Source organism: Gammaproteobacteria bacterium (assembly GCA_013214945.1).
Lineage (GTDB): Bacteria > Pseudomonadota > Gammaproteobacteria > Enterobacterales > Psychrobiaceae > Psychrobium.
The window spans coordinates 1-115,343 of the sequence record JABSRT010000006.1 but is presented as its reverse complement, the minus strand read 5'-3'; the positions used below and the strand labels follow the sequence as shown (position 1 = coordinate 115,343).

The 115,343-nt window shown below is 43.6% G+C and carries 99 protein-coding genes and 1 tRNA gene (1 of these 100 running past the window's edge); 41 read left to right on the top strand and 59 right to left on the bottom strand.

Annotated features, from left to right (window positions below):
• On the bottom strand, positions 1-70 hold the beginning of the coding sequence (locus HRU23_05980; protein NRA53675.1) for a PilZ domain-containing protein. 227 nt of this gene lie to the left of the window's left edge; 70 of the gene's 297 nt are visible here — the first part of the coding sequence; its start codon is at positions 68-70; its stop codon lies beyond the left edge, outside the window.
• Positions 71-190: 120 nt separating this feature from the next.
• Here HRU23_05980 and arfB point away from each other — a divergent pair, with 120 nt between their 5' ends.
• Complete coding sequence (gene arfB / locus HRU23_05975) at positions 191-607, top strand: aminoacyl-tRNA hydrolase (GenBank protein NRA53674.1); 417 nt, start codon at positions 191-193, stop codon at positions 605-607.
• A 14-nt stretch (positions 608-621) separates the two neighbouring features.
• Here arfB and HRU23_05970 read toward each other — a convergent pair whose 3' ends face one another.
• The 11 genes from HRU23_05970 to tsaE form a co-directional block, all read right to left on the bottom strand.
• Complete coding sequence (locus HRU23_05970; GenBank protein ID NRA53673.1) at positions 622-873, bottom strand: hypothetical protein; 252 nt, start codon at positions 871-873, stop codon at positions 622-624.
• Between the two features lie 464 nt (positions 874-1,337).
• On the bottom strand, positions 1,338-2,636 hold the full coding sequence (locus HRU23_05965) for an adenylosuccinate synthase (protein ID NRA53672.1): 1,299 nt from the start codon (positions 2,634-2,636) through the stop codon (positions 1,338-1,340).
• A 137-nt stretch (positions 2,637-2,773) separates the two neighbouring features.
• The gene (locus HRU23_05960; GenBank protein ID NRA53671.1) at positions 2,774-2,962 is read right to left on the bottom strand and encodes a DUF2065 family protein; all 189 of its coding nucleotides are present in this window, start codon (positions 2,960-2,962) and stop codon (positions 2,774-2,776) included.
• 74 nt (positions 2,963-3,036) lie between these two features.
• Positions 3,037-3,918, bottom strand: a complete 882-nt coding sequence (gene hflC / locus HRU23_05955) for a protease modulator HflC (protein ID NRA53670.1) — start codon at positions 3,916-3,918, stop codon at positions 3,037-3,039.
• Between the two features lie 3 nt (positions 3,919-3,921).
• Positions 3,922-5,082 (bottom strand): FtsH protease activity modulator HflK, encoded by a 1,161-nt coding sequence (gene hflK, locus HRU23_05950; protein NRA53669.1) that lies wholly within the window; start codon positions 5,080-5,082, stop codon positions 3,922-3,924.
• Positions 5,083-5,164: 82 nt separating this feature from the next.
• The gene (gene hflX / locus HRU23_05945) at positions 5,165-6,457 is read right to left on the bottom strand and encodes a GTPase HflX (GenBank protein ID NRA53668.1); all 1,293 of its coding nucleotides are present in this window, start codon (positions 6,455-6,457) and stop codon (positions 5,165-5,167) included.
• Between the two features lie 10 nt (positions 6,458-6,467).
• Positions 6,468-6,722 (bottom strand): RNA chaperone Hfq, encoded by a 255-nt coding sequence (gene hfq, locus HRU23_05940; GenBank protein ID NRA53667.1) that lies wholly within the window; start codon positions 6,720-6,722, stop codon positions 6,468-6,470.
• Between the two features lie 88 nt (positions 6,723-6,810).
• Positions 6,811-7,761, bottom strand: a complete 951-nt coding sequence (gene miaA / locus HRU23_05935) for a tRNA (adenosine(37)-N6)-dimethylallyltransferase MiaA (GenBank protein NRA53666.1) — start codon at positions 7,759-7,761, stop codon at positions 6,811-6,813.
• A 57-nt stretch (positions 7,762-7,818) separates the two neighbouring features.
• Entirely contained in the window at positions 7,819-9,666 is a 1,848-nt protein-coding gene (gene mutL, locus HRU23_05930; GenBank protein ID NRA53665.1) for a DNA mismatch repair endonuclease MutL, read from the bottom strand.
• Positions 9,667-9,668: 2 nt separating this feature from the next.
• On the bottom strand, positions 9,669-11,015 hold the full coding sequence (locus tag HRU23_05925; protein ID NRA53664.1) for an N-acetylmuramoyl-L-alanine amidase: 1,347 nt from the start codon (positions 11,013-11,015) through the stop codon (positions 9,669-9,671).
• A gap of 11 nt (positions 11,016-11,026) precedes the next feature.
• Complete coding sequence (gene tsaE, locus HRU23_05920; protein NRA53663.1) at positions 11,027-11,518, bottom strand: tRNA (adenosine(37)-N6)-threonylcarbamoyltransferase complex ATPase subunit type 1 TsaE; 492 nt, start codon at positions 11,516-11,518, stop codon at positions 11,027-11,029.
• 121 nt (positions 11,519-11,639) lie between these two features.
• Here tsaE and HRU23_05915 point away from each other — a divergent pair, with 121 nt between their 5' ends.
• From HRU23_05915 to HRU23_05905, 3 genes are all read left to right on the top strand, one after another.
• Positions 11,640-11,831 carry a DUF1289 domain-containing protein gene (locus HRU23_05915; GenBank protein ID NRA53662.1) on the top strand — a complete coding sequence of 64 codons (192 nt, stop codon included), beginning with the start codon at positions 11,640-11,642 and terminating at the stop codon, positions 11,829-11,831.
• Between the two features lie 268 nt (positions 11,832-12,099).
• Complete coding sequence (gene asnC / locus HRU23_05910) at positions 12,100-12,561, top strand: transcriptional regulator AsnC (protein NRA53661.1); 462 nt, start codon at positions 12,100-12,102, stop codon at positions 12,559-12,561.
• Positions 12,562-12,712: 151 nt separating this feature from the next.
• Positions 12,713-14,638, top strand: coding sequence for a transglycosylase SLT domain-containing protein (locus HRU23_05905; protein NRA53660.1), 1,926 nt, complete (start codon positions 12,713-12,715; stop codon positions 14,636-14,638).
• A 5-nt stretch (positions 14,639-14,643) separates the two neighbouring features.
• Here the strand turns inward: HRU23_05905 and panP are convergent, their stop codons facing one another.
• Both panP and HRU23_05895 read right to left on the bottom strand, forming a co-directional pair.
• Complete coding sequence (gene panP / locus HRU23_05900; protein NRA53659.1) at positions 14,644-16,320, bottom strand: putative pyridoxal-dependent aspartate 1-decarboxylase; 1,677 nt, start codon at positions 16,318-16,320, stop codon at positions 14,644-14,646.
• A gap of 142 nt (positions 16,321-16,462) precedes the next feature.
• Positions 16,463-16,813, bottom strand: coding sequence for a hypothetical protein (locus HRU23_05895; GenBank protein ID NRA53658.1), 351 nt, complete (start codon positions 16,811-16,813; stop codon positions 16,463-16,465).
• A 272-nt stretch (positions 16,814-17,085) separates the two neighbouring features.
• Here HRU23_05895 and HRU23_05890 point away from each other — a divergent pair, with 272 nt between their 5' ends.
• A complete protein-coding gene (locus HRU23_05890) occupies positions 17,086-18,279 on the top strand; it encodes a chorismate mutase (protein ID NRA53657.1) in 1,194 nt (397 codons plus the stop codon).
• A gap of 63 nt (positions 18,280-18,342) precedes the next feature.
• Here HRU23_05890 and tyrA read toward each other — a convergent pair whose 3' ends face one another.
• Together tyrA and HRU23_05880 are read right to left on the bottom strand one after the other, a co-directional pair.
• On the bottom strand, positions 18,343-19,482 hold the full coding sequence (gene tyrA, locus HRU23_05885; protein NRA53656.1) for a bifunctional chorismate mutase/prephenate dehydrogenase: 1,140 nt from the start codon (positions 19,480-19,482) through the stop codon (positions 18,343-18,345).
• A 42-nt stretch (positions 19,483-19,524) separates the two neighbouring features.
• Positions 19,525-20,577 carry a 3-deoxy-7-phosphoheptulonate synthase gene (locus tag HRU23_05880; protein ID NRA53655.1) on the bottom strand — a complete coding sequence of 351 codons (1,053 nt, stop codon included), beginning with the start codon at positions 20,575-20,577 and terminating at the stop codon, positions 19,525-19,527.
• 203 nt (positions 20,578-20,780) lie between these two features.
• Here HRU23_05880 and HRU23_05875 point away from each other — a divergent pair, with 203 nt between their 5' ends.
• Positions 20,781-21,722: a hypothetical protein gene (locus HRU23_05875; GenBank protein NRA53654.1), complete on the top strand. Its 942-nt coding sequence runs from the start codon at positions 20,781-20,783 to the stop codon at positions 21,720-21,722.
• A gap of 16 nt (positions 21,723-21,738) precedes the next feature.
• Here HRU23_05875 and HRU23_05870 read toward each other — a convergent pair whose 3' ends face one another.
• The 14 genes from HRU23_05870 to HRU23_05805 form a co-directional block, all read right to left on the bottom strand.
• Positions 21,739-22,701 (bottom strand): ABC transporter permease, encoded by a 963-nt coding sequence (locus HRU23_05870; GenBank protein NRA53653.1) that lies wholly within the window; start codon positions 22,699-22,701, stop codon positions 21,739-21,741.
• Entirely contained in the window at positions 22,688-23,797 is a 1,110-nt protein-coding gene (locus HRU23_05865) for an ABC transporter permease (GenBank protein ID NRA53652.1), read from the bottom strand. The genes HRU23_05870 and HRU23_05865 overlap by 14 nt, the downstream gene beginning before the upstream one ends.
• Positions 23,790-25,337 (bottom strand): ATP-binding cassette domain-containing protein, encoded by a 1,548-nt coding sequence (locus HRU23_05860; GenBank protein ID NRA53651.1) that lies wholly within the window; start codon positions 25,335-25,337, stop codon positions 23,790-23,792. Before HRU23_05860 ends, HRU23_05865 begins: the two co-directional genes overlap by 8 nt.
• Positions 25,334-26,323 (bottom strand): BMP family ABC transporter substrate-binding protein, encoded by a 990-nt coding sequence (locus HRU23_05855; GenBank protein NRA53650.1) that lies wholly within the window; start codon positions 26,321-26,323, stop codon positions 25,334-25,336. The genes HRU23_05860 and HRU23_05855 overlap by 4 nt, the downstream gene beginning before the upstream one ends.
• 10 nt (positions 26,324-26,333) lie before the next feature.
• Positions 26,334-27,461, bottom strand: coding sequence for a tRNA epoxyqueuosine(34) reductase QueG (gene queG, locus HRU23_05850; protein NRA53649.1), 1,128 nt, complete (start codon positions 27,459-27,461; stop codon positions 26,334-26,336).
• A 135-nt stretch (positions 27,462-27,596) separates the two neighbouring features.
• Complete coding sequence (locus HRU23_05845) at positions 27,597-28,601, bottom strand: ABC transporter permease (protein NRA53648.1); 1,005 nt, start codon at positions 28,599-28,601, stop codon at positions 27,597-27,599.
• A 17-nt stretch (positions 28,602-28,618) separates the two neighbouring features.
• On the bottom strand, positions 28,619-29,491 hold the full coding sequence (locus tag HRU23_05840; GenBank protein NRA53647.1) for an ABC transporter ATP-binding protein: 873 nt from the start codon (positions 29,489-29,491) through the stop codon (positions 28,619-28,621).
• Between the two features lie 289 nt (positions 29,492-29,780).
• On the bottom strand, positions 29,781-31,292 hold the full coding sequence (locus tag HRU23_05835; protein NRA53646.1) for a Ppx/GppA family phosphatase: 1,512 nt from the start codon (positions 31,290-31,292) through the stop codon (positions 29,781-29,783).
• Entirely contained in the window at positions 31,289-33,409 is a 2,121-nt protein-coding gene (ppk1, locus tag HRU23_05830) for a polyphosphate kinase 1 (GenBank protein NRA53645.1), read from the bottom strand. The genes HRU23_05835 and ppk1 overlap by 4 nt, the downstream gene beginning before the upstream one ends.
• A 187-nt stretch (positions 33,410-33,596) precedes the next feature.
• Positions 33,597-34,181: a cytochrome c3 family protein gene (locus HRU23_05825; GenBank protein NRA53644.1), complete on the bottom strand. Its 585-nt coding sequence runs from the start codon at positions 34,179-34,181 to the stop codon at positions 33,597-33,599.
• A gap of 20 nt (positions 34,182-34,201) precedes the next feature.
• A complete protein-coding gene (locus HRU23_05820) occupies positions 34,202-34,666 on the bottom strand; it encodes a nitrate reductase cytochrome c-type subunit (GenBank protein NRA53643.1) in 465 nt (154 codons plus the stop codon).
• Between the two features lie 102 nt (positions 34,667-34,768).
• Complete coding sequence (napA, locus tag HRU23_05815; GenBank protein NRA53642.1) at positions 34,769-37,258, bottom strand: nitrate reductase catalytic subunit NapA; 2,490 nt, start codon at positions 37,256-37,258, stop codon at positions 34,769-34,771.
• A gap of 68 nt (positions 37,259-37,326) precedes the next feature.
• The gene (locus tag HRU23_05810; protein NRA53641.1) at positions 37,327-37,638 is read right to left on the bottom strand and encodes a chaperone NapD; all 312 of its coding nucleotides are present in this window, start codon (positions 37,636-37,638) and stop codon (positions 37,327-37,329) included.
• Positions 37,639-37,651: 13 nt separating this feature from the next.
• On the bottom strand, positions 37,652-37,789 hold the full coding sequence (locus tag HRU23_05805) for a TIGR02808 family protein (protein NRA53640.1): 138 nt from the start codon (positions 37,787-37,789) through the stop codon (positions 37,652-37,654).
• Positions 37,790-38,013: 224 nt separating this feature from the next.
• Here HRU23_05805 and HRU23_05800 point away from each other — a divergent pair, with 224 nt between their 5' ends.
• Positions 38,014-38,391, top strand: coding sequence for a PH domain-containing protein (locus HRU23_05800; protein ID NRA53639.1), 378 nt, complete (start codon positions 38,014-38,016; stop codon positions 38,389-38,391).
• 48 nt (positions 38,392-38,439) lie between these two features.
• Here HRU23_05800 and HRU23_05795 read toward each other — a convergent pair whose 3' ends face one another.
• Positions 38,440-38,724, bottom strand: coding sequence for a GIY-YIG nuclease family protein (locus tag HRU23_05795; GenBank protein ID NRA53638.1), 285 nt, complete (start codon positions 38,722-38,724; stop codon positions 38,440-38,442).
• A 216-nt stretch (positions 38,725-38,940) separates the two neighbouring features.
• Here HRU23_05795 and rpiA point away from each other — a divergent pair, with 216 nt between their 5' ends.
• The 5 genes from rpiA (at position 38,941) to HRU23_05770 (ending at position 44,441) form a co-directional block, all read left to right on the top strand.
• Complete coding sequence (gene rpiA / locus HRU23_05790) at positions 38,941-39,600, top strand: ribose-5-phosphate isomerase RpiA (GenBank protein NRA53637.1); 660 nt, start codon at positions 38,941-38,943, stop codon at positions 39,598-39,600.
• A gap of 397 nt (positions 39,601-39,997) precedes the next feature.
• Positions 39,998-41,233 (top strand): phosphoglycerate dehydrogenase, encoded by a 1,236-nt coding sequence (gene serA, locus HRU23_05785; GenBank protein ID NRA53636.1) that lies wholly within the window; start codon positions 39,998-40,000, stop codon positions 41,231-41,233.
• Positions 41,234-41,388: 155 nt separating this feature from the next.
• Positions 41,389-42,348: a folate-binding Fe/S cluster repair protein gene (locus HRU23_05780; protein NRA53635.1), complete on the top strand. Its 960-nt coding sequence runs from the start codon at positions 41,389-41,391 to the stop codon at positions 42,346-42,348.
• 34 nt (positions 42,349-42,382) lie between these two features.
• Complete coding sequence (gene cdd, locus HRU23_05775; protein ID NRA53634.1) at positions 42,383-43,276, top strand: cytidine deaminase; 894 nt, start codon at positions 42,383-42,385, stop codon at positions 43,274-43,276.
• A gap of 400 nt (positions 43,277-43,676) precedes the next feature.
• Positions 43,677-44,441, top strand: a complete 765-nt coding sequence (locus HRU23_05770; protein NRA53633.1) for a hypothetical protein — start codon at positions 43,677-43,679, stop codon at positions 44,439-44,441.
• A 94-nt stretch (positions 44,442-44,535) separates the two neighbouring features.
• Here the strand turns inward: HRU23_05770 and HRU23_05765 are convergent, their stop codons facing one another.
• On the bottom strand, positions 44,536-45,474 hold the full coding sequence (locus HRU23_05765) for a D-2-hydroxyacid dehydrogenase (GenBank protein NRA53632.1): 939 nt from the start codon (positions 45,472-45,474) through the stop codon (positions 44,536-44,538).
• 371 nt (positions 45,475-45,845) lie between these two features.
• Between HRU23_05765 and ccsA the strand changes: the two genes are divergently transcribed.
• Both ccsA and HRU23_05755 read left to right on the top strand, forming a co-directional pair.
• Entirely contained in the window at positions 45,846-46,643 is a 798-nt protein-coding gene (gene ccsA / locus HRU23_05760) for a cytochrome c biogenesis protein CcsA (GenBank protein ID NRA53631.1), read from the top strand.
• A gap of 73 nt (positions 46,644-46,716) precedes the next feature.
• Positions 46,717-48,021 (top strand): DUF21 domain-containing protein, encoded by a 1,305-nt coding sequence (locus HRU23_05755; GenBank protein NRA53630.1) that lies wholly within the window; start codon positions 46,717-46,719, stop codon positions 48,019-48,021.
• Positions 48,022-48,101: 80 nt separating this feature from the next.
• Here HRU23_05755 and djlA read toward each other — a convergent pair whose 3' ends face one another.
• From djlA to HRU23_05740, 3 genes are all read right to left on the bottom strand, one after another.
• On the bottom strand, positions 48,102-48,908 hold the full coding sequence (gene djlA / locus HRU23_05750; protein NRA53629.1) for a co-chaperone DjlA: 807 nt from the start codon (positions 48,906-48,908) through the stop codon (positions 48,102-48,104).
• Between the two features lie 74 nt (positions 48,909-48,982).
• A complete protein-coding gene (locus tag HRU23_05745; protein ID NRA53628.1) occupies positions 48,983-49,648 on the bottom strand; it encodes a nucleotidyltransferase family protein in 666 nt (221 codons plus the stop codon).
• The gene (locus HRU23_05740; protein NRA53627.1) at positions 49,648-50,640 is read right to left on the bottom strand and encodes a phosphotransferase; all 993 of its coding nucleotides are present in this window, start codon (positions 50,638-50,640) and stop codon (positions 49,648-49,650) included. The genes HRU23_05745 and HRU23_05740 overlap by 1 nt, the downstream gene beginning before the upstream one ends.
• Before the next feature lie 166 nt (positions 50,641-50,806).
• Here HRU23_05740 and lptD point away from each other — a divergent pair, with 166 nt between their 5' ends.
• The 8 genes from lptD (at position 50,807) to HRU23_05700 (ending at position 59,374) form a co-directional block, all read left to right on the top strand.
• A complete protein-coding gene (gene lptD, locus HRU23_05735; GenBank protein NRA53626.1) occupies positions 50,807-53,068 on the top strand; it encodes an LPS assembly protein LptD in 2,262 nt (753 codons plus the stop codon).
• 60 nt (positions 53,069-53,128) lie between these two features.
• Positions 53,129-54,421 carry a peptidylprolyl isomerase SurA gene (gene surA / locus HRU23_05730; protein ID NRA53625.1) on the top strand — a complete coding sequence of 431 codons (1,293 nt, stop codon included), beginning with the start codon at positions 53,129-53,131 and terminating at the stop codon, positions 54,419-54,421.
• Between the two features lie 20 nt (positions 54,422-54,441).
• Positions 54,442-55,422, top strand: a complete 981-nt coding sequence (gene pdxA / locus HRU23_05725) for a 4-hydroxythreonine-4-phosphate dehydrogenase PdxA (GenBank protein ID NRA53624.1) — start codon at positions 54,442-54,444, stop codon at positions 55,420-55,422.
• 1 nt (position 55,423) lies between these two features.
• Entirely contained in the window at positions 55,424-56,242 is an 819-nt protein-coding gene (gene rsmA, locus HRU23_05720; protein NRA53623.1) for a 16S rRNA (adenine(1518)-N(6)/adenine(1519)-N(6))-dimethyltransferase RsmA, read from the top strand.
• The gene (gene apaG / locus HRU23_05715) at positions 56,242-56,640 is read left to right on the top strand and encodes a Co2+/Mg2+ efflux protein ApaG (protein NRA53622.1); all 399 of its coding nucleotides are present in this window, start codon (positions 56,242-56,244) and stop codon (positions 56,638-56,640) included. Before rsmA ends, apaG begins: the two co-directional genes overlap by 1 nt.
• Position 56,641: 1 nt before the next feature.
• Positions 56,642-57,457, top strand: coding sequence for a symmetrical bis(5'-nucleosyl)-tetraphosphatase (locus HRU23_05710; protein ID NRA53621.1), 816 nt, complete (start codon positions 56,642-56,644; stop codon positions 57,455-57,457).
• Positions 57,458-57,698: 241 nt separating this feature from the next.
• A complete protein-coding gene (locus HRU23_05705) occupies positions 57,699-59,096 on the top strand; it encodes a hypothetical protein (GenBank protein NRA53620.1) in 1,398 nt (465 codons plus the stop codon).
• A 201-nt stretch (positions 59,097-59,297) separates the two neighbouring features.
• Positions 59,298-59,374 (top strand) — tRNA-Met (locus HRU23_05700).
• 375 nt (positions 59,375-59,749) lie between these two features.
• Here the strand turns inward: HRU23_05700 and HRU23_05695 are convergent.
• Positions 59,750-60,703, bottom strand: a complete 954-nt coding sequence (locus tag HRU23_05695; protein NRA53619.1) for a LysR family transcriptional regulator — start codon at positions 60,701-60,703, stop codon at positions 59,750-59,752.
• A gap of 546 nt (positions 60,704-61,249) precedes the next feature.
• Here HRU23_05695 and betC point away from each other — a divergent pair.
• From betC to HRU23_05670, 5 genes are all read left to right on the top strand, one after another.
• The gene (gene betC / locus HRU23_05690; GenBank protein NRA53618.1) at positions 61,250-62,776 is read left to right on the top strand and encodes a choline-sulfatase; all 1,527 of its coding nucleotides are present in this window, start codon (positions 61,250-61,252) and stop codon (positions 62,774-62,776) included.
• 119 nt (positions 62,777-62,895) lie between these two features.
• Positions 62,896-63,876: a choline ABC transporter substrate-binding protein gene (choX, locus tag HRU23_05685; GenBank protein ID NRA53617.1), complete on the top strand. Its 981-nt coding sequence runs from the start codon at positions 62,896-62,898 to the stop codon at positions 63,874-63,876.
• Positions 63,877-64,108: 232 nt separating this feature from the next.
• The gene (choW, locus tag HRU23_05680; GenBank protein NRA53616.1) at positions 64,109-64,954 is read left to right on the top strand and encodes a choline ABC transporter permease subunit; all 846 of its coding nucleotides are present in this window, start codon (positions 64,109-64,111) and stop codon (positions 64,952-64,954) included.
• Positions 64,955-64,956: 2 nt separating this feature from the next.
• Positions 64,957-66,222, top strand: a complete 1,266-nt coding sequence (gene choV / locus HRU23_05675; protein NRA53615.1) for a choline ABC transporter ATP-binding protein — start codon at positions 64,957-64,959, stop codon at positions 66,220-66,222.
• 196 nt (positions 66,223-66,418) lie between these two features.
• Positions 66,419-68,212, top strand: coding sequence for a SulP family inorganic anion transporter (locus HRU23_05670; protein NRA53614.1), 1,794 nt, complete (start codon positions 66,419-66,421; stop codon positions 68,210-68,212).
• Positions 68,213-68,311: 99 nt separating this feature from the next.
• On the opposite strand, the gene HRU23_05665 is transcribed toward HRU23_05670, so the two are convergent.
• Positions 68,312-70,819, bottom strand: a complete 2,508-nt coding sequence (locus tag HRU23_05665; protein ID NRA53613.1) for a CoA transferase — start codon at positions 70,817-70,819, stop codon at positions 68,312-68,314.
• Between the two features lie 307 nt (positions 70,820-71,126).
• Complete coding sequence (gene gcvA / locus HRU23_05660; protein NRA53612.1) at positions 71,127-72,020, bottom strand: transcriptional regulator GcvA; 894 nt, start codon at positions 72,018-72,020, stop codon at positions 71,127-71,129.
• Between the two features lie 409 nt (positions 72,021-72,429).
• On the opposite strand from gcvA, the gene HRU23_05655 reads away from it, so the two are divergent.
• Positions 72,430-74,007: a BCCT family transporter gene (locus HRU23_05655; protein ID NRA53611.1), complete on the top strand. Its 1,578-nt coding sequence runs from the start codon at positions 72,430-72,432 to the stop codon at positions 74,005-74,007.
• 47 nt (positions 74,008-74,054) lie between these two features.
• Here the strand turns inward: HRU23_05655 and HRU23_05650 are convergent, their stop codons facing one another.
• Positions 74,055-75,188, bottom strand: a complete 1,134-nt coding sequence (locus tag HRU23_05650) for a glycerate kinase (protein NRA53610.1) — start codon at positions 75,186-75,188, stop codon at positions 74,055-74,057.
• Between the two features lie 146 nt (positions 75,189-75,334).
• On the opposite strand from HRU23_05650, the gene HRU23_05645 reads away from it, so the two are divergent.
• Positions 75,335-76,816 carry a carboxypeptidase M32 gene (locus tag HRU23_05645; GenBank protein NRA53609.1) on the top strand — a complete coding sequence of 494 codons (1,482 nt, stop codon included), beginning with the start codon at positions 75,335-75,337 and terminating at the stop codon, positions 76,814-76,816.
• A gap of 40 nt (positions 76,817-76,856) precedes the next feature.
• Here HRU23_05645 and HRU23_05640 read toward each other — a convergent pair whose 3' ends face one another.
• From HRU23_05640 to HRU23_05620, 5 genes are all read right to left on the bottom strand, one after another.
• Complete coding sequence (locus HRU23_05640) at positions 76,857-77,771, bottom strand: DMT family transporter (GenBank protein ID NRA53608.1); 915 nt, start codon at positions 77,769-77,771, stop codon at positions 76,857-76,859.
• Positions 77,772-77,783: 12 nt separating this feature from the next.
• Positions 77,784-78,524: a sulfite exporter TauE/SafE family protein gene (locus tag HRU23_05635; protein ID NRA53607.1), complete on the bottom strand. Its 741-nt coding sequence runs from the start codon at positions 78,522-78,524 to the stop codon at positions 77,784-77,786.
• A gap of 179 nt (positions 78,525-78,703) precedes the next feature.
• Positions 78,704-79,708, bottom strand: a complete 1,005-nt coding sequence (gene iolG, locus HRU23_05630) for an inositol 2-dehydrogenase (GenBank protein NRA53606.1) — start codon at positions 79,706-79,708, stop codon at positions 78,704-78,706.
• Position 79,709: 1 nt separating this feature from the next.
• Entirely contained in the window at positions 79,710-80,519 is an 810-nt protein-coding gene (gene iolB / locus HRU23_05625) for a 5-deoxy-glucuronate isomerase (protein NRA53605.1), read from the bottom strand.
• Positions 80,520-80,530: 11 nt separating this feature from the next.
• The gene (locus HRU23_05620) at positions 80,531-81,382 is read right to left on the bottom strand and encodes a MurR/RpiR family transcriptional regulator (protein NRA53604.1); all 852 of its coding nucleotides are present in this window, start codon (positions 81,380-81,382) and stop codon (positions 80,531-80,533) included.
• Between the two features lie 521 nt (positions 81,383-81,903).
• Between HRU23_05620 and HRU23_05615 the strand changes: the two genes are divergently transcribed.
• Positions 81,904-83,037 (top strand): Gfo/Idh/MocA family oxidoreductase, encoded by a 1,134-nt coding sequence (locus HRU23_05615; GenBank protein NRA53603.1) that lies wholly within the window; start codon positions 81,904-81,906, stop codon positions 83,035-83,037.
• Between the two features lie 233 nt (positions 83,038-83,270).
• Here the strand turns inward: HRU23_05615 and HRU23_05610 are convergent, their stop codons facing one another.
• From HRU23_05610 to HRU23_05585, 6 genes are all read right to left on the bottom strand, one after another.
• Entirely contained in the window at positions 83,271-85,016 is a 1,746-nt protein-coding gene (locus tag HRU23_05610) for a carbohydrate ABC transporter substrate-binding protein (protein ID NRA53602.1), read from the bottom strand.
• A 207-nt stretch (positions 85,017-85,223) separates the two neighbouring features.
• Entirely contained in the window at positions 85,224-85,496 is a 273-nt protein-coding gene (locus tag HRU23_05605) for a DUF2160 domain-containing protein (protein NRA53601.1), read from the bottom strand.
• Positions 85,497-85,530: 34 nt separating this feature from the next.
• Entirely contained in the window at positions 85,531-86,334 is an 804-nt protein-coding gene (locus tag HRU23_05600; GenBank protein NRA53600.1) for a carbohydrate ABC transporter permease, read from the bottom strand.
• Positions 86,335-86,344: 10 nt separating this feature from the next.
• Positions 86,345-87,211 carry a sugar ABC transporter permease gene (locus tag HRU23_05595; protein NRA53599.1) on the bottom strand — a complete coding sequence of 289 codons (867 nt, stop codon included), beginning with the start codon at positions 87,209-87,211 and terminating at the stop codon, positions 86,345-86,347.
• A complete protein-coding gene (locus HRU23_05590; GenBank protein NRA53598.1) occupies positions 87,204-88,325 on the bottom strand; it encodes an ABC transporter ATP-binding protein in 1,122 nt (373 codons plus the stop codon). The genes HRU23_05595 and HRU23_05590 overlap by 8 nt, the downstream gene beginning before the upstream one ends.
• A gap of 7 nt (positions 88,326-88,332) precedes the next feature.
• A complete protein-coding gene (locus HRU23_05585) occupies positions 88,333-89,421 on the bottom strand; it encodes an ABC transporter ATP-binding protein (protein NRA53597.1) in 1,089 nt (362 codons plus the stop codon).
• A gap of 549 nt (positions 89,422-89,970) precedes the next feature.
• Here HRU23_05585 and HRU23_05580 point away from each other — a divergent pair.
• Positions 89,971-91,854: a sigma-54-dependent Fis family transcriptional regulator gene (locus HRU23_05580; protein NRA53596.1), complete on the top strand. Its 1,884-nt coding sequence runs from the start codon at positions 89,971-89,973 to the stop codon at positions 91,852-91,854.
• A gap of 25 nt (positions 91,855-91,879) precedes the next feature.
• Here HRU23_05580 and glpK read toward each other — a convergent pair whose 3' ends face one another.
• On the bottom strand, positions 91,880-93,361 hold the full coding sequence (glpK, locus tag HRU23_05575) for a glycerol kinase GlpK (GenBank protein NRA53595.1): 1,482 nt from the start codon (positions 93,359-93,361) through the stop codon (positions 91,880-91,882).
• 347 nt (positions 93,362-93,708) lie between these two features.
• Here glpK and HRU23_05570 point away from each other — a divergent pair, with 347 nt between their 5' ends.
• The 3 genes from HRU23_05570 (at position 93,709) to HRU23_05560 (ending at position 97,485) form a co-directional block, all read left to right on the top strand.
• Positions 93,709-94,467, top strand: a complete 759-nt coding sequence (locus HRU23_05570; GenBank protein NRA53594.1) for a DeoR/GlpR family transcriptional regulator — start codon at positions 93,709-93,711, stop codon at positions 94,465-94,467.
• A gap of 261 nt (positions 94,468-94,728) precedes the next feature.
• On the top strand, positions 94,729-96,318 hold the full coding sequence (gene glpD, locus HRU23_05565) for a glycerol-3-phosphate dehydrogenase (protein ID NRA53593.1): 1,590 nt from the start codon (positions 94,729-94,731) through the stop codon (positions 96,316-96,318).
• Positions 96,319-96,576: 258 nt separating this feature from the next.
• Positions 96,577-97,485 carry an EamA family transporter gene (locus HRU23_05560; GenBank protein ID NRA53592.1) on the top strand — a complete coding sequence of 303 codons (909 nt, stop codon included), beginning with the start codon at positions 96,577-96,579 and terminating at the stop codon, positions 97,483-97,485.
• Between the two features lies 1 nt (position 97,486).
• Here HRU23_05560 and HRU23_05555 read toward each other — a convergent pair whose 3' ends face one another.
• Positions 97,487-98,110 carry a hypothetical protein gene (locus HRU23_05555; protein ID NRA53591.1) on the bottom strand — a complete coding sequence of 208 codons (624 nt, stop codon included), beginning with the start codon at positions 98,108-98,110 and terminating at the stop codon, positions 97,487-97,489.
• Between the two features lie 201 nt (positions 98,111-98,311).
• Here HRU23_05555 and HRU23_05550 point away from each other — a divergent pair, with 201 nt between their 5' ends.
• The 5 genes from HRU23_05550 to HRU23_05530 all read left to right on the top strand — a co-directional run bounded on the left by HRU23_05550 (position 98,312) and on the right by HRU23_05530 (position 103,432).
• Positions 98,312-98,605: a hypothetical protein gene (locus tag HRU23_05550; protein ID NRA53590.1), complete on the top strand. Its 294-nt coding sequence runs from the start codon at positions 98,312-98,314 to the stop codon at positions 98,603-98,605.
• 129 nt (positions 98,606-98,734) lie between these two features.
• Complete coding sequence (locus tag HRU23_05545) at positions 98,735-100,321, top strand: ABC transporter substrate-binding protein (GenBank protein NRA53589.1); 1,587 nt, start codon at positions 98,735-98,737, stop codon at positions 100,319-100,321.
• 3 nt (positions 100,322-100,324) lie between these two features.
• Positions 100,325-101,260, top strand: coding sequence for an ABC transporter permease (locus tag HRU23_05540; GenBank protein ID NRA53588.1), 936 nt, complete (start codon positions 100,325-100,327; stop codon positions 101,258-101,260).
• Positions 101,257-102,063, top strand: coding sequence for an ABC transporter permease (locus HRU23_05535; GenBank protein NRA53587.1), 807 nt, complete (start codon positions 101,257-101,259; stop codon positions 102,061-102,063). The genes HRU23_05540 and HRU23_05535 overlap by 4 nt, the downstream gene beginning before the upstream one ends.
• Positions 102,047-103,432, top strand: a complete 1,386-nt coding sequence (locus HRU23_05530; GenBank protein ID NRA53586.1) for an ABC transporter ATP-binding protein — start codon at positions 102,047-102,049, stop codon at positions 103,430-103,432. Before HRU23_05535 ends, HRU23_05530 begins: the two co-directional genes overlap by 17 nt.
• Before the next feature lie 435 nt (positions 103,433-103,867).
• Here the strand turns inward: HRU23_05530 and HRU23_05525 are convergent, their stop codons facing one another.
• From HRU23_05525 to HRU23_05505, 5 genes are all read right to left on the bottom strand, one after another.
• Complete coding sequence (locus HRU23_05525) at positions 103,868-104,284, bottom strand: hypothetical protein (GenBank protein NRA53585.1); 417 nt, start codon at positions 104,282-104,284, stop codon at positions 103,868-103,870.
• A gap of 78 nt (positions 104,285-104,362) precedes the next feature.
• Positions 104,363-105,064 (bottom strand): sulfite exporter TauE/SafE family protein, encoded by a 702-nt coding sequence (locus HRU23_05520; protein ID NRA53584.1) that lies wholly within the window; start codon positions 105,062-105,064, stop codon positions 104,363-104,365.
• A gap of 213 nt (positions 105,065-105,277) precedes the next feature.
• Positions 105,278-106,858 (bottom strand): MFS transporter, encoded by a 1,581-nt coding sequence (locus HRU23_05515; protein ID NRA53583.1) that lies wholly within the window; start codon positions 106,856-106,858, stop codon positions 105,278-105,280.
• A gap of 272 nt (positions 106,859-107,130) precedes the next feature.
• Positions 107,131-108,522, bottom strand: coding sequence for a sigma-54-dependent Fis family transcriptional regulator (locus HRU23_05510; GenBank protein ID NRA53582.1), 1,392 nt, complete (start codon positions 108,520-108,522; stop codon positions 107,131-107,133).
• Complete coding sequence (locus HRU23_05505) at positions 108,519-110,600, bottom strand: GHKL domain-containing protein (GenBank protein ID NRA53581.1); 2,082 nt, start codon at positions 110,598-110,600, stop codon at positions 108,519-108,521. The genes HRU23_05510 and HRU23_05505 overlap by 4 nt, the downstream gene beginning before the upstream one ends.
• Before the next feature lie 383 nt (positions 110,601-110,983).
• Here HRU23_05505 and HRU23_05500 point away from each other — a divergent pair, with 383 nt between their 5' ends.
• Together HRU23_05500 and HRU23_05495 are read left to right on the top strand one after the other, a co-directional pair.
• A complete protein-coding gene (locus HRU23_05500; protein NRA53580.1) occupies positions 110,984-111,985 on the top strand; it encodes a TAXI family TRAP transporter solute-binding subunit in 1,002 nt (333 codons plus the stop codon).
• A gap of 67 nt (positions 111,986-112,052) precedes the next feature.
• Positions 112,053-114,104, top strand: coding sequence for a TRAP transporter fused permease subunit (locus HRU23_05495; GenBank protein ID NRA53579.1), 2,052 nt, complete (start codon positions 112,053-112,055; stop codon positions 114,102-114,104).
• A gap of 107 nt (positions 114,105-114,211) precedes the next feature.
• Here the strand turns inward: HRU23_05495 and HRU23_05490 are convergent, their stop codons facing one another.
• Both HRU23_05490 and HRU23_05485 read right to left on the bottom strand, forming a co-directional pair.
• A complete protein-coding gene (locus tag HRU23_05490) occupies positions 114,212-114,403 on the bottom strand; it encodes a DUF2892 domain-containing protein (GenBank protein NRA53578.1) in 192 nt (63 codons plus the stop codon).
• 93 nt (positions 114,404-114,496) lie between these two features.
• Positions 114,497-115,114 (bottom strand): Crp/Fnr family transcriptional regulator, encoded by a 618-nt coding sequence (locus tag HRU23_05485; protein ID NRA53577.1) that lies wholly within the window; start codon positions 115,112-115,114, stop codon positions 114,497-114,499.
• Between the last annotated feature and the right edge of the window lie 229 nt (positions 115,115-115,343).

Sequence of the window (115,343 nt, the reverse complement as noted above, 5' to 3'; positions counted from 1 at the left end):
CTTTATATCGAACCACACACTCAACATCCATTCTGGCGAAAAAGCGGTTATCATCATTTGAAACATACATAGTATTCCCCTTACATTTAGTATTATCTAAAGCCTAGCAAAGGATTTAAAATAACGAACAACAACTGCACCAGTTTCACTACTAATGACTGAGTAATATGAGAAAAATAAGGATTTAAACTTGTTAAAAATATCTAATTCAATTGCAATTCCGCTAGCTGAACTCGAAATTCAATTTATTAGGGCCCAAGGTGCCGGAGGTCAGCATGTCAATAAAACCTCCACGGCGGTGCATTTATTTTTTAATATTCGGACATCACAAGCTTTGCCGCAACGCTTAAAAGAAAAATTGCTGGCACTAAGTGACCACCGAATCAGTAAATCGGGCAAGGTCATCATTAAGTCTCAGTCGACTCGCAGTCAAGACAGCAATCGAGAAATAGCGATTAAGCAGTTTGTTGAACTGATTCAACAGGTCAATAAAGTAGAAAAACGTCGAATTGCGACCAAACCGACTTTCGGCTCTAAAATGCGTCGGTTAGATAAAAAAACCAAAGACAGCAGTCGCAAGAGTTTACGCAAGCGGGTTGATTATTGAGCCGAACTTTCGTGTCATTTCATGGTGACCTTGCCACCAATCATTTTATAGGCCGGAGTACCGCGCACCAGTGCCTCTCTGGCAAAGATTACCTGACAATTAGGGCATTGGCATGCATCGGTTGTGAAGTCGCTAACAATGCGCTCTTTGAAGCATTTTATTAACGTACCTTTGCCACCCTTTCGATACTTAAATAACTTGGTACGACAACCAGCACAAAATATCTCAACGGTCTTGCTGGGGCCTTTTTTATTGGGTTTAGCCATAATTGGTATTAATCCTGAACATCATCGCTCTTTGCCATTGCCGACACGGATGTCGGTACTTAGGTTTGGTCTGGAACCTTAAACCTGTGCCGACATGGATGGCGGTACTTAGGTTTGGTCTGGAACCTTAAACCTGTGCCGACACGGATGTCGGTACTTAGGTTTGGTCTGGAACCTTAAAACCTGTGCCGACACGGATGTCGGTACTTAGGTTTGGTCTGGAACTAATTTCCGGCCATGGCACCGCGATATTGCATGCATGGATGCATGTACTTAAGCTTTGCAGGAGCAAAAAGCTTGACCGTTCATCCTGAACATCATCGCTCTTTGATATTGCCGCCACGGATGGCGGTACTTAGGAAATGTCTGGAACTAATTTCCTGCCTTGGCACCGCGATATACCGTTCATCCTGAACATAAAAAAAGCGGCTAATTAGCCGCTTTTTTAAATCATGGTTCATTTACTAATTAGCAAATGGATTAACCAAGACAATAGTTTCTACGCGATCAGGACCGGTTGAAATGATATCAACAGGCACTTCAAGCAACTCTTCGATGCGAGCGATGTAGTTAAGCGCCGCTTGTGGCAACTCGTCGCGGTTTTGACAACCAACGGTAACATCAGTCCAACCAGGCATAGTTTCATACACTGGCACAACTTTTTCAAAGTCATCAGCAGACATTGGCGCAATGTTGCTAACGCTGCCGTCTTCTTTCTTGTAACCAATACAGATTTGCAGCTCTTCGATACCGTCTAATACGTCTAACTTAGTTAAACATAAACCGGTGATGCTGTTCATTTGGATTGCGCGGCGCATTGCCACAGCGTCTAACCAACCACAACGACGACCACGGCCGGTAGTAGCGCCAACTTCATGACCTTTAACCGCTAGGTGCTCACCAATGTCGTTGAACTGTTCAGTCGGGAAAGGACCAGCGCCAACACGAGTCGTGTAAGCCTTGATAATGCCTAGGACGTAATCAAGGTGACACGGACCAAAACCAGTACCAGTAGCAACGCCGCCAGCAGTAGTATTAGACGATGTAACATATGGGTAAGTACCGTGGTCGATATCAAGCAATGTACCTTGAGCACCTTCAAACATGATGTTTTCACCGGCTTTACGCGCAGTGTCTAGCAACTCAGTAACATCAACTACCATTGATTTTAGCAACGGTGCTACTTCTAGCGCGTCATCAAGGGTCTTTTGGTAATCTACCGCGTCTACTTTGTAGTAGTTTGTTAGCATGAAGTTGTGATATTCCATCACTTCTTTAAGCTTAACCGCAAATTTTTCAGCGTCGAACAAGTCACCAACGCGTAGAGCGCGACGAGAAACTTTATCTTCATAAGCTGGACCGATACCACGACCCGTAGTACCGATTGCTTTGTTACCAAGAGCGATTTCACGCGCTTGGTCTAGAGCAATATGGTAAGGAAGAATAAGTGGACATGCTTCACTAATTCGTAGGCGATCTTTAACAGGTACGCCACGCTCTTCAAGCATTTTCATTTCTTCAAGTAAAGCAGCAGGTGATAACACCACACCATTACCGATAATGCTTGTTAGATTGTCACGTAGGATGCCTGAAGGGATCAGGTGTAGGACAGTCTTTTTGCCATCTATTACTAGTGTATGACCAGCATTGTGACCACCTTGATACCGCACAGCATACTTTGCGCTATCAGTTAGCAGATCAACAATCTTACCTTTACCTTCGTCACCCCATTGGGTACCTAGCACTACAACGTTCTTAGCCATTATTTTATTCACGGTTTGAAATTAAAGCAGGATTTTATCAGATTTTGTTAGGAGATCTACCCCTAAATTGGAGATTAATTCTTCTTTAGTACTCAAAAAACCAAAAAATATAAAAAAGTTCCTTAATTCTCAGTATGCTAGGCCACCTGATAAAGGATACAAATTCCGATCACAACAAAGACTCCACCGAGTCTGCGCATTGATTCTGGCGCCTGTTCACTAATCGTTTTTAAATATTGCTGCCATTGGCGCGGAATAAGTAACGGCCCCAATCCTTCTAAAATCATAAACAGCGCAAATGCCAACCAAATACTGTCAGAGATCATCTGTAATCCTCTTACTAAAAGTCAGAAACTAAAAAGCCCGGAAAAACCGGGCTTTTTTATTTAACCAACGCCAATTACTGGGCGTTTGGGTTGTTCAGATACTTAAAGAAGTCACTGTCAGGTTTAACAACCATGATATCGCTCTTCGAGTTAAACGACTTTTTATATGAATCCATTGATCTTAAGAAGCTAAAGAACTCAGGATCTTGACCGTAGCTGTCCGAATAAATCTTGGCTGCTAGCGCATCCCCCTTACCACGAAGAATTCGTGCTTTAGAATCAGCGTCAGCTAACATAATCGCAACTTTAGCATCAACGTCGGCGCGGATAATTTCAGATTGCTCTTTACCCTTTGAGCGATGCTCTTTAGCCACGGCAAAACGTTCAGCACGCATCCGTTGATAAATACTGCTACGAACCGCTTGTGGCAATTCAATTTGCTTAACCCGCATATCAACCAGTTCAATACCGATATCTTGCGCTTTAAGTGAAGCATCTCTTAACGCTTCATCCATTAATGCGCTACGCTCACCAGATACAATCTGCGAGATAGTACGAGTACCAAAAGCATTACGTAAACCATCACTTACTTTTTGCTTCAGCAAGTTTTCAGCAGCAAACTTATTACCACCACCGGTGGCTAAGTAGTAAGCTGAAAAGTCTTTAATCCGCCATTTAACATAAGAATCGACGATTAAATCTTTCTTTTCTGAAGTCACGAAGCGATCAGGTTCACCATCAAGGGTCTGAATACGTGCATCTAAAATTCTTACTTTATCGATAAAGGGAACTTTAAAGTTGATGCCCGGCTCATAAATGACCGTTACACCTGCGCTATCTTTTAACACCGCGGCAAAACGTACTTTAATCGCGCGTTGGCCTTCGTAAATAACAAAGACTGATAGGTAAGCGACAAAAGCAGCTACCGCTACAATAATTAATCCTAAACGTTTCATTGCTTAATTTCTCCCTTGACGTGTTGCGTCACGTGAAAAGCTTCGCAAATTATCATTAACCACATTAGAAGTATTACGTGGTAATGAATTAGTTATTGAGGTCGAGCGTGCTGGCGTGCCCTGCTGCGATTGCTTGATAATTTGATCCAATGGCAAATACAACATGTTATTACCACCTTCAACATCAACCATTACCTTGCTGGTATTAGCATAAACGCTTTCAATCGTTTCAAGGTAAATACGTTGGCGTGTTACTTCTTTAGCGGCTTGATATTGCGGTAATAACTGATTAAATCGCGCAGTTTCACCAGTCGCTTTCAAGATAGCTTGTTCTTTGTAAGCTTTAGCTTCTTGTTCTAGGCGGCGTACCTGACCACGTGCAAGCGGCTCAATACTCAAAGCATAAGCTTCGGCTTCACGAATAAAACGCTCTTCATCTTCTTGCGCTGCAATAGCGTCATCAAATGAACCTTTTACTTCTTCTGGCGGACGCGCTGGCAAGAAGTTAACATCAACAATTTCAAGACCCAGCTTGTACGGTTCAATCACTTTACGTAGTTCAACTTCAGTTTTCTGACGGACCACTTCGCGGCCTGTTGTTAGCAAATCATCCATTGTTGTATGACCAACCACATAACGTAATGCACTGTCCATCGCTTGGCTAATTGAGTTAGCTGGATTAACCACACTAAACAAGAACTGCTCAGGATCGACAACCCGATACTGAACGTCCATTTCTACGCGTACTACGTTTTCATCTTTGGTTAACATAAAACCCGCTGATGAGAATGAACGAATAGTGCGGATATCAACCGGAATAACGGTATCAATGAAGGTACGTTTCCAATGCAAGCCCGGTTCAACTGACTCATGAGCCTGACCAAACTGCAACACAAAACCACGCTCGGCTTCTTTAATGGTGTAAAAACCACTAACAACCCAAATTGCAACACCAATAACCCCTAATAGTGCGATGCCTGGCCCCGAAATGCTGCCACCACCAGTGCCACCAGACTTACCGCCTGATTTGCCACCTAATAAGCCACTAAATTTTTTGCTTAGGTTATTAATTACCTCATCAAGATCTGGTGGTCCCTGATCTTTACCACCTTTATTTCCACCCCAAGGATCTTTATCCTTATTTCCAGGCTCATTCCAGGCCATAACAACTCCAGTATTATCATTAAAAATTAGGTAATCATTTGATGTTTTCAAATAATTACCAGAATAGGTTTATTTTCGATGTTTAACCACAAATATATTGGGTTAGTTCACCATCGCTCTTTTTTAGTAATTTGTGCCAATCAATAATCGGCAATCTTATCGTCACTAGCGTATTGCCTAGTTCATCGTACTGCTCAGTTTGCACGCATTCAAACTTATACAACAAGCCTTTAACCCGACCTTGCGCATGAAGCGGTAAACTCAACTGATGAGTAACAATTTGCCCCGACAATAGTTCCGTTAATGCCTGAGTTAATAATTCACAGCCATCTCCTGTGCGTGCGGACAACCAAACATGTGTTGGCTTTCCCTCATCGTCACGGTCTATTCTCGGTGCCAAGTCCCCTTCTAAACTATCAAGCTTATTACAGACCATCAACTGTGGTATATCGTCGGCTTCAATATGTTCAAGTACTTGGGTAACTTGTTCTATATTATCTGTTTTACGCGGATCGGCAACATCTATCACATGAAGTAATAAATTAGCTTGTTGCGTTTCTTGTAATGTTGCCTGAAATGCAGCGACTAAATCGTGCGGCAAATGTCGAATAAAGCCAACGGTGTCAGCTAAAATAACTTCGCCAACATCGGCAATATCAATTTTTCGCAAGGTCGGATCTAGCGTTGCAAACAACTGATCTGCAACATAAACATTAGCATTAGTGATTTGATTAAACAGGGTCGACTTGCCCGCATTGGTGTAACCAACCAGTGACACAGTCGGCACCTCGGCACGGCTACGCGCACGGCGACCTTGGTCACGTTGTTTTGAGACTTTAGCTAAGCGCGCTTGAATGTTTTTTATGCGAGCGCGTAACAATCTACGGTCAGTTTCAAGTTGAGTTTCGCCAGGTCCACGCAAACCAATCCCGCCTTTTTGTCGCTCAAGGTGAGTCCAGCCACGAATAAGGCGCGTGGAAATGTGCCGCAATTGCGCCAACTCGACCTGTAATTTACCTTCAAATGTGCGTGCACGCTGGGCAAATATATCAAGAATCAGAGCAGTACGATCTAATACCCGACACTGACACAGTTGCTCGAGATTTCGCTCTTGCGACGGTGTTAACGGGTGATTAAAAATGACGACATTAGCATTTAACAACTTAACCGCATCGGCGATCTCTTGTGCTTTACCTGTGCCAACAAAGTATCTAGCTTTCGCTGAATTACGGGTACCAGTAATCTTGCCGCAGGTTTTAACGCCTGCAGAAGATACCAGTAATTCAAGCTCTTCTAAATCTTCGCGATCACTTTCTGACGAAAAGTCTATGTGGACAAGTATGGCGAGTTCGCCGGCCTCATAACGATCAAACAAAAATCAATCCTTAAGCTTCTTTAGTGCTTTCGTTTTCTTCAGTATGGGCATGGTGTGCCGTAAATGGTCGAGCTGGCACTACCGTTGATATGGCATGCTTATAGACCATTTGACTAACGGTATTACGCAGTAAAATGACAAATTGGTCGAACGATTCAATTTGACCTTGTAATTTAATTCCATTAACTAGATAAATTGCTACTGGCACTCGTTCACGACGAAGTGCATTTAAAAATGGGTCTTGCAATGATTGCCCCTTAGCCATAATTCTTCCTTTCCTTTAAACGTATATATCTGATTATTATTTTTAATAAACTAGTCTTAAATTAGTTAATTTCAATCCCAATAGCTAACTAGTTAACAATGAATTTAATTTTTTCAATATTTTGCGTGATTGTCATTTGCGCATTCGGCGCTAACGGCGTTTGCAATCGATGTAGCTTATCCCATCCTCTGAGCCAAGTCATCTGACGTTTGGCTAATTGACGCGTTGCAACAACACCACGAAAGACCATTTCTTGATGATCTGTCTTGCCGGCAAGATAATCCCACATCTGACGATAACCAACACAACGAATTGCTGGTAAATCAGGATGCAAATCATCGCGCTGGTATAATTTTCTTACTTCCTGTTCAAACCCTTGCTCAATCATTTGTTCAAATCGTTGTTCGATTCGCTGATGCAAGGTGCTGCGCTCGTCTGGATAAATAGCGAATTGATAAACATCAAAAGGCAAATCCTTATCGATAACAGTACTTAATTCGGTCATCGTTTTACCGGCAATCCGATAAACTTCCAACGCCCGCGATATGCGCTGCGGGTCATTAGGATGAATTCGTGCCCCTGACACAGGATCAACCTCAACTAATTGCTCGTGCAATGACGCCCAACCATTTAACTTAGCCTCGGCTTCAATCGCTTGGCGAATAACAGGGTCGGCTGCAGGCAAAGGCGACAAACCATCGATTAATGACTTAAAGTACAACATAGTACCGCCAACAAGCAACGGTATTTTACCGCGTTTGGCTATCTCTGCCATCGCGGCTAACGCATCGCGGCGAAAATCAGCGGTTGAATAAGCCTGAGCCGGATCTAATATATCAATTAACAAATGAGGAGCGCGTGCCAATTCTGCGGCATTTGGCTTAGCTGTGCCAATATCCATGCCGCGATATACCAAGGCAGAATCGACCGAGATAATTTCACAGTTAAACTGCTCGCACAAACGGATCGCCAGCTCGGTTTTACCACAGGCGGTTGGCCCCATAAGGAAAATGGCTTTGGGTAAAGATTTATCTGTCACGCGATCTACTCTAAAAAGTTAACAAAGTGTCAGCCAAACAAGCGGTATTATTAACGACTATTGTGGTTTAAAACCAGAAATTGCCGCCGTAAAATCTACTGGCTTAACTAACATTTCAAATTTTTCTACTAGCTGTTCTGAATAATTTTCAGCCTTAGCAACAAGTTCTACTGCGCTAGTCATCGAATAATCGACTACAACAAACTGCGCTAGCCAATGACAAATAACCTGTTGCAAGGCGTTATCACTGTCTGACAGTTGCGACTGACTCGCTAATAGCTGCAATAACTGTGGTATCACATTTGCAATATCTTGTTCTCTAAGAAACGCTGGTAGCTGCTTAACAATTATCTTGGGGCTGCGCACGCTAATTTCAATGCCTAAGCGGCGAAATAATCGCTCATGAGTCGTTAGTTGGTCAATTAACGTGCCATCGACAGAAATTGCTATTGGTAACAATAATGGTTGAGCGATAAAGCCCTGCGCCCAACGATTGCTCAGTTCTAATTCATTCACTAAAACAGCTAATAACTCGAGCGACAATAATTCAATGCACGAATCACGCTTAATCAACAAATAGCGATCATCAATTAAACTCACTAATTGCCCAAACAATTGAGAGGTTGCACCCTCACTGGCATTCATTGATTTAGTCGCTGCGCCATCGTAGGTATTAGTAAAATGAGGCGTCGTAATTAAGCTTTGATAAGTTTTAGCCGCCACGTCAAGGTTGGCGCCGCTTTGATGGCCGCCCCCTGCTGCTGATTGCCGAGACTCGTAATGACCAGCGTTCGGACTGGCAACGGTACCCGGATGATACTCAGTATCGGGACGACCATAGCCATGCTCAGCCGCCGCAGGTACTGCTGTTGGCGCAACAACATTAGCCGGTAGATCTGCCGCTGTTAAACTTTGCATTAGGCCGGAGTTTAAGACCTGATAAATAAGATCATGGACCAACCGTGCCTGATGAAATCGCACTTCGTGTTTAGCGGGGTGCACATTGACATCGACCTGACTCGGCGCAATCTCAATGTAAATAATATAGCTAGGCACTACCCCTTCAGGCAACCAGTCTTGATACGCTTGACGAATTGCATGATTAATTAATTTATCCCGCATCATCCGGCCATTGACATAACAATATTGATTATCGTTATAGCTTTTACAGCCTTGGGGTAATACCAGCCAGCCGCTGATCTGGATGTCGTTATGATCGCTGTTAATTGCGACGGCATGGTCGATAAACCCCTTACCACACAAACTACTTACTCGGCGTTCTTGCTGAGGTGTCGTGGTGGCAATGGCTAAGTTACGCAAGATCTTACCGTTATGCTTTAGCGTGAAAGCGATATTGAAATGGCTTAGCGAAAAACGTTTAACCAATTCATCAATATGGGTAAATTCTGTTTTTTCGGTCCGTAAAAAACGTCGCCGGGCCGGTGTATTAAAAAACATATCGGCCACCGCTACGGTGGTGCCTTGAGGATGCGATGCCGGAATAATTTCAACCGCCATATCACGCCCTTGAGCATAGGCTTGCCACGCTTCGGGCTGCTCTTTAGTTTTAGAGGTGAACGTTAAACGGCAGACTGAGCTGATACTGGCCAAAGCTTCGCCACGAAACCCAAGCGAGTCAATTGCTTCGAGATCGTCCAGCGTCGAAATTTTACTGGTGGCGTGACGTGACAGCGCTAACCCAAGCTGCTCCTTAACCACGCCACAGCCATTATCACGAATGCTAATTAGCTTGGCGCCGCCCTGTTCAATTTCAATCAGAATTTGGGTTGCGCCTGCGTCAATCGCATTTTCGACCAGCTCTTTAACCACTGAAGCTGGGCGCTCTACTACTTCTCCGGCAGCAATTTGGTTAGCCAAACGCGGGGATAATATTTCAATTGCCATAATTAACTCTGAGGGATCGCTAAAACTTGACCAATACGCAGTGTATCACTGCGTAATGCATTATATTTCTTTAAGCTAGCCACACTGATTCGATAGCGCTGAGCGAGCAGCGACAGCGATTCACCGCTTGATACTTTATGCGTTTTACTGCGCAACTTGGCATACAAAGAACCATTAGGCGGGTTCTTTTTAAAGTAATCATTAATCGAATTAAACATCGCATTGGCCAGCTTGATTCGATGCTGCTTATTATACAAACGGCGTTCGTCTTTTGGATTAGACACAAAGCCTGTTTCAACCATTATGGATGGAAAATCTGGTGATTTTAACACCGCTAAACTGGCTAAAATAACCTTATCTCGGTGTAAGTGAGTAACTCGTTTTAAGCGCGACAAAATAGCATTGCCAATTTCAAAACTTTCTTCCATCGAATTGTCCATTTGCATGTCAATTAACGCACGGGCAAAATATTTTTCATTCTCGTTTGATTCAATGATCTCACCAACGCCGCCGAGCAATTCAGAATAACTTTCGTTGTTTTCTAAAATACGACCAATTTCACTATCAGCTCGCCTCATCGACAGCACCAACACTGAGGCTCCTTGCGGTCGCGAGGAAGTGAACGCATCAGCATGAATCGATATTAACAAATCTGTTTTGGCTTTACGGGCAATTTCAGAGCGACGGTTTAGACCAACATAATAGTCACCACTACGTGTCATTATCGCTTTTAAACCACGAGTATTATTGATTTTTTGGGCCAATAATTTTGCAATGCCCAACGTGATACTTTTTTCATAACGACCACTAGCACCGATGGAACCCGGATCTTCACCACCATGACCAGCGTCAATCGCAATCACAATATCGCGGTTAAGCGAGCTTGGTTTATTTGTTGTTTTAACGACAGTATTAACACGTTGTTTGTTGTTAATACCGTTTCTGTTTTTGTTTTTGTTAAAATCAACGACTAATCGATCGCCGTAGGGTCCAGTAGGTGTTAGTGAAAATATTTGCGGCTTGAGCGATTCTTTTAGTTCAATAACAATCCGCAACATGCCTTTTTTCGGCGCTTTGCTAGTACGTATTTTTTTGACTAAATTACCAGAGAATTTTAGTTTGGCTAATTTGGCCGTCAGTTTGGAAGATTTAAAGTCGATCACTAAGCGATGCGGATTGGTTAGGCTAAAATAGCTAAAGTCGGCTGGCTTGGTTAAATCAAACACAATCCGATACTTTTCTGGTGATGGCCACACCCGAACATCTTGTAATTTATTGCCAGCCCAAACTTTTGTCGTTAATAAAATACTCAACAATAGCCCGGTTATAAAAAATCTCAGCTTCACTATTTAACCCTTATTTAGATGGTTGCCAAAATTTTCTGACCAATCTCAGTGTCAGCATTACAATAAGCAATGCGTTGCTCTCCAACATATTTTAACGTAATTGCTATATCAGCCTCAGGCAGCATACCAAAACCACGCTCGGGCCATTCAATTAAACACAAACTATCGTCATTAAAATAATCTCTAATGCCCATAAACTCTAGCTCTTCGGGATCGCCGACCCGATATAAATCAAAATGATAAACCTGCCACGACGCCAATTCATACGGTTCAACCAAGGCGTAGGTTGGACTTTTAACCTTGCCAACATGGCCAAGTGCCTGGATAAAACCACGACTTAAGGTCGTTTTTCCAGCCCCAAGATCGCCATGAAGATAAATAGTTGTGGCGATTGTACAAGCTAAAGCTAGTTTTCTGCCTAACTCAACTGTTTGTTCTTCATCAGATAAATGAAACTCTAAACATGATTGTGTTCGCTTAGAGGAATTATTTTCAATTTGGTTCATCAGGTTTATATTATTTTCAGAGTAATTGAGCTAAATTATAACAGAGTTTACTCGCTGAGATAGTTGCCAATATACGATTGTTAATTGCTCGGTATTAATCAGCGAAATAAAGGAGTTTTTTATGTCGATTTCGCCACCACGTTCGCCTTGCGTTGCCCTGTGTAAACTCGATCACAATGAGATTTGCATGGGTTGCTACCGCAGTATTGGCGAAATCATCGGATGGAAAGACTGCACCGAGCAGCAACAACAACAAATCATTGAACGAGTCTTTACCCAACGCCAACTCGCCGAAAAAAACAGCGATTATTAAGTTTTATAGCCGTCCAACGATCTCGAGAAATGAATCCAAATACGAACCAACCCATCTTGATTAATGACGCCAGCAATGAAAAACCTCGCCTTATACTATTGTTTAATAATCAGCCCAATATTCCGATGTAAAACTACAAATATAGCCAAAGGGCTAGTAATCATCTATGATATAGCCAAATTTGATAAATAATATTTAGTGGCTAACGTTTAATAACGATTAGCTAATATTTAGTAACTAATAGCTAACGTTAATACCTAGGGGCGATATGCAAAAAAATAATATCATCGATGAACTCGATAAAAAAATCTTGCTGACGCTAACTAAAAATGCCCGAATGCCTTACGCCGAACTGGCCAAGCTGTTCGCGGTCAGCCCTGCGACCATCCATGTCCGGGTCGAGAAAATGAAACAGGCTGGCATTATTACCCGCACCGTGATTGAGCTCAATCCAAAAAAACTCGGCTACGACGTCTGCTGTTTTATCGGGATTAATTTACGTAGTGCTAAAGACTACACCCCTGCGCTTAGGCAATTAGAAGAAATAGACGAAGTATTAGAGGCCTACTACACCACTGGCCACTATAATATCTTTGTTAAAATATTGACCCGTTCAATCGATCACTTGCAACAGGTATTGGTTAATAAAATTCAAGCCATTGATGAAATTCAATCAACCGAAACGCTAATTTCGCTTGATAATCCGATTAAAAGAGACATCACTCCTTAAAGCTCCAGTCACTATTTCAGTTAAATGACCAGCGAACTAATTTAATCTCTGACCCAAGGTTAAATTAGTTCTCATTAATCACTAAATCTGCATTGCCGTTTCTGCAATGCGCTGCTAGCCTAAGACAAGTGCAATTTAACAAGGAAGAATTTTGTCGAGTCGATTTTTTATTTTGGGCCTTTTTTTAGTTTCACAGTATGGCAATGCATTGTCCCTACCCAAACTAGATCAATATGCCCAACAGCGTGAGTTATTTACCTTAGCCTCTTTAGATATTGAACAAAACCGAAACAGCGATGCCGATCGAAAAATCGCGCGGTTAAAAGATTATCCATTATTACCTTATCTTCAATTTAAGCGTTTAGCTTCCGGGTTAGCACAGCAACCCTTAGTCGATATCAATCAATTTATCTACCGCTATACCGACCTGCCTTTGGCACGTAAGTTACGACTTAAAGCACTAAAAGCAAAAGCAAAAAAACGGCGCTGGTCAGACGTGATTGAGCTATATCACCCAGATGATTTAATCACTTATAAATGTTACTACCTCCAGGCTAAATATCACCAAGGTGAGCAACAACAAGTGTTAGCCCAAATTAAAGATATTTGGCTAACCGGGCATTCTTTGCCCAATGCATGCGATCCGTTATTGGCATATTGGCAAGAGGCAGGTTATAAAACTGATTCGTTAATCTTGCAACGAATTACCCTAACATTAGCCAATCGTAAACTCGCACTGGCCAAATATTTTGCTAAGTCATTATCGCCGCCAGCAAAAAAAGAGTTTAACTACTGGCTTAAACTTTATAACAACGCACAGGCTTTATCACAAACTCACTACTGGGATAAAACCGGTGACTTTGCCAGTTCAATGCTAAAAATTGCGATCGAGCGCCTTAGTTATCAATCACCAACACAGGCTTTGCGCTTGTGGCCGCAAATAAAAAAAGCACAACGCTTTAGTCCTGAGGTAACTGACAGCCTGTACAACAAGTTAGCACTCAGGGCTATTCACAAAAAAGTACCGCAAAAAATAGCCCTAAACTCACTGAACTGGGCGCTATTAAGCGAGTCGCAAATAAGCAGAATATTACGGGCATTGGTGAGCCAAAGCCGCTGGAAGGATATTAGGACTGTCTACCAACAATATCATCAACTCCAGAGCAAACTGGCTTGGCAATATTGGTATGGATCGTCGCTTGAAAAGCACGGTAAAACCAAAGAAGCTAATAGTGTTTATCTTACCCTAGCCAAGCAGCGTCGCTATTATGGCTTTTTAGCCAGTGATAAATTAAGCAGCCCCTACCAGTTGAATCATCAAACGCTAGCCGTTAGGCCTGAGGTTTTGGCCGCGATAAAATTGCGCCCGGCAACGATTCGAGCGCAAGAGCTATTGCGTCTTAATCGTAATATTGAAGCACGTCGTGAATGGTATTATCAACTGAAGACGCTGAGTGAATCAGAGCGTTTAGCTGCAGCGAAACTAGCCGCAGACTGGCAATGGCATAACCGCGCTATCATTAGTTTAACCATGACCAAGCAGCTTAATGATCTCGACATTCGTTTTCCACAGCCTCACCTTGAAGCCTTTGCGCACGAAGCCCAGTTTAATAACATTGTAACAAGTTGGCCATTGGCAATTTCACGACAAGAAAGTGCCTTTATGACCAACGCCCGCTCGCGGGTAGGCGCGATGGGATTAATGCAACTGATGCCAGGCACAGCAAGCCAACAAGCCAAAGATTCTGATGTCAGCTATCAAAGTAAATCACAATTATTTATTCCAGCGTTCAATATAAAACTGGGCACTGCTTATCTGACGAAAATGCTCAATAAATTTAATCATAACATTGCAGTCGCTGCGGCGGCCTACAACGCAGGCCCTCATCGAGTAAAACGTTGGTTAACCGCTGAGCTGCCGCAAGATCAATGGATTGAGACCATCCCTTTTCGAGAAACCCGAGAATATGTTAAGAACATTCTCGCCTATATTGTGATTTATCAGCGCCAGCTACAACTTCCGAGTCATTTACCGTCAAGCAAAGTCAGTCCGACGATAATGACTAAAGATAAATAGTCGTATTAGCTTTTATTGTAAATAACCTGAGTTCTGGATAAATAAGGAGCAGCTAAAGCCTGTAATTGGTTTAGGTATTTTTGTGCTTCAGGTGCCTGAGCCAAATTGATTTGCTCGGCCAAGATATCTTCTAAAATAGCCATCGTGGTTAACGGGTTGGCCAGCACAACCCGAAACACAATAATAGCTTGCTGATGATAGCGTTGCGGCGTTAGTTGAGTACGCGATACAAAAGACTTGCCATGGCCGCGCTGGGTTTTTTGCAAGTATTTGGTAAAGTCATTTAACTCCTGATTAAGCGCAGTTAAGGTAGCGTTGTCACAACAAGCAAGCACCGTCTGTAGCCATGCCGGACAATAACGATAGGTTAATATGTTCAGCACTGGCTCACTGGTTAATTCAAAATCATCTGCAGTGCAGACCAATTTCGCAAAGTTTCGTGTTTTGTTAATGCCTTCATCTATTAATAATTCATAACCACTACGGCCAAGTATTTTCAGTCCTGAATGCACTAACATCGCCATGCCTTGGCGCGAGCCTTCCAGGGTTTTACTGCCAAGATCTTTAGAGCCCTTACGAATAATATATTGCGCGTGATGCTCTATCGCACCCAGTGCCCCTGGATCTTTAAACACCACCAAGCCAGCACCCATTGGTACATATAACTGTTTGTGTGCATCAATAGTAACCGAGTCAGCGCGCTCAATTCCCTTAAGCAAGGGGCCATATTGACGCGAAAATAAAGTCGGTGCGCCCCAAGCGCCATCAACGTGAAAATGACAGTCAATTTCCGCTGCTAAATCAGCCATCAGGTCAAGTGGATCAATACTGCCAGTTTCAGTCGTACCAGCCACCCCAACTAACGCAATCACTTTAATCTTATTGTCGGCTAACTCTTGGCACCGCTGGCGTAACGCCGTCATACAAATTCTGTTATCAGAATCGGTGACCACAGAAATAATATTATTAGCGCCAAGTCCCAAGATATCTGCAGTCTTTTTCAACGAGTAATGGCCACGCTCGCTCACCAAGATTGCCGCACCACGATAGCCGTACTCTAGCAACGCGCCGACTAAACCATCGTGGTTAACCCCAGCAAAGTTTGCTGTCGCAGGAAAAGCATTGTTTCTAGCCACCCACAGCGCCGTGATATTGGCAATGGTGCCGCCAGAGCCAAAAGCACCCAACGCATAGTTTTGATCATGCATATACCGCTGATAAAAACTATCATCCCGATTGTAAACCAAGCGATGTAACATGCCGGTGACCTGGCGTTCCATTGGTGTAAATGACTTAGATGTTTCGGTTTTAACTAAATTTTGATTAAGCGCAATCATAATTTTTGATAACGGCAGCATAAAATATGGTAATGCCGAGGTCATGTGGCCAACAAAACTTGGCGCTGCGGTATGAACCGAATGCGCAACCAATTTATCAAGTAAAAATTCGGTTTGTTCCGACACAAAAATAGGCTGTTCTGGAATAGCCGAATGAGCAAAGTCTTGTTCGACCAACTCAAGATCTTTTTCGACCGCAACAATGTGCGACTTTAAAAAACCTTCAAGATTTTGCGAAATCTCTAAATCAATTTTCCCTAAGGTTGATTCTTGTGTTTCAGGCACAGTAAAAACACGATGCAAACGTTCTAAGGAAGCGCTAGCAGTGCGGTGTTTAATCGTCATAGGTAAAACCTCAGTAAAAAATAAAAACAAATCATCGGCTACAAATCCCGAGCCGCACAATTTACCATTATCAAATACCAGTTACTAGCCTGTTACGGTCGACAACTGCTGCAATCTCCTGCGATGAGCACTAATTAGACCGTTAAGTTTTATTCGTATTGGTTAAAGTGAGCGCCCGTGCTTCGAGGATGGCGCAACCATGTTCTAACAAAATGGTTTGGATCTGCCCTTGCAATAGCCAGCCTTGCGCTAACTTAATTTTAATCGGACTATTTATTTGAATCGGAGTCGACAATCCTGCTTGGGCCTTGGGGGTCAGCAACTGAACAGCGCGCGACGGTTTTATCCGCAGAGTAACTTGGTCGATCGCGGTAATTTTACCTATTTTTAAACGAATTTGACTCGCCTGCAACGCAAACACATTATTTTCCATTGATACCGCGGCGATCTCAATACTGGTGAGCAAGCAACCAAGCAAAACTATCCATTTCATTTTAACCTCCTGTTGACGATCTTTTGCAAGTAGTAACATTGGCTAAAATTTTAGTTCAAATTTTAACTTTATCCAGCGCGCTGAGCTGAAAAATTCTCAATTTTGGTCAAAATTTTATCGGGTTTATAAGCGAGTTGTTGAGTTCTTAACCAAGATAGCTGCTGTTACTCTGATTTAGACCAAAATGCTATTGACAGCGCCGACCCTAACCAATAAATTCAATGTAGTAGTAGTCCTCCCAGCCGGGGGGATTTTTTCGGTGAGGAATAAAAATGAGTCAGGGTGTCGTACTCTCAGAAGTACGTGAAAAAATTACAGCGTTAGACCAACAATTATTGACGATATTTGCTCAACGGCGTGCACTAAGCCTTAGTGTCGCTCAATCAAAAGTTGATACTGTCAAAAATGTTCGAGATACACAACGCGAAGAAGAGTTGTTAATTGACCTGATTCAACGTGGTCACAAACTTGGACTCGACGCCCATTATATAACTAACTTATTTCATGTTGTGATTGAAGATTCAGTGCTAAACCAGCAAGCATGGTTACAACAACGAGTAAATCAACAAGATGACACTCCTCATAGCCGTGTTGCTTTTCTTGGTGCTAAAGGCTCGTATAGCTACTTAGCCAGCCATCGCTACTTTTCACGCCGAGTAGAAAGTATGATTGAGGTTGGCTGCGCAACGTTCAATCAAATTATTGATACTGTTGAGTCGGGCCGCGCTGAATTTGGCGTATTACCGATTGAAAATACCAGTTCGGGCAGTATTAATGAAGTTTACGACTTATTACAACATACCAGCCTGTCAATTGTCGGTGAGCTAACCCAACCGGTTAATCACTGCTTACTGACCAGTGGCGCCACGTCAATTGACGTAATCGACACTATTTATTGCCATGCCCAACCGCACCAGCAATGCAGTCAGTATTTATTAGGTCTGAGCAATATAAAATATGAATTTTGTGATAGTTCAGCCGCGGCGATGGATAAAGTAGCACAACTAAACCAACCAAACATCAGCGCAATTGGCTCATTAGAAGGTGGCGCGTTATACGGCCTACAATCGACCAGCTCTAACATTGCCAACCAACAAGAAAACCATACCCGTTTCATTGTTGTCGCACGAAAAGCTATAGATGTTGCGATTCAAATCCCGGCCAAAACCACCTTTATTATTTCGACGGCTCAAAAGTCAGGTGCTTTAGTTGATGCACTCTTAGTGCTTAAAAGTAATGATATTAATATGACAAAGTTGGAGTCTCGTCCGATCCAGGGAAACCCGTGGGAAGAAATGTTTTACATTGACGTTACAGCCAACTTGCACAGCGTTAAGATGCAGCAAGCGTTAAAGCAACTAGATGATATAACAACACAAATAAAAGTATTGGGCTGTTACCCTTCGGAACATGTAATTCCGACCGCATTGCCTCAAGTACTCATTGACAGCAATACCCCAGTTTAATCAAAAAACCGGCCAGGACTAATGCCCTGGCCGGTTTTTTTGATCGATGCCAACGTCAAATAATTAAACGCTTCTGCTATCACTAGCCTGCATTAATAGGTTTCTCGACTCGAGCAGGAATTGCTCGGAATAATCACCAAACCAATCTGAGACTTGCTCAAAGCTAGCAATAAAGCCAGCACGATCACCAGCAAGCAATAACTTATTTGCCTGCTCAAAACGTGATAAATAACGAGATAACATCGCGCGATTTTCAGTCGATGAAAATATAATATCAGCATATAGTGCTGAGTCTTGCGCGAATAAACGCCCAACCATTGCCAATTCAAGTCGATAAATCGGTGAGCTAAAATCTAACAGCTGCTCTAAGTCAGGATTTTCAGCGGCAAGATGCTGGCCATATACAAAACTGGTAAAATGGCGCATTCCCTGAACCAAGGTCATCGCTTTATCATGTTCCGCCGGATCGGCGACAATAAGTTTTGCTCCCCAAATAGCCATTTGTTGTAATAACCATTGGTACGCTTGGTTTTCGCGGCCATCACAATAAATAATAACCTGCTTTGCCATGCTAACCACATCAGGCCCAAACATTGGATGCAGCCCCAATACAGGTCCAGCATGTGCTGCCAACATTGCATTAATTGGCTGCTGCTTGGTACTGGTTAAATCGACCAACACACAATGTTTAGGCAACTGATTAAGACTTTGAGTAATTAGCTGTTCTGTAACATTAATCGGTACTGAAACGACCACCAAACCGGCATCAGCAAATAAATTAGGCGCATTTGCCCAATCATTTTTTTCAATAATGTCAACTTGATATCCAGACAAACGGAACATTCTGACAAAAAGACTGCCTAGCTTGCCAGCACCACCAATAACCACTACTCGCCCTAAATCAGGCTTTAAGCATTTAAAACCGGTATCTTTTTCACGATGATATGATTCTCGCATTAAGCGACGCAAAATATCCTCAATCAAATCACCACCGATGCCGGCTTGTTCGGCTTCGTCACGACGCTTTGCCAACATTGATGCTTCACGATCAGGCGCATAGATCGGCACGCCAGCAGTACTTTTAACTTCACCTACTTGCGCGACCAACGCTAAGCGTTGTGCCAACAAATCGATTAGTTGGTTATCAACAACATCAATTTTATCACGCAGTTGATCAAGTGCTGCACACGACAACTCAGCCATTAAACTATCCTCTTTCATTTTATGTCAAATACAATCAGGGAATTAACAACCACTGATTTTTTTGGCACCTTGTTGCAATAATTGTTCGGTCTCTTGCCAATTAATACAGGCATCGGTCACCGACACCCCGTATTTTAGCTGCTCGCGAGGCAAAGAACTTGATTGATTGCCTTCATTAAGATGACTTTCAAGCATAATACCGACAATTGAATCATTACCACGAGATATTTGCTCAAATATATCATTAGCGACTAAGGGTTGTCGTGTATGATCTTTACTAGAATTACCATGACTGCAATCGACTACAAGTTTAGGGCTTAAACCAGCCGCTTGTATTTTATCTTCGGTGCGTCTGATATCTTCAGATTGGTAATTTGGTGCAATGCCGCCACGTAAAATAACATGGCCGTCAGGATTACCTTGGGTTTTTAATAATGCCACTTGGCCGTTACTGTTGATCCCCATAAAATGATGCGGATGACGGGCCGACTCCAATGCATTAATCGCAACTTCCAGTTTACCATCAGTGCCATTTTTAAAACCTACCGGCATCGACAAGCCACTGGCCATTTCGCGGTGGGTTTGTGACTCGGTTGTTCTTGCGCCGATCGCAGCCCAGCTAAACAGTTCAGACAAATATTGCGGGCTAATTGGATCAAGCGCCTCAGTTGCTACCGGCAAGCCTAAATCAGCCAACCACAATAACAATTCACGTCCTAAGCGTAAGCCTTTTTCAACATCAAATGAACCATCCATCGCGGGATCATTTAGCAAGCCTTTCCAACCGACGGTTGTACGTGGTTTTTCAAAATAAATCCGCATCACCAAATACATATCATCGCTCAATTCATCGTGCAGCTTTTTTAGCTTAAGTGCATACTCTTTAGCACTTTTAATATCATGAATTGAACAAGGCCCTGCGACGACTAATAAGCGTTTATCGCGGCGATGGATAATATTGGCAATAGTCTCTCGGGCCTGCAATATAAACGCTCGGCTTTGATCATTTAAAGGTAACTCCCGCTTTAGTTCATTGGGCGTTGTAAGGACGTCTTCTGACGTAATATGGATATTCTCTACTGTATTATTTGACATGACTTCAACGCTACCCTCAATTAACTATTTGCAACAAGCTTATCTGTAAGTACCCTTTTTACCACTATCGGCAACATAATACAATAATTAGATTAAGTTGATTGCCACAGCTGATTGTTTTGACAATTTATTGGACAAAGTTGGACAAAAAACAATCTGCATATAAGCTTAATAAATATGATATATATTTGGCTCCCTACCCAATGAAAAAAATGTCCTCCGCGAAAATGCTCCAAAAAATTGCTATGTACTGTGCTGGATTACTCTTTATTGCTTTTGCCGGCTGGCTTTATGCTAATCAACAAAATATCAATCATCACAGTAATATCGCCACCCAATTAAGCTTCTCTCAAGCTAATGCGGCTTTGTTACAACGCGATATAGAAAATTTACTAAAAGTTATCAATCAACAAGACGACGAGGTTTTAATCAGCTATATAGAAGATAATTCAAACAAACATAAAGAATGGCTTACCAGTCTATTAATCGGCTCTAATAACAAAGAACCACTGGCTCTTTTTGCTCGACGTTACCTGTCGGTGTTAGTACAAATACAAGTCAGCAGTGACCATGAAGCAGCGGCAAACAATCACAAATTATTACGTTTAATTGAAGATGTTACCTTGTCACAAGAGAACATAATCTATTTATCGCAACAACGCATATTGGCTAATTTATCACAACTTAATATCAGTATCGCGATGGCGAACATTATTTTACTGTGCCTAAGCATCACCTTTATAGCCACATTAGTTATTAATTATGTTGGTTTTTGTTATCAAGTTAACCTGACTAAAAAGTATCAAAGGTTATCACTGTATTTTATTGACCACCCCAGCATTTTACTAAGAATATCAACGAGCGGTCGGATAAAATATTTTAACAAAAGCGCTGAGACATTGATCAAACAGCTGCAGTTCGATAAATATAAGTTATTGCCAGAGCACTCCAGAGAATATATTAAACAAGTAGTCGCTCAGCCGGAACGAGTGGTTCAGTACCAGCACTACCTTGACGACTGCTTATTAGATTGTGACATGAGATTTTGTAAAAGTTCGCAACAAATTTTTGTCACCATAAGTCAACCAGCCGCGCAAGCAAGCCAAAATAAGCTTGTTGAATCAGCAATACCGCTAACAACTTAGCCGAACCGCTCAGTAACTAGTGGCGTCCCAGCGCTTTGGGCGCCGCAGGATTAGTGATACAACCAGCCAGCACTATTACCGTTAAAATATAAGGCAGCATTTCGATCAGCTGAATTGGAATGATATAACCAGTGTCAAGCAACTCGATCCCTTGCATTCTAATCGAGAGCGCGTCCAAAAAGCCAAATAACAGACAAGCCAGTAACACGCCGCTCGGGCGCCAGCGACCAAAAATTAACGCCGCAAGCGCAATAAAGCCTTTGCCAACAGTCATATTATTGATAAAACCCGCGCCATGGCCAATTGATAAATAAGCACCCGCTAAGCCACACAATGCACCGCCCGCCAGTACCGCGCCATAACGGGTTAAGTTAACCGAGCCGCCGGCACGACTTAACGCCAAAGGATTCTCCCCCGCTGCAAAGACCTGTTTGCCCAGTGGCGAAAACTTAAAAAAACCACTCAAAAGTATCACACTGATAAAGGCCACATATACCAGTACATTGTGACCGCTAAGTACTAACCAATATCCCATTGACCAAAAGCTGTCATTACGCGCGATCACAGCAGGGAATTCTAGGTTAGCAAGCCTCAAACCATCGGCTAAAACTGGGGTCATGCCGCCTAAATTAAACAGGTGCTGACCTAGAATAGCGGTGCCAGCCAATGCCAACATGTTAATTGCTATGCCCGATATAACCTGATCGCCACGATGGGTAATGCAAGCAAAAGCATGCAATAGCGCCAAGCCCATCGCCGCTAACATCGCAATGGCTACCCCTTGCCATACCACCCCAGTGCTGGTGACCCAGGCGGCCGCGGCAAAAGCACTGACCAACATTTTACCTTCTAACCCAATATCAATAATGCCAGAACGCTCACTCAGCATGCCGGCCAGCGCTGCAAACAACAGTGGCGTTGCAAGGCGAATGCTCGCATCGATTAACCCGAGCCATTGCGCTAAATTAGTCCAGTCCATTGCTCACTCCTTGGCGTTTGACCCGACTTAACCAGCGGTCGATCTTAGGTTTAAGCATCCACTCTAACGCGCCGCAAAACAAAATAACTAATCCTTGAATCAGTAAAACAATGTCATTGCCAATATGATCGATATTAAAGGCCAGCTCCGATCCTCCTTGATATAACGCGCCAAACAGAATACTCGATAAAATAATCGCTAACGGCTGGTTTCGACCAATAATAGCCACCGCAATGCCGGCAAAGCCATAACCCGCGACAAATTCAAGTTTCAGTTGATGTGAAGCACCTTGAATTTCATTGAGCCCAACAAAGCTTGCCAGCGCTCCCGATAACATCATGGTAATGACAATAACCCGACCTTGGTTTATACCTGCAAAGTCTGCAGCTTTAGCACTAAAGCCAACAGCTCTGGCCTCGTAACCAAAACGGCTAGAGTGCAAATAATAATGCACAAGCAAACAACACAATAGTGCCCAAAAGAAAGAAAGATTAAGCGGAGTAGCCGCTAAATCTAGGCCAAAGGGTAGCTGGTGAATATAAGGCAACCAACTGTTTTCTGCAAAAATCGGACTAACCGATGCCATTTGTTCAGGGCCTTTCAAGACATTAACTAATAAATAGACCAGCAACGATGAGGCAATAAAATTAAACATAATGGTGGTGATCACAATATGCGAGCCACGATACGCATTTAGCCAGCCAGGAATAAATGCCCACAACGCGCCAAACAGCGCAGCGCTAATCGTCGTTAACACCAATAACAGCCAAAAAGGCAAGCTATCACCAAAAGTACCGCACACGACAGCAACGCCGATGCCGCCTAAGGTCGCTTGCCCTTCGGCCCCGATATTAAACAAACCAGCATGCCAAGCTAACGCGACCGACAAGCCAGTAAACATAAAGTTGGTCGCATAAAATAAGGTGTAACCTATGCCCTCACTATTGCCAAAAGCACCAAACATTAAGATTTTAGCCGCGTAACCGACATCGACATCGGTCGCCATTAACACGACGGCACCCGCAATGAGTGCCAAACCAATATTAACCACAATTAATAATAAACTGTTAAACCACGGTGGGAAATCCCTATTCATTATTAGCTCCCAACGTCATTAGCAGCCGCAGTTTTTGCTTGGCCAGTTGCGACTTATCAAGCAAAGCGACTATTCGGCCTTGTTGAAATATCACGGCGAGATCCGCCAAGCTAATCACTTCATCTAAATCATCAGCAACCAATAATATTGCGGTTCCGCGCTGCCGCAGATCAAATAATTGGCGATAAATTAGCGCAATGCCTGCGACATCGACCCCATGAGTTGGCTGGTTTAACAGCAAGAGCTGCGGCTGCTGGTTTATTTCGCGCGCCAGGACCATTTTTTGTTGATTGCCCGCCGAAAAATAACCACTTTTCATCTTTGGATTATGCGGCCGAATATCCCATTGCGTCATCAACTGGGCGCAGTGGTTTAAATTGCTACTACGGCTTAAGCCACTCCAAAACCACTTTTTTGAACAACAACCTAACATCAACGACTCAACCAGCGAAAACTCACTAATTAAACCGAGTCCGAGCACTGAATTTGGCACATAACCAATGCCCAGCTCGCGTGCCTGGGAGATATTATACGCAGTGGAGGCATCAAACTTTCGACCAGCAAAGGTTATTTGCCCCCAATCAAAGCCTGAACGCCCAGCGATAACATCCAATAACTCGCTTTGGCCAGCACCGGGCAAACCAACCAGGGCAACAATTTGGCCGCTATTAATTGTTAAATCAATATCTTTAAGTAACAAGCTAGGCACTGCCGCTTTACTTAGCGGCGACCGATATCTATTAAGCTTGGTCACCGTTAACACCGGCTGCCCAGTAACACAAACGGACTTATCAATGATCTGGGGGATCGTCACTTCATGACCAACGACCAATTTAGTTATCTGAGCAACGCTAACATCCTTGGGCTCGATACTCTTAATCACCTCGCCTTGTTTAATCACCGAGATAACATCGCAAATATGATGTAAGGCCACCAATTTATGCGATACCACCACCACCGAAATACCCTGGGTTTTAAGTAACACAAACAGCTTAAATAAATGCTGCGATTCAGCGGCGGACAACAAAGCCATTGGCTCATCTAATATCAATACCCTAACGCCGCGGTATAACGCCCTTAGAATGTCAACTTGCTGACGTTGGCTATAACTTAAGTCTGCCATAATCTGATTTAATGAGAATTTAAATCCGAACTCTCGGCTTAAGTGTTGCAATTCTTGTTCAGCCACGCGATTCGTTTGATAAACATAACTATCAATTGGCTGCCCCAACACAATATTTTCTAATACTGAGAGCTGTTCGAGCCAACTAACCTTTTGATGCAACATGCCAAGGCCATGAGCTATCGCCGCTTTTGGGTCATCAACAGCAATCACCGCGCCATCAAATTTTATGCAGCCGCTATCAGGCTGTTCAAGGCCATAAGCTATTTGCATTAAGGTTGATTTACCCGCACCATTTTCACCGACAATACCGTGAATTGATCCCGCAGCAACACTGAGCGAAGCGTTGTGAAGTGCCACATTGCCCGCAAAGTGTTTCGATATATTGACGAGCTCTAATGCCGGAACTAACGTCATCGACAGGCACCTGCAACCGTATGATGCTCAATCTTTATTTTTCCCGTCAGCAGTTGCTGTTTTATCTGCTGAATTTTGATGTAATGCCGATCACTATAAAGCTGACGATTATGGTGGTCTCTGACCAATTCTACCCAATTATCTTGCATATTATAATTGATGACACCGCTGGCCCAGCTGCCATCGATAGAACTTGTGACGGAGGCAAAAACTGCCTGGCCAACCTTTTTAACCATCGACGTTAACATGCTCTGTGGCTGCAATGCATTTTGATTCGAGTCGACCCCAATCGCTAAAATATTGGCTTCATGAGCGGCTAAGTACACTCCGCGACCCGAGCCGCCTGCCGCGGCAAATAACACATCGGCCCCACGCTCAATTTGACTTTTAGCCAGTTCGTTGGCCTTGCTTGGATCATTCCAAGCGTTAACCGTTGAGCTAATGTAATTTTTAACCACCACGATATTTGGGCTAACATAACGCGCGCCTTGGATATAACCACAACTAAATTTAGTAATTAGCCCAACATCCATGCCACCAACAAACCCTATCACCTGCGAGTTGCTATTCATCGCTGCCAGCGCCCCGGCCAGATAGGCGCCCTGCGCCTCATCAAAAATTATCGATTGCACATTGGGTAAATCAATCACACTGTCCAGCACCACAAAAGCTTGGTCGGGAAACAACTTGGCTGCTTTGGTGATCGCCGGCGCCGTATTAAATCCGACGCCAATAATCGGCTGATAGCCACGCTGAGCTAATTTGATCACAGCTTGCTCTATTTGGGCGGAACGGGCCGGCTCAAACTCTTTAACCGCAATGCCCGCAGCTCGTAGCTTTAACACGCCATTGACATACACCGCCTGACTAAAGGATTGGTCAAATTTGCTGGCGCCATCGTAAATAACCGCAACTCGCACCGGCAACGGCTCGGCCATCGAGATTGACGAGAACAACCAAGCCAGGATTAAACATATTCGTTTCAAGGAAAAGCCTCTACTGATGAGTCGGCATGCCGCGAGTTACCGCGTTAAGCAAACGCTTAGTTTTACGATTAACGCTATTATTTTTTTGCTGTTGCTCAGCCAACGCCCACTCGATATGCTCTGCCACTAATTCCGTGACTTGTGATTTTTTAGCATTTAACACCGCGACAATTTCTTCGTCATAAGGGGCATTGCCCAGCGCCACCGCAATATTTCTTAACCAACGTTCGTGGCCAATACGGCGAATAGCTGAGCCTTCGGTCTGTTTTAAAAAGAACGATTCACTCCAACTGAACAACTCAACCAGCTCTGGCGAATGCAGATCTTTACGTGGTTTAAAATCGTCTTCATCACTGGCTTGGGCAAACTTATTCCACGGACAAATCAACTGACAATCATCGCAGCCATAAATTCGGTTGCCTATTGCTTTGCGAAATTCCAGTGGTATTTCACCAAATTTTTCAATCGTTAAATAAGAAATACAACGCCGACCGTCAACTACATAAGGTTCTGTTATCGCGCCGGTCGGGCAAATAGTTAGACAGGCAACACAGCTGCCGCATTGCTCAACTACGGGCTGCGAAATTGGCAATGGCAAACTAATCAACAGCTCACCTAAAAAGAAAAACGACCCTGCTTGCTGATTAATAATCAACGAATGTTTACCGACCCAGCCCAGCCCAGCCTTTTCGGCCAGCGGACGCTCCATCACCGGCGCCGAATCAACAAACGGGCGTGCAATGATATCACTGACCTCTGTTTCAATTTTTTGCTGTAACTTTTTCAGCCGATTACGCATCATTTTATGGTAATCACGACCTGTCGCATAACGGCTAATATAGCCTTTCGTCGGTTGCTTCATCGTCGACACGATCAGCGCTTGCGGTGGTAAGTAATCTAGTCGAACACTTATCACGCGTAAGGTGCCCGGCAGTAATTCTTCGGGACGCGCGCGCATCATGCCATGACGAGCCATGTAATCCATGCCCCCATGATAGCCGTGATCAAGCCAGCGTTGTAACGCAGCCTCATGACTGCTCAGATCGGTATCGCTAATCCCAACATCATTAAAACCAAGCTCAAGCGCCCACACTTTTATTTTGTCAGCTAATTGCTGATAAAAAACACTGCTGTCCACGAAAAATCTCTCTTAAAAAAATCATCGCTACTCTAGCATTTTTTCCGATTTTTTTCAGCCTCAGCGCCGCTTTATCTGCGGTGATGTTATTTAATGATCGCAGCGCTAATTAGTTCCTGCGTCACCGCGCTAACTTCAGTCTTCGCCCCAACTAAATAACCGCGCGCTAATGGCGGTGCAAAAGAGCATCATTGCCAATAATGAAAATATATTAGGCAACAATTCCATTACGTTAGCACCATTTAGCATAATGTCTCGCATGCCAGAAACTAAATGAGTGAGCGGCACAAAGTTAGCCACCAGCTGTAAAATGGGGTGCGCACTGTCAAGCGAGAACCACACGCCAGATAAAAACATCATCGGCCAAGACACCATATTAAGCAGCCCGCCAGCAAATTCTTCACTTTTACATTTGCTCGCCATCATTAATCCAACCGATATCAGTGCCATGCTGCCACATAACATTAAGACAAATAAGTCGAAATACGAGCCATTCATTTTTAGTCCTAACAATTCAACGCACGCTAACGCAATCAACATTGATGTTAGTAATTGAATGAACATGCGTGATAAAATTTGCGAGAAAATAAACTCACTGGCCGATAACGGCGTGGCTTTAAGCCGTTTAAGCACACCATTTTTACGATATCGAACAATAACAAAACCAATACCAAACAGGCCACTAAACATCATATTCATGCCAATAATGCCGGGTAAAACCCAGTCGACATAACTAATCGCTTGCCCGCTGACTTCTTGCATTTCAATTGGCTGCTTAACTTGTGACTTTAGAATAATTTCGAGTAAATATCCTTTAGCCGACTGCGGATTAAGCCAGTAACGTTGCAAGCCCGGGTCGATAACCAAGTCGAGCTGATGTTGCCGTAATTTGGTTAATGCTTGCTCAGTTTGTGGGTAAGTTACAAATTCAATGTGTTTAAGCTGACTAAAGTCGCTAAAAACATTCGGCTGTTGCGCAGTAGTTGCTGTAATTAAGCCAACCCGATACTGGTCGGGCTGTCCTTGGCTAAATGCCAATGACAAACCTAACACCAATAATAATGGGAAAGCGATATTCCAAGATAATGACGCGCGATCACGCACAAATTCTAAGTTTCTGGCATGCCACAAAGCCAACATTCGTCTAAACAAGTGAATTACTCCCGCAATGCGTGTCCGGTTAATTTCAAAAATAAATCTTCGAGGGTTGGCGCTGTGATAGTTAAACCGTCAATCGCCACTTGATGACGCAGCAGTTGGGTCACTACGGCATCAACTCGCTCGGTGACAATTTCAATTTCGTGCTCATTTTCAATAATTTCAAAATCAAAAACATTCGGATCGGTAATAACACCACGAGGCAGCTTTACCATCATGCCTGGCAAGTGCTGAGTTAATAGCTGCGCTGGCGAGCCCAGTGCAATAACCTTACCTTGATCCACTATCGCAATACGGTCGCACAATACTTGTGCCTCATCCATGTAATGCGTCGTTAACAAAATAGTTTTACCCTGGGCTTTTAATTGCTTAATCAATTGCCAAAAATTACGTCTGGCTTGTGGGTCAAGTCCGGTAGTAGGTTCGTCCAAAAAGATCAACTGCGGATCATTAATCAGGGCCAGTGCTAATAACAAGCGTTGACGTTGGCCACCTGATAGTTTGCGGTTATCTCGCTTGAGCAGGTCTTGCAACGCGCAACTGTCAATCAGTTGTGCTAGCGGCACCGGATTATCATAGAGCGCTCGAAATAATTTTAAGGTATCGGTCACCGTCAAAAAATCCTGTAACGCGGTGTTTTGAAATTGAATGCCAATTTGCTGTGCAAACTGCTGATCGCGAAGCTGGCCATTAAACAAGACCTCGCCGGAATCGGCATTAATGACATCTTCTAATATTTCAATGGTCGTCGATTTTCCGGCACCATTAGGGCCCAACAAACCAAAACATTCCCCTTGATAAACATCAAAAGATAAATGATCAACTGCACGCACTTCCGGGTATTGTTTAACCAGATTGCGGGCGCTTAAAATTACATCTGACACAGCGATTTCCTTGCTCAAAAAAGTAGCACACCTTAATGCAGTCTACCCTTAATCTGAGTACAAAACAGCTAATATTCAATAAAAACAATACACTTAAGTATGAAATACCTAGTAGCACTAAAAACATCAAATTTGCAATCGATCCTAGCGTTGCTGTGATCGGGGCTTGGTGTATCTAATAACCTGGTATTAGCGTTACCGAGCTAAAATATCATTTTAGCTCGGTGCTTGGGAATATTTGAGATGGGCAAGTGGTTTTTCATTTAGGGTAGGTGTTTTATTCATTGAGGGCGAGCGTTAGCCCTACCGCTTGCAAACGGGTGGAATGCTTAATTAACTCATCAAAAAAACCTTTTTTATCAGTAATTGATGGTGTCATTTCGACTTTAATTTGTTGCTCAGTAAATTGAAGTTTCAGTGGCATGCAGGCTATATTGAGCCGCCCTTGGGTACATGAAATAGCTAACCGAAACAACGCGATTAAAAAGACTAATCGCGCTTTAGTTACCCCAACCAAGTCAGGCTCCAGTTTTATATTGCCGCGATGATTTCCAATTAATATTTTTAACAACCAGCGCTCCTCTTCACTAAAGCCCAACATTTCACTGTGCTGAACAATATAAGCCCCATGTTGTTGGCGTTTAACCGAGTTAATGCTTAGGCCAATCTCATGCAACTGCGCCGCCCACGTTAAGGCGTGTAATTCAGCATCATTGAGTGGCACGACTGACGAGTGCTTAACTGATTTTAGTTGCTTTGATTGCAGCTCGAGTTGGTCACCAAATTGGTTAATTTGCGCAATAACACGACGACTGTAATCGTGATCTGTGTGATATAACTTGCACATACTGCTAATGGTACGTTCTCTACTATCACTGTCGCTGCGGGAATGACTTAAACCATACAATACCCCCTCCCTTAGCGCGCCGCTGCAATAAGTTAGGCTGGCGATCGCCAAGATATCAAAACACGCGCTAACAATAGCCACGGCACCGGGTAACAAGCTTAATTTGTCAGCGGGGATAGATCGCAATGGAATGTTGTCGCAAGTTTGCCAATGCAACAATTGTTTTTTTAAGCGCTTGAGCTGTTTGGCGCTAATTTTACTGCTGCCATTAATCTCTTTTAAGCACAGCTCAATCATTTTAAACGCGCCCGATGTTCCCAGCACAGTTTTCCAACCGTATTGACGAAAACGATCGGCGACGGTCGATAAATGAATAATCGCACAGTCGTAAGCTTGATCAAATTGTTGCTGACTAATATTACCATCGACAAAAAACTGACGCCGAAACTGTCCGGTGCCAATCTCCAAACTTTCTTTAAGACAGGTATCAAAATGGCGACCAATCACCAACTCGGTACTGCCACCTCCGATATCAATCACCAGTGTGCGGCCTTTAATCGCTTGGGTATGAGCGACGCCTTGATATATCAAAGCCGCTTCAGTTTGACCATCAATCACTTCAATCGGGTATGGCAATACTTTAAAGGCCGCCTTAATGAACTGGTCGCGATTTTTCGCCTTACGTAAACTATGCGTCGCGACAATGCGCACCGCACTATGGGGCAACCGAGAAAAACGTTGCGAAAATTCTTTTAAGCACTCAACCCCCCGACTAATCGCTGCAGCCGTTAAATTGCCATTGGCGTCAAAGCCGTCACTTAACGAAACTTGCTGCTTTTGACGGTCAACAATAGTGAGACACCCCGCATGCTCCTTGGCAATAATTAAATGAAAACTGTTCGATCCAATATCTATCGCAACAACATGTCGGGTCGTGTTCATAACGTTACCTCATGTGAAATAAACTGTTGAGTGTGCTCTGCTTTAGCACGCGAATTTTCCAGTGTTTTCGGCGGCTTGAGGTAATGGTGAATTTCAAGCTGGGCATCATTTTTAGCAATAAGTTCAATATACGCTTGCTGATAAGGGTTTGATTGCGGTTGATTGATTAATCGAGCTTTGACGTTGTCCTGCAATTGAATATTAATGATATCGATAATAGTTTGTTTAACTTGCGGGCACAAAATAGGGCAACCTACTTCGACCCGTTGCTCAATATTACGGGTCATCCAATCTGCCGAAGAAATATAAACTTTAGGCTGGCCATTATTGTTAAAAATGGCCACGCGTGGGTGCTCAAGATAACGTCCGACCAAGCTTATCGCATTAATATTTTCGCTTTGCCCTACAATACCAGTCACTAACGAGCAAATACCGCGCACAATTAAATTCACGTTAACCCCAGCATTATTGGCTTGGTATAATTTATTGATGAGTTTTTTATCGACTAAATTATTTAATTTAAGGGTAATGCCGTTACTTTGATTATTTGAGGCCGCTTTAATTTCCTGATCAATCAGCTGGTTTAATTCTTCTCTGGCGTTTATCGGTGAAACCAGCAAATGTTTAAACTGGTATTTGTGATAAGGTTTTTCAATAAACTCAAATACCTTGCTAACTTCTTTAGTGATTTCCGGGTGGCAAGTAAACAAGCTAAAGTCGGTATATATTTTGGCGTTTTTTTCGTTGAAGTTCCCGGTGCCAATATGGGCATATTGCACCAAACCTTGCTCTTCAAGTCGGCTAATTAAGCATATTTTGGCATGAACCTTTAACCCTTCAATGCCGTAAGATACCTGCGCGCCGGCATTGGTGAGCTTTTCTGCCGAAATTAAATTCGCTTGTTCGTCAAATCGTGCTTTAAGTTCGATATTAACCTTAACGATTTTGCCATTTTTTACCGCTTCAATTAACGCTGAGATCACCCGTGATTTTTTGGCCACTCGGTACAAACAAATTTCAATTTGCTTAACTTTGGGATCAAAGGCCGCTTGGCGCAATAACTCAGTAAAATGTGAAAACTTATGATACGGATAATACAGCAAGATATCCCGTGCCTTAATCGCACTAAAAGCGGTAGTAAACTGCTCAAATTGAGGATGTTCTAGCGCCGGTATTTTACTAAACTCGAGTTGTTTATTGTCCAAACTCGGAAATTCAATAAAATCTTTAAAGCTATGATAACGGCCACCAGCGATCAGCCCCTGATTATGGCTAATCTTTAAGTTTTTCTTGAGTGTCTTAAGCATCTCGGCTGGCATTTTGTGATCAAAGACTAACCGCACTGGCGTAGCGTTAAGACGCCGGCGTAAGCTTTTACTCATTTGCTCATATAAGCTTTGGCTAAATTCTTGTTTTACGTCCAACTCAGCATCGCGGGTTAGCTTCATTGAATAGGCATTAATTTTATCAAACTCGAAAAATCCAATGAAAATGTCCCTTAAACAATGGCGAATAATATTATCAAGCAAGATAATGTTTTTCGCGCCGCTGACCGGATCTTTAGGCAATTCGACAAAACGTGGCACATTGCTGCTAGGCACTTCAACCAAGGCATATTGCGTTTGATTAGTTTGCTCGATGCCAACCATTAAATAGGTGCTTTCGTCATTAATAAGATCTATAAGCTTCATGTTGTTATTAATAATTAGCGGGAATATATGACGGCGTAACTTGGCGTGATAATAATCGGTTAACCACAAGCCCTGCTGTTGACTCAGCTGTGTTTCATTAATGAGGTTGATATTATTGTCAGCCAAACGGCGCAATAGAACAAGGTATGTTTGGTCAAATTCAGCTTGTAAATTGATGACTTTATCTTGAATGTCATCAAAGAGTTTTAACGCGATTAATTTTTGATTTGGCGCTTGCAACAACAATACTTGGCGCCGAAGATTAGCAACCCGAACCCGGTAAAATTCATCCATGTTGCTAGAATAAATACCTAAAAAACGTAATCGTTCTAATAAGGGCACGTTATCATCTTGCGCTTCTTGCAATACCCGATGATTAAATGACAACCAACTAAGTTCTTTTTCTAAATAATTATATTGATCCATAATGCGACACTCTAGCGCTAGAAGTCGTCATTTTAAATCCGCAAGATGACAAATATATTACAGTTTTACGAAGAGCTTATTACGCGTGCAGCAAGTAAACTTCGTTATGTCAGCGACATCTTTGCAACAAAAAAGACCGCCTAAGCGGTCTTTTAGCACGAACAAATCTTCGCGTATTCTTGTTAACTTAGTGCCAACCCTCTACGTCTTTCATGTCAGGTAATTCATGTGCGATACCCTTATGACAATCGATACAGGTTTTTTCACCACTGGCCAATGCGCTTGAGTGCATCTTAACGCTGCGGCTGCCTTGCTCACTAAAATCCATGTATTCAAAGTTGTGGCAGTTACGACACTCTCGAGAGTCGTTGTCCTTCATCCGCTTCCATTCGCGCATCGCCATCGATTTACGGTGTTCAACAAACTTCTCTCGGGTATCTATTACCCCCGTCAGCATGCCCCAGACCTCTTTACTGGCGGCAATTTTACGAATAATTTTATGGGTCCAATCCTTTGGTACGTGACAATCTGGACAAGTAGCCCTCACCCCAGAACGATTCGAGTAATGAATGGTTTCACGATATTCCTGATACACATTATCAGCCATTTCATGACAGCCGGTACAAAACTCTTCGGTATTAGTCAGGGATAACGCGGTATTAAAGCCGCCCCAAAATACCACACCACCGATAAAGCCCAGCGCGAGTATTAGTCCGACGCCCGCTTTGCTCGGCGCTGACAACGTCCGCCATATTTTTTTCAATAGTTTCATTAGCACTTCCCTCAGGCTACTTATTGCTGACTCAAAGAATCAACAGCCTTAAAGTCATTTTCAACCAGCGGCTTGCCATCAACTTGTGGCACATGACACTGTAAACAGAAATAACGACGCGGTGAAACATCAGACAAGGTCATGCCTTCTCGCGTTTCAAAGTGGGTTGGGCTGACTTTTGTTGCGCCCGTTTCACGCGCATATTTCCACCCATGACAAGATAAACACTTATTTGCGTTTAAATTAATCTTATAACCACGTATTTGATGTGGAATGATTGGTGGTTGATGCACATAGTTGCGTTGCAACGGTTCGCGATCTTTAATCACTCGTTTGTGCTTATCGGCACTGCGGGTGACATCGAGTTCGATTACGCCGCGCAGTGATTCAACACCACCGCTATTTGATGGTATGACTTGATCTTCTTGTGCTACGGATCCCGCAGCAAAACCCATTATCATTAGGGCTAATATGATTTTTTTCATTGTATACTCCGCCTAGAGGCTCACCGTTAACAAAAGTGGCTCACCGTTAACAAAATGCTTTACGATGCCCTCACGGTGACAAACACCGCGCGGGCATTAGGCTTAGGCCTTACGCACTTTTATTGCACATTTTTTAAAGTCAGTTTGCTTTGACAAGGGATCTGTCGCATCAAGGGTCAGCTTATTAATCAACTGACGAGCATCAAACCAAGGCACAAACACTAAACCAACGGGTGGTCTGTTGCGGCCACGGGTTTCAATTCTGCTTTTCATTTCACCACGACGCGACTCGACAATGACTTCATCACCGCGACGTAAGTTGCGCTTACGGGCGTCATCAGGGTGCATAAAGACCACCGCATCAGGGAAGGCACGGTATAGCTCTGGTACTCGACGGGTCATAGACCCAGAGTGCCAATGCTCAAGCACGCGGCCAGTACATAACCACATATCGTATTCTTGATCTGGTGATTCTGGTGGCGCTTCATACGGGGCAGCGATAATCAGTGCTTTACCGTCTGGCTTGCCGTAAAACTCAAAGTCTTTACCTTTGCCAACATAAGGATCTGAGCCTTCTTTAAAGCGCCATTTGGTTTCTTTGCCATCCACTACCGGCCAACGTAAGCCGCGAGCGGTGTGATACATTTCATACGGCGCTAAATCGTGACCATGACCACGACCAAACGTCGCATATTCTTCAAATAAGCCCTTTTGCACATAGAAGCCACAATCGTTGGCGTCATCATTAAGCTCTTTGGCCTCGTCAATTGAAAACGCATCAACATTGCCATTGCGATACAAGACGTCGTACATTGTTTTACCACGTAAATGAGGCGCAGCAGCGAGCAGCTCTTCGGTCCACACTTCTTCAATTTTAAAGCGTTTTGCAAACTCCATTAATTGCCATAAGTCAGATTTCGCCTCACCCGGCGCTTTAACCTGCTGGAACCAATGCTGAGTCCGGCGCTCGGCATTACCGTAACAGCCTTCTTTTTCGACCCACATCGCGGTCGGTAAGATCAAGTCAGCCGCCTGACAAGTCACTGTAGGGTAAGGGTCAGACACCACGATAAAGTTTTCAGGGTTACGATAGCCCGGCAAACCTTCTTCATTGATGTTGGCTGCCGCTTGCATGTTGTTATTACACATCACCCAATAAGCATTTAACTTGCCGTCTTTAAGCATCCGGTTTTGCAGCGCGGCGTGATAACCCGGTTTGGCCGGAATAGTACCTTCAGGTAATTTCCAAATTTTTTCTGCAATGTCGCGATGGGCTTTTTTCTTAACCAGTAAATCAGCCGGCAAGCGATGCGAGAAAGTGCCAACTTCACGAGCCGTGCCACAAGCTGAAGGCTGACCCGTTAATGAAAATGGGCCATTGCCTGGCTCGGATATTTTACCGGTTAGCAAGTGAATGTTATAAACCAAGCTATTCATCCAAACACCACGTGTGTGCTGGTTCATGCCCATGGTCCAGAGCGACATTACTTTAATCTTAGGATCGGCATAAGCTTTCGCCATTTCTTCTAGTTTGTGAGCCGGTACGCCAGAAATTTCGACCGTTTTTTCTAAAGTATATTCAGCAACTTGTGCTTTGTATTCTTCAAAGGTCATGTCATACATTTTACCTGCAGACTTTACATTTTTAGCCGCTTGCTCAAGCTTGTGCTCTGGGCGCAAGCCATAACCGATATCGGTGGTGGCTTTTTTGAAATGGGTATGTTTATTAACAAAATCCCAGTTAACCGCGTCATGCTCAATAATGTAATGCGCAATGTAGTTAGCAATAGCCAAATCGGTATTGGGAGTAAAGATCATGCCATTGTCAGCGAGCTCGAATGAACGATGGGTATAAGTCGACATCACATGCACTCGTACATCACTATCAGATAAACGCCGATCCGTTAAGCGAGTCCATAAAATAGGGTGCATTTCAGCCATGTTTGAACCCCACAGCACAAAACAGTCTGAGTGTTCAAAATCGTCATAACAGCCCATCGGCTCATCAATGCCAAAGGTCCGCATAAAACCACCGACCGCAGACGCCATGCAGTGACGCGCGTTGGGATCAATATTGTTAGAGCGAAAGCCAGCTTTCATGAGCTTAACCGCGGCATAACCTTCCATCACCGTCCACTGACCCGAACCAAACATGCCAACTGAGGTCGGCCCCTTTTCTTTGAGCGCTTTTTTAAATTTTAACGCCATCACATCAAACGCCTTGTCCCAACTAACCGGAACAAAGTCACCTTCTTTGTCGTATTCACCATTGGTCATTCGTAACAATGGCTGGGTTAAACGATCCTTACCGTACATAATCTTCGATAAAAAATAACCTTTAATACAATTTAAACCTTTGTTTACCGGCGCATCGGGGTCACCTTGCGTGGCGACAACTTTGCCATCTTGGCTACCGACCAACACACTACAACCGGTGCCACAAAAACGGCATGGTGCTTTGTCCCATTTAATTTTACTTTTAGCGGGATCTGTTACCAAATTTGATGCCGCTACCGGTACAACAACTCCGGCTGCAGCTGCTGTTGCTGCTATTGCATTTGCTTTTATGAAGTCACGTCTTGAAAGACTCATCACTTCTTCTCCTAACTTAGGGGTCTATTTGCTAATTATTTATTATTGTTACGAACTGTTTTTATCGACTATCTAAAATTGATTGGCTCATTGGCCGCTTTAGCTTGGTGTGGGATCAAGCCCGCATCGTTATGGTGGAAAATTAACGACGCATCTAACACTCCATCTAACGTGCTTAAGTGGGTAATCACATCAACAATATTCTTTTCTTGCTCGGTAGCTTCCACGGTCACAACCATCGCGCCCTGCGCCGATATGTCATGAACTTCAGTACCTGGCAACGCATTGAGCAATGCCGATACTTTTTTACCGTTATGTGGAAAAACCTTAACTAAGACCCCCGCAATGTGGACCGGAGCTTGTTCGAGTAAATTAATCACTTTAATATTCCTGTTAATGTTGGGATGATTTGTTCAGCAGCTTCAAAATAAAGAGAGAAACGGCAGCAACACCGACAAACCCAAAAATGAAAATGGTCGGCATGGCCAAATAGCCTAAAATGGTCCAAATCATCGACTCAAGTGCGCTCATACTTAAGACTCCTGTTGCGGTTAAATACATTCGATATAGGCATTTTAGGTCGCTTTTTGGCCACTGCATTGATCATGGTCAATCTTTAGAATTAACACCCAATAAAACTGTGGGTTTATTGTTTTAGAACAATAAAGACTAATAAACGATGGTATAACTGCCGATATCAATTGATGTTAAAGGCTGCTATAAACTGACAACTGACTTAATAAGGAATAACAAAAATGGGAATATTAGATGCCCTAATGGGCAATGCCAGCGAACTAGATAGCCAAGAGCTCAATCAAGAGTTTTCACCGATTTTGGCCGATAATGAGCAAGTAGAATTGGGTTTTAAACTGATTAGAGATATGTTTATTTTTACCAACAAACGAATGATTATTATTGATAAACAGGGCATAACCGGTAAAAAAGTCGAGTACCATTCGGTCCCTTATAAATCAATTACCCACTTTATTGTTGAAAGCGCCGGTCACTTTGATATGGACAGTGAATTAAAAATTTGGATTTCAGGCAGATCAGAGCCCATTGTGCATGAACTGAGAAGCGGTGCCGATGTGGTAGCGATTCAGAAAACATTAGCCAATTGCATGTTTAACTAACCAACCGCTGCCTAAATTGATCATGATAGGTTTGTCGGCGTTGCAGGCCTATAGAGTAATTTCTTGATCCTGACTAATCAGGCGTTCTTTATTTTTTTTCGTTAATTTTTTTAGCCGAGCCTCTAATTTACCCGCCATGCTGCGGTTAGCGACGGCTTGACTAAAGACCAAGCTAACCGGGCGGCGCACCCGCGTATATTTAGCGCCTTTGACCGAGCTATTATGCTCATGTTCACGGCGGGCTAAGTCGGTGGTGACCCCACTATATAATGAGTTATCTCGACACCTGACCATATAAACAAACCAAGCGGATTCTTTTGCGACTTCAGTCATTGCGTGCTCTAACAATTATTCAATTTAATTTGCCACAATAACACCTTAATCCAAATAACTCGCTTACTTAGTTTGATCGCTTGTTGTTTGGCTGACAAATAAACAGCTTGGACTTTCTAAGTCACTACGTGCGCCAGTTAAGTGGGTCAGCACTATCTAAGCGGCCTGAGTTTGGGTACAATATCGGCTCTAAAATTGATAGCTGGATCACAAAAAATGAATCAAAACGAAATGAAAAAAGCAGCAGGCTGGGCGGCATTACAATACGTTGAGAAAGATACCATCATTGGTGTTGGTACCGGTTCGACCGTCAATCATTTCATTGATGCATTAGGCAGCATTAAAGGCGATATTGAAGGGGCAGTCTCAAGTTCAGAAGAATCTACTCGCCGCTTAAAAGAATATGGCATTCCAGTTTTTGACTTGAACAGTGTCGACGGGTTAAGCATTTATGTTGATGGCGCCGACGAAATCAACCACAACATGCAAATGATTAAGGGTGGCGGCGCAGCCTTAACCCGAGAAAAAATTATTGCAGCCGTGGCTGATAAATTCATTTGCATCGCCGACCAATCTAAATACGTGAAATTGCTCGGTGAGTTTCCACTGCCAGTCGAAGTCATTCCAATCGCCCGTTCACATGTTGCCCGCCAATTAGTTAAGCTTGGTGGCGATCCCGTTTACCGCTCAGGTGTTGTCACAGATAACGGCAATGTCATTCTTGATGTTTATAACTTAAACGTTGAAAATGCCTGCCAATTAGAGCGCGATATCGACAGCATTGTCGGCGTTGTTACTAACGGCTTCTTTGCTAAGCGTAGCGCCGACATACTTCTGATGGCGACCAATGACGGGGTCAAAACGATTAACATTTAATCGCAATAAACACTAGCCAACTTTAGTCGAAAGGGCGACATAAACTCGCCCTTGATTTAAACGCTCATTTGAAATAATCATTGATTTACTCACTACTCTGTATAATTAACTACAGATAACTCTCAATATATCTTGTTCATATCAAAAAAAACCAACAGTTCCTACCGATTTAACCTTTTATTAACACTGCGCCCTATAAATCTTATTTATATAAGTAATAACTGGCAGTAATATCGATTCAGTCTTAGTAAAACAATAACTGACAAGCCAATAGTTTAGCGGGTTTTAGCATTAAAAAACTTTTTTATAGTTATTTCGATTTACCCCTCCACTTGAGCCGTTAAATTTGTTACTTTAAGTCATCATTATTACCCTATAGTTGCAAGGAATAAAAAAAATGGCTCATTTTTCACTCACTAAAGACAAAATCAAAATACTGTTACTTGAAGGCCTGCATCCAAGCTCGCTAGAAGTCCTGAAAAATGCCGGTTACGAAAACATCGAGTGTTTGAAAACCTCCCTGCCAGAAAATGAGCTAATCGAAAAAATTAAAGATGTTCACTTTGTTGGTATCCGCTCTCGTACCGAATTAAATGAAAACGTATTGGCCGCAGCGAACAAACTTGTGGCTATTGGCTGTTTTTGTATTGGCACCAATCAAGTGAATTTGGCCGCGGCAGCGCAGCGTGGCATTCCGGTCTTTAACGCCCCATTTTCAAATACGCGCTCAGTAGCTGAATTAGTCTTAGGTGAGTCACTGTTATTATTGCGTGGCATTCCAGAAAAAAGCGCCAAAGCACACCGCGGCGAATGGCAAAAGTCGGCGATTGGTTCATTTGAAGCGCGTGGCAAGCAACTCGGTATTATTGGCTACGGCCATATCGGCATGCAATTAGGGATCTTGGCAGAAAACCTTGGCATGCGTGTTCGTTTTTATGACATCGAAGATAAGCTACCACTGGGCAATGCGAGCCAAATCGCTAAAATGGATGAGCTATTAGCTACCTCAGACATCGTGACTTTACATGTGCCTGAAACGCCACAAACGAAATATATGTTTAAAGCGGCAGAAATGGCCAAAATGAAACCTGGTGCAATATTAATTAATGCTTCTCGCGGCACAGTGGTGCAAATAGACGATTTGGCAGCAGCGCTTAAGAGCGGCCAAATTGGCGGCGCCGCCATTGATGTATTCCCAACTGAGCCAAAATCTAACAAAGAAGAGTTTAACTCGCCGTTACGTGGTTTTGACAATGTGATCTTAACTCCACACGTTGGTGGCAGCACCCAAGAAGCGCAAGAAAATATTGGGATTGAAGTGGCGGGTAAATTGGCTAAATATTCTGACAATGGCTCAACCTTGTCGGCCGTCAACTTTCCAGAAGTATCACTGCCCCATCATGTTGGTTGCTCGCGGTTATTGCACATTCACGTTAATCAGCCTGGCATCATGAACAAGATCAACATGGCCTTTGCTGAGCGTGAAATTAATATTACTGCCCAGTACTTGCAAACCACCGCTGACATTGGTTACGTCGTGATGGAAGTTGACTCAAAAGATGCTGATATCGCATTAGATGAGCTCAATAAAATTGAAGGTACAATTCGCGCAAGAACGCTTCACGCAAGCTAAGTCGGTTGCAATAAGCGACGGACCTTGCACAAAAAAGGGCTAGGGTATTTTACCCTAGCCCTTTTTTTTATGCCTAGGCTTAAATAACTTTGATCTCACCAGCAAACTACCTTAGGATCGGCGATAATTCCTGTTTTGTTATCTAAAGGTGTATCGTGTCAGTTTCTCAAGAGTTATTGCAGTTCAACGTATTCCCAAACCTGCCAATCGGCTTAACTAAATTTGTTGGACCTGAAGCCAAGCTGTTTTTACAGGGCCAATTAACCTGTAATATCGATCATCTTGAGTCACATAAGTCGTTACTTGGCGCTCATTGTGATCCAAAAGGCAAAACGCTAGCCGTATTACGCCTGTTACAGCACCAAGATGAAGTCTATGCGCTGCAACATCTCGACAATGTGGCCAGTCATTTACCGAGTTTAACGAAATACGCCGTGTTCTCTAAAGTCACCATTACCAATGCCAGCAGTGATTTTGTATTTACAGGTTTGTCTGGTCAATTAGCGACAACGTGGTTAACCCAGCAATCAGCATTGCCAGAGTCAGAACAAGATACGATTACTAGCGAGTTTGGCGTCATCAGCAGTTTTCCACGGACAGTGGCTGAACAACCACGGTACTTAGTCGTATCAAACCAGCAACAGGCACAAGCGTTAATGGCCGCGATGCCAACAGATACAGCTGAACAGCCTGCTTCATTATGGCAAGCATTAGATATCTTAAGTGCCACACCGTCGATGACCCCAAGTGGTCAGGCGGAGTTTGTGCCGCAAATGCTTAACCTGCAAATGATTGATGGCATCAACTTTAGTAAGGGTTGTTACATTGGCCAAGAGACCATTGCCCGCTTACATTTCCGAGGCAAGAATAAACGAGCAATGTTTGTTTTGAGCACGCCATCACAGCTTGAGGTTAAACCCGGTGATACGCTTGAATGTCAAGTAGAGTCAGGATGGCGCACCGCTGGCACGGTCATTAACAGCCAAGTATTAGCACAGCAAACTGTACTGCTGGCCATTTTGCCAGTCGACAGTGAACAAGGCAGTTTATTACGTTTAAAAGACCGTGATACCCTAATGACATTGACAATCCCAGACTATTTTGAAGATGTCTAAACTATTATTGAACACCTAATAAAAAGAATAAACCATGATTCAATTATCAGTACAGTTAGCCAGCATTGAATTGCTGCCATTGGCCCAAAAATCGTTATTGAGCGATTTGATTCAGGCCGAAGATTTTGACGCCTGCTTCACTGTTGAAGATGTGGCACAACTGTTAGCACTTAGCGCAGCTCCAGAGCCAATAGTGCAACTGCTGCGCGACCTTATCCCACTGGCGCAAACCTATAGCTTAACGCCTATTTCACAGTTTCAGGTTGGTGCGGTCGTGCAAGCCGCTTCCGGCGCAATTTATTTAGGTGCCAACCTTGAGTTTAGCCATCAAGCCTTAGGGCAAACGGTGCACGGTGAACAAGCTGCTATTAGCAACGCTTGGCATCATGGCGAAACTCAATTAATTAAATTAGCGGTTAGCGCAACGCCTTGTGGCCATTGCCGTCAATTTATCAACGAGCTAGTCCAAGCGGATCAACTGCAAGTTTATTTACCTGACAACCTGTCTCCACGTTTTGACAGCCTGTTACCGATGTCATTTGGACCAACTAATCTTGGCGTAAGTGAGCATTTAATGGATTCGACGCCTCATCAGCTGCACGCGCCGCTGATTGATGAGCTGCAACAACAAGCAATTGCCGGTGCCAATAAAAGCTACAGCCCGTATACATTAAGCCCTAGTGCTGTCGCATTGCAGACCAGCCGCGGTGTCTACGTGGGTCGTTACGCTGAAAACTGTGCCTATAACCCTAGTCTATCGCCTTTGCAATCGGCGCTGATTGCCTTGCATTTTTCCCGCGATGTTATTAGTGATATTAGCGCGGCGGTATTAGTTGAATCGACCTCAGCCCAAGTTTCGCAACGCGATGTGACCGCGAGCCTGCTGGCACAACTGTCACAGGTTACTCTGAGCCACTACCGTTATTAAGTTACAATTTATGGTGTTGAAATAGTCGCCTGTTGGCTTGTTAAAATAACGCAAAATAAAGCATAAACTGGAGTGTGGTTTATGCTTTATTTTAGTACTCAGTTAAGTAAATCACATAGAAGATGCGATCTTATTGGGTAGTGGGAAGTTAGCTAGAGTAGCCAACAGCAAGCGATTTTGATGATGAAAAACGCCGTTACCTACCGACTCTAGATAGCTGACTATAGAAAAAGAAAAAATAAAATAAAATAAACAGCCATCTACAGCATTGTAAAGCCAGCCTAAGTAATTATCAGCTTTACACCAATTAATGCCCTTATGTAGCCAACTTATGCCCCTGTGTAGCCAAGTAGCACATTGTAGTTTAAACTTTATCACCCTCTGTCAGCTGAACTTTATTATGCGTGTTGTATTTCTTCTATCAATATTAATACCTTGGTGTGCGATTGCCCAAACTGACTCTGCGCCAAAAACACTGCAACTTGCGTCAACGCAATGGTGCCCTTATGTCTGCAACGAAGATAAAGGCGCAGTAATACAGTATGTCGACGAAATATTAGCGCGTGAAAATATTAAGTTAACGGTTCAGGTATTACCTTGGTCTCGCGCAATTAAGCAAGCGAAATCAGGGGCAAGTGATGGGCTACTAACCGCTGGGCTAACCGAAGCTCAAGCATTAAGTTATACCCACAGCGCGCTGGGTTATTATCAAACCTGTTTTATCGCCCGTCAGGACAGTACTTGGCATTATGAGAAACCATTAAATATTAAAGGAGAAATCCTTGGTACAGTGCAAGGTTATGGCTATGGCCCTGAGTTAGATAACCTCATAAAAACCCGACCTGCATCCGTTTTAATGATCTCAGGTAGTAAAGTTGTTTCGCGGTTAATTGGTCTATTAAACAAAAAACGAATCGATATTGTCGCTATCGATATTCGCGAGTTCAAATGGATTCTTGGCAGCAATTTCATTGAAGAGATGGGATTAAAAAAGGTCGGCTGTTTAGCTAAAGAACCATATTATTTAGCATTAAACCCCGCTCTGATCGGACGAGAACAGCTCATTGAGATATTAGATATTGCGTTTGCTAAGTCAAAAAACAAACACCGATTACAACAACTGCTTGAAGCAATGTATTATAAACAAACACAACGACTGTTCTAGTAATAGCCCTTTATAGCGTAAATACTGGTCGAAGCCGTATACTCGGCAGCCAACGGTTAAAATCAAGGGCTGTTATTTCTCGGCTTTAAACAAGCTAACTATCGGTTATATAAGTGGTGATTTTAGCGGTAAGTAAATCGACTAAGCGCTGCCTTGCTTCAACGCTAGCCCACGCAATATGTGGCGTGATCACTAAATTAGCCCCCTGATAATCAAGTAAGCAGTTACCGGCAACCGGTGGCTCGGTGGATAATACATCAAGTGCCGCGCCTGCAATATCACCATTGATCAGTGCCGCCACTAAATCAGGCTCATTAATCAGGCCACCGCGCGCCGTATTAATCAATAACGCTGACGATTTCATCAGCTTTAAGCTATCACGGTTAATTAACTGCTCGGTTTCTTTAGTTTGCGGACAATGAAGGCTCACGATGTCGGCATGTTGCAACATTTGTTCAAATGAAACTCGCTCTTCGCGAATTGTGGTGGCTCCGGGGCGCTCTGCAATTAACAATTTCATGCCAAAGGCCTGCGCTAACTTTGCAGTAGCCTGACCCAAACTGCCAAAGCCAACCAGACCAAATTTTTTGCCAGCCAATTCAATCATTGGATAATCTAAATTACAAAAAAATGCACTTTTCTGCCACAAACCATCATTAATAAAAGTTTGGTATTGGCGCGCCTGATTTGTCAGCTGCAAGATCAAGCTAAAGGCGTGTTGCGCAACCGATGGCCCGGCGTAGCCTTGCACATTAATCACGGTTATCGCCAGCTCCTCGGCCGCTTCTAAATCGATATTATTGGTGCCTGTCGCCGCGACAGCGATTAACTTAAGCGCGGGCAATTGACTTAATACCGCGCGGCTAAGCTGGACTTTGTTGGTGATAATCACCTGCGCGCCCTGACAACGCTCGACCACCTGCGCCGCTGGCGTTAGAGAATGGATATCACAATGCGTAAATAGTGCCGATAAACTAGTTAAGTTTACATCTTGGCCTAACGTATCTCGATCAAGCACAACTGCATTTTTCATTAATCATTTTCCTTTTTGGCCGCGGGTAGACCGCAAAATTAGCAAATTAACGCTATAGCTTCAATTGATTATCCTGATAAACTAATATCTAACCATGATGCATTAGTAATATGCGTTAGTAATTGCCGAGTATCGGATAATGAAAGTACACCCTAGTAAAACCAGCTCAAATCAAGGTCATAAACCAACAGTACAGTCATGTATTTACTGCCGTAAGATTAGAGCCATTGCTATTTGGGGCGTGCTGATGTACATTTTTTTCCAATATTTCTATTTGTGATAAAAATTTAACGCCGTTATTGATTTAAACCACTGTAGTTAACGTAACTTAGCTATATAATATATACCTAATTTAATAGATTAATGCTGATATGTTCACCGATATATTTTCCGCTAGCGCCGCGATTTTCTATGGGCTAAGTTTGCTCTTAGTCTTAAAAAATCTATTTTTACATGCTCAGCTCAATGAACGACTCATTTTGGCTGTGGCTGGAAGTGCAATTGCTTGTCATGCCATTGCTCTGGCGACAACCATCATGGCTTCTGATGGCCAAAATATGAGCCTATTGGTGGTGGCCTCGATTGTGAGCTGGATTATTACCATCATGCTAACGTTAGCCTTGCCTCGATTTGCTATTGCGACGTTGCTGCCTGTTGTTTATGGCTTTGCTTTATTGGCGGTACTTGGCGTTTGGTTAGTGCCATCGAGTTATATTACGCATTTTGAAACTAACCCTGAAATACTTATTCATATCTGTTTGGCATTAAGCGCGTATAGCACCATGGTGATCGCGGCGTTTTATGCAATTCAGCTCAGCATTATCGACAAACGACTTAAGAATAAACAGCTCAATCTCGCGCAATCACCACTGCCGCCTTTGCTGACCGTTGAAAAGCAGTTATTTCAGTTGGTCTTGGCTGGCGTTATTTTATTAACCATGTCATTGGCGACCGGATTCTTCTTTCTTGAAGACATGTTTGCCCAGGGCAAAGCACACAAAGCAATATTATCGCTTTGTGCTTGGTTTCTTTACTGCTATTTGCTGTGGCGGCATCATGAGTCTGGTGTCCGCATTAAAACCTCGGTTAAATTCACCATCACAGGTGCCATATTACTAACCCTTGCTTACTTTGGTAGTCGTTTAGTCAGTGAAATATTATTGCGCTAATCCACTATTACCTTGACAGTGCCTTGGCACAAATCGTATAACGAGCATATAAAAATACAAAGGAATAACTTACTTGGATAGTATATCGACCCTGACCTTATTCGGGATCTTAGCCCTACTGATCTTGCTTTCTGCTTACTTCTCAAGTTCAGAAACCAGCATGATGTCGCTTAACCGCTATCGGCTTAAGCATCTGGTAAAGAATAAGGATCGTGCGGCCAAACGTGTTGATAAATTACTCAGCAGACCGGATCGCTTAATTAGTTTAATTTTAATTGGTAATAATCTCGTTAATATTGCGGCTTCCGCTATTGCGACTATTATCGGTATTCGCCTGTTTGGCGATGTTGGCATCGCTATCGCAACGGTAACCCTAACCTTCGTGATCTTAATTTTCGCCGAAGTGACCCCCAAAACTATCGCGGCATTGCATCCTGAGAAAATCGCTTTCCCAAGCTCGGTCATCTTATTGCCCTTGCTCAAGTTGTTGTATCCGCTCGTGTGGATTGTCAACATGATAACCAATGGCATCTTGAGGTTGTTCGGGGTTAACGTTAATGAGAAAACCGTTGACCGACTGAGCCGTGACGAGTTAAGAACCGTAGTGAGTGAAACCTCGGGCATGATCCCGAAAAAACACCAACAAATGCTCACCAGTATTTTAGATTTAGAGAAAGTCACGGTCGAAGACATTATGATCCCGCGCTCTGAAATTGCCGGCATCGACATTAATGATGAATGGAAAAGCATTCAACGTCAGCTAAGTCATAGTCAGCACACGCGAATTTTACTTTACCGCGACAATATCGACGACGCAGTAGGTTTCATTCACGCCCGAGAATTAATGCACTTACAATCGAAAAATCAATTCGATAAATCTAATTTAGTTAGATCGGTCCGTGAACTGTACTTTATTCCGCAAGGTGCAACCTTAAATGTCCAGCTAATGAAATTTCAAGAAAACAAAGCCAGAATTGGCTTGGTGGTTGATGAATATGGCGACATTCAAGGTTTAGTGACGCTAGAAGATATTTTAGAAGAGATAGTGGGTGACTTTACGACCGGTGTATCATCGGCGGTCAGCGATGAAATTCAGCAGCAAGAAGATGGTACTTACATTATCGATGGCACCATTAACATTCGTGAGCTTAATCGTGAAATGAGTTGGCATTTGCCAACTGATGGCCCCAAGACCATTAGCGGGCTAATTATCGAACATATGCAAGATATTCCATCGGCGGGCATCAGCTTTAAAATCGACGGTTACCCGATTGAAGTGCTCGCGGTTGATAAGAATATGATTAAATCGATTCGAATTTTCCCTGAGTTATTCGAGCCCAGCTCAAATCCTCATACCGATGACCAAGATTCAGAATAACCGCTAGCGTTTGGATGAATTCACGCGGGTGATTCATCCAAACTAATAGCGACCTTTTCAATTCATTACGACCCTAGTAATTATTTCATACCACGTTGTTTTTTGACCCGCTCATAGGCCGCTTGAATATCCTGCGCTTTGCTATTGGCTATTTTTAACATTTCTTGTGGCAGCCCTTTAGCGGCTAACTTATCTGGATGATGTTCTGACATCAGCTTACGCCAGGCCTTTTTAACCGCCCGGTCATCAACGTCACTGCTAATACCAAGAATAGTATAGGCATCCTCAATGCTCGGACCGCTCGCTTGTGCATGTTGCTGCTTATGATAATGCATTTGCGCTTCAAGTTGCTGCAATAAGCGCTCAATGTCGCGAATTGAAAAACCTAAAATCCGCGCTACTGTGTAAAGGATCTCACGTTCTTTAGGGTGTAATTCACCATCGGCAAACGCGGCCTGTAATTGTACTTCTACAAATAGCTGTAAAATATCACGTTGGCCAAAAGAGCTGCGCTTAAATTCTTTGAGCACTTCTTCTAGGGCAAAATCACTGGCCTTGCCTTGAGAGAACGCCGCCTGAGCTTCTTTACGCTTGTCGCCTGTTAATCCCATGTTGTCCATCAAGATCGACGCGGCATTAATCTCTTGTGGGGTTACCTGACCACTGGCTTTGGCAATATGGCCATAGACAGAAAAAACGGCATGAAAAAAGACCGCTTGGTTGGTAAAGGAGTTCTTATTAACGAAATAACGGCTAAAACCGCCTTGATTAGAAAAGTCTTGCCCCATGCTGCGATCAAAACGATAACCAATATATAAGCCAAATAATGCGCCAAACGGGCCACCAAAAAAGAAGCCAAATATTAATCCTAAAATCTTTCCCCAAATTCTCACAGATTTTCCTCTAATTCAAATCGTATACCAACTAAGGCAAGTCACTGTTGCGCTAAGCCAGCTTGAAATTAAGCCAACTGGCTTTCAAGTAGCGCTAAGCGCTGTGGCGTACCAATATCGGCCCATTGTGCCATAAGTAACTGTCCTGAAATCTGATTTTTTGCTATTTTTTGTCGTAACAAGGGCCCTAATGGCGTTGGTTGCTGCCCAATACCGCTAAAGAGTGAAGGGTGATATAAGCCAATACCACTGTAAGTATATTTGGTTTTATCATCCGCCCTCACCTCGCCATCAACTAATCCAAAATCACCGCTCGGGTGATGCTCGGGGTTAGCGGTTAATAACAGATGGGCCAGTTTATGTTCGCTTAATTGCTGTGGCAGACTTGAAAAGTCAAAATCGGTCCAGACATCACCATTAATTACCCAAAATGGCGCATCGCCTAACAGTGGTAACGCATTGGCAATGCCACCGGCAGTTTCAAGCGCAGCGTCAGCTTCATTAGAAAAGTGAATGTTTAAACCCCAACGGCGGCCATCACCCAGCTGCTCAACTAACATTTGTCCCAGCCACGCATGGTTAATCACCACGTCAGTGACACCAGCCACCGCCAGCTTTTCAAGGTGATATTCGATCAGCGGCTTGCCATTGACTGGAATTAAGGGTTTTGGCATGTTATCGGTCAGTGGGCGCATACGCTCACCTCGCCCTGCCGCTAAGATCATTGCACGCATTAACTTGTCCTTGTCGCCATCCGGGGTAAAATATGCTGCTTTAAAAGCTGTGATAACGCGGCTAACTCAGGATAGAGCTCGCAGGTATGGACAATATAACGCAGCACCAGCGGTAAATCGGCTAAGTAATTGGGTTTATTATCTCGCAGGCACAGTCGACAAAAAATGCCACACACTTTCAGATGTCGTTCCAGAGCCATCAGGTCGAACCAACGCTTAAATTGGTTAAATTCAACCTTGGTCAAGCCCATTTCACGATACATCTGATGCGTTTGTTGCAACAGTTTCAACCGTTGCTCGGTGCTTAACTCAAAATAACAATCAGTTAATAACGAGGCAGCATCGTAGGTTAATGGTCCGGTTACTGAATCTTGAAAATCAATCACCGCTAACGACTGCTGATCTCTAACCATAATATTGCGACTGTGAAAATCACGGTGGACCGTCACTTGCGGCTGAGAAACTGCATTGTCAATTAACACACTAAAACAATCAGCTACCGCCTGAGTATCAAGTGAGTTCAAGTTAATTGCCAATAAATCACGAACAAACCAATCACTAAATAAAGATAATTCAAGGCTGAAGAATTCTCTATCGTAGTGCTGATTAGGCTCTGGCAGCCTGACATGCGCAATCAATCCGAGCTGTTTTATCGCCAGCTGATACCAAGCTAATTGCCCCTGATTAAGCAGCGGCAGTAATAACTGATCGCCTAAATCGGTTAAGCACAAAAAGCCCTGCGCTAAATCGTAAGCGATAACCCGCGGCACATCAATGCCTGCATCAGCATAAGCTAAAGCCAGCTTAATAAATTCGCTATTTTTTTCGGTTTCCGGCGGTGCATCAACTAATACATAGCTGCATTGTTGATGGAAATGGCGAAAGTAGCGCCTAAAACTGGCGTCGGCACTTAACACCTTTAATTCGACGTCTGCTAAGTTTTGCTGCTGTTGGTACCACTGCGTTAATTGCTGCGCGCGCTGATCAATCAAAATACCCCCCATGATACATAGCCCTAACCGTAAAATTACGCTAGTATACCTTTTTATTTTCGCCATCGGGGGTTTCGCTCACAATAAGTGATCCGACGCTTTATTACCCGCCGATCGGATGTTATCTCGCGTTTAGTTATCGAAATTTAGGTGCAATAACCAACATATGCAAATTCTCATTCTTTTAGCATTAGTCTTATTTTCTTACAATGCATTTGCCCAAACCGACGACTTTCCAACAGCGGCACAGTGTCATATAAACTCACCACGCTTGGCGCCATCGCAATTGCCAACGTTAGAGCAACTGACTAATCCAAATAAATTATTTGTGATTTCGGACACTACCGAAATTAATTACCCCAATCAATTGTCTTACCAAGGCAATGTCGAGTTAATTCGTGGCAAGACCTACATTAATGCTCAACGTGCTGAGATTGATCGCGAAAGTAACAGCTTTATTGCATCTGGTAACCTCCATTATCAAGACGACCAAATTACATTAACCAGTGATTCTTTACGCAGTTCTCTCGATGGTAAAAATACTGAATTAGTCAATAGTAAATACTGGTTCAATGGCCAAAGCATTAACGGTAAGGCGGATAAATTTCGTGTTATCAATAGTCGTTTTCTTATCCTCGATAAAGCGTTATTAACAACCTGTGCCGGTGACCGGCCAGATTGGTCGCTGCGGGCCAAGAAAATTACGATAGATGCCGCTAAAGAGCGCGCGATAATACGCCAAGCTACTTTAGAGGTATTTGAAGTTCCTGTGTTTTATTTCCCTTACCTTAGCCTTCCGATTTCAGACAAGCGTGCCAGCGGCCTGCTTTACCCGAGCATTGGCAGTAGCAGCAACAACGGCATTGATATTAGTGTGCCGTATTATTGGAATATTGCACCGGAATATGATTTAACCCTAACGCCGCGGATTATGACTAATCACGGCCTGCAGTTAACCACCGAGTTTCGCTACTTGGTTGAAGATCAGCAGGGTTTATTTAATCTTGAATTTTTACCTTCAGACAAAGCAGCCGATGATAGCGAGCGTTATTTATTCCACTGGAGCCATAGTGGTAAAATAGATAACAACTGGCGCGTGACGGCGAGTTATACCAAGCTAAGTGACGATAATTATTTCAATACCATCGGCAGTGATTATGGCAGTAGTTCGGACAGTCAAATCACCAATTATGCGTCGTTAAGTTATTTTAAGGACAACTGGACTACGGCAATCAAGATTCAAGACATTGACGTATTTGGCACTGAAGACACCCCATACCAGCTTTTACCTCAGCTAAGCTTTAATAGCTACAACAACACGTTAGCAAAATATCTTGAATATGATATTTTTTCAGAGTTTAGTTATTTTAAAAATACATCGACCTCAGAAGACGATGCTGCCAGAGTACATCTTGAACCAATTCTGAGACTGCCAATCGATTATGCCGCAGGCAGTTTTACCACCGAGCTGACGCTGCATCAAACTTGGTACCAGCAAAAAAATTCAAGCGACAGTTCAAACGAGTCAATTAGCCGAACTGTGCCGCAACTTAGAATCAATTCCAACCTTAACTTTGAACGTGAAACCTCATTGTTTGGTCGCGATTATTTTCAAACCATTGAACCACAAATTCAATATTTATATGTACCATTTAAAGATCAATCCGATATCGGGCTGTACGATACCGCCTTGCTCTCTGAAGATTATTTTGGCTTATTTCGGTCTCGTCGTTTCAGCGGGCTCGACCGAATTGCAGACGCCAATCAAATGACCTTAGGTGTTACCAACCGATTTATCGACAGCAACAACCAAGAGAAATTAAAGGTCAGTGTCGGCCAAATCTATTATTTTAGTCAAAGCCAAACAACACTAGACGGCACCGAGGCTGATAGCGATACATCGAGCACCTCGGCATTAGCCGGTGAAATTGACTTTAGAGCAAGTGATCAGTGGTATTTCAGTGGCTCAGTGCAGCTCAATGAAGAATATGATGCAATTAATCAAAACAAAATTAGCCTTGAATACCGACGAGCGCACAACAAATTAATTCAAATAAGTCATCGTTACGTCCGAGACATCAGTGACTCACAAGTCGATCAGTTAGGCATACAAGCCATATGGCCAATTAATAACGACTGGACCTTCGTCGGAAATTATTACCGTGATATCAATCTGCATCGAACTATTGAGAGTCTTATTGGTCTGCAATATGAGTCTTGCTGCTGGTCAATCAGACTTCAAGCCTATCGTCAGCTAAATACAAATTATGAGGACAGCAGTAGCACCAGTGCTAGCACCACTTTTGATACTGGCGTTTCATTTAGTTTTCAAATTAAAGGCTTAGGCAGCCAGCAAAAACTTCAAGCAACAGAGATGCTCGAGAACGGTCAATTTGGTTATCGAGAACCCTATTATTTAAATAATTAACCATGCACTTTGACTATCTCTAAGATAAATGAAGTCAAAATGTTCAGTAATGGAAAGTAGATGAAGCTATCACATATTTTTTTAGCAGCCGCGTTAACAGGCACAACCATGTTAACCAACGCGGCGCAACCTTTGGATAAAATATCAATTATTGTCAATGACGGTGTCGTGCTCCAGAGTGAGATCACGGCTTTAGTCAATAATGTTAAGCAGCGCTCTGCGGCGGCCAACAAACAGCTACCGTCAGACAATGTATTACGAACTCAAGCCACTGAACGCCTAATTGATAAGGTATTAAAAGAACAAATGGCCCAGCGTTTCGGTGTCCGCATTGGTGATACTCAAGTCGATCAAACCATTGCGGGGATCGCTGACGAACAAAAGTTAACGGTTGCTCAGCTCAAAAATATAATAGAACGCAACGGTGAAAGTTTTGTTAATTATCGCGAATCGATCCGCAGTGAGATTTTGCTCAGTCAGGTTGAACGAATTGCCGTGCGTCGTCGCATTAATATTTCAGACCAAGAAGTCGACAACTTAGTACAAACCCTAGCCGAACACGGCCGTACCAATACTGAGTACAGAATTGGACATATTTTGATTGCCAATAACAATCAAAATTCAGGCCTTGATCAACAAGCATCACGCGAGCGTGCCGATAAAGTTATCAACTTGCTTAAGCAAGGTGATGATTTTGCCCATATCGCGATTACAGCCTCTTCAGGGCCAAAAGCGCTGGAAGGAGGCGATTGGGGTTTCATGAACATTAACGAAATGCCAACCTTGTTTACCGATGCAGTAAAAGACCAAGCTAAAGGCGCCATCATTGGCCCTATTCGCAGCGGCAATGGTTACCATATCTTGACCATTCTCGATATTAAAGGCCAGCAACAAGTTGAAGTAACTGAAGTCAATGCTCGCCACATTCTCATTAAACCATCGATCATTTTAAGTGATGAGCGCGCGAAAGACCTGCTTGAAGATTTATCGAAACAAGTGAGCAATGGCAGCGCAACCTTTAACGAGCTAGCCAAGAAACACTCAGCCGATCCTGGTTCAGCGATTAAAGGCGGTGAGCTTGGCTGGAACGACCCTAGCGCGTACGTACCAGCATTTAAAAAGACCTTAGCCACACTGAATAAAAAAGGCGAGCTAAGCCGAGTATTTAAAACGGTTCATGGTTGGCATTTAATCGAATTTATTGGCCGCCGTGACATCGACGCAACTGACAAATTTGTAAAAAATAGAGCTTATCAGCTGATATTTAACCGAAAATTTACAGAAGAAAGTGCAGCGTGGTCGCGAGAGCTGCGTGCTCAAGCCTATATTGACGTATTAGCGACTGCCAATTAACTCTAAGTAAGGATCACACTTTGACAATACGTATCGCACTGACGACAGGGGAACCTGCAGGCATCGGCCCAGACTTAGCCATTGTAATTGCACAACAAGATTGGCCAGTTGAAATCGTCGTTGTCGCCGATAGAAATTTGCTTATCGAACGCGCCGAAAAATTAGGCCTAGCGTTAACCCTGCGTGATTATGATAAGAACCTACCGGCCCAGCCGCAATCGGCTGGTACCTTAACCGTGCATCACATTGATTTGGCGCAGCCAGTGGTCTGTGGTGAGCTGAACGAGCAAAACGGAAGTTACGTATTGCAAACGCTGCAATTTGCCTGCGATCACAATATTGCCAGTGAATTTGCCGCAGTCGTTACAGGACCCGTTCATAAGGGTATAATCAATAAATCGGGTATTGCGTTTAGCGGTCATACCGAATTTTTTGCTCAACAATCAAATACCCCAAATGTGGTGATGTTATTGGCGACCGAAGGATTACGAGTTGCATTAGTGACCACTCACTTGCCGCTAGCTTATGTGTCAAAGGCAATCACCTTTGACCGTGTTGTTAATGTTACTCGGATATTACATACTGATTTAGTTAATAAATTTGGCATTAGTAATCCGCGTATTTATGTTTGTGGATTAAATCCGCACGCCGGAGAAGACGGTCACTTAGGCCGAGAAGAAATTGAAATAATTAGCCCTGCCCTTGAGCAATTACGCGAAGAAGGCATGGACATTGTTGGTCCTTTACCGGCCGACACTTTGTTTCAGGATAAATACCTCGACGATGCCGATGTTGTATTATCAATGTTTCACGATCAAGGCTTGCCAGTATTGAAACACAAAGGTTTTGGCAAAGCCGTTAATATAACCCTAGGGTTACCTTTTATTAGAACATCAGTCGATCATGGCACCGCCCTTGATTTGGCTGGTACCGGCCGAGCAGATAGTGGCAGTATGATAGTCGCGATTAACGAAGCCATAAAACTTGCAGTGAAGAATTAAGATGAATAGCAAAGTACACCAAGGGCATACAGCTCGAAAACGTTTTGGACAAAACTTCCTTAATGATCAGGGCGTGATTGACAATATCGTGGCTGCCATAAACCCGCTACCTGGAGATCATTTAGTTGAGATCGGACCCGGTCTTGGTGCCTTAACCGAGCCTGTAGCGGCTAAAGTAGATCACATGTCAGTGGTTGAGCTTGACCGTGATTTAGCCCGCAGACTTGAACACCATCCAGTTTTGGGTAAAAAATTAACCATTCATCAGGGTGATGCGCTTAAGTTTGATTTTTCGGCTTTAGTGACCGATGGTCAAAAACTTAAAGTGTTCGGTAACCTGCCTTACAATATATCAACCCCACTAATGTTTCATTTATTTGAACAAACGGGAATGATCGAAAACATGCACTTTATGCTGCAAAAAGAAGTGGTATTGCGTTTGTGCGCCGCGCCTAACAGCAAGTCGTACGGCCGCTTAAGTGTGATGGCACAGTATTTTTGTAACATCATCCCCGTGATTGAAGTGGGACCACATTGTTTCGTGCCGGCGCCTAAGGTTGATTCAGCAGTAGTACGCCTTGAGCCGTACGTTGAACTGCCTTTCCCTGCCAAAGATTTCGCTTGTTTACAGCATATCTGTGCCCAGGCTTTCTCACAGCGCCGTAAAACTATTCGTAACAGCCTAAAAGGCACCTTAACTGTTGACGAATTAATGGCTGTTGGCGTCGCACCAGAATTGCGAGCTGAGCAAGTATCAGTCGAACAATTTGTAGCTTTAGCTAACCTTATTACCGATAAAAAAAGCAATAAGAGCGCCTAATGACCCCTGCTGAACTGAACCTAATTACCGAGCAAATAACAGTCGATGTCGCGCCTTACTTTATTGACCAGCGCACTGACGCTGAAGGTGTGGTGCAATATTTGTTTGGGTATCACATTGAGCTAAGCAACGACAGTGATTATAAAGTTCAGTTATTGCGTCGTCATTGGGTAATTACCGATGGCGATGGCCAGCAAAGTGAAGTCACTGGTGACGGTGTCATTGGCCAACAGCCGGTGTTGACCCGCGATCAGGGTTTTGAATACAACAGCGGTTGTCATTTAACGACTTCGGTCGGCACCATGCATGGCCACTTTATTATGCAAGTTGAAGATGATGCGTTAATAGAGGTGGCCGTTGCGCCATTTCGTCTAGCACTGCCGGGCGCTATTCACTAACATGGCCAGTTACTTCATCGGCGACATTCAAGGCTGTTTCGATGAATTTAGTTTATTACTCGCTAAAATCAACTTTGAGCACGGCCGCGATAGCTTATTTTTAACCGGTGATTTAATTGGTCGTGGGCCCAAAGCGCTAGCAACGCTTGAGTATGTAACGGCTCACCCCGATTCAATTCAAACAGTTTTAGGTAATCACGACCTGCACTTCTTGGCGATTAGCCGCGCAATTAAATCAGCAAAACCGAGCGATAAGTTCGACCAATTACTGGCTTCACCTAAATTAGACTACTTCGTCGACTACCTTAGGACTCAGCCATTATTAATCGCGCAACCCGAGCACCAGCTCATATTGACTCACGCTGGATTATCACCACAATGGAATTTGAGCAGCGCCAAGCAAGCCGCGCTTGAGGTTGAGCATCAACTGCAACAGCCCGATTTTTCACAATTGCTTCAAGCAATGTATAACAACCAACCAAATAACTGGTTTGCTTGTGACTCGCCACAGCAGCGATGGATATACACCATTAATGCATTAACCAGAATGCGTTATTGCTTTAATGATGGCAGTTTAGATTTCATCCAAAATTGCCCGCCAAGCGAACTTAAAGTTGCCGAACTTGTGCCATGGTTTTCACTAGAAAACGCCAGCCTAGATAAAACTCGAGTCGTTTTTGGTCATTGGGCGTCACTGCTCGGTCACACTAACCATGCCAATGCCATTGCTTTAGATACTGGCTGCTTATGGGGTAACGAACTAACGGCTTGGTGTTTAGAAACCGATCAAAAGATAGTGCAACCCGCGCTAAACTAATCGACTTTAATTCCCCGCTAGCTCTTATTGATGTCGCATCAGCTTAATAAATACCAATCCGATTAATTAAGTGGTCACTTGTGCTTGATAAAACGTGACGCTCGAGACACGCCAAAGCAAGCTAACTCACAAAAACAAACTGTCGTGACGATTAAACCTTTGGGTTATGATGTTCACTCAGTTTCAGTTCAGCCAGTACGTTTATCATAAGTCATTGAGATAATTAGAAAAGGGCAATTAAGTGGTCAAGTTCGGATATATAAAACAACAACGTATCATTTTCAGCCTATTCGCTAGCGTGTTTTTTCTTAGCGGCTGCGCCCACCAAAACCTCGTTGATGCCGGGCAACAATTTATGAGCCAGCAGCAATTTGAGCTGGCCGTTGACAAATTTAGTGCCGCTGTAAAAGAAGAACCCGACAATCAAGAAACCGCCCAACAACTTATCCTTGCCACAACCCAGCTAAACGCTTGGGCCAACAACCTGGCGCAACAAGCTGCGCTGGCTCAGCAAAACCAACAATTAGAAAAAGCCCTGCTGCTTTACAGCAAAGTTTTTCAAATAACCCGCAGCCCAACAGCTAATAGTCGCTATAAAGCGCTTTATCTGAAATTAAGAGCTCAAAGCGTGCTGGATGTGTCATTAGCGGGCAAAGGCATTAATATTATGCCGCACCAGATCAGCGACATTGACGGCTTACTCCTGTCAACGCAGCGTTATGCCAGGGTTTTACGCTTTACCCAATCGACTCCAGTTTATGAAATTGAGCAGTCAAGCACCACCTTGCAAACGAAATACATCAGTGGCAGTGAAACCATCATCAATCCAGAGCTAATTGAGATCCAAAGATCGATCGCCCATAACGCAGCTCAAGAACATAACAACAGTCATAAGATTGATTATTTATATCGAAAGGTAAACCAGCTACAAAGTAAAAAGAACCAATTAATTTCACAAACTAACTCACTAATGACTCAGCTTAGCGCCAGCGGCTTAACCGCATCCAAAAAATTACAATTAGAGCAACACTTAGCCACCACTAATTATTCTCTGGCACAAACAAGTAATCAAATGCAAGACCGCCAACATTCTCTCAATGTTTTACGAAAGCTCGACCGCCGTCAACTTAAAGAAACTAACGCTTTAGCGCATGATTTAGCGCATTTATCACCAACCGTGCAAATACCGATTTATTCCGATTATCAGTACCAAATCCAACACCAAACTAATTCGCTCGCGGCAACGGTCTATCTGACGGTTAACAAGCAAGTACGTCCCACCAATATCCGGGTTGAATCAAGCGACCAAAGTCACCTGGCTCATCCACTTATCGAGCTGGCTGCGGATCCAATGATCTTAAGTAACAAGCAACAACTAACAGTCGTGTTAAAGCAACAACAAGCTCACGCGGTCAAACGGCTACTGGTCGAATTAGTCGATGAACGCAAAGCAAATTTTTATCGTGAGGCACAACAAGCCATTGCCAGCGATAAAAAATTAGCGCTATTAATTAAACACGGTTTAGTGACGCGCGCAGGGGTAACGAATGACGTCAGTGAACAAATAAAACAGATGCTAATTTTAGAGTATGGCCACGGCGGTGAATTTACGATTAATCAGCTACTGCATTTATACTAATATTACTTTTATTAGCCCGTATATCGGTTATCTGGTCTATAAAAGGGCAATTAACCAGCGTTACGCTTGATATTGCGACAGATGGCAAACTAATTTAAATTAGTAGTTGCATTAAATCATAATGTCGCTATTATAGCGCCATCTGAACGGGACGCAGCATCTAACAAGATAAAGCGACTTGAACAGTTAAATTAAAGTGATTGCGGGATGGAGCAGTCTGGTAGCTCGTCGGGCTCATAACCCGAAGGTCGTAAGTTCAAATCTTACTCCCGCATCCAATCACTTACAGCACAATACATCAATCGCCCTTAAGCTTGTAGAATAAGCTAAGACTGGCGATTTTTTTATGTCTGTAATAAAGTAATTTACTTCTTCCCTTTATAACCAGCCCTACTCTACCGAACCTTTCACAACACTCATCATTATTGATACATCACCCAACGCATGCTCAAACCAAACAAAACCACCTACAAAATAATACCGCACTCACTTGGTCGTTTAAAATATAAATCTTCGTTACTTAATCCAAATTATTAATGCCACTTATTTAAATTCCTTTAAGACAAATGTCCGGTTGAATTTGAGGAGCATACTCGGTGGCGACGGTTGACCGATTGATTGATTGATAAATCATTAATCGGAATATTAAAAAATTAACCCACGCGACTAATCAGCTTAATCTGCTGTTGCTCAAAATACTGCAAAATATGTTGTTGGTATTCCTTAACTGTTTGGTGCAGCCATGTCTCAAAAGCGCGCTCTGCTTGACTTAGCCTGCGCCCTGCGGGGGTTAGAATACAATAGGCCTCTTCGCTTTCAATGCCGACTTTAAAGGGTGCAAAAAGCGCACCTGATTGCAACGCGCCCAGTGCTAAGAAACTGCCGATTGCAATACCACCACCGCTGATTGCCGCCGACAAACACAAGCTTGTTTCGTTAAACACGGTACTGCGCGGTTCAAGTTTTGGCATCGAGTAATCACTGAAATGAAACCAGTCTTGCCAAGCTTGGGTTCCACTGTCGATTAAAAAATGTAACGATTTGCTGTGCAACTGCTCGTCGCTATTAATATGTCTCTGCGCATAGTCTTGGGTGCATAACGGAATATCAATCCAACGGTGCAGAATTTTCTCATCGAGCAATGGTCCACTTTGTCCAAGCTTTCCATACCGAATCCGGAAACTAAAATCTTGATCCATGTGCATTAAGCCATTTTGTTCAGCTTGCACTTCAACCGAAACGCCAGGATTTAACACTAAAAACTGGCCAATACGCTCCGCTAGCCAAGCAGAGGCAAAATCTCGCTCGACCAACATTTTTACTTTTTGCTCCTGCGGTCCACGCGCACAAATTCTGTCGGTCGTTACCGCGATTAAGTCAAAGGCTTGATTAAGGCCAAAAAATAGCTCCTCACCAGCACCAGTTAAACTCACGGCATTACCACTGCGTGATAACAACAAGCAATTCAACTGAGATTCCAATAGCTTAATTTGTTTGCTAATCGCAGGACGGGTAACAATGAGTTCGCGCGCAGCAACAGAAATACTGCCATGGCGAGCAACAGCTTCAAAGGCACGCAGTGCGGTAAGCGAGTGGCGTTTTCTCATCTGCTCTCCTGGTATTGATAGTTACTTCACTAACAAGAATTCATTAGAAATATCGGGTCAATAAAAGTTACGCAACAAAATGGGTCTAGCGGCGCTTACCCGTCAAAAAATAACAAGGTTATCGTTCGAAATGGCTAAACTACTGAACGAAAGCTGGCGACTTATTCGTGGATAGTGCTCAGTTTACCTGAAGTTTTCATCGAACCACAATGCCTCATAACAGACTGATTATTAAATCTTTAAATTCATTTAATCCAACTAGCCATTTTATTGATCTTATTATATTCACTTAGCACTGATGCAAGGTTATCGTAAAACGACACATCAGCGGCTATTTATTCGATTTAATGTCGTTTTCAAAATGAACTGGTTGTTATTTTTTGCTAGCCATACTCATGAGTAACTTATAGTTACGCTGACGGAGTTTTTTTCGTTTCCATCACCGACCTCGCCAGTGTTAGTGTCAACTCAATTACAACATGGCAACAGCCGAACTTGCGTTAATAATCGGTGCTAATGCCAGTGTCACTAATGGAGCAAATAGCGATGACCCAATCTAAACCTAATATTCTATTTATCATGGCCGATCAGTTAGCCGCACCAGTTTTGTCGATTTACGGCGGCAAAACCGCTAAAACACCAAACCTGGACAAACTAGCCGCAGGCGGCGTCGTGTTTGAGTCCGCTTATTGCAACAGTCCGTTATGTGCTCCAAGTCGATACGTATTAATGAGTGGCCAATTGCCCAGTAAGATTGGCGCTTATGATAACGCTGCTGAATTTCCAGCCGACATTCCAACATTTGCCCACTACTTGCGTAACAGCGATTATCGCACCGCGCTGTCAGGTAAAATGCACTTTTGTGGCCCCGACCAGTTACACGGGTTTGAACAGCGCCTCACCACTGACATTTATCCAGCCGATTACGGCTGGTTTCCAGACTGGGAAAATTTTGAAGCCCGTCCGACTTGGTATCACAACATGTCATCGGTTACCCAAGCTGGCCCTGCGATCAGAACCAATCAACTCGACTTTGATGATGAGGTGGTGTTTCATGCCCAGCGCTATTTGTACGATCATGCCCGTGGCACCGACGAGCGCCCTTTTTGCCTAACCGTGTCGATGACTCACCCGCACGATCCTTATGCCATCCCTCAAGAGTATTGGGATAGATACACCGATGATGAAATTGAACTGCCGTCGTTTGAAATTCCTGTCGCTGAACAAGATCCGCACTCATGTCGTTTGCATCATGTCTATCAAATGGATCGCTCAAAAATCACCGACCAACAAATTCGTAATGCCCGCCGTGCCTATTATGGCGCGGTCAGTTATGTCGATGACCAAATAGGTAAGCTATTAAAAACGCTAGAAGAGTCAGGTTTGAGTGACAATACTATTGTGGTGTTCTCTGGCGATCATGGCGACATGCTCGGTGAACGCGGTTTGTGGTACAAAATGAGTTATTTTGAATGGTCTGCTCGTGTGCCACTACTGGTTTATGCGCCGAAGCATTTTTCTGCCAAACGAGTTAAAGAGTCTGTTTCAACCATGGATCTGCTACCTACTTTCGCAGAGCTGGCCAATGGTGGCGAAGCGCCAGAATATGCGATGCCCATTGATGGCCGCAGCTTAATGCCACATTTAAACGGCGAGCAGGGCCATGATGAAGTAATCGGTGAATACATGGGTGAAGGCGTGATTGCACCGATGTTTATGATCCGCCGTGGTGATTATAAATACATATGCTCGCAGCCAGATCCTGACCAATTGTTTAATTTGGTGAGCGATCCCCAAGAACGTAACAATTTAGCGCAAGATCCTGCGCATGCTCAAAGGCTTGAATCATTACGCCAAGAAGCGGCGCAGCGCTGGGATTCTGACGCAATTACCCGCGATGTCATTATCAGCCAAAAGCGCCGCAGGTTAGTAGCGCAAGCCCATAAAAAAGGCACACAACCACAGTGGGATCACCAACCAATGTTTGATGCCAGCACCATGTACATGCGCAATAACATTGATCTTGACGATTTAGAAAAACGTTCACGCTACCCGCAAGTCAGCGAACAATAATACTCAACAGCCCCGCCAAACACACTCTAAGCTTGGTGAATAACCCGGCTTAAATGGTGACCTCACTGTGTGTGTTTGGCTATTTTGGCACATCAACAACTTAGTAAAGGATTGAATTTATGATTAAATTATCACCCGTTCGAGACATAACTAACACGTTAACTCAACGCTCTTTTTTGGGACTTGGTTTAGCAAGTCTTTTGTTCGCAACACAAGCGATGGCAGCTGTGCCACCAAGTTGTGAAAAGGTGCGTTTTACCGATCCCGGTTGGAGCGACATTAGCTCAACTTCAGCATTAGCTAGCACAGTGTTAAACGGCCTAGGTTATCAAACCAAAACGACTACCTTAGGCGTGCCTATCGGTTTTGAAGGACTAAAAAACAACGAAATTGATATTTTTCTTGGCAACTGGATGCCAGCGCAGCAAAAATTTATCGACAAATATGCAACACCTGGTGATATCGATGTCGTTACAACCAACCTTGAAGGCGCAAAATTTACTTTAGCCGTACCGCGTTATGCCTATGATGCTGGTGTCAAAGACTATGCTGATTTAGCTAAATTCGACACTAAATTTCGCCAGCGTATTTACGGCATAGAAGCTGGCGCACCGGCCAACCAATTGCTGCAAACCATGATCGACAGTGGCGACTTTGCGCTCAACAAATGGCGACTGGTCGAGTCAGGTGAGCAAGGTGTAATGAGCCAGGTCAAACGCGATATCAAGCGTAAGCAATTTATCGTCTTTTTAGGCTGGGAACCGCACCCAATGAACAGCAATTTTGACATGGCCTACCTCACTGGCGGCGATAAATACTTTGGCAAAGACTTTGGCAGCGCCACCATTCACACCGTAACACGCAAAGGTTACCAGCAAGAGTGTACTAATGTTGGTAAGTTATTAAATAACCTAAAATTTAGCCTAACGATGGAAAATGAAATGATGGGCTACATTATGCAAGATCGCCAGCAACCCGCCGCTGCGGCTCGTAAATACTTAACCGAACATCCTGAGGTACTAAACAGCTGGCTTAACGGTGTTACCACCACAGATGGCGCCGACGGATTAGCAGCCGTGCGCCGTCATTTAAATATTTAATTAAATCAAGCAAACGATGAAGTGACCGAACAATGACGGGAGCAATAACAGTAACCACTCATAGACTAATTGCAGATTTAGGCTATGAGTGGCGCTCTCTTCACGTGCTTTATCTGTGCTCGCCGTGCATGGTTATTTCATTGCCAACGTTAAGCATGCTCCTTAAGTACTAACCAGCATAGAGTCACCAAATATTCTAAAAACAATAAAATAATCAGTAAGAGGCAAAGCAATGAACGTGATAACCGAGCACAAAATCCCCTTAGGTGATTGGATGGAGGCCTTTGTTGAGTGGCTAACCGACCATGGCGCTTTTTTGTTTGACGCCATTTCCATATCATTAGAATGGCTGATTCTCAATGTCGTCGATATTTTTATCGCGTTACCACCAGCGATACCTATGCTGCTGACCGCGGTGATAGCATGGCTGTTACACCGTAGTGTTGGCTTGGTTATTTTTGTGGTGAGCGCGTTGCTGTTGATCTTAAACTTAGGTTACTGGCAAGAAATGCTCGAAACCTTTGTGTTGGTGATAACCGCCACCTCAATTTCGATTGTCATTGGCGTGCCCATTGGCATTATTGCCGCGCACAAACCGTGGTTTTATACCCTATTGCGCCCGATATTGGATCTAATGCAAACCATTCCAACTTTTGTTTATTTAATTCCAACACTGGTGCTGTTTGGTTTAGGCGTGGTGCCGGGCTTACTTTCAACCATTATTTTCGCCATTGCCGCACCCATTCGCTTAACCTATTTAGGCATCAGCCGCGTACCAACACAATTGATTGAAGCGGGCCGCGCTTTTGGTGCCACTCCGTTTAAACTGCTTTATAAAGTTGAATTACCCGCTGCCATGTCAAGCATTATGGCGGGCATTACCCAGTGCATTATGTTGTCGTTGTCGATGGTAGTAATTTCGGCCTTAGTCGGCGCAGATGGCTTAGGTAAACCCGTTATTCGGGCCTTAAACACCGTTAACATTTCGCAAGGGTTTGAAGCGGGACTCGCCATTGTGCTGGTTGCTATTATCCTTGACCGTATTTGCAAAGCCCCCAACACTAAAGAGGAGGCTTAATCATGGCCGCAATTAGTATCAAAAATGTCGATGTTATTTTTGGCAAACATACCGCACAAAGTTTGGCCCTGCTCGACAGCGGAAAAAACCGTCAACAAATTATTGAAGCCACCGGTGACACCGTGGGTGTGCACAATGCAAGCCTCGAGATTGAGCAAGGTGAAATTTGTGTATTGATGGGGCTGTCTGGCTCAGGAAAATCCAGTTTGTTACGGGCCATTAATGGTTTAAACACCACCAGCCGCGGTCAATTACTGGTTAAAAATGGCGATGACATGGTTGATATTGCCAGTTGTGATAGCGCGACATTGCTGCACATGCGCAGCAATAAAGTGTCAATGGTGTTTCAAAACTTTGGTTTAATGCCATGGCTTAGTGTGCTTGATAACGTCGCTTTTGGCCTAGAAATGCAAGGCATGGCTAAAGCACAGCGCAAAAAAAAGGCGCTGGCACAGCTTATGTTAGTTGGTCTTGAGCAGTGGGCCGACAAAAAGCCCGACCAACTCTCTGGCGGCATGCAACAACGGGTTGGTTTGGCCCGCGCTTTTGCGATGGAAACAGATATTTTGTTAATGGACGAGCCTTTTTCGGCCCTTGATCCGTTAATTAGAACCCAGTTACAAGACGAGTTAATTGAGCTGCAACAAAAAATGAAAAAGACCATTGTGTTTGTTAGCCATGATCTTGATGAAGCACTAAAGATTGGCAGTAAAATAGGCATTATGGAATCAGCCAAAATTATTCAATACGATACGCCAGAGAATATCGTGTTAAAACCTGCCACTAGCTACGTCCAAGACTTTGTCACCCATACCAACCCGCTCAATGTGCTTAAAGGTCATTCACTAATGCTGCCCGTGGCTAATTTAGCTGATGCCGACCAAGGTGTGTGGTTAGATCGCCAGCAACAGGTTCAATTATGCCTTGGTGAACAGCAACAGTTATTGCACGTAAATATCGGTAATAAGACCGTTGCGCTGCAATATTGCGATCACCACCAGCGCGTCGACGAGCTAGCGAATAACCAAGTTGCGGTGGTTGCCAGTGATATCACGATGCGCCGGGCCATCGAAATTAAATACCACACCGGATTGCCGCTTGTTTTAACCGATCAAGGTGCCTTGGTTGGTATTCTCAATGATGATTGCTTTTACCATGCTTTATTAGGCAAACATTTTAACACTGACTTTGATCAACCTAGCGATCAAAATCGCTCACAAAGCTCTATTAAAGATGCTGTTAATGGCTCAATTAAAGACTGCGCTTAGCTCGTATTAATGCCTGCACTCAAGTGCACTGCAAGCTGGCATAAAATGCTAATGCTTGCTGTTAATACTTGATGTTAATACTTGATGTTAATACTACGTAGAAAAGCACTTGTCTGATGTTTGCTCTAAACCACAGTGTCGCCAAAATTTCGGTGACACTGCTCCGCCAGCTCTTTAATTGATCAAGCGAGCCGCTATGAAACTGACCTTAACGCAACTTTTTCCATTTTTAAGCTGGACACCACAGGTCAGTAAACGCACCTTATCTAATGATTTAATGGCAGGGTTAACCGGCGCTATTATTGTATTACCGCAAGGCGTTGCTTATGCCTTTATTGCTGGCTTACCACCAGAATATGGGCTCTATACCGCGATTATTACCCCAATTATAGCAGCGCTATACGGCTCGTCATTGCACCTTATTTCAGGGCCAACGGCAGCGATTTCTATTGTGGTGATTAATGTCGCCACCACCATTACTGAGTTAGGAGGGGGCCCAACACCCAGTCATTATATTGCCACGGTGCTGGCCATCACCTTGCTTGCGGGTCTTATTCAATTGGCAATGGGCTTATTACGGTTAGGCACTGTGATTAATTTTATTTCTCATACCGTGGTGTTCGGCTTTACTGCTGGCGCCGCCATCTTGATTTTATCAGGTCAACTTAAACACTTATTTGGCGTCGATATTGCTGCAGGTTTATCATTTGTTGCAGGCCTTAATCAACTTGCCGCGCAACTTGGCCACATTAATCCGTATTCATTAGCCATTGGTTTGCTCACCTTGTTTACCGCCATCGCGGTGCGCCGCTGTAATCGAAAGTGGCCACATTTACTGATTGGCATGCTCGTTGGCAGTATCGCTTGTTGGTTAGTTGATGGCGCAAGTGAGGGCGTAGCTCTTGTTGGCGCTTTATCTGGCACCCTGCCTCCTTTTGCTGTGCCGATGCTAACGCCAGACACCATCGCCTCTTTATTTTCAGGCGCTGTTGCAGTGGCCTTACTTGGCTTAATTGAGGCTGCGTCGATAGCCCGTGCAATAGCGGTGCGCTCACAGCAGCAGATCGATGGCAACCAAGAATTTATCGGCCAAGGTTTGTCTAATATTGTTGGCAGTTTTTTCTCTTGTTATGCTGGTTCTGGTTCATTTACTCGCTCTGGAGCCAATTATGATGCTGGTGCAAGAACGCCGTTGTCAGCTATTTTCGCGGCGTTAATATTGGCGGCGATCATGGTCTTGGTGCCTAATGTAACCCATTACTTACCCTTACCAGCTATGGCTGGTGCTATCTTGTTAATCGCTTGGAATTTGATAGATTTTTATCACATTAAACAAATTATTGTCGCCAACAAAGCCGAGGCTATTATTTTTAGCGCGACATTTTTAGCGACGTTATTTATGGCATTAGAATGGGCCATTTATGTCGGCATTGCGATCTCGTTACTGTTTTATTTGGCACGAACCGCAAAACCCAGCATTACTGACGTTGCGCCTATTCAGCACCTTGATAAGCGCCCATTGAAGAATATTGAGAACTATCAATTAGCTCAATGCCCGCAGGTAAAATGCATCAGCATTGATGGTTCGTTGTTTTTTGGCGCCATTGCTCATACTCAACAGCAATTACGCCTATTAACCGCTGATAACGAGGCAAGTATTGTTGTGGTTATCGGCAAAGGCATTAACTTTATTGATGTATCCGGCGCGCAAATGCTGGTTCAGGAAATAAATCGGATTGAGCAACAAGGCGGCCAGTTAATTTTTAGCTCTTTTAAAGATCAGGTTATTGATGAACTAGACAAGCAAGGCTATTTAAAGAAGATAGGACGCCAGCGATTTTATTCATCGCCTCAACCTGCTATTCGCTGGGCGATTAACCAATTAAACCCACAGCACTGTCAGCATTGCAGCACCAGAATATTTCATGATTGCCCCAGCGTACCCCAACTCAACATGCAACAAAGAGAAAGTCGGGACATTACCGCCTGACGCAAAAAACAGTAACGCCAAAATAAACAAGACCGCTAAATTAGCGGCCTTATTGATTACAACGTCGGTATTAAGATGGTGTTAGGTCGGCACATCTAACTAGCTCGGTAAAAATTCCCTGCCCCAGCCTAACCCTGCTATATCTTGATCAAGCATCGCTTGTATTTCTGTGCTGGTATAACCGACACTTGCCAACACAACTTCAGTAGAGTGACCAAAACGTTCAGTTTCAGACTGCGCGATAATCATCGCTTCGCTTGGGCGAATTGAATAGTGATCTATTAGCGTAATGCGATGACCACTTGGGTGATTATTGTAGACTGAGAATGCGTAACTGCCCAGCTCAAGGCCCACCTTGCCGTCGGCTACCCGGGTATATTGGTCGCGTAATGCTTCAATGCCTACCGGTTTAGCAGCAGCAATATCGACCGCGCGTAATTGCTGGGTCCAATAATCTGCTGAATCATTTTTAAATGCGGCGGTTAAAAATGCACTAACATCGGTTGTGTCGCTAATGCCCGCTAACCCAGTCACGGTTTCAAGCACAGCTAACTCATTAATATCAGAATCGATAAACACCCAGCCATCACTTGCTTGATAAAAATGCGATAACGCATGATTGCCTAAGGCTTGACGACCTGACGGCTCGTCAAAAGGTCCCCGTCCTTGGTAATCATAGGCAAACTTAATTTGTGCTAAGTTAGTTACTGCAGACAACGAGGTGCGAGCTCGTGTTACTTCGCCTGTTTTCAGCTTGTGATACAACGCCAATGCCATGCCCAAGCCACCGGCAAAACCACAATTGACATCAAGCGTACCTAAATGTGCATGCTCTTCTGGGGTCTGATTACCGCCAAAACGACTCATAATGCCACTGTTGGCTTGGATAATATCGTCATAACCAATGTAGTCAGTTTTTGGCCCGCGCTTTGGCCCACCCAAACAATCAAGGCGACAAAACAACACCCCAGGATTAATGGCCTGCAAGCTGTCGTGATCTAACCCTAGCGGCTTCATTTGCCGTTCCGGCGCATTAATCACGACCATGTCGACCGACTGCACTAATCTATTAAATACTTCACGGCCAGCGGTGGTCGTAATATCAACCAAGGCGCTCTTTTTGCCAATGTTAGTTTGGAAGGTAAAAAAGGTGCCGATCAGCGGATCATATAATGGCTTAACCGGATCGAGCTTGATCACCTCGGCGCCAAATCGACCCAAAAATGCGGTTGAATGCGGCCCGGCGATTACGTTAGTTAAATCTAAAATTCGCACCCCATCAAGCCAACCAGCATTGCTTGGTGCTTGAATAGCAGTGCCCGTAGGGCGAGTCACCGTTTCGGCATTAGCCACAGTGACCAGCTGCGATATTGCATAGTCAAAATCGACATTGTTACGCGGTTGCGGTTGCAGCATCTGGCTAACCGACTCTTCTAACCACGCGACCGGCCCCGGTTGTTTCATTAAGCCATATTGCGGATCATTGACCTCAACGATCAAACCACTGACTTTACAATGTTCGCTATTAACCCACTCTTGGGTGGTGCGGTGTGGCGCGCCGGGAATTTGGCCTTCACCAAATACCACGCCCCACTGCCCTGACGTTTTAGTTAAAAATACCTTTTTCATTTTTACCGAGATAATATCGGCCCATTTTTTGGGTAACGGATAAACACCTATTGACGTTTCGCCATCCCATTCGTTAATTGGCAAATGTAAGTCGTTAACTTCTGGTAAACCCTCGGCTAGCAACTCGTCATAAATACCTAAGGCTTTTAGGCAACGGCTGGCATGGTTACGGTGCGACGGACACACCACATAAAAGAAGCGGCCATCGCTGCACTCGTAACTACGATAAAACGGGTCAAGATACTCTTGTAAATCTTGATAGCTTAAATCCATTACTATGTTGTTGTCTTTACGATGGCTAATTTCATGTTCACGCATCGTCAGATAACGCGCTGGCATATCTTCAATAACCACCGAGTTATACGACAAACCTTCCATCAGCGCCGCAACAATTGGCACTTCAATATGGTCACCACGACCGGTTTTCTCACGAGCGAGCAACGACATTACCACCGAGCTAGCCGCTAACGTCGTGGCATAAGATGAACCTAAGGACAGTGGCGAAAAGCTTGGATTTAAGCCCATTAAAATTCGATTAAAGCCCATATCAGTAAACGCGCCAGAACATGCAGCAACTATCGCTTCGGTAGCTTTCCATTGATTACGTAACTGGTCATTACTGGCAAATCCTGGCAACGAAAGCGTGATTAATTGCGGACGTTTTTGGCGTAGTTGAGCAAAGTCGATGCCCAAACGCTTCATCACATCGGGTCGGAAACTTTCCAGTACCACATCGGCATTTTCAATCAACACCAGTGCTTGATTAAGGCCTTGCTCTGATTTTAAATCAAGTTCTAAACAACTTTTGTTGCGGTTTAAAATAGCGTTAGCCGGATCATCCCATTGCGGGCCACCGGGTGGGTCAATATGAATAACAGTTGCGCCAAGATCAGCCATGATCATTGCTACAGCAGGCCCAGCAATTTGCTGGCCAAAATCAACGACGCGCACACCAGCTAAAGGTAAATTATTGTTCATCTAGATAGTCCTTATGCTCTTTTTATTCGCCCTTCAGCGCTGGTGACACCGCGAAACCTAGCGATACCCCTAATCCATGACCGAGATTAAATAAAAATAATATTGTTATATATTAAATAATTAGCTCAATTTATTGTTTTGTCAAAATCGTTGAGTTAATCGATAGAGCGATAATAGGATTTCACGGAACATCGAACCAGCAATAAAAAACACCCCATTGACATAAAAATATTTATGGCTACCGGGTGTCGTCGCTGCAATGAGATTTAACCGACATTACTTAAAGTGGATCTCGGGCAAGTTGCAATTATGGCGGGCTAATTTGTTGTAACAACCAATTTCTAAACGTTTCAGCGTGAGGATGGCGTAACTGTGAACTGGCATAAACTAAATAAAATGCCTCGTCGGTCACCACGCGTTGCTCAAAGGGCGCGACCAAACGGCCAGACTCGAGCATGTCGGTCACCAAGCTGGTACGCGCTAACGCTAATCCCTCACCGAGCGCGGCCATTTCTAATGCTGTCACTAAGGTATCAAGCTGAAAACCCTGCGCTATTTTTAAATTTTCATGCTTAGTTTTACTTAGCCAATGCCCCCAACCTTCTTCATAACCAATCACATGCAGTAAGGTGTGATTAACTAAATCTTTAGGCGAGTCGAGCGAGCCATGGGTTTTTAAATACTGAGGGCTGCAAACCGGAAACAGCTCATCCCAAGTTAAACGATCGGCTAATAGCGCCCGCCATTTTCCTTTGCCATAACGAATATCTAAATCACAATCAGCGGATGATTCTTGATCGTCGACCCAAATATTACTGGTTATCCGTAAATTTATTTCCGGATGCAATGCCCTAAAATTAGCAATTTTTGGCGCTAACCAATTCATAAAAAAAACCATATTCACTTTAATGGTCAACAAGTTTGAACGCTCTTGACCAAAGATTTCTTCGGTTGCTACTAACAATCGGTCGATCGACTCATGTACCGCTGGCAAGTATGCTGCGCCACTATTGGTCAGCTCTAATCCACGCGGTAAACGCTTAAAAAGAGTCGTTCCAAGTTGGCTTTCCAGCCCTTTAACTTGTTGGCTGACAGCCGCCTGAGTCAAATTTAATTCAACCGCAGCATGGGTAAAACTTAAATGGCGCGCCGCCGCTTCAAAAGATCGAATCCAGTTGAGTGGGGGGAGTCTTTTTTTCATATTGTCATTTCCATTGGCATGGTTATACGAGCTAAGCGAATAAAATTCGCTCAATAGTCAATTGCTGCCGAGTCTTTCATAAATTATTCATTGCATCCATAAATATTTTTATGGCTTAGCCATGGTTTTTATTGATTGTGAAAGTTTTCACTCTTGAACAAAATGAGCGGGTATCGATTTTGGTCATTGCTTAACCTTGTTTCAGAACTCAGCTCTTTGACTTCTGGTGCCCCTAAACTTAACCGAAGAAGAATAATAAAATGGATAAAAAAAATAATAATTTAGTTCCAATATTTTTTTCCGATCAATTGACAGCGAAAAAAATATTGCCAGATACAGGGATACTGTCATGAAAAACATTCCTAACATGATCAATGACAAAGGATTGTTTTCCGGAGTCAATCCTGTGATGGCAGTGGGCTCAGCCATACTGGTCATCGCCTTTGTATTATTTACCATCCTCGACCCTAAATATGCCGACTCAATTTACAGCGCTGCTAAAGCTTTTATCGCCACAGATTTGGCGTGGTATTACGTTGGAATAGTTAACGTATTCCTGTTTTTAGCTATTTACACAATTTTTAGCCGCTACGGAAAAATTAAACTCGGCCAAGACGATGAAAAGCCGCAATATAGCTTTTTCTCATGGTTTTCAATGCTATTTGGTGCAGGAATTGGCATTGGCATTTTGTTTTGGAGCATTGCAGAACCGATTTATCATTTTCAAAGCAACCCGTTTATTGCCGAAGGGCAAGCGCTATCGGTTGAAGCTGCACAAGTGGCGATGCGCATTAGTATTTTCCATTGGGGCCTGCATGGCTGGGGCTTATTCGCTATTGCTGGCTTAGCGTTAGCGTATTTCTCTTACCGCAAAGGTTTGCCACTGTCGGTTCGCTCTGGTTTATACCCTATTTTTGGCGAGCGAATTTACGGACCTATTGGCCACGCTGCTGACTTACTCGCAGTTTTTGGCACTGTGTTTGGGATCGCGACATCATTAGGTCTTGGCGCGCAACAAATGAATGCCGGGCTTAACTACCTGTTTGGCATGGAAGTAAGCTCAATCAATCAAGTGATTTTAATCGCGATCATTTCGGTGTTAGCGACTTTGTCAGTGCTAAGTGGCGTTAACAAAGGCATTAAATTACTCAGTGAATTCAACATGCAGCTGACTGGGGTTATTTTAGCGTTCTTTTTAATCTTTGGTCCTACTTCGTACTTGTTAGGTGCTTTTTCGACTAATATCGGCGATTATATCGAAAACACCCTCGCGTTAGGTTTCTGGGTTGATCCCGATCCAAAAGGCCAATGGCAAGGTTGGTGGACCATCTTTTACTGGGGTTGGTGGATAGCTTGGACTCCATTTGTTGGCATGTTTATCGCTCGCATTTCAAAGGGTCGTACTATCAGAGAATTTGTGACCGGGGTTTTACTGGCGCCAACATTGCTCGCAACCTTTTGGATTTCAATCTTTGGCAATACCGCTATATTTATTGAGCTATTTGGTGGCGGCGGCGTGGTCGAAGCGGTCAATAAAGACATCACCACCGCGTTATTTACCACTATTGAGCTAATGAATTTGGGCACAGTAGTAACCATCGCAGGTGCGTCAATTTGTACCCTATTATTGGTGACTTATTTTGTTACCTCGGCCGATTCTGCAACCTTGGTTATTTGTACCTTGTTATCGATGGGTGAAGAACACCCACCAGCGCGCTACCGTATTTTCTGGGGCTTATCGATTGGCGCTGTTGCTGCGGTGTTATTAATCGCCGGTGGCTTAAAAGCCTTGCAAACAGCCTCTATCGTTGCCGCGTTACCTTACTCAGTGGTCTTAATATTAACCACTGTTGGCTTGTATAAATCGCTGCGCCAAGAGCTTGATGGCTCGCCAGACAAAGTAACATCAACTAACAGCACCAATAATACAACTAGCGATGAATCTCAGCTCAATCATCAGCAAAATGTATCAATTGAAACGCCTTAAGTTATAAATTATTTAGGTGTCAGGCAACTGGCACCTAATGTTTCAATTTAGGCTATTTTCAACTGCACTAAACGTGCGACATTTTCAGCTAAGTTGGCTAAATTATCTGTCGCTTGCCCCAGTGCCGTCGGTAAATCAAGCACCTTAGGAGTGGCTGAAAATACCGCATCGATCCCATGATCATAAACCGCCTGATATCCATCAGCCATGCCACCGCACAGCAACAAGGTTGAAATGCCTTGGGCCTTTGCCCGTTTCGCCACCCCAATTGGCGCTTTCCCATGCTCAGTTTGACCATCAACCAAGCCTTCACCGGTAATCACCAAGGATGCATCTTGCAACAAACCATCAAAACCAATCGCATCTAACACCACATCGATACCCGAGTGAACTTTAAGCCCAAACAACGACATTAAGCCAGCACCAAAACCACCAGCAGCGCCAGCACCTGGCTCTAAGCGGATATCAGCACCGCCATGCTTAACTAGCGCGTCGGCAAAGTGCAGCAGGCCCTGATCCAGCAGTGGTAAATCTGCCGCGGTTGCGCCTTTTTGCGGCCCAAACATATAAGTTGCCCCAAGCTCACCGCATAGCGGCGCGGTAACATCGCACGCTAACACAACTTTACACTGCGATAAGCGTTGATCGAATCGTGTCATATCGAGTTTAGCAATTTGACTCAACGTGCCGCCGGTTGGCACAAACAACTCGTCACTATCATTATAAAAACGTGCGCCCAATGCCGCCAGCATGCCAGCGCCACCGTCATTAGTGGCACTGCCACCTAAGCCAACAATAATCGTGCTACAACCCCAATCTAACGCTGCGCTCATCAATTGACCCACGCCATAACTGCTGGTTAATAATGGATTACGATGCTCACTTGTTAGCAACGCCAAACCACAGGCCTCGGCGACTTCAATCACCCAAGTGTTATTGTCCAATTGCAATAACTTTGCGTTCACTTCATCGCTCAGTGGGCCCTTAACGGTCACCTGATGATAATATCCCGGTGACACATTAGCGATAGCGGCCATTGTGCCCTCACCACCATCGGCAATAGGTGCCAACACATACTCGGCGGTGGGTAAAACCCGACTCATACCTTGCTTAATCGCCGCACACGCTTGCGCCGCTGACAAACTTTCTTTATATGAATCAGATGCAATAACAATTTTCATTTTAATATTAATTCCTAAATAAGCGAGTACGAGTGCTCGTCGTGCAATTTCGCATCATACTCACCATACAACCACGACAGCAACCTATCTTTTAATAGCGCTTCATGTTATCCCTAGAGTAAGCTTATTATCACACAGATAACTCAATGAAAAACTACCAACAATTGACACAACAATACCAAAAAATTGCGCACTTTAATCACCTCGGCGCAATTTGCGGCTGGGATCAGGCAACCATGATGCCAGCCGGTGGTAATGATGCCCGTGCCAGTGCTATGGCCGAACTGTCGGGTCATGTCCATCACTTAGCCACCGCGCCGCAATTGGGTGAGTTGTTTGAAAATGCCAACAACGAAAATCTTAATAACACTGAACGGGCCAGCCTCCGCGAAATGAAACGCCAGTGGCAACTTGCCACGGTATTGCCTGGCGACTTAGTGCAGGCCAAATCGTTGGCCGGTTCTAAATGTGAGCACGCATGGCGTAGTCAGCGCCAAGACAATGACTGGACAGGTTTTAGCAAAAACTTTGCCGCCGTCGTGGCACTGTCACAAGAGGAAGCCCAGATCAGGGCAGAGCAAGCTGGCACCTCTGCGTACGATGCCATGCTTGATATTTACGAACCCGGTGTCACCAGCGCCCAGCTCGATCAGGTTTTTGGTAATTTAAAAACATGGTTGCCGCAGCTAACTAAAGAAGTACAAGCCAAACAGGCCAGTGAGTCGTGCCTTGCTGCAACTGAAAAATATAATACCGAGCAGCAGAAACAACTCGGGCTTGAGGTAATGAATATACTGGGCTTTGACTTTAATCATGGTCGACTCGATATTAGCTCACACCCATTTTGTGGCGGCACCAGCACCGATACCCGCATTACTACCCGTTATGACGACAACGATTTTGTGCAGTCAATGATGGGCATCGTTCACGAAACGGGTCACGCCAGATACGAACAAGGCTTGCCTAAAGCATTAAGCGGTTTGCCCGTTGGCGAAGCGCGTTCGATGGGCATTCATGAGTCACAATCACTGTTTTTTGAAATGCAGTTAGGTCGCAGCACCGAGTTTATCCAATTGTTAGCGCCCTTAGCCGCCAAGCATTTTCCCGATAACAACCCTGCGGTCTTTGCGCCAGCGAATCTAGAACAAATTTACACCCGAGTGCAGCCCGGATTTATTCGGGTTGACGCCGATGAACTGACCTACCCAGCTCATGTCATGTTACGTTACGAAATTGAGCGCGACTTAATTAACCAAACTATTTCATATCAGGACATTCCTGAGCTATGGGATCAAAAAATGCAGCAATACCTTGGCCTATCGACCGCGGGCAATTACCGCAACGGTTGCATGCAAGATATTCACTGGACCGATGGCAGCTTTGGGTATTTCCCAAGTTACACGCTGGGGGCAATGTATGCAGCACAATTTATGAGTGCAATGGTAAAAGAGGTTGATGTCGCAGCGGCCTTAACCAAGCAACAACCCGAGCCTATCTTTAGTTGGCTTGAGCAAAACATTTGGTCAAAGGCCAGCACGCTTGAAACGAATGAGTTAGTTAAGCAAGCGACAGGTGAAGTACTTAATCCTGAACATTTTAAGCGCCACCTGATGAAGCGCTACCTTTAAATTAGCCGTATAATTTAACGGCCTAATTTAACAAACTTAATTAACGAAAGAGTTTAACCCTGATGGCATTTTTACCTGACTGCAAAAATGCCATCATTTTATCGCCGCTTCGATTGATTAAAATAGAAAACAAGATCAGAACACAACCCGCCACTTTAACCGCAGACATCGTTTCAGCAAACCACAACATACTAAAAATTAACGTCCACATCGGCTCTAAAATCATAATAATGGCTGCATTTTCGTTGCTGGTGCCTTTTTGGCCCAACGTTTGTAAAACATAACGTAAGCTAGTGGCGACTAAGACACTTAAGGTAAACCAGCCCCACGTACTATTCGAGACGCTTTCGGGCCAAACATCGAACCAAAACGATAGTATCAGCCCAATTAAACCAGTACCGAACAACTGTAAGCAGGTTAATAACAAGACCGGAATACGCTGGGCGTAACGGCTGTTAACATTAAAATGAACCGCTAACATCAGCGCCGCCAATGCAAACCACAATTGACTGCTTGATTGCTGCCAGCCATTAGCAGCCGCGAGCAAGATTAAACCGGCTATCGCAAAAGGAATGGCGCGCCAAAAAGAGCGGCCCGGCTTGTTGCCAAATAATGGCCAAGCGACCAAAGGCACAAACAACATCGACAGGCTCATAATAAACGCGCCCTCGCCCAATGTATCGCTAATGGATACCGCGTAAATCCACAGCATTAAACCACTGCCTAACAGCCCGCCAATCAAAAAACCTTTGATTAATAACCCCGGTTTAACTTGAGAAAAAGAACGATAACAAAAAGGCAGCAAGCACAGTGACGCAATCAAAAATCGCAAACCAATAAAGCCAAAAGCAGGCAAACCAGCAATCGCTTGTTTTGAAAATATCCAGCCTGACGCCGCAATGATCGTCGTGGCAACAAGCACCAATTCTGCTTGTCTAGATTGCGATAAATTGATCACTAAATTCCCTTACCATGAAGAAAATCCATCGCTGAGCAATTTTAGCCCCGACAGAAATAAAAACAGATAACACAGCCGATAAATCAACGACTGGCCGACTTTATGTAGTAACAGCACCCCGAGCTTGACCCCGACTGGTGCAAGAGGCATTAATACCAGCGCCGTGAACAAATTAGTGGAGTCAAAGCTGCCTAATGCCGCATAAGGGATCAGTTTAAATAGATTCATGATCCCAAACAATACGGCCATTGTCGCTACTAAGCTGACTTTTTCAAGTTTTTTAGGCAGTAAATAAATACTAACGGGTCCGCCACCAGCATGAATGGTGGTACTAGAGAAACCACCGAGCATACACCAAAACCATGCACCACCAATCGCTTGTTTATCGTTTTTTAAAAAGGCATATTGCACGCAAAAGACCAATGACAAAAAACCAATCAACATGCTTACACCGGCGATGGGTATCACACTAAGAAATATACCGGCTAAAAAAATTCCAACTAAAGCGCCCGGCAGCATCTCTTTAAGCAACGGATAATCAGCGTAACGATAATGAATTTTAACCGCAAAGATATCCATTAGACACAGAATTGGCAATAAAATAGCCGCCGCTTGCAAGGGGTCAACCGTTAACGCCATCAACGGCACCGCAATAATGCCTAATGCGCCACCTAAACCGCCTTTGCCGATGCCATAAATTAAAATGGCTGGAATAGCCGTGATATAAAACCATGGGTCAGTAATCAACATAACTCGAGTTCCTCATTATATCAATTCCAGTAAGTAGATAATCACTTTATTAATCAAATTGATATTAATTTATACCGTAGATAAAAAGGGGGTAATGCCAACATAAAAAGGCCCCAATCAATTGATTGAGGCAAAGCAACTTAGACCAACAGTTGCGAGCTACTACGAGGGGTTTTAGGCTATACAGACCAATCAAGCTTCACTGGCAGACCACTAACTAGTGATTGCTGCGCTGCATCGGCCATTATCTGCGCTTTCATGCCATCAACAAATGATGGCGAGGTTGGTGTGTTATTTTTTACCGCATCAACAAAGCTATCAAACTGGGCACGGTAAGCCGCTTCATAACGTTCAATAAAGAATGGATTTAACACGCTTTGACTATCGGTATTGTCGGCCGTTGATTTGCTAACACTGTTCGGACGCGGGTTATTTGACTGCAACATGCCCGCACTGCCAAAGGCTTCAATACGCTGATCGTACCCGTAAACACAACGTCTGGCACCATTGATATGACATAGCTTACCCGAAGCGGTTTTAAGCGTTAACATCACGCTATCAACATCGCCAATTTCGGCTAAATCTGGATCAATTAAGATACTGCCAACCGCATGAATTTCGGTCGCTTCTTCCCCAGTGATAAAACGAAACATGTCAAAATCATGAATGATCATGTCACGGAAAATACCACCAGAATGACGTAAATATTCAGCGGGTGCCATTGCGGGATCACGACTGGTAATAATAAGCTGTTCTAGTTTGCCAACTTCACCTTGGCTCAGCTGTTGCTGTAATCCGGCATGGGTTGGATCAAAGCGGCGATTAAAGCCAATTTGAATCGGTACCTGACAATCTTTAATTTTGTCCCAACATTGACGAACTAAATCGGTGCTTAGATCAATCGGCTTTTCACAGAAAATTGCTTTGCCGGCTAGCGCACCTTTGGCAATTAACTCCACGTGAGTATCTGTGCTAGTCGCTATCAGCAACGCATCAATGCTGTCGTCTGCCAAAATTTGTTCAATCGACTCAACTGATACCGCTTGATATTTTTGGGCTAACTCTTGAGAAGCTGGCTGATAAGTATCGTAAACATACGCCAAATTAGCTTGTGATGACGCAGCAATAATACCTGCGTGCATGGTGCCAATACGTCCTGCGCCTAATAGTGCAAAGTTAATCATGTTATTTATCCTTGTTGATAATCCATTCGTGATCAGGGTCATTATTAAAGACCCATTCACGGGTCGGTCCGGCCATAACATTTAAATAATACAGATCATAACCATGTGGTGTGCCAACAGGGTGATAGCCCTCTGGCACCATTACCACTGAATTATTCTCAACTGAAATTGTTTCGTCAATGCTGCGATCGTCGGTATAAACTCGTTGAAATGCAAAACCCTGTTCAGGATTAAGTTTATGGAAATATGTTTCCTCTAACGAGCTTTCTAGCGGTAAATTATCACTGTCGTGTTTGTGCGGCGGGTAACTTGACCAGTTACCGTCAGGTGTAATCACTTCAACTACCAGTAATTTATCAGCATCTAAATTAGCAAATAAAATATTGCAAACATGTCGTTGATTAGTGCCAGTACCACGGGTTTCATAGCTACAATCTTCAGGTTTAATCAACCGCGTTGGATACTTGCCCGTACCCGGCGCTTGACAAATAGCCACTTCAAGCGCGGTATTAGCAGTCACGGTAATCTCGTCACCCGGTGGGGTGTAAACGCTATACGGTGCTTTGCGTTCGAAAACCGACATCCGCTCACCAATGTTGCTCCATGATTGCTCTGCGGTTTTAACATCAGCTAAACCACTAACAATGACCATGCAAGTTTCAAGGTCACTGCTGGCAAATTTTTTCGTTTCACCCGCTGCTAGCTGATGCACTTCAAAAGTAATATATTCCCAATCAGCTGATTGTGGAGTAATTTTTTGGATACAGCCCGCATCATCAACGTTGCGCGGGCGGCTGTGTAAGTAAGACATAGAAAGTACCTTTAATTCACCCTAGCAGGGTTTTCTTTAGTAGTTAACTGATGAGCTAAGCTAATTGCCAACGATTGCACTAAGCACATCGTTGAGGTTAACGAACGAAACGAATGAACCTCCGCTTCTTTTACCACAAAACAAACCGCAGCGACTTTAGCTAAAGGGCTAAGTAAACTGTCGGTAAATACAATTACTGGATTTCCCCGCGCAGCAGCGTTATCAATTGTCTGTTGCGACTCATCCGCATAAGGATAAAAACTAATAACAATCACCGCATCTTGTTCGCGAATTAAATGCTCTTGATGCATACCGCCAACTCCATCTAATAGAAAGCAGCGTAGATTGATATGATTAAACAAATAAGCCATATAGTAGGCTATTGGGTACGAACGGCCCACTGCTTTAACATGAATCGAGTCAGCGCTAGCTAATATTGTTCTTGCCTGCTCGAGATCCTGTTGGCTAATGGTATTTTTTAAGGTGTTTAACGCTTGGCTGTTGGCTAAACTAAATTGCTCCAACAATGTAATGCCAGCATGTTCACCCGCTAAACTACTATCACCTTTTATTAACTTGATCCGCTCTTCATAATTAGGGGACTCTTGCAGCAGTTTGTTTTGAAACAGTTTCTGCATATCGCTAAAGCCAGAAAAACCCAATGCATGGGAAAATCTAATCAAGGTCGATGGGTGAACATTAGCGCTTTTAGCTATCACCGCCACGGTACCAAAAGCGATTTCGTTTGGGCTGTCTAACACATAGCGAGCAACTTGCTGTAATCGCTTACTCAATTCACTAAATTTTTCAGTAATTTGTGCATTTAACTGCTCTAATGCTATTGCTTGACCTGTCGAACCCATTATCCGTCCCTAACGTAGAATCATTACTAAACGTTCGTTGCTACCCCAGTTTATTGATTAAGCGGAGCTTTTATTATCACAAACACAACAAGAAAAAGAATATATTCTTCACCCATTGCTAATTTGGAATATACGTTCCAGAGCAATAGAAGACCACGTAGTCATTTTTGTGTCAACAGAATTTATATATTTTTTAAGCAGATCTAATCTAAAAATACGCCAGCAATAGCAATTGATAACCGTTCCATCTCAATAAAATATCGCTTTAGATCGGCCGAACATCAGGTTTTAATCGGGCTAGCCAACGCACTATTGCTTTGTTATCAAACAAAAACAACTACGATCAGATCCAAGTTTCGACATAGTCGCATCGCCTATAATAATTATTTAGTTTCAACCATTGATTACTTGGAATTTATATTCTAAATTATATGGGTTATGGGTGAAGTAGCAATTGCCCTCGCTAAAGAGCACGACAACATACTCAATAAAAAAAGCACTTAACTAATAAAGGAGATAACATGAAAACGATTAGAGTTGGTTTAATTGGCACAGGTTATATGGGCAAAGCCCACGCAATTGCCTTACGTTCAGTACCCGCGGTATTTCCGTTAAGTGCCAAGGTTGAGTGTGAAATGTTAGCAGAAGTTAATAGCGAGCTCGCTGCAGCCAAAGCAACTGAGCTAGGATTTAACCGTTCAACTGGTGACTGGCTTGAGTTAGTGAATGATCCTAACATCGATGTCGTTGATATTTGCTCGCCAAATTATCTGCATAAAGAAATGGCCCTAGCTGCAATTGCCGCTGGCAAACACGTTTATTCAGAGAAACCTTTAGCACTTAATGCTCAAGACGCGCTCGAAATGACTCTAGCTGCAGAATTAGCAGGAGTTAAAACACTGGTCGGCTTTAACTACGTTAAAAACCCTGCCAGTCAGTTAGCCAAAGAGATTATCGCCAATGGTGAAATTGGCGATGTGGTACATTTTCGCGGCACACACAATGAAGACTACCTCGCAGACCCCAAAACACCGTTTAACTGGCGCTTAAAGCGTGAGTTTTCTGGTTCTGGTACCTTAGGTGACATGGGCTCTCATATCATTAATATGGCGCAATATTTAGTCGGTGATATCACTGCGGTTAATGGCGATTTGCAAACCGTGATCACCGAACGCCCGATTGCCGATAAACCCGGTGAATTTGGCATTGTTGAAAATGAAGACCAAGCCCATGCAATGGTCCGATTCGCTAACGGCGCCATCGGCACACTTGAAAGCAGTCGCATTGCCTGCGGCCGTAAAATGGGCCTTACTTATGAAGTTACCGGCACCAAAGGCAGCATTATTTTCGATCAAGAACGTTTAGCTGAGTTAAAACTATTTACCCGTGGCGGCGATACCGCGCGCGAGGGCTTTAAAACTATATTGATCGGCCCAGAACATCCTGATTATAAGCACTTTTGTATTTCGGCTGGTCATGGCTTAGGGTATAACGATCAAAAAATTGTTGAAGTGCGCGACCTGATTGAAGGCATCGCCAATGACACCCCAATTTGGCCAGACTTTAGAGCCGCTTATGAAGTTAACTTAGTGGTTGATTGCATAGAAGAGTCTCATCGCTTAGGTCAGTGGGTAGACATTAAGCCGCAAGATTAGCCCTTAATGACTGTAGAGTCCGAAACGACGGCACTCAATATAAGCATATAAGTTTGAGGTGATTTGTCTGGCCGGGCATCCATGCTTCGCTCTACCTCCTACGTCCGTGTAGTCGTCGGCTCGGGCATCCATGCTTCGCTCTACCTCCTACGTCCGTGTAGTCGTAAACAAAAAAAGCGCTGAAAACTCAGTTTTCAGCGCTTTTTTTGTTTTCTAAATAATTACTAGGCTAATTACTTCTTCACTAACGAAGCATCGGTCCAGCTTTTTAGCAAGTCGCCATAAGCAATGGTTACGCCCTGAGGCTTTTCATTGGCTAGTTTAGCCTTTGGTGAACCAGGCTTGTTTAACCAGTAGCTACGATCGCGCTTTTCGTTCAACTTAGGACCACATTCGCCCTGTACATTGGCACGTTCTAAACGCATCATCACTTTGTCTTGCGCGGCCGCTAAACTATCTAGTGCTTGCTGTGGTGTTTTTTCACCACTGGCTGCTTCAGCGATATTTTGCCACCACAACTGCGCTAACTTTGGATAATCTGGGACGTTGGTACCAGTCGGTGTCCAATTTTTACGCGCTGGGCTACGGTAAAACTCAACCAAACCACCGAGTTGCGGCGCGGCATCAGTCATCGCTTGCGAGTTAATGTCAGACTCACGAATTGGCGTTAAACCGACTAAGGTCTTTTGCAGCGAAACTGTTTTAGACACCGTAAACTGAGCATATAACCAAGCGGCTAAACGACGTTTTTCAGGGGTAGACTTCATAAAGGTCCAAGAGCCGGTATCTTGGTAACCTAGCTTCATGCCTTCTTCCCAGTATGGCCCTTTAGGTGATGGTGCCATGCGCCATTTCGGCGTGCCATCTTCGTTAACTACTGGCAACCCTTTGTCCATCAAACTGGCCGTAAAGGCGGTATACCAGAAAATCTGTTGCGCAATATGGCCTTGTGACGGCACAGGCCCTGCTTCTGAGAACGTCATGCCTTGTGCTTGTGGCGGCGCGTAAGCTTTTAGCCAATCAACATATTTAGTGGTAGCGTAAACTGCTGCAGGTCCGTTAGTGGCACCACCGCGTGAAACGCTAGAACCTGCCGGACGACAACCTTCAACGCGAATACCCCATTCGTCAACGGGTAAACCGTTTGGTAAACCTTTGTCACCCGCACCGGCCATTGAGAACCAAGCATCAGTAAAGCGCCAGCCTAATGACGGATCTTTTTTACCATAATCCATGTGACCGTAAACTCGCTTGCCGTCAATGTTCTTCACTTCATTAGTAAAGAAATCGGCAATATCTTCATAAGCTGACCAGTTGACTGGAACTCCTAGCTCATAACCGTATTTAGCAAGAAATTGCGACTTTAAATCAGCGCGCTCAAACCAGTCAGCACGGAACCAATAAAGATTAGCAAATTGCTGATCGGGCAATTGATAAAGTTTGCCATCGGGACCAGTGGTAAAATCTAAGCCGATAAAATCTTCTAGGTCCAACGTTGGCAAGGTGTAGTCCTTGGCTTCATTGGCAATCATATCGGAAATAGGCACCACTTTACCGTAACGGAAGTGAGTACCAATTAAATCTGAGTCGTTAATATAAGCATCGTAAATATTACGACCTGACTGCATTTGTGTTTGCAGTTTTTCAACCACATCGCCTTCTTGAATTAAATCATGAATTACCTTAATCCCGGTAATTTCTTCAAAGGCTTTGGCTAAGACTTTAGATTCATAAGTATGAGTAGCAATAGTTTCAGACGCGACTTTAATGGTCATGCCTTTAAACGGTTTTGCCGCTTCAATGAACCATTTTAACTCTTCAATCTGCTGTTGTTTGGTCAAGGTTGAAATAGCAAACTCTTGATCCACCCATTTGTTGGCTGCTGTCAGCGACTCATCTGCGAGTGCTGACCAGCTTAATCCGATAGTAGACATCGCTGTCCCGAGCAATATGACTTTCATTAGTTTATTTTGTTTCATCATAAATCTCATTCTTAGATTGTAATTAGCTGCTCAATTTGTTCCAAACACCAAATATTAACAGCACGTTTGTCGGTATTTTCCGACCTATATTGCCCACCAAATTTGCTGACTTTAATTACTTAAAGCGCTGCAGTTGATCGAGCCTTTTAAACATATCGCGCCCAATAGAACGCCATATAGTTAAATAGATTACTGGAAACTAAATTAGCCCCAGCGCAAGACTACGGGTAGCCAAATAGCGGAAACGACCAGCGGAATCAGCAAGGTCATATCACTAACCGCTAAAAAGGCTAAGTGAATGTAAGCGCTGGTCAGCAAACCGATAAAAAATCGATCGCCACGGGTGGTACTAATCGGCAAAAATCCTTTGCGCTCGGTACAGGGCACCTTAATTTCATAAATGGTCATTGCTAATAACATCACGGCAATAACACTAAAAAAAGCAACGGTAATTGGGGTCCACGCCATCCAACTCATGATTATTCTCCTAACTCAATTTTTACCAATTGTATTAAACTCGGCCCAGAGCAAAGCCCTTCGCCACATGATTTCGGACAAACCACACCACTAAGATACCGGGGATAATGGTTAAGATACCGGCGGCGGATAACAAGCCCCAATCAATGCCTGCGGCACCAATGGTTCTGGTCATGATCGCTGAAATAGGTTTGGCATCGACCGAGGTTAAGGTTTTTGCCAATAGCAATTCTACCCACGAAAACATAAAGCAGAAAAACGCGGTAGTGCCGATGCCAGAACGGATCATTGGCAAGAAAATTCGGATAAAGAAACGACCAAAACCGTAACCGTCAATGTAGGCAGTTTCATCGACTTCACGTGGTACCCCAGACATAAAGCCTTCAAGGATCCAGACCGCTAATGGCACAGTGAACAAGCAATGGGCTAGCGCGACTGCAATGTGGGTATCGAACAAACCGACTGAAGAGTACAGTTGAAAAAATGGTAGTAAAAATACCGCTGGCGGCGCCATCCGGTTGGTGAGCAACCAGAAAAACAAATGTTTATCACCTACAAAGCGATAACGACTAAAAGCATAAGCAGCAGGTAGTGCCACCACTAAGGTAATCACCATATTCATCGACACATAAATCATCGAATTGACATAACCCATGTACCAACTTGGATCGGTAAATATGACGATGTAATTATCAAAGGTGAAATTATTTGGCCACAAGGTCAAGCTGCCAAGAATTTCGTCATTGTGCTTAAATGACATATTTAATAACCAGTAGATCGGCACCAACAGAAATAAAATGTAAGCGGTCATGCCGAGTGTTTTGCGTTTGTTTATCATGACATAATCCTTATTTGGCGTTATCTTGCTGATTAATAATGGTGAAAAACAGGTAACAGACCAACAACACGATTAAATAATAAATCAATGAAAAAGCCGCCGCAGGACCAAGATCGAATTGTCCAATTGCCATTTTCGTTAGCGCCTGACTAAGGAATGTCGTTGAGTTGCCTGGGCCACCACCGGTTAATACGAAAGGTTCGGTATAAATCATAAAGCTGTCCATGAAACGCAGCAGTACCCCGATAACCAACACATTTTTTAAACGTGGTAACTGAATGTAGCGAAAGACCGCCCACTTCGAAGCCCGGTCAATGCGCGCCGCCTGATAAAAAGCTTCGGGAATTGCCCGCAAACCTGAATAACACAACAAGGCAATCAATGATGTCCAATGCCACACATCCATGAGTAATACGGTAAACCAAGCATCACCCGGATTAGAGGCGTAGTTATAATCAATGCCTATTGAGTTAACCAACCAACCAAACAACCCGATATCTTCGCGGCTAAAGGTCTGCCAAATAGTGCCGACCACATTCCAAGGAATTAACAACGGAATAGCGACCAAAATCAAACACAAAGATGCCATTCGTCCTTTAGCTGGCATCATCAGTGCCACAGCTATGCCCAGCGGCACTTCAATTGCCAGCACCGAGAACGAATACGTAAACTGACGTAATAAAGAATCATGTAAACGAGGACTGCGCAGCATTTCTCGATACCATTCGGCACCCACAAAATACGAGGTGTTTTGATCAAAGATATCTTGAACTGAATAATTAACCACCGTCATAATCGGAATGATGGCCGAGAATGCCACCAACAAAAATACTGGCAGCACCAAAAACCATGCTTTGTTATTTTGAACCTTATTCATGAGTTAATACCTCCGATTCGACCTCAGCTTCTACCAGATATTCATCAACGTATAACTTGAGCCACTGCTCTGGAAAACTAATATAAGCCTTGCCCGCAGGCACGGGGCTATCTTCGTCAATCCTGACTTTGAGTTCACAGCCTTCAAGTTTTAAGCGTAAAATTTTGTAGGTGCCGAGATCTTCAACCCCAATTAAGTCACAGCAATAAGCATCGTCAGTCGGTTCGTCCCACACATGGATAAACTCAGGCCTAATCCCGACTTTTAGATTGGTGCTGTTGATGTTATCGAGCAAACTCAATAATTTCGGCTCAAGATTAACCGTGCTTTTGCCGAAACTGACCCCACCATCACAACGCTGTACTTCTATTAAATTCATCCCAGGACTACCAATAAAGTAACCAACAAAGGCATGATTTGGTCGCTCGAACAATTCACGTGGGCTGCCAAATTGAACAATTTTACCCTCGTACATCACCGCTATTTTTTCGGCGAAAGTCGAGGCTTCTAATTGGTCGTGGGTAACATAAACCATGGTAATATTGAACTGTTTGTGAATTTCTTTAAGTTTGCGACGCAATTTCCATTTCAACTGCGGATCAATAACCGTTAACGGTTCATCGAATAATATCGCCGAAACATCACTACGAACCAACCCTCGACCCATCGATACTTTTTGCTTTTCATCGGCGGTTAAATTACTGGCCCGGCGTTTTAGCAACGAGGTTAATTCCAGTACCTCGGCAATTTCCTGCACTCGGCTTTGCACCTGAATTTCAGGGGTTTTCATGTTGCGCAGTGGAAAGGCCAAATTGTCAAAAACGGTCATTGAATCGTAAATCACCGGAAACTGAAAAACCTGAGCGATATTGCGCTCTTCCGGCGGCACGTTATTGACCTCAACGCCGTCGAACAATACCTGCCCTTCTGACGGAGATAGCAGCCCTGACATAATATTAAGCATGGTGCTTTTACCACAACCCGACGGACCTAGTAGTGCATAAGCACCACCGTGTTCCCAGACGTGGTCCATTGCGCGAATTGCGTAATCACCTGGGTTTTTAGGATCTGAGCTGTAGCTATGCGCCAGCGATTTCAAATGTATTTCAGCCATTAGTCAGTTACCTCATGACACGTTGCGAAGGGGTTTGAATCGTATTGCCATCCAGATCAAACACAAAAAGTTTGTGGGTTGGCAAATAAACCTTAATTGGTTCACCGATCTGGTAGCCAATCACACCTTGTACTTGTAGCACCAATTCAAAATGGTCATTAACCACATGCATAAAGGTTTCGGAGCCACTAATTTCGGCCAACTGCATCCGCATGGATAATTCCAAATCATCATCATTTTTCGGTACCAAGCCAATATGACTCGGTAAAACCCCGAAGAAATACTCGCCCTCGTCGAGCTGACGCAAATCATGATCAAGCGGAAAGTGAACCGCTTCATCAAAAGTCACTTCACTGCCCTTAATCTGACCGCGTATAAGGTTGATTGTCGGCTCACTGAAAAGTTTGGCCGCTTCAATATTTTTAGGTTGACGATAAACCGCAGTAGCAGGCCCCGACTGAACCACCCGCCCCTCGTGCAGCAAGGTCGTGATGCCACCAAGTGCCATTGCTTCATTCGGTTCGGTGGTGGCATAAACGGCAATAGCATTACGCTCTTTAAACAAATCGCGTAATTCAACCCGTAATTCTTCCCGTAACTTATAATCGAGGTTAACCAAGGGCTCATCGAAAAAGATCACACAGGCGTCTTTAACTAAGGCCCGTGCCATTGATGTACGCTGCTGCTGACCACCCGATAGCTCCAACGGATAACGGTTAAGAAAAGGGGTAATTTGCAAAATGTCGGCCGTTTCTTTAACTCGACGCTCAATTTCTGAATCTTTTACCTTGGCTATACGTAACGGAGAGGCAATATTTTCCCAAACGGTTAGGTTTGGATAATTGATAAACTGCTGATAAACCATCGAGATATTGCGCTGTTGCACCGGCACACCTGTAACATCTACGCCGTTCATTAATATCCGGCCATTGGTCGGTTTGTCTAACCCGGCCATTAAGCGCATTAATGAGGTTTTACCGGCTAAGGTCCTGCCTAGCAATACATTAAATGACCCAGGTTCTAATGTGAGATTAACCTTATCGAGATGAATTTGGCCATCAACAACACGATCGACATTCTCTAATACAAGTGACATCTTCGTCCTCTCTCCTACTATGGCGTTATATAGTCAGTAAACTTTCAGCGTACTGCTAAACAACCTCTACTAATGCTCTAAGCTATGCATCAGCCATACCACGATTTAACAAAAAACCAACAAACTCAAGAGTAATTAACGTAACCAGTTGTTATTAATAACCAAATTAAAATTTTGCTGTTCCGCGATGTTTGGCTGAACAGATTGAACAACTTGTTCAATCTGTTCATTTTTTAACGCTAGTGAACAGTTTAATTGTTCATATTGAACAATCTTTGTTGAACAGCTCATAACAAACAACAACGACAAACATTTATTCAACCAACAAACAAAACCACAACACACTGTTATTTCTATAAAAAACATCTATGAACCACCAGTGTTTGTCGTTTTTAGCAGCTAATATGTTAATGGAACGTTGACGAATGATTCGAACATGCTCATTATTCATCAGCAAAGTAGCTGTAATCGAGTAGGTAAGTAATGAATGTTGCACGATTGCATTTTGTCTGACGGATCAAAAATATCCAGTAGTAGCAAGGAAGGTTAATGAGTAACGATCAAATTATTAAACAATCGTGGCAACGCTGCCAGCGCTTGGGATTAGATCCGTCGAGTAAACCTTCTTTGCAACGCTTAAGTCAAAGCGATCAACTCAACCTCGACGAGCAGTACAGCAGCTTGGTGCAAACTACTGGCACCGAGGTATTACCTTATTATCAAAATATTCTCGCCAATACCGAGTGTTTAATTGTGCTAGCCGATAATCACGGTCACGCATTAAATAGCTGGGGCGATCAGCGTTTTATTGGTTCGACTCATCAAGCAGCCTTTGCTAAAGGGGTTGACTGGCGAGAACAAAACAATGGTACCAACGCAATTGGCACAGCACTAGCCAGTGGCGAAGCCGTGCAAGTATTACGAGACGATCATTTTCTTAAAGCTAACCGCTTTATGATTGGTTCTGCCGCCCCTATTTTTGACGCAAACCGCACCCTGCTTGGTGTGCTTGATATCTCAAGCGATGCTTACTTACCACAAGCGCACACCCTTGGTTTGGTGAAATTAATGTCACAAAGCATTGAAAATAGATTAATTATCAACAAATTTTGTGCTGACAATTTTTTATTAACTTTTAATAGCAACCTCGACAACCTCGACAGCCAATGGTCTGGCTTAGTGGTATTTAACGAACATGGCACCATTATTTCAGCCAATCGTCGGGCCGAGTTATTGCTTTGTTATGATTTAGCATTAGTTAATATTACCGATGTGTTCGATCGCAGTTTGCCAGAATTGAAAAACAGCCCCGAGCAACTGCCCATTACTCTGCGAGCCTTAGACAAATATCAAATGCATGGCTTAATAAAGCGTCCGTCGCAGTCGACTATCGAGGCAGTCGATTTTCGCCAACCAAGTAACTTGCAGGCCAAAGCAAACCCAACTAACAGTGATTACATCAGTCTTGAGCAATTTAGCTTTGGCGATCCAAAAATCAGTCGTTGCATAGAACAAGCCCAGCGGCTGATCGATAAAGACATTCCAATCTTAATTCATGGTGAAACCGGGGTTGGCAAAGAAGTATTTGTTAAGGGACTGCATAACTATAGCCAGCGTAAAAATCACCTGCTAGTGGCGGTTAATTGCGCCGCTATTCCAAGCGAATTGGTTGAGTCCGAGCTATTTGGTTATGAAAAAGGCGCTTTTACCGGCGCCAACAATAAGGGCGCGATTGGCTTTATCCGCAAAGCGCACCGGGGGACGCTGTTTCTCGATGAAATCGGCGATATGCCATTAAAAGTGCAAAGTCGCTTGCTGCGTGTACTGCAAGAACGAAAAGTAACGCCACTGGGTTCAACCGAAAGTTATCCAGTTGATATTAAGCTTATTTCAGCGACTCACCGCAGTCTAAAACACGATATTGAACAAGGATTGTTTCGCCAAGATCTTTATTACCGAGTCAGTGGTCTTAATCTCGAGCTGCCACCGCTGCGAGAGCGAAGCGACCGCCGGCAGTTATTTACACAAATAAATCAACTGCACAGCAATAGCGTCCACTGTAATCAGCTGAGCGATGAAGTGTTAAATCTATTTATCAGCCATCCATGGCCGGGCAATATACGCCAACTGGTCAGCGTGATTAAAATAGCTCAAGCAATGGCGGATCAAAGCATGATTCAACCTTGGCACTTACCCGATGATTTTTTTGATGATCTTAAGCAAAGCAATCAACAGCAAACCAATCCTATTGCAATCATTTCAACGGATAACAACGAAGAAAATCACCGAGCAAGCAACAACATTAATAATAGTGAACTCGAGTTACACCAAATTTATAATCAACATAAAGGCAATATATCTAAAATAGCGCGTGCGCTTAATATTAGTCGAAATACCTTGTATAAACGGCTAAAACAACAAGGTATTCGCTAAAAGTGAAGCTAAATAAGCTCCTTACCTATTCACACTGAACTCGACGTACCGCGTGTAACCAACCCTCATAATATTTGTCACGACTGGTTTTGTCGATCACTGGCTCAAACCGTCGCTCTCGTTGCCACAATGTTTGCAGTGCAGGCAATGATTCGAATATTCCGGCTTGTAAGCCAGCTAAATAAGCGGCGCCGAGAGCAGTGGTTTCGGTAATTTGCGGTCGGTCAACCGTGGCCCCCAGAATGTCAGATAAAAACTGCATTAACCAATTATTGGCGACCATGCCACCATCAACCCGCAATGCGACTGGACGTTCGCCGTCATTTTCCATTGCTTTTTGCAAATCTTTGGTTTGATAACATACCGCTTGCAGACCAGCTGTAACAATTTCTTTAATACCCGTATCACGGGTTAAACCGAAAATAGCACCCCGCGCATTAGGATCCCAATAAGGTGCCCCCAACCCAGTAAATGCAGGCACCATATAAACCCCATGATCGGCTGATGTTTGGCACGCCAAAGGTTCGGTTTCAGATGCACTGTTAATTAAATGCAAACCATCTCGCAACCATTGCACCGTAGCGCCCGCGACAAAAATACTGCCTTCAAGTGCATAGGTTGTTTGTCCCTTTAAACGATAAGCGACTGTGGTCAATAGGCGGTTTTGCGACTTTAATGCCCGGTTTCCCGTATTGAGCATCATAAAGCAACCGGTCCCATAGGTACTTTTGGCCATGCCTTCATCAAAACATGTTTGGCCAAATAAGGCGGCTTGCTGATCGCCAGCCATGCCAAGAATCGGAATTTCACAGCCTAATAGGCTCGCCTCACAATGACCAAAATCATCGGCAGAATCCATCACTTGCGGTAATAAAGAGCGCGGAATGTCAAACAACTCTAACAACTCTTCGTCCCATTGCTGCTGATGAATATTAAACAGCATGGTTCTTGAGGCATTAGTTGCGTCTGTTCGGTGCTCACGCCCAGCCGTTAGTTGCCACAGTAAAAAACTGTCGACCGTGCCAAACGCCAGTTCACCGCGTTCGGCCCGTGCTCTAACCCCTGGTATTTCATCAAGGATCCAACGTAATTTAGTGGCCGAAAAATAAGGATCTATCAGCAAACCAGTTTTGTCACTAACCATCGACTCAAAACCGTCTGACTGCAATTGTTGACAGTATTGACTGGTACGTCTGTCTTGCCACACGATGGCACGGTAAACCGGTTCACCAGTTTTACGATCCCATACAATGGTCGTTTCTCGCTGGTTGGTAATGCCAATCGCACGAATGTTATCTTGGCCCAAATCCAATTTTTTAATCACTTCACGGCAAGTCTTTAAGGTTGTCTGCCAAAGTTCGCTCGGCTCATGCTCAACCCAGCCATCGTTGGGAAAGTGCTGCTCAAATTCTTGTTGGGCACTGTGCTGACTTTGCCCCTGAGAATTAAATAAAATAGCCCGAGAGCTGGTCGTGCCTTGGTCAATCGCCAAAATAAAATCAGTCATTCTAGATCCACTTTTCGTTAAGACGAGTTGTTAATCGCCATAGATTCTTTATTGTTCGTTTCGGTTCACTTTATATAAAATAAATGCAGATCACAAACATATGTCCAAATTTTCGCTGTTTTTATCAACATAATTACCGCATATCCGGACTAAAAAACAACAACTAAGCCAGCGCTAGTCCCTAAAACGATCACAGCAGCCCAGTACAAGAGCAAACTAAGTACTAGTCATTAAGATATTTATTGCCGCTTAATCATGCACTTTCAAAGAGTTTGAGTATATAATGAAATTTCGTTTAATTATCATAACAAAGGCAACTAGCCTTTGATCAGAGCAGCGTAATCAACATGACCCAGCAACAACGTCAGACATTAATTTTAGCGCAGATCCATCGTAACGGCTTTGCCTCAATTGATGAACTAGTCGCCCATTTCCAGGTTACGCCTCAAACTATCCGTCGCGATCTCAATCACTTGGCCAAGACCAAAAAGATCAATCGCCACCACGGTGGTGCTGGTATTGAATCGAGTACCGTCAATACTGATTACCAAACCAGAAAAATAATGGAATTGACGGCCAAAGAGAAAATTGCCGCGCAACTGGTGCAGATGATCCCTGATGGCGCGTCACTTTTTATTAATATCGGCACCACGACAGAGACTATCGCCAAGGCCTTATTAAGCCACAAAGATTTAAAGATAGTCACCAATAACCTCCATGTTGCAATGATCTTAGGCGCTAAAGCCGACTTTTCTGTCGTGATAGCTGGCGGTGAGGTCAGAGAGCGCGATGGCGGAGTTATTGGCGAAGCAACCGAAGAGTTCATCAAGAACTTTCGGATGGACTTTGGCATCATCGGCATCAGTGGCATCGACAGCGAAGGTTCATTGCTTGATTTCGATTATCGTGAAGTGCGGGTAGCTCAGGCAATTATTGCCAACTCCCGTCAAGTATTACTCGCAGCAGATCATTCTAAGTTTGGCCGTAACGCGATGGTACGATTAGGCAATATCAGCCAAGCCGATCATTTCTTTACCGATGCGCAGCCACCAAAGGCTATTACCCAAATTCTCAGCGAACACCAAGTTCACTTACACCTAGTTTAACCATCAATTGGCCGCCACGCCCTGCGCTTGACGGTCAAAACTGGTGTAAAACCATCACCAATAAGCTCTCTATTTCACATCTGCCCTTTACTCGTAATACTCAACTAACGCGCCTCAACATGCCCATCAATGTTCGTTTCTGATCGAAATTGTTTGATCTTGACCATTCTCACGGGTATTGTACTAAAAGTAATCGTTCATTTATCAAATAATAGTCAAATGCGATCGACGTTCGATCTTTGGCGACCCTAAGCAGGAGCAATAAGTATGAAACGCAGTGATGTTGATTTACTGGTGATCGGTGGCGGTGTTAATGGCACGGGCATTGCCCTAGATGCCGCTGGCAGAGGGTTAAGTGTTATTCTTTGCGAAATGAACGACCTTGCTTCGTCAACCTCGTCGAACAGCAGTAAATTAATCCACGGTGGTTTACGCTATCTTGAATATTATGAATTTAGATTAGTGCGTGAAGCGCTAGCCGAGCGTGAAGTGCTACTAAAAAAGGCGCCGCATATTATTCAACCATTGCGCTTCAGATTGCCGCATCGACCACATTTACGTCCTGCATGGATGATTAGAGCGGGTCTTTTTCTGTATGACAACCTAGCCAAACGCGCCACATTAAAAGGCTCACACGCCATAAAATTTGACGATAACAGCCCGGTTATTAGCAAGATAACTCGTGGTTTCGAATATTCAGACGCTTCAGTCGACGATGCTCGCTTAGTGGTATTAAACGCCATCGGAGCGCGCGACAAAGGCGCCAGCATTTTAACGCACACCCGTTGCATTGATGCAAAAAGGGTCGATGGTAAATGGCAGGTAACGCTGGCAAATAAAGACAACGGCGAGCAGCAAATTATCACCGCTAAAGTATTGGTCAATGCGGCGGGCCCTTGGGTGACCAGTTTATTCGATGATGCTTTACCAATAAAGTCACCGAAAAAAATCCGCCTGATCAAAGGTAGCCATATCATCGTGCCGCGGATCCATACCGAGTCTCAAGCCTATATTTTACAAAATGAAGACAACCGTATTGTGTTTGTTATTCCTTATGAAGAGCATTTTTCATTAATAGGTACCACCGACGTTGAGCATTTTGGCGACCCAGCAGCGGCCTGTATTTCAGAGCAAGAAACCCAGTATTTAATTGAAGTGGTTAACGATCATTTTAATCATAAAATTTGCGAACTAGACATTGTTGCTTCATATGCCGGGGTCCGCCCGCTGCTCGATGACGAATCTGATTCTCCCTCGGCGGTGACCCGTGATTATACCTTTGAGGTTGATCAGCCCGTCGGGCAAGCACCTTTACTGTCGGTATTTGGTGGTAAAATAACCACCTACCGTAAACTTTCAGAAGCAGCAGTAAATGGCATTATTGGCAACTTTCCTACAGCTGGCGGCGATTGGACCGCCGATGTTTGCTTGCCCGGTGGTAATTTTAACAACCTCCATAACTTGCAAGCGAGCCTGCAACGCCAGTATTGCTGGTTACCACACTCGTTAACCAAACGCTTAGCCCGTTCTTACGGTACTTTGAGCCACGATATCTGCATCGACATCAATTCGCTTGAACAAATGGGCCAGCATTTTGGCGCAGGGCTGTATCAACGTGAGGTTGAGTATTTAATCAATCAAGAATGGGCAATTGATCTAGCAGACATCATTTGGCGTCGAACCAAACTTGGTTTATTACTAACCCAGCAAGAACAAACCGTTTTAGCTCAATTTATCACTGAATTTAGTACTAAAAAAAAAGCAGCAGTCAGTGACAATAGCCTGCTAGAGTTCGCTGATGAACAAACTCTACCTCTACCTCAATCTCAAACCCAAAATTCTTACGCCTAAACTTACAGTATTGGATTAGGTTTAAGGCAGCGTTAATCAGCTGCCTTAAACCTAGGTTGTAACTACGATGAATCAATCTTAATACTAGCTCGCTAGACCTGCTCTTCGTTTTCTTTACACCTTAATCTACGCCTTCTCGATACGATGCTCAACATGACGCTAATCTCTGATAAAACAGTCGTAATTAGTCCAGAGTTTCTATTTTTAAGCGATATAATCGGCAATTGGTATTACTGTCACCTCACGTCTAGGGAAAGCATGTCTGACATCACTGTTACTGCTAACGAAAAATCCAACAACGGTTATACCTTGGTGTTAATAGCCGCAGTTTGTTATGGCATCCAGCCTTTTTTTGCTCATTTTATCTATGCTGACGGTGCCAACACCCTAGGCGTGTTAATTGCTCGTTTTAGCATTGCGATTATCTTGATGTTGGCTCTATTAAAAATTAGAGGGATTAAACTGCCTCGCGGACGATTATTGGTGCAATCTTTATTGATTGGGGTTGGTTATGCTGGCGCCGGTTTAGGCTATTACAGCGCCAGCCAATCAGCATCGGTCAGTTTAGCGATAATTTTAATGTTCAGCTTTCCTGCGTTTGTCACTTTGTATTCAATAATCTGGCTTAAAGAAAAGGCGACCAAAACCAAAATTGGCAGCATGTTATTGGCACTGTGTGGGGTATTTCTCGCAACAGATGGTCAATTGCAAGGCGATGTTAGCGGCATAGCTTGGGCGTTGTTTGCTGCTTTAAGTTATGGCTCAGCAATTATTTATGGTTCTCATCATACCCAGCCACAAGATCCTTTAGCGTCGGCTGGCGCTATTTTACTCGGTGGATTGCTCACTTTTATCATGGTGGTTTTAGTGCAAACCGTCACGTTGCCACAAAGTATTAATGGCTGGGCGGCTATGGTTGGTTTAGCGTTTATTTGCACAATCTTACCTATCGTCACTTTTATTAGTGGCTCGCCCAAGATCGGTGCTGCAGACGCCTCAACCTTGTCGTCGCTCGAGCCCATCGTTGCGGTATTAGTCGCTGTGAGTTTAATCGGTGAATCGGTCAGTTTAAGAATGGCAGCGGGCGGAGTATTAGTAATAAGTGCGGCTTATCTACTAAGCCGCCAGCAAAGTAGCTTAATCACTAAGACTAAGGCTAATAGATAAATTAATAGGCAAATTGCTCAAGCGTTGCACTGACGATAATTTTTTGTAATTTTGTCAGTGACTGTTCGGTGCTCTTTTTAAGTTGCTGATTAAAGAAAAACACCGGTACCAGTCCTTTAGGATCGAGCCATGTTTGATAACTTACCTTCGAGGCCGACTCTGAAGTAGCGGTGATCACCCAACGTGATGTTACATCACTAACCCGCACATACTTATCAGTTAACGGCCAGCGCTCACTGCACGAGGTTACCTCGATGGTCGTGACGTTTGGCTCAAATGAAGTATTAACACAGCTAACAAGTTCGCGCGGTTTAAACGGCCAGGGGCTATTTATTAAGGTTCGTAATAAAAACTGGCTGTGGTTATAAATGGTAAGAGTTTCAATTTTTTCTATTTCCTCAAGCCACTGCGTGGTTAGCTCTAGACTTGCTAACACTCTAAATACCAGCTCTTTTGACTTGTTCGTAGTAAACGTGGCATTAACCTGCTTAAACTCACTGTTTAAGTAAGGTGTTAAATAGACCTCTAATGAGCCATTCGAATTTTCGATTCGAGTATCAACCGTGGCGCAGCCGCTGATAGCAGCAAAAGAGAAAAGGGTTATTAACCTAACAATATAATTCATGATAAAACCTAACTGTAACGAAATAAGAGTTTGACTATAAAGTACATTATACGGCATCAATCGCTTAGGTAATATCGCTCGTGCCTTGTTTCGCGTCTCAGTGGCGAGATCACAGATTGCCCATGTTGAAGCTAAATATAATTGATATAATAATAGACGTAATGTTATATTATAACACATTGTTCATAGCGTATTACTAAAATGCCTTTTCACAGCCTTACAACTCAAAAATTTTGGCTTTCAGGACTTTTAGCACTTATTTTAGGGCTAAGCGCGCTGTCGCTGATGCACCAAGCTGAATTAGCCCATCAGGCTGATGAGAAACACCATTGCGCGTTATATGACACCATTAATTCGGCATTAATTGCCAAATCGTTGACCTTACCAATAACAACATTAGCCAACTGTATTTTTGCCACGGGCCTATTTGATGTTTACGTTGGCTCCTTTACACCTCCCCGGGCTCGCTCACCTCCTGTCTTTTGTAATATCTAACTTTATACTTTGTACCTTATCCCTTACCGATAAGGGATATTTTGATCTGAATTTTTCACCTTAGTGGCTGAAAAGTTTTGGGTCGTTTTATCTTGTTGAGTTTCAGCAGGATTGAATTTGGATGATATTATGACCGACATTTCATACGATGAAATTGCAAAAAAGAAAAGCCTTATTCGCTACAGCTTACTCGCTATAGTTGTTGTACTGTGCAGTATATTTGGGCTTTGGAGCAATCAAGCACCCCAGTCAAACCAGAATAAATCGAACACCCTAACCATCAGTGGCCCGTGGGAAATTTCTAGCTTAGAGCCCTCACAACAGGGCTATATCTTAACCCGAATGCAAGTATTAGAAACCTTAGTCAATGTTAGTAGCGCTGGCGAACTAACCCCTGGGTTAGCGTTAAATTGGCAGGCTAGTGACGACGGATTAAGCTGGCTATTTACCTTGCGCAATAATGTTGAATTCCACGATGGCACCTTAGTAAATGCTGCTGCCGTAGTCGCTAGTTTAGGCCATGCCCAACAAAAACATGGTGTTTTAAACAAAGCAGACATCGCGAAAATCACTGCGATTGGCAATAACCAAATTCGGATCACCTTAAGCCAACCATATATTTCATTAGCGGCATTACTGACTAACTATTCAACCGCTATTTTAGCCCCTGCTTCTTATAATGAATCAGGTGACATTAACGTATTGTATGGCACCGGTGCTTATCAAATTTCCAGCTTCTCGCCGCCTCATAAATTAACCGTGAAGCAATTTAGCGGTTACTGGGCGCAACAAGCTAAAATCCCTTACGCCACTTACCTTACAGGCCACCGAGCTGAAAGTCGTTTGTTACAAGCAAAAACTGGCGATGCAGATATTGTGTTCACCTTAGATCCTGCGATGTTATCGCAGTTAACGAGCAACCAAACGGTTAAGGTTCATAGCAACCTTATTCCACGTACCCTGTTTTTAAAACTCAATAATAGCCACCCATTATTGTCCGACATTAGAACAAGACAAGCGCTTGATTTAGCTCTAGATCGCCATTCTATTGCAACCAATGTGTTACATGCTCAGGGCTCGGAAACTTCTCAAATTTTGCCGCGCAGTTTTTCGCAATGGTATTTACCCGGCATAACCGCCAGCAAACTAAACTTAACCAAGGCCCAAGCTTTATTGAGTGAACAAGGCTGGCTTAAAAATGAATCGGGTCTATTGCGCCGTGATGGCCAGCCATTTAAATTAACCCTAATGACCTACGCCGACCGACCTGAACTAACGGTTGTTGCGACAGCAATTCAAGCGCAATGGGCAAAGCTTGGCATTGACCTTAAAATCAATGTTACCAATTCAAGCATGATCCCGGCTGGCCACCAAGATGGTACCTTAGAGCTGGCGTTAATCGCTCGAAATTTCGGTTCTATCGCTGATCCCTTCCCTATTATTAGCACTGACTTTTCTCATGGTGGTGGTGATTGGGGCACCATGAATTGGCATAATGCCCAAGTTGATAACGCGATTAACCAGCTGTCGCGCGAACATGATATGGCCAAGCGTTTCACCCTCAGCCAAACCATTGCCAAAGTAATTCATCAACAATTACCCGTATTACCAATCACGAGTTACACCCAGCATACGTCGGTTAATCAGCGGGTCAAAAACTTCAAGTTTGACCCCTACGAGCGTAATTACTTCATTAACCAAATGGTGTTTAAATAACTGATGTGGGCCTTACTAAAAAAACAATGTTTCCAGCTAATGCTGGTCATTTGGGGCGTTGGCACCCTTACCTTCGTGTTAATGCGCAGCTTGCCGGGCGATATGGCTTATCGCATAGCCGCCAGTCGCTATGGCCAAGACAATGTTGATTCGGCAGCCGCCGAGTTAGTGCGACAAGAACTCAACCTCGATCAAAGTATTTTAACCAGTTATTTAAGCTGGTTGACTGATCTTTTACAATTTAATTTGGGTAACTCCTTAGTCAGTGGACTACCGGTGATTGAGCTGGTTCAGCACCAACTTGGCCATTCTTTGTTACTGGCTATGTTCGGGATTATGCTGTCGGCCTTAATTGCTTTGCCATTAGGTGTTTGGTCGGCTCAAAAAGGGGGGGCGGTAAATACCGCGTTAGTGTGGTTATCAACAGCGACCAAAGCAATGCCAGTATTTGTGCTTGGTTTGTTGTTGATATTATTATTTTCATTGCAATGGCAGTTATTGCCAGTGGCAGGTTTTGGTACTTGGCAGCACCTGGTCCTGCCCAGCCTAACGCTGGCGATAAGTTTAGCGGCAGTGTCTAATCGCGTGGTGCATACCAGCACTCGCCAAGTGATTACATCGTCTTTTTATCGTTTTTCACGGGTCAAGGGGCTAAATGAAAGCCAAACCTTTGTCCGGCACGGCATTCGTAATATTGCGGTGCCGGTCGTGGCATTTATTGGCGTGCAATTAGTCAGTGTGGTCGAAGGCATTGTAATGATTGAATCATTGTTTTCATGGCCCGGCATTGGCCATGGCTTAGCCCACGCAATTTTTGCACGGGACATCCCGGTAATTCAAGGCTGCGCCCTAATGATGGGCGGATTATTCGTGCTGCTCAATGGCGTGATTGACCTATTATGTCATGCGATCGATCCAAGAGGACAACAAGAGCGATGAATATCAAAAGTAATATCTCAAAAACGCAACTACTCGGCCTGGTGCTGCTAATTAGTTTGCTGGTTTTCTCAGGTTTAGTCGGGTGGCTTTCTCCGTACAGCATCGACGAACAAAATTTGGCACAGCGACTAGCCTCGCCTGATAGCATGCACTGGCTGGGCACCGACAATTTCGGGCGCGACATGATGACTCGACTAGCAAGTGCTATTTTATTGTCATTTAGCCTTAGCCTGTTATGTGTTATCAGCTCCTTAATGCTCGGTGTCTCTCTCGGGGTGAGTGCGGCATGGATTGGCGGCCGGTTTGAGCAAAGCTTAAATATTGTGATCAACATTTTGCTCGCTTTACCAGGGCTAGTGCTGATTCTGATGCTAGTAGCAATGGCGCCAGGTTCATTTGCCGTGCTTTATCTCGCCATTTCATTAGTGCAATGGACCGAATATTATCGGGTGTCGCGCGCAATGACCCGCACACTCATCAACAGCCCACAGCTGCAGCTATCTGCCATGATGGGGTTTGGTAAATGGTATCAATTTAAGCGTCATATTTGGCCGACAATTTCACCATCCATCTTTACCATGGCGGCGTTTGGCGGCGCAAATGCAATTTTAACCATGGCTTCACTTGGTTTTATCTCGGTGGGTATTCAACCACCACTGGCAGAACTTGGCCTAATGAGTGTCGAGTTATTTCCTTATTACATTGAAGCTCCTTGGGTACTAGCGCAGCCGCTAATTGCCGTGGCACTCGTGGTTTTAGGTTTTCAACTTTTAGCAGGTAGCCAGCGTGAATCTATTAATTAATATTACTGATCTTTCGATCGCATCAGCCGAAACCGAGCTGTTAGAGCCGCTTTCGTTTAAGTTATATCAAGACCGTCCGATTACGATTTTGGGCCAAACGGGCTCAGGAAAAAGTTTGCTCGCCCAAGCGATTATGGGTTTACTGCCGAGTGAATTATCGATGCAAGGCAAGGTAGAAACATTTGGCCAAGCTCAAGATGCTGCATCACTTAAAAACCTGTGGGGCACAGACATGGTGATGCTGCCCCAAGAGCCTTGGCATGCGCTTGATCCTTTAATGCCAGCTTACCAACAAATTGCAGAAGTTCATCAGTATGTGCACCGTGTAAGTGAGCGAACGGCTTTTGATGCTGCGATTACCGCGCTAGCGAAGGTCGGGTTAAAAAGCAGTGCTTTTAAGCGTCCGGGACAACTGTCTGGAGGCATGGCACAGCGGCTTGCTGTTAGTGCAGCAACCGCTGGCGGAGCCAAGCTAATATTGGCCGACGAACCCACTAAAGGATTAGATATTAGCCGGCGCAACGATATTATTACGTTACTGAAAACGGCTTCACAGGGCGGTGGGCTACTGACCATCACCCATGATATCGAGGTTGCTCGTCAGCTTGCGGGTGACATTATTGTCATGAAACAAGGCCAAGTTGTTGAACAGGGATCTGCCGAGCAAGTATTACAGCAGCCCAAGCACCCTTATACGCAAGCCTTGATTGCTGCCGATCCGCGTCATTGGGATAAATGGCCACCCGTTAAAGGCACTAAACCAATCTTGCAAGTGACTAATTTAGCGATTGGCCGCAATAATAAAAGCCTCGCTCAAGACATTAATTTCACCTTACATGCCGGTGAAGTAATGGGCGTTGTTGGAGATAGCGGCTGCGGTAAAAGCACCCTAGGTGATACCTTGCTTGGCTTGCTTTCGCCTATTGCAGGTCAAGTAACTAAGCAGGTTGAACAGCAAAAATCACATCGCTGGTTAAAACTGTTTCAAGATCCGCCAGCGGCTTTTACCTCAAGTGTCACCTTGGGCACCTTGCTCGACGACCTAATTAAGCGCCATAAATTAGACCCGAAAAAAGCGGTGTCTTTAATGAAAAAGCTAAAGTTAGCACCGCAGTTACTGACCAGACGCAGCACCTCAGTGTCAGGTGGTGAATTACAACGCTTTGCTATTTTACGGGCATTAATGCTTGATCCAGTGTTCTTGTTTGCCGATGAGCCAACCTCTCGACTAGATCCAATCATTGCGCAAGAGATCACCGAGCTATTGATTAACCTAGCCAGAGAACAAGGCTGCGCTTTATTAATGGTCAGTCATGATCCGAACTTAATCGCCAAGCGATGTGATTCGGTGATTGAATTGGGGCATTGATAAAATGGGTTATGTTGTACTTTAAGTGTGGCTACCAATAAAGCTCGGTGAATATTTGATGTGCTAAATATATTTTCTTACTATTAAGCTTAGGTGTAAGCACACCAGTTACTTTTCTTTGCTTCGCCAAAGAAAAGTAACCAAAAGAAAGGCGACCCGCGCTTTAGTTGCTTATATTCAATAGAATAGCCGTCTTAACGAAACCGCTTTTTATGCGTGTCCGGCTTTGGCATCCTGCGTCACTCTAACTACGGCATCCTTGCCTTCGCCAGCGCAAAAAGCTAAAAAATCGTCCCTGATTTTTTCTTCTAACGGCCATCCTATTGAAGCAACTAACATCGGGAAGTATAACCAAACTCTACGTTCTAAAAGTTGTAACTATCCGAATTAAAGTAGCGGTGTTATTAACCACCTTCTAATCCGCAAAATTCATTATTACACCAGTGCAAACACGCCAATAATGATGACTAAAATAAAGTAAGGAAAAGTAACCGTTGGTCGCAAGGCTTGGCGGGCATATTCTTTGATTAAACCGACCGTTGATGGTCTAGATTTACGGTAATTGAGATGATAGCTATACGCTGTTGTCACCACGCTATCGTTGACTGATATCAGCTCCATTTCCAATGCCAATAAACGCTGCTCTATTCTTGCTTGAACCGTTTTCCAAATAGCATCTTGCCCCCATAATATCAGGGTAATTATCAGTAATATTGCGTCACACCGGTTAAGCCAATACGCGAGACAAAACAGCGTGATAGTGACTAACTTGATATATAACGAGTGTTTTTCATAACTGTCGCATTGGTTTTGCAGCAGCTGCCATTCATTAGCTAATTGAGCTTGGACCATTTCATTGTCTTAATCAGTTGATTTAATGTCTATTGATTAAAGGTCAAACTCGCTGATTTGGCAAAAATAATACGATGATTAAAAAAAGCTAAAACGAATCAGCGTTTGCAGGGCTAGGATGGTCAATAGCCACTTTAATAAATGTAAAAAACGATCAGGGTCGACTTTCTTACGTATTATTGTGCCGATGAAAGATCCGATAAACGCGCCAATAATCGCAAAAATAATCGAATGGATATAATCCCAAAACACAAAACCGAAAATAGCATAAGTCACTACTTTCGCTAAATTAACAAAACTGAGCATCAGCGATGCAGTCGCAATAATTTGATCTGGGTGACTCAGTTTTTTCATCAGTAGCGTAATAGCTATAGGGCCAGGCGCACCAACAATTAAACCTAAACCGCCCTGTAACATGCCAACTACAAAGAAACTTTCAATCTTGCTGAGTAATTTTTCAAATGACTTAACCCACAGACTTAATAACAAATATATCGCAATAATTACCGGAATATATTTAGTTGAAAGGCTAGTTAACACCAGCGAAAATAACGCAATACCGAACACGGTGCCAAATATAAACCAGGGTACCAAAGACCAAACGACATGACGATACGACAACATTAAGCGCGAAATATTACTGCCCAGCTGTGTAATGCCATGAATTGGCACCACGGCGTTAGCCGGAACAAACCACGGCAGCATCACCACCAAAACTAAACCGCCACCTAAGCCGAACACGCCAGCAATGGTTGAGCTAAACGTGGTGAGAAATACCAAGCTGACATCATTCAACGTAATAGAGCTGAGTATTGTGCTAATACTATCAATCATTTGCATTAATAATTAAGAAGTTGGGTAACTGATGCTACCTCAACAAAAGCAGCGATTGAATAAGTTTTTATGCACAGTATTACGTTAATTAATAAGCAATTAAATAACCGATAACCAAAACAGTTTCGCTATCGGTTACTCACATAAACAACCAGCTTATTACATAAATTGGTTTAAGTTCGCATTTATCTCGGTGCTCTCTTCCTCGTTAGCCCCGTCTAATAGTGCTTCTTGAATCATTGAGTTAATTCGATCTTTACGCAAGATAAATAAATCGTGTAACGAGTAGGTGATAGGTAAACGCTGCGCCGGATCTACTTCGACCAACAGTTTAATTAACTCACCTGACTGCTTAGGCAAGGCTAATACCATGTTAATCGCTAAATCGCTGGCCTTAAGAGAAGAGCCCTCAAGCATGGTTTCGATTAATTCGGCAGGATCTCTAGGTTGTTGTGCCAATGCGACTAGCAGTAGTTTTAATTCAGGATCGGCGATGTCTGATAAATTAGTGTCGATGCGCGAATCTAACTCTGCAGAACCAGTCTGCTGCATGCTCATTTGATAAGGGCCAGCCTCTTGTAGCGTTTCAGTACGGACAAACACCTTACGTATCAGCAAAAATACAATCACAAATACATGAATCGCGATCAGGAAATAATACAGCCAAATGCTGCTAAATTCGGTCATTAAGAAACCTGCCACAATCGGCCCGATTACCCCACCAACCCCAAGAATTATTTGCATGGTGCTGGTTGCTGGCATGGCATCTTTAAGATCGATGTGGTCAAAGATTTGTGTGACGGCTAATGGGAACAGTGCAACACCAGAACCACCTGACACTAAGAAAATGACCACTAATACCTGAATTGGCATTGGGTAAAAATACTCAGCAACAATCAGTAAATTACTGATAATACCCATCATCATCAAACCAGAAGTAACGATACGTTTATCGTATCGGTCGGCCAGCCAACCTGTCGGGATCTGGGTTAGCAACCCACCCATTTGATATGAGCCTAAAATTAGCGATAGCCATATACCCGAGACACCATGGTCATAGGCATAAAGTGAAATTAACGAGACACTGGTGGCATTGATCAAACCGGCACAAAAACAAGACATCGTCGCTGACGGTGAATAGCCCCACAGTTGCTTTAACGACATCGCACTGCTACGTTCAGGCAACTCGGGCAATGGCAGCCGGCTCATCGACATAATGATTAGTGCGATACACAAAAACACCCCGATTAGGCCGAACAATCGTGGATCTTGCTCGTTCGATAAACTAAACAGGAAAGGTGCAGCGCCAAAACCAATGGCAAAACAGATCTGATAAATACCAAAAACTTTACCACGGTTACTTTTATCACTAAGAACGTTGAGCCAACTCTCCAGAGTAATAAAGTTCGTAATAAAACAAAAACCAGCGATTATTCGCAGACCACCAGTAACCCAAATATCATTGGTGTAACTGTGGATAACGGCCACAATTGCCAATGCTGCCGCCATGGTACAAAACGCCCGGATATGACCAGATCGAATAACAACCTTAGTGCCAAATAGTCCAGCCATAATAGAGCCAACGGCAAACATACTCATTGCCATACCTATGTCTGTCGCTGAAAACCCACCATCTTTTAGACGGATAGGGATCATCACGAAGAACAGGTTAATACTGATAGCAACAGCAAAAACAGTAATTAATATCGGTCGAACACGGGTAATAATATTGGTAGTCATAAGTTACGCAACAATTTAAGTTAGAAATAGCTTGGATTTGAGCAGGCCACAATTATAGCTTATTTTTTAGCCCAGTCTAATATTTTGTAGTAAAATTACAACATATTGAGTTATTCGCGGACAAGTGTAAGTCATGTAATTGTTTTGAAATAAATTTATATTTAACGATACCCCACCGTAAATTGGACTATTAACCACAATTAACTCGCCGGTACCTTTGAATCGATTTGGGATCAGACACTATAAACTGTCTGTTTAATAGCTAACGTCACTTATGATTTTTCCGCGACATAATCACTGCGTTCAATGTTGTATTTTTGCAACTTGACATAAAAGGTCCGACGTTCCAATTTTAACGTCTCTAATATCGCACTGATATTGCCTTGATGTTGACGCAATGCATCAATTAATAACGCTTTTTCGTAGTGCTCAACCGACTCTTTTAGCGAGCCGTTATTGGCGTCAAAATTAATGCCTGCACCAAAAGACGCTAAATCGGTTAAGTCTTGCTTGCACTGCATCACGCAACGGGTCGCAATATTAATGAGCTCTCTGACATTGCCGGGCCAATCATGGCTGAGCAATTGCGTTTGCAATTGTTGGGTAACTCCGGGCCATTCAATATTAAATGCCTTAGCAAAAGTTTGGGCGTAATGTTCAAACAACAGCACAATGTCTTCTTTGCGCGTTCGCAGCGGTGGTAACTGAATTTCGGCGACTTCGAGTCGATAATATAGATCTTGGCGGAAATTATCGTTGTCTTTAAGTGATTCTTTAGTCGCAGAAATAATACGAATATCAATCGCCCTTGATTCATTAGCCCCTAAAGGTTCAATGACATTTTCAGACAGTGCCCGTAATAATTTTACTTGCACGTTAAAGGGAATAGATTCAACTTCGTCGAGAAATACGCTGCCTTTGTCGGCATATTCTAATTTACCAACCCGTTTTTGCTGGGCGCCACTAAAGGCCCCTTTAACGTGACCAAACAGCTCTGACTCGATTAAGTCTTGCGGAATAGCGGCACAATTTAGCGCGACAAACTTAGCCTTTTTACGCGGGCTAAAATCGTGTAAACAGTTAGCAACCACCTCTTTGCCCGAACCAGTTTCACCATAAATTAACACTGGCACGTCGAGTTGGGCCAAGCTCAAAATTTGCTTTCTAATTCGCACCATCGCCGGAGAAACACCAATTAAACGATGCTCTATTGCGTTCATATCGGCCAGCTGACATTCCAAATCACGCTGCGATAAAGTTAATGAGCGTTTTTCCATGGCCCGATTAACACTTTCGCGCATTCGCTCTGGCTCAAAAGGTTTCTCGATAAAGTCATAAACGCCTAGTTTCATCGCGTCAACCGCTTGCGAAATATCGCCATGGGCCGTCATCAAAATAACCGGCAAGCTCGGATCAATCGCCATCACTTGCTCAAGCAATTGCATGCCACTCAGCCCTGGCATTTTTATATCGCTAATAATCACCCCGGGGAAATCGGCGCTAATGAACTTTAATGCTTTTTTAGGATCGCTAAAGGTATGAACTTTATTGAAATACAGCGACAGATAATCGGCAACATTCACTAAAAGCGAGTTGTTATCGTCGATCAAGACAATGTCCCTCGCTTCGTTCAAACAGCCAGAGCTGCGTAATCTATTTGTCATTGTTGTTTATCCTTTGTCGCTGTCGCATTCGGTAACCAAATTAAAAATCGGGTACTGTTTTGATCATAAGCTAGCTTAATCGTGCCGCCGCTGTCTTTTATCGCATTTTTAGCCAGTGCTAAACCAAGCCCTAAGCCTTGATCGATCGTTTTAGTGGTAAAGAATGGTTCAAATAAATCCTTTGCAACATCGCTGCTCATCGCGCCGCCATTATCTTCAATAATGACTTCAACTCCTTGTGCTAGTTGCTGCGAACTAATCCTGACCTGTGGCGCTGCAAGGTCTTCTGTCGCTTCTATCGCATTCTTTATTAAATTACTAAAAGCCATTGTTAACATCACACTATTACCGCTCACCAGCTCCAAGGACGCTGACAAATCACTTTCAATAATGGCTAAATCAGTCGGTTGAACTTGATCAATCACTCGCTGTAATAGTGGGTTAATTTCTAACTCAACTAAAGGTGAGTGACCACGATAGCTAAAGGCTTTTAGCTGCACAATAACGTCTTGCATATGATCACACAGTGGCGCCATGTTATTGATGGTGTCACCAATGCCAGCAATATCGTTACGTTGCTTTTTAATCACAATGCTAGCCAACGCGGTTTTAAACGCGACCACTGGCTGGCTTAATTCATGGACAATGACAGCGGCCATGCGGCCCAACACAATCATTTTTTCTTCTCGAATTAATTCTTTTTGCAATACCTCTAATTCTTTAGATCGTTGTTCTACCAAGCTTTCAAGTCGATTATTAATGTATTGTAATTCTTGTTCAACCTTGGTTCGTTTGGTGATATCAACCACGGTAACTAAATATACCGACTCATCAATATTAACCGATCCAACGGAATACATAATAGGCAGCGCCACTGAGTTTTCATTTTCGATCACGGTTTCAACAAAACCCGCCGTAAAATGACTCAACTCATCGTCGGTAAAAATTGAACCAATAAACTGTTGAATCGGCTGGCCTTCAATCAGCAGTGCATTCTTGGTGATCATATTTCTAAAGATCGGATTAGCGCTAAGGATAAGCCCTTGACTGTCTAGTGTTAACAACCCCACTTGAGTATTGTCGATAACAGATTGTAGCTGAGTGCGTCGACGCTGGTTTGATTGCTGCTCACGTTGCTTGGCGTATTCAAGCACATGCTTGTGCTCAAGCGCGATATAAATACTCAATAAAAATAGCCCAATCACCAAAGCGCTATACAAGGTTTTAATCAATACGGCGCTATAAGGCGAGCTAGCATAAATGACCCAGCTTTTACTGCTCCCGCGATCAGAGGCCGCTAAAGGCAATGAGTTAATCAAATAATAACTTTGATCTATCTGCCACAAATCAAGCGCGAGCCAATCGATTTTTATTTTCTGCTCCACGATATTCTTCGGCACATGATTGGCAAATTGCTGCTGCTGTTGGATCAGCTTAATTTGATTAACGCTCAAGTGAGTTAGGCTGCCATAAAGCCACGCTACCTGATTCGACATTAATATAACCTCGTCACTGTTGGTGATAAATATATTGGTGTGCGCACTATTCCACGAGTTATCGATTTGGCTTGGTTCTATTTTTACCGTAATCACCCCAACCCGATTTTCAGAGTCCGTTACCTTAGCTGACAAAAAATATCCGGGAATACCAGAAGTAACACCTACCCCATAATAACTACCGGCACCGTAAGTAAGGGCGTTTTTAAAATAAGGCCTAAAGTGGTAATTTTGGCCGATGAAGCTCGATTGCACATCATAATTACTTGAAGCAATAACCAAGCCTTGATCATTCATTAAATAAATTACGCCAACCCCAGCCGTTTCTTTCATTAATTTCAGCAACTGATTAAGCTGGCCGCTATTGTTATTAACTTGATTTGTTATTTGATAGGCGGATTTATTGGCTAATATCTTGGGCAAATAGTGGTAACGCTGCAGTGAGCCCGAGAATGATTTTTCAAGTAAATTAAGCTGCTGTCCAGCGGCGAACTGTTGATCTTTGATCCAATAGATGTGTGCCATTAAGACTAGAATTGGTAAAGCTAAGAATATGACAACTTTAGTATTGGCCGAACGCATACAACCCCTTAACTCGCTAATTTATTGTTTTATTTATGACGACTAGCAGCCGCCAATTGCGCACTATATTGAGAGTTAACATCACCACAAGTCAACCGTAAAAAGCCCCTTGTCTTTGATCAAAGACTCAGCGCGTTAGTTTTTGTGAAAAATATTTCACAGGCCCTACCAACAATATGAACAAACATTCACCGCCACACTTTTAATCACCTATATAACAATGCGTTAACTATGGCACGAACTGTGCAAATTAAACAACGCTCGTAATGAAACACCGATAATAAATTTTGCGCTGAGCCATACCCTGCTTAACGCCACTAATTATTACCAGATATAACAAAAAATATTACCGATATAACACTAACAACAAAGAGATAATTATTATGAAGTTATTTAAGTATTTATTAGCACCTATTGTCACCATTGGCCTGTCGTCTGGCGCAATAGCTGCCGAAGAAAAGCGTTCTTATTTACTCGCCACCGCTTCAACTGGTGGCACTTACTACCCGGTCGGTGTTGCCATTTCGACCTTGGCAAAAATCAAATTAGAGCCTAAACATAAAATATCAATGTCAGCTATTACGTCGGCAGGTTCTGGCGACAATGTTAAGTTGCTAAGAGACAACGAAGTTCAATTTGCTATTTTGCAAGGTTTGTACGGCGCGTGGGCTTGGAATGGCGAAGGTCGAATGGCCAAACAAGGTCAACAACGTCATTTCCGCTCGGTCAGCATGTTATGGCAAAACGTCGAACATTTTGTGGTTAATAATAAAGTAGTGAAAGGCGACGAGTTAAGTGCGATTAGCCAAATGAAAGGTGAGAAGTTTTCGATTGGTAAGAAAAACTCTGGCACTGAAGGCTCAGGTCGCCATATTTTAGGTGCGATGGGCATTGATGTTGATGGATTCTCTACTGTTCATATGGGTTACGGTTCAAGCGCTGGCGCAATGCAAGATGGCCGTATTAAAGGCATGAACATTCCTGCAGGCGTTCCTGTTAGTGCTATCACCCGTGCATTTTCAAGCCTAGGCGATGACATTAAGGTGTTAGATGTTTCTGACGAGTCATTGACTAAAATCAACAAAGACTTCCCATTGTGGACGCGCTTTACGATTGACGCAGGTACTTATCCGGGCCAAGACACCGCCATTAACACGATTGCGCAGCCAAACTTCTTAGCGGTTAACGCTGATGTCGCTACAGCGGATGTTTATAAGATCACTAAAACGATTTATGAAAACCTACCGTTTTTAAACTCAATTCACAAAGCGACTAAGGCAATGAGCGCTCAAAAAGCGATTGCTGGTTTAACGGTGCCGCTACACCCTGGCGCGATTAAATACTATCAAGAAATCGGTTTAACTATCCCTAAACACCTAATGTAATTCCTTGCTTCACCCCGGTAGCTAACGCTATCGGGTCATTTATCTCATCTAATTAAAGTTGGCTGCTATGTTGTCTCAAAATTCTCCGGTAATGGAAAAAGCCATTTATTGGTTAGCGATCACCGCTAGCCTGTTCCATATATTTTTAAACTATTTTGCTTTTCTTCCCGAGAACTGGGCAGCAGCACTGCACTTTTCATTTTTTGGTAGCTTGGCAATTTTGATGTATATGTCGGGCACTTTTGTACGAATTTTTTTGTTGGTGTTATTGGTTGCCAGCACCTTGTATGTGATCCCGTTTGAAGATTTGTTATACGACCGTGGTCAGGAGTTTATTGTCTCCGATTATATTTTTAGCTCGATTACTATTATTTTGGCGCTGTTTTTAACCTATCGCGTGGTCGGCTGGTTTATCCCCTGCCTGATTATTTTAGCGCTAACCTACATTGCATTCTGGGGTAAGTACGTGCCCGGCATGTTTAACTTCCGTGGCTTATCATGGGAGTCTGTTTTATTTCGCAGTTACTTTAGCCCCGACGGCATGTTTGGCTCGATCGCCCAAATATCTTGGACCTTTGTTTTTATGTTTGTGCTGTTTGGTGCCTTTTTGCAAACTTCTGGTGCCGGCAACTATTTAATCCACGTTTCAGCTCGACTCGCGTCACGTTTTCGTGGCGGTCCGGGATTAGTCGCCGTTATCGCATCTGGCGCGATGGGCTCGGTCTCAGGATCTGCAATCGCCAATACCGCCGCTACCGGTGTTATTACTATTCCGGCAATGCGCAAAGCGGGATTCTCTCGGGAGTTTGCCGCGGGTGTTGAAGCGGCGGCCTCGACTGGCGGTCAGTTAATGCCGCCGATTATGGGCGCAGGGGCTTTTATAATGGCCTCGTATACGCAACTGCCTTATTTAACCATTATTAGTGCCGCCTTGTTGCCCGCACTGCTTTATTACCTAACGGTCGGTTTCTTTGTTAGGGCCTATGCGATTAAGCACAATATCGACTCATCTGACCCGCAAGCTCAAGCAGACGCAACTGCAGAGCCAAACATTGAATATAAAAATGGCTGGCGTCATCTGGTGGCAATTGGGGTATTAGTTGGGCTGTTAATGTCGGGATATACTCCGATCTATGCCGTTGGTGCCGCCATTGTGTCTATTATCACGTTGTCTTGGATTTCAGAAAGCCCAATGAAATTAAACGACATTGCCGACTCATTAGCCGAAGGCGCTAAAGGCATGACCGTGACTGCTATTTTATTAGTCACTATCGGGCTACTGGTTAATGCCGTGACGACCTCTGGCATTGGCAATACGTTCTCATTGATGGCGGTTGATTGGGCTGGCGGCAGCCTGATTATTTTGTTACTGCTGATTGCGATTTCGTCGTTAATTTTAGGCGCAGGACTGCCAGTAACAGCCTCTTATATCATTGTCGCGACCTTGTTAGCGCCAGTGCTAAGCGATTTAATTTCGATGAACATGCTGCAAGAGTTACTCGCCATGGGCGCGAACTTGCCGCAAATGGATATGTTAACCAGTTTAATTCCCGGCCTCGCCGATCCTGACATTCCGGTTAAAGACAGCCTATTAGCGTTAGCGCCCGATACTCGACTGGTGATTTATGAAATGACCTTAGCGCCGGAGCTGTTATTGTCGTCTTTATTAGCCGCTCACCTCATTATTTTCTGGTTGTCGCAAGACAGCAATGTTACCCCACCAGTCTGTTTGGTTGCTTACACAGCAGCTGGCATCGCAGAAGCGTCGCATTCTAAAACCGCATTTTGCGCTTGGAAGTTAGCTAAGGCATTGTATATTGTGCCGGTCTTAATGGCCTTTTCCGGCCTGATCATGGGTGACTGGGTTGAGCGTATTTATCTATTTATGTTCTATGCCCTAGGTCTGTATTGTATAGTTTGTGCATGGGAAGGCATCATTAACGCTAAAATCCAATGGTACCAGCGAGTATTGGTCGGTGTGGGCGGCTTGCTCTTGTTATGGCCGCTTGAACAAATCGTGATTAAAATTGTCGTGGTTGCCGTGTTAATTGCATATCTGGCGTGGGACAACGTTCAATATAAGCAGCATAAACAGGCAATGCGCTCAGTCCAGTCTTAATATTATGCAAACAAATTAATCTTATATGTCATCACTTACTGGTAAGTGATGACTGTTTATCGGTTATTACTGGGCAGAGTCTTGAAAATGTTGATCTGTAATTTGAATTATTTACGGTTTAAAGGACAGGTGCTAAGACCGATTATTTTATAAATAGGACAAAAACCAAAAAGCCCCGTTACTATCGGCACAATTCCTATCAATCCCCACGCAGTCATCGGTCCAACAATGGTAAGACTTAACAATACCGTGCCTAAAATAACGCGTATAACGCGATCTAACATGCCTTCGTTTTTCATGACAAATCCTCAATGATTAATTATTCGATTTAAATTATTAAACATTGAATACAACAGTTCAGTGACTTAGTTACATAACGAAATAATCAGCCCCTAAATAATGGGATTTTTAGCTATTTCCCTGAGGTTCGCGACATCAATCACTGTGATTTTTGAGCGATTAAGCATTACTATATTTTTATGCTCTAATTCTTTTAAATGCCGACTAACAACTTCACGAGCAGAGCCTATTTCAGTCGCAATCGCTTGATGGGTAATTTTTATCGTTAAATTAGGCTGGCAGGCTGCTAATAAATATTGGGTTAAACGCTGTTCAACACTGGTTAAATTGAGCTGCTCAACCAGTAAAATTAACGTACTTAATCGCTCACTAAAGCTATTGAAAACAAAGGCTCTAAAATCTGAGTTTTGATCGATGTATTTATCAAATTTATGCTTGGGAATTACTTTTAATGTAACCTCACTTTCGGTCACCGCTTGCGCCGGATAACTCTTATTGGCTAATAAACAAGAGGTGGTAAGCACGCACATTTGCCCCGGTTTTATATGATATAAAACCACTTCTTTGCCAACACAGGAGCGCGAAAACACTTTAATGCTGCCGCTAATAACTACAACATACTGCTGACAATCATCTCCTTGATTAAACACTATTGTATTGGCCGCGAGCTTGACCTGCTTGGCATGTTCAATTTGGCTAGGGTATGGCATTTAAAGTGAACTCCATGAGTAAATAACCAGAAGACCAGATAAGTGAATTAGTCCTCTGACGGTTATCAATACTTATACCACAACATCAAGTTGTTAACATTTAGAATAAAAATGGGATATTCTGCTGCCTAGTGATAACTTTTAGTTATACCAATTGCATTTAATAATTGACCACTTGTGCTAGTTTAAATCAACAATAAGGCTACCGCGTCCTGCTCGCGCCCCTTAT

Excerpts from the sequence above, each read along its gene's own strand:
- HRU23_05560 (NRA53592.1), top strand. The coding sequence starts at position 96,577 with ATGTCTGACATCACTGTTACTGCTAACGAAAAATCCAACAACGGTTAT.
- HRU23_05485 (NRA53577.1), bottom strand. The coding sequence starts at position 115,114 with ATGCCATACCCTAGCCAAATTGAACATGCCAAGCAGGTCAAGCTCGCG.
- HRU23_05510 (NRA53582.1), bottom strand. The coding sequence starts at position 108,522 with ATGACAAATAGATTACGCAGCTCTGGCTGTTTGAACGAAGCGAGGGAC.
- HRU23_05825 (NRA53644.1), bottom strand. The coding sequence starts at position 34,181 with ATGAAACTATTGAAAAAAATATGGCGGACGTTGTCAGCGCCGAGCAAA.
- iolB (NRA53605.1), bottom strand. The coding sequence starts at position 80,519 with ATGTCTTACTTACACAGCCGCCCGCGCAACGTTGATGATGCGGGCTGT.
- HRU23_05505 (NRA53581.1), bottom strand. The coding sequence starts at position 110,600 with ATGCGTTCGGCCAATACTAAAGTTGTCATATTCTTAGCTTTACCAATT.
- glpK (NRA53595.1), bottom strand. The coding sequence starts at position 93,361 with ATGACTGATTTTATTTTGGCGATTGACCAAGGCACGACCAGCTCTCGG.
- surA (NRA53625.1), top strand. The coding sequence starts at position 53,129 with ATGAAGCTATCACATATTTTTTTAGCAGCCGCGTTAACAGGCACAACC.
- HRU23_05670 (NRA53614.1), top strand. The coding sequence starts at position 66,419 with ATGAAACTGACCTTAACGCAACTTTTTCCATTTTTAAGCTGGACACCA.
- HRU23_05765 (NRA53632.1), bottom strand. The coding sequence starts at position 45,474 with ATGAAAAATGCAGTTGTGCTTGATCGAGATACGTTAGGCCAAGATGTA.
- HRU23_05875 (NRA53654.1), top strand. The coding sequence starts at position 20,781 with ATGAAAAAAATGTCCTCCGCGAAAATGCTCCAAAAAATTGCTATGTAC.
- HRU23_05580 (NRA53596.1), top strand. The coding sequence starts at position 89,971 with ATGAGTAACGATCAAATTATTAAACAATCGTGGCAACGCTGCCAGCGC.
- rsmA (NRA53623.1), top strand. The coding sequence starts at position 55,424 with ATGAATAGCAAAGTACACCAAGGGCATACAGCTCGAAAACGTTTTGGA.
- tyrA (NRA53656.1), bottom strand. The coding sequence starts at position 19,482 with ATGGCTGAGTTGTCGTGTGCAGCACTTGATCAACTGCGTGATAAAATT.
- HRU23_05870 (NRA53653.1), bottom strand. The coding sequence starts at position 22,701 with ATGGACTGGACTAATTTAGCGCAATGGCTCGGGTTAATCGATGCGAGC.
- betC (NRA53618.1), top strand. The coding sequence starts at position 61,250 with ATGACCCAATCTAAACCTAATATTCTATTTATCATGGCCGATCAGTTA.
- HRU23_05880 (NRA53655.1), bottom strand. The coding sequence starts at position 20,577 with ATGTCAAATAATACAGTAGAGAATATCCATATTACGTCAGAAGACGTC.
- asnC (NRA53661.1), top strand. The coding sequence starts at position 12,100 with ATGCAAAAAAATAATATCATCGATGAACTCGATAAAAAAATCTTGCTG.
- HRU23_05525 (NRA53585.1), bottom strand. The coding sequence starts at position 104,284 with ATGGTCCAAGCTCAATTAGCTAATGAATGGCAGCTGCTGCAAAACCAA.
- hflC (NRA53670.1), bottom strand. The coding sequence starts at position 3,918 with ATGAAACGTTTAGGATTAATTATTGTAGCGGTAGCTGCTTTTGTCGCT.
- HRU23_05645 (NRA53609.1), top strand. The coding sequence starts at position 75,335 with ATGAAAAACTACCAACAATTGACACAACAATACCAAAAAATTGCGCAC.
- HRU23_05970 (NRA53673.1), bottom strand. The coding sequence starts at position 873 with ATGGCTAAACCCAATAAAAAAGGCCCCAGCAAGACCGTTGAGATATTT.
- HRU23_05590 (NRA53598.1), bottom strand. The coding sequence starts at position 88,325 with ATGGCTGAAATACATTTGAAATCGCTGGCGCATAGCTACAGCTCAGAT.
- HRU23_05820 (NRA53643.1), bottom strand. The coding sequence starts at position 34,666 with ATGAAAAAAATCATATTAGCCCTAATGATAATGGGTTTTGCTGCGGGA.
- HRU23_05495 (NRA53579.1), top strand. The coding sequence starts at position 112,053 with ATGTTGTCTCAAAATTCTCCGGTAATGGAAAAAGCCATTTATTGGTTA.
- HRU23_05795 (NRA53638.1), bottom strand. The coding sequence starts at position 38,724 with ATGACTGAAGTCGCAAAAGAATCCGCTTGGTTTGTTTATATGGTCAGG.
- panP (NRA53659.1), bottom strand. The coding sequence starts at position 16,320 with ATGACGATTAAACACCGCACTGCTAGCGCTTCCTTAGAACGTTTGCAT.
- HRU23_05620 (NRA53604.1), bottom strand. The coding sequence starts at position 81,382 with ATGGGTTCGACAGGTCAAGCAATAGCATTAGAGCAGTTAAATGCACAA.
- iolG (NRA53606.1), bottom strand. The coding sequence starts at position 79,708 with ATGATTAACTTTGCACTATTAGGCGCAGGACGTATTGGCACCATGCAC.
- HRU23_05585 (NRA53597.1), bottom strand. The coding sequence starts at position 89,421 with ATGTCACTTGTATTAGAGAATGTCGATCGTGTTGTTGATGGCCAAATT.
- HRU23_05865 (NRA53652.1), bottom strand. The coding sequence starts at position 23,797 with ATGAATAGGGATTTCCCACCGTGGTTTAACAGTTTATTATTAATTGTG.
- HRU23_05490 (NRA53578.1), bottom strand. The coding sequence starts at position 114,403 with ATGAAAAACGAAGGCATGTTAGATCGCGTTATACGCGTTATTTTAGGC.
- HRU23_05800 (NRA53639.1), top strand. The coding sequence starts at position 38,014 with ATGGGAATATTAGATGCCCTAATGGGCAATGCCAGCGAACTAGATAGC.
- HRU23_05535 (NRA53587.1), top strand. The coding sequence starts at position 101,257 with ATGAATATCAAAAGTAATATCTCAAAAACGCAACTACTCGGCCTGGTG.
- HRU23_05770 (NRA53633.1), top strand. The coding sequence starts at position 43,677 with ATGCGTGTTGTATTTCTTCTATCAATATTAATACCTTGGTGTGCGATT.
- HRU23_05860 (NRA53651.1), bottom strand. The coding sequence starts at position 25,337 with ATGACGTTAGTTCCGGCATTAGAGCTCGTCAATATATCGAAACACTTT.
- HRU23_05595 (NRA53599.1), bottom strand. The coding sequence starts at position 87,211 with ATGAATAAGGTTCAAAATAACAAAGCATGGTTTTTGGTGCTGCCAGTA.
- HRU23_05665 (NRA53613.1), bottom strand. The coding sequence starts at position 70,819 with ATGAACAATAATTTACCTTTAGCTGGTGTGCGCGTCGTTGATTTTGGC.
- HRU23_05960 (NRA53671.1), bottom strand. The coding sequence starts at position 2,962 with ATGATCTCTGACAGTATTTGGTTGGCATTTGCGCTGTTTATGATTTTA.
- HRU23_05895 (NRA53658.1), bottom strand. The coding sequence starts at position 16,813 with ATGAAATGGATAGTTTTGCTTGGTTGCTTGCTCACCAGTATTGAGATC.
- apaG (NRA53622.1), top strand. The coding sequence starts at position 56,242 with ATGACCCCTGCTGAACTGAACCTAATTACCGAGCAAATAACAGTCGAT.
- cdd (NRA53634.1), top strand. The coding sequence starts at position 42,383 with ATGATTCAATTATCAGTACAGTTAGCCAGCATTGAATTGCTGCCATTG.
- choV (NRA53615.1), top strand. The coding sequence starts at position 64,957 with ATGGCCGCAATTAGTATCAAAAATGTCGATGTTATTTTTGGCAAACAT.
- ccsA (NRA53631.1), top strand. The coding sequence starts at position 45,846 with ATGTTCACCGATATATTTTCCGCTAGCGCCGCGATTTTCTATGGGCTA.
- tsaE (NRA53663.1), bottom strand. The coding sequence starts at position 11,518 with ATGAACCAAATTGAAAATAATTCCTCTAAGCGAACACAATCATGTTTA.
- HRU23_05745 (NRA53628.1), bottom strand. The coding sequence starts at position 49,648 with ATGCGTGCAATGATCTTAGCGGCAGGGCGAGGTGAGCGTATGCGCCCA.
- HRU23_05570 (NRA53594.1), top strand. The coding sequence starts at position 93,709 with ATGACCCAGCAACAACGTCAGACATTAATTTTAGCGCAGATCCATCGT.
- HRU23_05550 (NRA53590.1), top strand. The coding sequence starts at position 98,312 with ATGCCTTTTCACAGCCTTACAACTCAAAAATTTTGGCTTTCAGGACTT.
- HRU23_05655 (NRA53611.1), top strand. The coding sequence starts at position 72,430 with ATGGCAGTGGGCTCAGCCATACTGGTCATCGCCTTTGTATTATTTACC.
- HRU23_05650 (NRA53610.1), bottom strand. The coding sequence starts at position 75,188 with ATGAAAATTGTTATTGCATCTGATTCATATAAAGAAAGTTTGTCAGCG.
- HRU23_05605 (NRA53601.1), bottom strand. The coding sequence starts at position 85,496 with ATGAGTTGGATGGCGTGGACCCCAATTACCGTTGCTTTTTTTAGTGTT.
- HRU23_05545 (NRA53589.1), top strand. The coding sequence starts at position 98,735 with ATGACCGACATTTCATACGATGAAATTGCAAAAAAGAAAAGCCTTATT.
- choX (NRA53617.1), top strand. The coding sequence starts at position 62,896 with ATGATTAAATTATCACCCGTTCGAGACATAACTAACACGTTAACTCAA.
- gcvA (NRA53612.1), bottom strand. The coding sequence starts at position 72,020 with ATGAAAAAAAGACTCCCCCCACTCAACTGGATTCGATCTTTTGAAGCG.
- hfq (NRA53667.1), bottom strand. The coding sequence starts at position 6,722 with ATGGCTAAGGGGCAATCATTGCAAGACCCATTTTTAAATGCACTTCGT.
- HRU23_05695 (NRA53619.1), bottom strand. The coding sequence starts at position 60,703 with ATGAGAAAACGCCACTCGCTTACCGCACTGCGTGCCTTTGAAGCTGTT.
- HRU23_05540 (NRA53588.1), top strand. The coding sequence starts at position 100,325 with ATGTGGGCCTTACTAAAAAAACAATGTTTCCAGCTAATGCTGGTCATT.
- lptD (NRA53626.1), top strand. The coding sequence starts at position 50,807 with ATGCAAATTCTCATTCTTTTAGCATTAGTCTTATTTTCTTACAATGCA.
- HRU23_05805 (NRA53640.1), bottom strand. The coding sequence starts at position 37,789 with ATGAGCGCACTTGAGTCGATGATTTGGACCATTTTAGGCTATTTGGCC.
- mutL (NRA53665.1), bottom strand. The coding sequence starts at position 9,666 with ATGGCAATTGAAATATTATCCCCGCGTTTGGCTAACCAAATTGCTGCC.
- choW (NRA53616.1), top strand. The coding sequence starts at position 64,109 with ATGAACGTGATAACCGAGCACAAAATCCCCTTAGGTGATTGGATGGAG.
- HRU23_05600 (NRA53600.1), bottom strand. The coding sequence starts at position 86,334 with ATGATAAACAAACGCAAAACACTCGGCATGACCGCTTACATTTTATTT.
- HRU23_05500 (NRA53580.1), top strand. The coding sequence starts at position 110,984 with ATGAAGTTATTTAAGTATTTATTAGCACCTATTGTCACCATTGGCCTG.
- hflK (NRA53669.1), bottom strand. The coding sequence starts at position 5,082 with ATGGCCTGGAATGAGCCTGGAAATAAGGATAAAGATCCTTGGGGTGGA.
- HRU23_05890 (NRA53657.1), top strand. The coding sequence starts at position 17,086 with ATGAGTCAGGGTGTCGTACTCTCAGAAGTACGTGAAAAAATTACAGCG.
- HRU23_05515 (NRA53583.1), bottom strand. The coding sequence starts at position 106,858 with ATGACTACCAATATTATTACCCGTGTTCGACCGATATTAATTACTGTT.
- napA (NRA53642.1), bottom strand. The coding sequence starts at position 37,258 with ATGAGTCTTTCAAGACGTGACTTCATAAAAGCAAATGCAATAGCAGCA.
- rpiA (NRA53637.1), top strand. The coding sequence starts at position 38,941 with ATGAATCAAAACGAAATGAAAAAAGCAGCAGGCTGGGCGGCATTACAA.
- HRU23_05710 (NRA53621.1), top strand. The coding sequence starts at position 56,642 with ATGGCCAGTTACTTCATCGGCGACATTCAAGGCTGTTTCGATGAATTT.
- HRU23_05915 (NRA53662.1), top strand. The coding sequence starts at position 11,640 with ATGTCGATTTCGCCACCACGTTCGCCTTGCGTTGCCCTGTGTAAACTC.
- serA (NRA53636.1), top strand. The coding sequence starts at position 39,998 with ATGGCTCATTTTTCACTCACTAAAGACAAAATCAAAATACTGTTACTT.
- HRU23_05835 (NRA53646.1), bottom strand. The coding sequence starts at position 31,292 with ATGAACACGACCCGACATGTTGTTGCGATAGATATTGGATCGAACAGT.
- HRU23_05555 (NRA53591.1), bottom strand. The coding sequence starts at position 98,110 with ATGAATTATATTGTTAGGTTAATAACCCTTTTCTCTTTTGCTGCTATC.
- HRU23_05635 (NRA53607.1), bottom strand. The coding sequence starts at position 78,524 with ATGTTGATTACTGACCCATGGTTTTATATCACGGCTATTCCAGCCATT.
- HRU23_05615 (NRA53603.1), top strand. The coding sequence starts at position 81,904 with ATGAAAACGATTAGAGTTGGTTTAATTGGCACAGGTTATATGGGCAAA.
- HRU23_05845 (NRA53648.1), bottom strand. The coding sequence starts at position 28,601 with ATGTTGGCTTTGTGGCATGCCAGAAACTTAGAATTTGTGCGTGATCGC.
- HRU23_05610 (NRA53602.1), bottom strand. The coding sequence starts at position 85,016 with ATGAAACAAAATAAACTAATGAAAGTCATATTGCTCGGGACAGCGATG.
- HRU23_05965 (NRA53672.1), bottom strand. The coding sequence starts at position 2,636 with ATGGCTAAGAACGTTGTAGTGCTAGGTACCCAATGGGGTGACGAAGGT.
- ppk1 (NRA53645.1), bottom strand. The coding sequence starts at position 33,409 with ATGGATCAATATAATTATTTAGAAAAAGAACTTAGTTGGTTGTCATTT.